The sequence below is a fragment of the Methanothermobacter crinale genome, from assembly GCF_055397825.1.
In genome coordinates, this window is the sequence record NZ_AP042450.1 from 1,377,139 (window position 1) to 1,492,481 (window position 115,343).

At 41.5% G+C, this 115,343-nt stretch carries 119 protein-coding genes, 2 tRNA genes and 2 pseudogenes (2 of these 123 only partly in view); 34 read left to right on the forward strand and 89 right to left on the reverse strand.

The window, feature by feature from the left end; translation table 11 throughout:
- Positions 1-78: the 3' portion of a ribbon-helix-helix protein, CopG family gene (locus ACZ5XX_RS07890; RefSeq protein WP_464584177.1), read on the forward strand. 78 nt of this gene lie to the left of the window's left edge; 78 of the gene's 156 nt are visible here — the last part of the coding sequence; its start codon lies beyond the left edge, outside the window; its stop codon occupies positions 76-78.
- A 913-nt stretch (positions 79-991) separates the two neighbouring features.
- Here ACZ5XX_RS07890 and ACZ5XX_RS07895 read toward each other — a convergent pair.
- Positions 992-5,716 carry a cobaltochelatase subunit CobN gene (locus tag ACZ5XX_RS07895; RefSeq protein ID WP_464584179.1) on the reverse strand — a complete coding sequence of 1,575 codons (4,725 nt, stop codon included), beginning with the start codon at positions 5,714-5,716 and terminating at the stop codon, positions 992-994.
- 433 nt (positions 5,717-6,149) lie between these two features.
- Positions 6,150-7,919 carry a DUF4209 domain-containing protein gene (locus ACZ5XX_RS07900; RefSeq protein WP_464584181.1) on the reverse strand — a complete coding sequence of 590 codons (1,770 nt, stop codon included), beginning with the start codon at positions 7,917-7,919 and terminating at the stop codon, positions 6,150-6,152.
- 1,223 nt (positions 7,920-9,142) lie between these two features.
- Here ACZ5XX_RS07900 and ACZ5XX_RS07905 point away from each other — a divergent pair.
- On the forward strand, positions 9,143-10,420 hold the full coding sequence (locus ACZ5XX_RS07905; protein WP_464584183.1) for a hypothetical protein: 1,278 nt from the start codon (positions 9,143-9,145) through the stop codon (positions 10,418-10,420).
- Positions 10,421-11,254: 834 nt separating this feature from the next.
- Here the strand turns inward: ACZ5XX_RS07905 and ACZ5XX_RS07910 are convergent.
- Entirely contained in the window at positions 11,255-11,524 is a 270-nt protein-coding gene (locus ACZ5XX_RS07910; protein ID WP_464584185.1) for a DNA cytosine methyltransferase, read from the reverse strand.
- Between the two features lie 147 nt (positions 11,525-11,671).
- On the reverse strand, positions 11,672-11,902 hold the full coding sequence (locus ACZ5XX_RS07915) for a hypothetical protein (protein WP_464584187.1): 231 nt from the start codon (positions 11,900-11,902) through the stop codon (positions 11,672-11,674).
- Between the two features lie 511 nt (positions 11,903-12,413).
- On the opposite strand from ACZ5XX_RS07915, the gene ACZ5XX_RS07920 reads away from it, so the two are divergent.
- From ACZ5XX_RS07920 to ACZ5XX_RS07935, 4 genes are all read left to right on the forward strand, one after another.
- Positions 12,414-13,835: a hypothetical protein gene (locus tag ACZ5XX_RS07920; RefSeq protein WP_464584189.1), complete on the forward strand. Its 1,422-nt coding sequence runs from the start codon at positions 12,414-12,416 to the stop codon at positions 13,833-13,835.
- A gap of 525 nt (positions 13,836-14,360) precedes the next feature.
- Complete coding sequence (locus ACZ5XX_RS07925; RefSeq protein WP_464584191.1) at positions 14,361-14,876, forward strand: hypothetical protein; 516 nt, start codon at positions 14,361-14,363, stop codon at positions 14,874-14,876.
- Between the two features lie 440 nt (positions 14,877-15,316).
- Positions 15,317-16,540 carry an ammonium transporter gene (locus tag ACZ5XX_RS07930; protein WP_464584193.1) on the forward strand — a complete coding sequence of 408 codons (1,224 nt, stop codon included), beginning with the start codon at positions 15,317-15,319 and terminating at the stop codon, positions 16,538-16,540.
- Positions 16,541-16,558: 18 nt separating this feature from the next.
- Positions 16,559-16,897, forward strand: coding sequence for a P-II family nitrogen regulator (locus tag ACZ5XX_RS07935; protein WP_464584195.1), 339 nt, complete (start codon positions 16,559-16,561; stop codon positions 16,895-16,897).
- A gap of 271 nt (positions 16,898-17,168) precedes the next feature.
- Here ACZ5XX_RS07935 and pdxS read toward each other — a convergent pair whose 3' ends face one another.
- Positions 17,169-18,050 (reverse strand): pyridoxal 5'-phosphate synthase lyase subunit PdxS, encoded by an 882-nt coding sequence (gene pdxS, locus ACZ5XX_RS07940; RefSeq protein WP_464584197.1) that lies wholly within the window; start codon positions 18,048-18,050, stop codon positions 17,169-17,171.
- 339 nt (positions 18,051-18,389) lie between these two features.
- Here pdxS and ACZ5XX_RS07945 point away from each other — a divergent pair, with 339 nt between their 5' ends.
- Positions 18,390-18,578: a hypothetical protein gene (locus ACZ5XX_RS07945; RefSeq protein WP_464586332.1), complete on the forward strand. Its 189-nt coding sequence runs from the start codon at positions 18,390-18,392 to the stop codon at positions 18,576-18,578.
- A 339-nt stretch (positions 18,579-18,917) separates the two neighbouring features.
- On the opposite strand, the gene ACZ5XX_RS07950 is transcribed toward ACZ5XX_RS07945, so the two are convergent.
- Genes ACZ5XX_RS07950 through ACZ5XX_RS07965 form a run of 4 tightly spaced genes read right to left on the reverse strand, consistent with a single transcriptional unit; the run spans position 18,918 to position 21,308 of the window.
- Positions 18,918-19,604 (reverse strand): HisA/HisF family protein, encoded by a 687-nt coding sequence (locus ACZ5XX_RS07950; protein WP_464584199.1) that lies wholly within the window; start codon positions 19,602-19,604, stop codon positions 18,918-18,920.
- Between the two features lies 1 nt (position 19,605).
- Positions 19,606-19,944, reverse strand: coding sequence for a DUF2149 domain-containing protein (locus tag ACZ5XX_RS07955; RefSeq protein ID WP_464584201.1), 339 nt, complete (start codon positions 19,942-19,944; stop codon positions 19,606-19,608).
- Entirely contained in the window at positions 19,916-20,581 is a 666-nt protein-coding gene (locus tag ACZ5XX_RS07960; RefSeq protein WP_464586334.1) for a MotA/TolQ/ExbB proton channel family protein, read from the reverse strand. Before ACZ5XX_RS07960 ends, ACZ5XX_RS07955 begins: the two co-directional genes overlap by 29 nt.
- Before the next feature lie 16 nt (positions 20,582-20,597).
- Positions 20,598-21,308 carry a DUF2162 domain-containing protein gene (locus ACZ5XX_RS07965; protein ID WP_464584203.1) on the reverse strand — a complete coding sequence of 237 codons (711 nt, stop codon included), beginning with the start codon at positions 21,306-21,308 and terminating at the stop codon, positions 20,598-20,600.
- A gap of 161 nt (positions 21,309-21,469) precedes the next feature.
- On the opposite strand from ACZ5XX_RS07965, the gene ACZ5XX_RS07970 reads away from it, so the two are divergent.
- Entirely contained in the window at positions 21,470-22,510 is a 1,041-nt protein-coding gene (locus ACZ5XX_RS07970) for an SPOUT family RNA methylase (protein WP_464584205.1), read from the forward strand.
- Here ACZ5XX_RS07970 and ACZ5XX_RS07975 read toward each other — a convergent pair.
- The 20 genes from ACZ5XX_RS07975 to ACZ5XX_RS08070 form a co-directional block, all read right to left on the reverse strand.
- Complete coding sequence (locus ACZ5XX_RS07975; protein ID WP_464584207.1) at positions 22,507-28,908, reverse strand: cobaltochelatase subunit CobN; 6,402 nt, start codon at positions 28,906-28,908, stop codon at positions 22,507-22,509. The two genes, ACZ5XX_RS07970 and ACZ5XX_RS07975, sit on opposite strands and share 4 nt — an antisense overlap.
- Positions 28,909-29,104: 196 nt before the next feature.
- Complete coding sequence (locus ACZ5XX_RS07980) at positions 29,105-36,409, reverse strand: DUF3344 domain-containing protein (protein ID WP_464584209.1); 7,305 nt, start codon at positions 36,407-36,409, stop codon at positions 29,105-29,107.
- A 313-nt stretch (positions 36,410-36,722) separates the two neighbouring features.
- Positions 36,723-37,730, reverse strand: coding sequence for an AmmeMemoRadiSam system radical SAM enzyme (amrS, locus tag ACZ5XX_RS07985; protein ID WP_464584211.1), 1,008 nt, complete (start codon positions 37,728-37,730; stop codon positions 36,723-36,725).
- A gap of 716 nt (positions 37,731-38,446) precedes the next feature.
- Positions 38,447-38,818, reverse strand: coding sequence for a prefoldin subunit beta (locus tag ACZ5XX_RS07990; protein ID WP_464584213.1), 372 nt, complete (start codon positions 38,816-38,818; stop codon positions 38,447-38,449).
- Positions 38,785-39,081 carry a KEOPS complex subunit Pcc1 gene (locus tag ACZ5XX_RS07995; RefSeq protein WP_464584215.1) on the reverse strand — a complete coding sequence of 99 codons (297 nt, stop codon included), beginning with the start codon at positions 39,079-39,081 and terminating at the stop codon, positions 38,785-38,787. The genes ACZ5XX_RS07990 and ACZ5XX_RS07995 overlap by 34 nt, the downstream gene beginning before the upstream one ends.
- Complete coding sequence (locus ACZ5XX_RS08000; protein WP_464584217.1) at positions 39,078-39,548, reverse strand: Brix domain-containing protein; 471 nt, start codon at positions 39,546-39,548, stop codon at positions 39,078-39,080. Before ACZ5XX_RS08000 ends, ACZ5XX_RS07995 begins: the two co-directional genes overlap by 4 nt.
- Complete coding sequence (locus tag ACZ5XX_RS08005; RefSeq protein WP_464584219.1) at positions 39,549-39,680, reverse strand: DNA-directed RNA polymerase subunit P; 132 nt, start codon at positions 39,678-39,680, stop codon at positions 39,549-39,551.
- Entirely contained in the window at positions 39,681-39,950 is a 270-nt protein-coding gene (rpl37A, locus tag ACZ5XX_RS08010; RefSeq protein ID WP_464584221.1) for a 50S ribosomal protein L37Ae, read from the reverse strand.
- 7 nt (positions 39,951-39,957) lie between these two features.
- The gene (rrp42, locus tag ACZ5XX_RS08015; protein WP_464584223.1) at positions 39,958-40,767 is read right to left on the reverse strand and encodes an exosome complex protein Rrp42; all 810 of its coding nucleotides are present in this window, start codon (positions 40,765-40,767) and stop codon (positions 39,958-39,960) included.
- Positions 40,768-40,769: 2 nt separating this feature from the next.
- Positions 40,770-41,495, reverse strand: coding sequence for an exosome complex exonuclease Rrp41 (gene rrp41 / locus ACZ5XX_RS08020; protein WP_464584225.1), 726 nt, complete (start codon positions 41,493-41,495; stop codon positions 40,770-40,772).
- The gene (rrp4, locus tag ACZ5XX_RS08025) at positions 41,492-42,172 is read right to left on the reverse strand and encodes an exosome complex RNA-binding protein Rrp4 (RefSeq protein WP_464584227.1); all 681 of its coding nucleotides are present in this window, start codon (positions 42,170-42,172) and stop codon (positions 41,492-41,494) included. The genes rrp41 and rrp4 overlap by 4 nt, the downstream gene beginning before the upstream one ends.
- Before the next feature lie 45 nt (positions 42,173-42,217).
- Entirely contained in the window at positions 42,218-42,916 is a 699-nt protein-coding gene (locus ACZ5XX_RS08030) for a ribosome assembly factor SBDS (protein WP_464584229.1), read from the reverse strand.
- Positions 42,917-42,922: 6 nt separating this feature from the next.
- Positions 42,923-43,669, reverse strand: a complete 747-nt coding sequence (gene psmA, locus ACZ5XX_RS08035) for an archaeal proteasome endopeptidase complex subunit alpha (RefSeq protein WP_464584231.1) — start codon at positions 43,667-43,669, stop codon at positions 42,923-42,925.
- Between the two features lie 65 nt (positions 43,670-43,734).
- A complete protein-coding gene (locus tag ACZ5XX_RS08040) occupies positions 43,735-44,103 on the reverse strand; it encodes an Rpp14/Pop5 family protein (protein WP_464584233.1) in 369 nt (122 codons plus the stop codon).
- The gene (gene rnp3, locus ACZ5XX_RS08045; protein WP_464584235.1) at positions 44,100-44,816 is read right to left on the reverse strand and encodes a ribonuclease P protein component 3; all 717 of its coding nucleotides are present in this window, start codon (positions 44,814-44,816) and stop codon (positions 44,100-44,102) included. Before rnp3 ends, ACZ5XX_RS08040 begins: the two co-directional genes overlap by 4 nt.
- The gene (locus tag ACZ5XX_RS08050) at positions 44,813-45,211 is read right to left on the reverse strand and encodes an RNA-binding protein (RefSeq protein WP_464584237.1); all 399 of its coding nucleotides are present in this window, start codon (positions 45,209-45,211) and stop codon (positions 44,813-44,815) included. Before ACZ5XX_RS08050 ends, rnp3 begins: the two co-directional genes overlap by 4 nt.
- Positions 45,208-45,747, reverse strand: coding sequence for a 50S ribosomal protein L15e (locus ACZ5XX_RS08055; protein ID WP_464584239.1), 540 nt, complete (start codon positions 45,745-45,747; stop codon positions 45,208-45,210). The genes ACZ5XX_RS08050 and ACZ5XX_RS08055 overlap by 4 nt, the downstream gene beginning before the upstream one ends.
- 179 nt (positions 45,748-45,926) lie before the next feature.
- Positions 45,927-46,250: a carboxymuconolactone decarboxylase family protein gene (locus ACZ5XX_RS08060; protein ID WP_464584241.1), complete on the reverse strand. Its 324-nt coding sequence runs from the start codon at positions 46,248-46,250 to the stop codon at positions 45,927-45,929.
- 44 nt (positions 46,251-46,294) lie between these two features.
- A complete protein-coding gene (locus ACZ5XX_RS08065) occupies positions 46,295-47,215 on the reverse strand; it encodes an SPFH domain-containing protein (RefSeq protein WP_464584243.1) in 921 nt (306 codons plus the stop codon).
- Positions 47,216-47,226: 11 nt separating this feature from the next.
- Complete coding sequence (locus ACZ5XX_RS08070) at positions 47,227-47,661, reverse strand: NfeD family protein (protein WP_464584245.1); 435 nt, start codon at positions 47,659-47,661, stop codon at positions 47,227-47,229.
- 69 nt (positions 47,662-47,730) lie between these two features.
- Between ACZ5XX_RS08070 and ACZ5XX_RS08075 the strand changes: the two genes are divergently transcribed.
- The 4 genes and pseudogenes from ACZ5XX_RS08075 (at position 47,731) to afpA (ending at position 50,413) form a co-directional block, all read left to right on the forward strand.
- On the forward strand, positions 47,731-48,078 hold the full coding sequence (locus ACZ5XX_RS08075) for a carboxymuconolactone decarboxylase family protein (protein ID WP_464584247.1): 348 nt from the start codon (positions 47,731-47,733) through the stop codon (positions 48,076-48,078).
- Entirely contained in the window at positions 48,075-49,184 is a 1,110-nt protein-coding gene (locus ACZ5XX_RS08080) for an ABC transporter permease (RefSeq protein WP_464584249.1), read from the forward strand. Before ACZ5XX_RS08075 ends, ACZ5XX_RS08080 begins: the two co-directional genes overlap by 4 nt.
- Before the next feature lie 11 nt (positions 49,185-49,195).
- Positions 49,196-49,852 carry an ABC transporter ATP-binding protein gene (locus ACZ5XX_RS08085; protein ID WP_464584251.1) on the forward strand — a complete coding sequence of 219 codons (657 nt, stop codon included), beginning with the start codon at positions 49,196-49,198 and terminating at the stop codon, positions 49,850-49,852.
- A gap of 4 nt (positions 49,853-49,856) precedes the next feature.
- A pseudogene (afpA, locus tag ACZ5XX_RS08090) lies at positions 49,857-50,413 on the forward strand (archaeoflavoprotein AfpA).
- A 2-nt stretch (positions 50,414-50,415) separates the two neighbouring features.
- Here the strand turns inward: afpA and ACZ5XX_RS08095 are convergent.
- From ACZ5XX_RS08095 to ACZ5XX_RS08105, 3 genes are all read right to left on the reverse strand, one after another.
- Positions 50,416-50,718, reverse strand: a complete 303-nt coding sequence (locus tag ACZ5XX_RS08095) for a hypothetical protein (protein WP_464584253.1) — start codon at positions 50,716-50,718, stop codon at positions 50,416-50,418.
- Positions 50,706-51,632, reverse strand: coding sequence for a lysostaphin resistance A-like protein (locus ACZ5XX_RS08100; protein ID WP_464584255.1), 927 nt, complete (start codon positions 51,630-51,632; stop codon positions 50,706-50,708). The genes ACZ5XX_RS08095 and ACZ5XX_RS08100 overlap by 13 nt, the downstream gene beginning before the upstream one ends.
- A gap of 62 nt (positions 51,633-51,694) precedes the next feature.
- Positions 51,695-52,177, reverse strand: a complete 483-nt coding sequence (locus ACZ5XX_RS08105; RefSeq protein ID WP_464584257.1) for an adenosine-specific kinase — start codon at positions 52,175-52,177, stop codon at positions 51,695-51,697.
- Positions 52,178-52,336: 159 nt separating this feature from the next.
- Here ACZ5XX_RS08105 and ACZ5XX_RS08110 point away from each other — a divergent pair, with 159 nt between their 5' ends.
- From ACZ5XX_RS08110 to gatE, 9 genes are all read left to right on the forward strand, one after another.
- Positions 52,337-56,821, forward strand: coding sequence for a cobaltochelatase subunit CobN (locus ACZ5XX_RS08110; RefSeq protein ID WP_464584259.1), 4,485 nt, complete (start codon positions 52,337-52,339; stop codon positions 56,819-56,821).
- A 493-nt stretch (positions 56,822-57,314) separates the two neighbouring features.
- The gene (locus tag ACZ5XX_RS08115; protein ID WP_464584261.1) at positions 57,315-58,805 is read left to right on the forward strand and encodes a TrkH family potassium uptake protein; all 1,491 of its coding nucleotides are present in this window, start codon (positions 57,315-57,317) and stop codon (positions 58,803-58,805) included.
- A gap of 116 nt (positions 58,806-58,921) precedes the next feature.
- Complete coding sequence (locus ACZ5XX_RS08120) at positions 58,922-59,470, forward strand: helix-turn-helix domain-containing protein (protein WP_464584263.1); 549 nt, start codon at positions 58,922-58,924, stop codon at positions 59,468-59,470.
- A gap of 11 nt (positions 59,471-59,481) precedes the next feature.
- Complete coding sequence (locus ACZ5XX_RS08125; protein ID WP_464584265.1) at positions 59,482-61,161, forward strand: AMP-binding protein; 1,680 nt, start codon at positions 59,482-59,484, stop codon at positions 61,159-61,161.
- Positions 61,158-61,409, forward strand: coding sequence for a 4Fe-4S dicluster domain-containing protein (locus ACZ5XX_RS08130; protein ID WP_464586336.1), 252 nt, complete (start codon positions 61,158-61,160; stop codon positions 61,407-61,409). The genes ACZ5XX_RS08125 and ACZ5XX_RS08130 overlap by 4 nt, the downstream gene beginning before the upstream one ends.
- Entirely contained in the window at positions 61,390-62,442 is a 1,053-nt protein-coding gene (gene vorB / locus ACZ5XX_RS08135) for a 3-methyl-2-oxobutanoate dehydrogenase subunit VorB (RefSeq protein WP_464584267.1), read from the forward strand. Before ACZ5XX_RS08130 ends, vorB begins: the two co-directional genes overlap by 20 nt.
- Positions 62,432-63,862 carry a 2-oxoacid:acceptor oxidoreductase family protein gene (locus ACZ5XX_RS08140; protein WP_464584270.1) on the forward strand — a complete coding sequence of 477 codons (1,431 nt, stop codon included), beginning with the start codon at positions 62,432-62,434 and terminating at the stop codon, positions 63,860-63,862. The genes vorB and ACZ5XX_RS08140 overlap by 11 nt, the downstream gene beginning before the upstream one ends.
- Before the next feature lie 2 nt (positions 63,863-63,864).
- Positions 63,865-65,172, forward strand: a complete 1,308-nt coding sequence (gene gatD / locus ACZ5XX_RS08145) for a Glu-tRNA(Gln) amidotransferase subunit GatD (protein WP_464586338.1) — start codon at positions 63,865-63,867, stop codon at positions 65,170-65,172.
- Positions 65,173-65,178: 6 nt separating this feature from the next.
- Complete coding sequence (gene gatE / locus ACZ5XX_RS08150; RefSeq protein WP_464584272.1) at positions 65,179-67,050, forward strand: Glu-tRNA(Gln) amidotransferase subunit GatE; 1,872 nt, start codon at positions 65,179-65,181, stop codon at positions 67,048-67,050.
- Here gatE and ACZ5XX_RS08155 read toward each other — a convergent pair.
- From ACZ5XX_RS08155 to ACZ5XX_RS08200, 10 genes are all read right to left on the reverse strand, one after another.
- Complete coding sequence (locus ACZ5XX_RS08155; RefSeq protein WP_464584274.1) at positions 67,034-68,158, reverse strand: glycosyltransferase family 4 protein; 1,125 nt, start codon at positions 68,156-68,158, stop codon at positions 67,034-67,036. The two genes, gatE and ACZ5XX_RS08155, sit on opposite strands and share 17 nt — an antisense overlap.
- Entirely contained in the window at positions 68,155-68,484 is a 330-nt protein-coding gene (locus ACZ5XX_RS08160; RefSeq protein WP_464584276.1) for a DUF2304 family protein, read from the reverse strand. Before ACZ5XX_RS08160 ends, ACZ5XX_RS08155 begins: the two co-directional genes overlap by 4 nt.
- Positions 68,485-68,497: 13 nt before the next feature.
- Positions 68,498-69,196 carry a glycosyltransferase family 2 protein gene (locus ACZ5XX_RS08165; RefSeq protein ID WP_464584278.1) on the reverse strand — a complete coding sequence of 233 codons (699 nt, stop codon included), beginning with the start codon at positions 69,194-69,196 and terminating at the stop codon, positions 68,498-68,500.
- A 60-nt stretch (positions 69,197-69,256) separates the two neighbouring features.
- A complete protein-coding gene (ribC, locus tag ACZ5XX_RS08170) occupies positions 69,257-69,718 on the reverse strand; it encodes a riboflavin synthase (RefSeq protein WP_464584280.1) in 462 nt (153 codons plus the stop codon).
- Between the two features lie 6 nt (positions 69,719-69,724).
- Positions 69,725-70,585, reverse strand: a complete 861-nt coding sequence (locus ACZ5XX_RS08175; RefSeq protein WP_464586343.1) for an ATP-binding cassette domain-containing protein — start codon at positions 70,583-70,585, stop codon at positions 69,725-69,727.
- Between the two features lie 47 nt (positions 70,586-70,632).
- The gene (gene cbiQ / locus ACZ5XX_RS08180) at positions 70,633-71,400 is read right to left on the reverse strand and encodes a cobalt ECF transporter T component CbiQ (RefSeq protein WP_464584282.1); all 768 of its coding nucleotides are present in this window, start codon (positions 71,398-71,400) and stop codon (positions 70,633-70,635) included.
- Positions 71,401-71,411: 11 nt separating this feature from the next.
- The gene (locus ACZ5XX_RS08185; RefSeq protein WP_464584284.1) at positions 71,412-71,696 is read right to left on the reverse strand and encodes an energy-coupling factor ABC transporter substrate-binding protein; all 285 of its coding nucleotides are present in this window, start codon (positions 71,694-71,696) and stop codon (positions 71,412-71,414) included.
- A 5-nt stretch (positions 71,697-71,701) separates the two neighbouring features.
- Positions 71,702-72,376 (reverse strand): cobalt ECF transporter S component CbiM, encoded by a 675-nt coding sequence (gene cbiM / locus ACZ5XX_RS08190; protein ID WP_464584286.1) that lies wholly within the window; start codon positions 72,374-72,376, stop codon positions 71,702-71,704.
- A gap of 136 nt (positions 72,377-72,512) precedes the next feature.
- Positions 72,513-73,343, reverse strand: coding sequence for a hypothetical protein (locus ACZ5XX_RS08195; RefSeq protein WP_464584289.1), 831 nt, complete (start codon positions 73,341-73,343; stop codon positions 72,513-72,515).
- Positions 73,343-73,888, reverse strand: coding sequence for a YIP1 family protein (locus ACZ5XX_RS08200; RefSeq protein WP_464584291.1), 546 nt, complete (start codon positions 73,886-73,888; stop codon positions 73,343-73,345). Before ACZ5XX_RS08200 ends, ACZ5XX_RS08195 begins: the two co-directional genes overlap by 1 nt.
- A gap of 216 nt (positions 73,889-74,104) precedes the next feature.
- Between ACZ5XX_RS08200 and ACZ5XX_RS08205 the strand changes: the two genes are divergently transcribed.
- Positions 74,105-74,416 (forward strand): hypothetical protein, encoded by a 312-nt coding sequence (locus tag ACZ5XX_RS08205; protein WP_464584294.1) that lies wholly within the window; start codon positions 74,105-74,107, stop codon positions 74,414-74,416.
- Positions 74,417-75,024: 608 nt separating this feature from the next.
- Here the strand turns inward: ACZ5XX_RS08205 and ACZ5XX_RS08210 are convergent.
- A complete protein-coding gene (locus ACZ5XX_RS08210) occupies positions 75,025-76,092 on the reverse strand; it encodes a hypothetical protein (RefSeq protein WP_464584297.1) in 1,068 nt (355 codons plus the stop codon).
- A 124-nt stretch (positions 76,093-76,216) separates the two neighbouring features.
- On the opposite strand from ACZ5XX_RS08210, the gene pyrF reads away from it, so the two are divergent.
- Positions 76,217-76,885, forward strand: coding sequence for an orotidine-5'-phosphate decarboxylase (gene pyrF, locus ACZ5XX_RS08215; protein WP_464584299.1), 669 nt, complete (start codon positions 76,217-76,219; stop codon positions 76,883-76,885).
- Here the strand turns inward: pyrF and ACZ5XX_RS08220 are convergent.
- From ACZ5XX_RS08220 to ACZ5XX_RS08230, 3 genes are all read right to left on the reverse strand, one after another.
- Entirely contained in the window at positions 76,845-77,345 is a 501-nt protein-coding gene (locus ACZ5XX_RS08220) for a hypothetical protein (RefSeq protein ID WP_464584301.1), read from the reverse strand. The genes pyrF and ACZ5XX_RS08220 overlap by 41 nt on opposite strands.
- Before the next feature lie 77 nt (positions 77,346-77,422).
- Positions 77,423-78,352: a deoxyhypusine synthase gene (locus tag ACZ5XX_RS08225; RefSeq protein ID WP_464584303.1), complete on the reverse strand. Its 930-nt coding sequence runs from the start codon at positions 78,350-78,352 to the stop codon at positions 77,423-77,425.
- Positions 78,324-79,211: a CBS domain-containing protein gene (locus ACZ5XX_RS08230; protein ID WP_464584305.1), complete on the reverse strand. Its 888-nt coding sequence runs from the start codon at positions 79,209-79,211 to the stop codon at positions 78,324-78,326. Before ACZ5XX_RS08230 ends, ACZ5XX_RS08225 begins: the two co-directional genes overlap by 29 nt.
- Before the next feature lie 373 nt (positions 79,212-79,584).
- Between ACZ5XX_RS08230 and ACZ5XX_RS08235 the strand changes: the two genes are divergently transcribed.
- The gene (locus tag ACZ5XX_RS08235; RefSeq protein WP_464584307.1) at positions 79,585-79,986 is read left to right on the forward strand and encodes an NUDIX domain-containing protein; all 402 of its coding nucleotides are present in this window, start codon (positions 79,585-79,587) and stop codon (positions 79,984-79,986) included.
- A 361-nt stretch (positions 79,987-80,347) separates the two neighbouring features.
- On the opposite strand, the pseudogene ACZ5XX_RS08240 reads toward ACZ5XX_RS08235, so the two are convergent.
- Positions 80,348-80,590 (reverse strand): annotated as a pseudogene (locus ACZ5XX_RS08240) (TMEM175 family protein); the annotation flags it as partial.
- 110 nt (positions 80,591-80,700) lie between these two features.
- Here ACZ5XX_RS08240 and hisG point away from each other — a divergent pair.
- The 3 genes from hisG to ACZ5XX_RS08255 are packed head-to-tail and all read left to right on the forward strand — an operon-like array spanning position 80,701 to position 82,996.
- Entirely contained in the window at positions 80,701-81,681 is a 981-nt protein-coding gene (hisG, locus tag ACZ5XX_RS08245) for an ATP phosphoribosyltransferase (protein WP_464586345.1), read from the forward strand.
- Positions 81,682-81,708: 27 nt separating this feature from the next.
- Positions 81,709-81,855 (forward strand): TIGR04165 family Cys-rich peptide, encoded by a 147-nt coding sequence (locus ACZ5XX_RS08250; RefSeq protein ID WP_464584309.1) that lies wholly within the window; start codon positions 81,709-81,711, stop codon positions 81,853-81,855.
- Positions 81,856-81,871: 16 nt separating this feature from the next.
- Entirely contained in the window at positions 81,872-82,996 is a 1,125-nt protein-coding gene (locus ACZ5XX_RS08255; protein WP_464584311.1) for a TIGR04083 family peptide-modifying radical SAM enzyme, read from the forward strand.
- 2 nt (positions 82,997-82,998) lie between these two features.
- Here the strand turns inward: ACZ5XX_RS08255 and ACZ5XX_RS08260 are convergent, their stop codons facing one another.
- A complete protein-coding gene (locus tag ACZ5XX_RS08260; RefSeq protein WP_464584313.1) occupies positions 82,999-83,343 on the reverse strand; it encodes a hypothetical protein in 345 nt (114 codons plus the stop codon).
- A 142-nt stretch (positions 83,344-83,485) separates the two neighbouring features.
- Here ACZ5XX_RS08260 and ACZ5XX_RS08265 point away from each other — a divergent pair, with 142 nt between their 5' ends.
- Positions 83,486-83,707: a hypothetical protein gene (locus tag ACZ5XX_RS08265; RefSeq protein ID WP_464584315.1), complete on the forward strand. Its 222-nt coding sequence runs from the start codon at positions 83,486-83,488 to the stop codon at positions 83,705-83,707.
- 1 nt (position 83,708) lies between these two features.
- On the opposite strand, the gene ACZ5XX_RS08270 is transcribed toward ACZ5XX_RS08265, so the two are convergent.
- Positions 83,709-84,257, reverse strand: a complete 549-nt coding sequence (locus ACZ5XX_RS08270; RefSeq protein WP_464584317.1) for an ArsR family transcriptional regulator — start codon at positions 84,255-84,257, stop codon at positions 83,709-83,711.
- A gap of 153 nt (positions 84,258-84,410) precedes the next feature.
- On the opposite strand from ACZ5XX_RS08270, the gene ACZ5XX_RS08275 reads away from it, so the two are divergent.
- Positions 84,411-85,076: a GltB/FmdC/FwdC-like GXGXG domain-containing protein gene (locus tag ACZ5XX_RS08275; protein WP_464584319.1), complete on the forward strand. Its 666-nt coding sequence runs from the start codon at positions 84,411-84,413 to the stop codon at positions 85,074-85,076.
- A 16-nt stretch (positions 85,077-85,092) separates the two neighbouring features.
- Complete coding sequence (locus ACZ5XX_RS08280; RefSeq protein ID WP_464584321.1) at positions 85,093-86,955, forward strand: glutamate synthase-related protein; 1,863 nt, start codon at positions 85,093-85,095, stop codon at positions 86,953-86,955.
- Between the two features lie 36 nt (positions 86,956-86,991).
- On the opposite strand, the gene ACZ5XX_RS08285 is transcribed toward ACZ5XX_RS08280, so the two are convergent.
- The gene (locus tag ACZ5XX_RS08285) at positions 86,992-87,240 is read right to left on the reverse strand and encodes a hypothetical protein (protein WP_464584324.1); all 249 of its coding nucleotides are present in this window, start codon (positions 87,238-87,240) and stop codon (positions 86,992-86,994) included.
- A gap of 184 nt (positions 87,241-87,424) precedes the next feature.
- Positions 87,425-88,198 carry a metallophosphoesterase gene (locus tag ACZ5XX_RS08290; protein ID WP_464584326.1) on the reverse strand — a complete coding sequence of 258 codons (774 nt, stop codon included), beginning with the start codon at positions 88,196-88,198 and terminating at the stop codon, positions 87,425-87,427.
- A gap of 49 nt (positions 88,199-88,247) precedes the next feature.
- Here ACZ5XX_RS08290 and ACZ5XX_RS08295 point away from each other — a divergent pair, with 49 nt between their 5' ends.
- The 4 genes from ACZ5XX_RS08295 to ACZ5XX_RS08310 all read left to right on the forward strand — a co-directional run bounded on the left by ACZ5XX_RS08295 (position 88,248) and on the right by ACZ5XX_RS08310 (position 91,227).
- Complete coding sequence (locus ACZ5XX_RS08295) at positions 88,248-88,952, forward strand: radical SAM protein (protein ID WP_464584328.1); 705 nt, start codon at positions 88,248-88,250, stop codon at positions 88,950-88,952.
- Positions 88,953-88,979: 27 nt separating this feature from the next.
- Positions 88,980-89,486, forward strand: a complete 507-nt coding sequence (locus ACZ5XX_RS08300) for a hypothetical protein (RefSeq protein ID WP_464584330.1) — start codon at positions 88,980-88,982, stop codon at positions 89,484-89,486.
- Between the two features lie 226 nt (positions 89,487-89,712).
- The gene (locus ACZ5XX_RS08305) at positions 89,713-90,240 is read left to right on the forward strand and encodes a hypothetical protein (RefSeq protein WP_464584332.1); all 528 of its coding nucleotides are present in this window, start codon (positions 89,713-89,715) and stop codon (positions 90,238-90,240) included.
- A 99-nt stretch (positions 90,241-90,339) separates the two neighbouring features.
- On the forward strand, positions 90,340-91,227 hold the full coding sequence (locus tag ACZ5XX_RS08310; RefSeq protein ID WP_464584334.1) for a COG1470 family protein: 888 nt from the start codon (positions 90,340-90,342) through the stop codon (positions 91,225-91,227).
- Between the two features lie 26 nt (positions 91,228-91,253).
- Here ACZ5XX_RS08310 and ACZ5XX_RS08315 read toward each other — a convergent pair whose 3' ends face one another.
- The 38 genes from ACZ5XX_RS08315 to ACZ5XX_RS08500 form a co-directional block, all read right to left on the reverse strand.
- Entirely contained in the window at positions 91,254-92,483 is a 1,230-nt protein-coding gene (locus ACZ5XX_RS08315) for an LL-diaminopimelate aminotransferase (protein WP_464584336.1), read from the reverse strand.
- A gap of 14 nt (positions 92,484-92,497) precedes the next feature.
- Positions 92,498-94,168, reverse strand: a complete 1,671-nt coding sequence (locus tag ACZ5XX_RS08320; protein ID WP_464584338.1) for a glutamate--tRNA ligase — start codon at positions 94,166-94,168, stop codon at positions 92,498-92,500.
- Between the two features lie 15 nt (positions 94,169-94,183).
- Positions 94,184-95,161 carry a short chain isoprenyl diphosphate synthase IdsA gene (idsA, locus tag ACZ5XX_RS08325; protein WP_464586347.1) on the reverse strand — a complete coding sequence of 326 codons (978 nt, stop codon included), beginning with the start codon at positions 95,159-95,161 and terminating at the stop codon, positions 94,184-94,186.
- 10 nt (positions 95,162-95,171) lie between these two features.
- Positions 95,172-96,521 carry an RNase J family beta-CASP ribonuclease gene (locus tag ACZ5XX_RS08330; protein WP_464584340.1) on the reverse strand — a complete coding sequence of 450 codons (1,350 nt, stop codon included), beginning with the start codon at positions 96,519-96,521 and terminating at the stop codon, positions 95,172-95,174.
- Positions 96,518-97,573, reverse strand: a complete 1,056-nt coding sequence (fni, locus tag ACZ5XX_RS08335; protein WP_464584342.1) for a type 2 isopentenyl-diphosphate Delta-isomerase — start codon at positions 97,571-97,573, stop codon at positions 96,518-96,520. Before fni ends, ACZ5XX_RS08330 begins: the two co-directional genes overlap by 4 nt.
- Complete coding sequence (locus ACZ5XX_RS08340; protein WP_464584344.1) at positions 97,573-98,367, reverse strand: isopentenyl phosphate kinase; 795 nt, start codon at positions 98,365-98,367, stop codon at positions 97,573-97,575. Before ACZ5XX_RS08340 ends, fni begins: the two co-directional genes overlap by 1 nt.
- Before the next feature lie 79 nt (positions 98,368-98,446).
- Complete coding sequence (gene mvk / locus ACZ5XX_RS08345; RefSeq protein WP_464584346.1) at positions 98,447-99,391, reverse strand: mevalonate kinase; 945 nt, start codon at positions 99,389-99,391, stop codon at positions 98,447-98,449.
- A 27-nt stretch (positions 99,392-99,418) separates the two neighbouring features.
- Positions 99,419-100,252 (reverse strand): AmmeMemoRadiSam system protein B, encoded by an 834-nt coding sequence (amrB, locus tag ACZ5XX_RS08350; RefSeq protein ID WP_464584348.1) that lies wholly within the window; start codon positions 100,250-100,252, stop codon positions 99,419-99,421.
- A 9-nt stretch (positions 100,253-100,261) separates the two neighbouring features.
- Positions 100,262-100,858: a 30S ribosomal protein S2 gene (gene rpsB / locus ACZ5XX_RS08355; RefSeq protein ID WP_464584350.1), complete on the reverse strand. Its 597-nt coding sequence runs from the start codon at positions 100,856-100,858 to the stop codon at positions 100,262-100,264.
- Positions 100,859-100,863: 5 nt separating this feature from the next.
- Complete coding sequence (gene eno / locus ACZ5XX_RS08360) at positions 100,864-102,117, reverse strand: phosphopyruvate hydratase (RefSeq protein ID WP_464584352.1); 1,254 nt, start codon at positions 102,115-102,117, stop codon at positions 100,864-100,866.
- A 72-nt stretch (positions 102,118-102,189) separates the two neighbouring features.
- Entirely contained in the window at positions 102,190-102,357 is a 168-nt protein-coding gene (locus ACZ5XX_RS08365; protein WP_464584354.1) for a DNA-directed RNA polymerase subunit K, read from the reverse strand.
- Positions 102,358-102,407: 50 nt separating this feature from the next.
- Positions 102,408-102,502: transfer RNA gene (locus ACZ5XX_RS08370), tRNA-Pro, on the reverse strand.
- Between the two features lie 6 nt (positions 102,503-102,508).
- Positions 102,509-102,676 (reverse strand): DNA-directed RNA polymerase subunit N, encoded by a 168-nt coding sequence (locus ACZ5XX_RS08375; protein WP_464584356.1) that lies wholly within the window; start codon positions 102,674-102,676, stop codon positions 102,509-102,511.
- Positions 102,677-102,716: 40 nt separating this feature from the next.
- The gene (locus ACZ5XX_RS08380) at positions 102,717-103,121 is read right to left on the reverse strand and encodes a 30S ribosomal protein S9 (RefSeq protein ID WP_464584358.1); all 405 of its coding nucleotides are present in this window, start codon (positions 103,119-103,121) and stop codon (positions 102,717-102,719) included.
- Between the two features lie 25 nt (positions 103,122-103,146).
- A complete protein-coding gene (locus ACZ5XX_RS08385) occupies positions 103,147-103,569 on the reverse strand; it encodes a 50S ribosomal protein L13 (RefSeq protein WP_464584360.1) in 423 nt (140 codons plus the stop codon).
- A gap of 10 nt (positions 103,570-103,579) precedes the next feature.
- Positions 103,580-103,945 carry a 50S ribosomal protein L18e gene (locus tag ACZ5XX_RS08390; protein WP_464584362.1) on the reverse strand — a complete coding sequence of 122 codons (366 nt, stop codon included), beginning with the start codon at positions 103,943-103,945 and terminating at the stop codon, positions 103,580-103,582.
- A 12-nt stretch (positions 103,946-103,957) separates the two neighbouring features.
- Positions 103,958-104,743 (reverse strand): DNA-directed RNA polymerase subunit D, encoded by a 786-nt coding sequence (locus tag ACZ5XX_RS08395; protein ID WP_464584364.1) that lies wholly within the window; start codon positions 104,741-104,743, stop codon positions 103,958-103,960.
- Between the two features lies 1 nt (position 104,744).
- Complete coding sequence (locus ACZ5XX_RS08400) at positions 104,745-105,146, reverse strand: 30S ribosomal protein S11 (RefSeq protein WP_464584366.1); 402 nt, start codon at positions 105,144-105,146, stop codon at positions 104,745-104,747.
- A gap of 10 nt (positions 105,147-105,156) precedes the next feature.
- The gene (locus ACZ5XX_RS08405; protein ID WP_464584368.1) at positions 105,157-105,675 is read right to left on the reverse strand and encodes a 30S ribosomal protein S4; all 519 of its coding nucleotides are present in this window, start codon (positions 105,673-105,675) and stop codon (positions 105,157-105,159) included.
- A 15-nt stretch (positions 105,676-105,690) separates the two neighbouring features.
- The gene (locus ACZ5XX_RS08410) at positions 105,691-106,143 is read right to left on the reverse strand and encodes a 30S ribosomal protein S13 (protein WP_464584370.1); all 453 of its coding nucleotides are present in this window, start codon (positions 106,141-106,143) and stop codon (positions 105,691-105,693) included.
- A 114-nt stretch (positions 106,144-106,257) separates the two neighbouring features.
- Positions 106,258-106,342 (reverse strand) — tRNA-Ser (locus ACZ5XX_RS08415).
- A 64-nt stretch (positions 106,343-106,406) separates the two neighbouring features.
- Positions 106,407-107,366, reverse strand: coding sequence for an RNA-guided pseudouridylation complex pseudouridine synthase subunit Cbf5 (locus tag ACZ5XX_RS08420; RefSeq protein WP_464584372.1), 960 nt, complete (start codon positions 107,364-107,366; stop codon positions 106,407-106,409).
- 17 nt (positions 107,367-107,383) lie between these two features.
- The gene (locus tag ACZ5XX_RS08425; RefSeq protein ID WP_464584374.1) at positions 107,384-107,608 is read right to left on the reverse strand and encodes a 50S ribosomal protein L14e; all 225 of its coding nucleotides are present in this window, start codon (positions 107,606-107,608) and stop codon (positions 107,384-107,386) included.
- Positions 107,605-108,126, reverse strand: a complete 522-nt coding sequence (gene cmk / locus ACZ5XX_RS08430; protein ID WP_464584376.1) for a (d)CMP kinase — start codon at positions 108,124-108,126, stop codon at positions 107,605-107,607. Before cmk ends, ACZ5XX_RS08425 begins: the two co-directional genes overlap by 4 nt.
- On the reverse strand, positions 108,123-108,389 hold the full coding sequence (locus ACZ5XX_RS08435; RefSeq protein ID WP_464584377.1) for a 50S ribosomal protein L34e: 267 nt from the start codon (positions 108,387-108,389) through the stop codon (positions 108,123-108,125). Before ACZ5XX_RS08435 ends, cmk begins: the two co-directional genes overlap by 4 nt.
- Before the next feature lie 17 nt (positions 108,390-108,406).
- The gene (locus tag ACZ5XX_RS08440; RefSeq protein ID WP_464584380.1) at positions 108,407-108,970 is read right to left on the reverse strand and encodes an EMC3/TMCO1 family protein; all 564 of its coding nucleotides are present in this window, start codon (positions 108,968-108,970) and stop codon (positions 108,407-108,409) included.
- A gap of 16 nt (positions 108,971-108,986) precedes the next feature.
- Positions 108,987-109,541, reverse strand: coding sequence for an adenylate kinase (locus ACZ5XX_RS08445; protein ID WP_464584382.1), 555 nt, complete (start codon positions 109,539-109,541; stop codon positions 108,987-108,989).
- Positions 109,542-109,557: 16 nt separating this feature from the next.
- On the reverse strand, positions 109,558-110,919 hold the full coding sequence (gene secY, locus ACZ5XX_RS08450; RefSeq protein WP_464584384.1) for a preprotein translocase subunit SecY: 1,362 nt from the start codon (positions 110,917-110,919) through the stop codon (positions 109,558-109,560).
- Between the two features lie 20 nt (positions 110,920-110,939).
- Positions 110,940-111,377, reverse strand: coding sequence for an uL15m family ribosomal protein (locus tag ACZ5XX_RS08455; RefSeq protein WP_464584386.1), 438 nt, complete (start codon positions 111,375-111,377; stop codon positions 110,940-110,942).
- A 12-nt stretch (positions 111,378-111,389) separates the two neighbouring features.
- The gene (locus tag ACZ5XX_RS08460; protein WP_464584388.1) at positions 111,390-111,845 is read right to left on the reverse strand and encodes a 50S ribosomal protein L30; all 456 of its coding nucleotides are present in this window, start codon (positions 111,843-111,845) and stop codon (positions 111,390-111,392) included.
- Between the two features lie 14 nt (positions 111,846-111,859).
- Positions 111,860-112,504, reverse strand: a complete 645-nt coding sequence (rpsE, locus tag ACZ5XX_RS08465) for a 30S ribosomal protein S5 (protein ID WP_464584390.1) — start codon at positions 112,502-112,504, stop codon at positions 111,860-111,862.
- Entirely contained in the window at positions 112,501-113,082 is a 582-nt protein-coding gene (locus ACZ5XX_RS08470) for a 50S ribosomal protein L18 (protein ID WP_464584392.1), read from the reverse strand. Before ACZ5XX_RS08470 ends, rpsE begins: the two co-directional genes overlap by 4 nt.
- Before the next feature lie 13 nt (positions 113,083-113,095).
- Entirely contained in the window at positions 113,096-113,542 is a 447-nt protein-coding gene (locus tag ACZ5XX_RS08475) for a 50S ribosomal protein L19e (protein WP_464584394.1), read from the reverse strand.
- A gap of 36 nt (positions 113,543-113,578) precedes the next feature.
- Positions 113,579-113,905, reverse strand: coding sequence for a 50S ribosomal protein L32e (locus ACZ5XX_RS08480; protein WP_464584396.1), 327 nt, complete (start codon positions 113,903-113,905; stop codon positions 113,579-113,581).
- Positions 113,906-113,909: 4 nt separating this feature from the next.
- Positions 113,910-114,443, reverse strand: coding sequence for a 50S ribosomal protein L6 (locus ACZ5XX_RS08485; RefSeq protein ID WP_464584398.1), 534 nt, complete (start codon positions 114,441-114,443; stop codon positions 113,910-113,912).
- A 12-nt stretch (positions 114,444-114,455) separates the two neighbouring features.
- Positions 114,456-114,848, reverse strand: coding sequence for a 30S ribosomal protein S8 (locus tag ACZ5XX_RS08490; RefSeq protein WP_464584400.1), 393 nt, complete (start codon positions 114,846-114,848; stop codon positions 114,456-114,458).
- Between the two features lie 13 nt (positions 114,849-114,861).
- On the reverse strand, positions 114,862-115,005 hold the full coding sequence (locus ACZ5XX_RS08495) for a 30S ribosomal protein S14 (RefSeq protein WP_112093181.1): 144 nt from the start codon (positions 115,003-115,005) through the stop codon (positions 114,862-114,864).
- Positions 115,006-115,016: 11 nt separating this feature from the next.
- Positions 115,017-115,343: the 3' portion of a 50S ribosomal protein L5 gene (locus ACZ5XX_RS08500; protein WP_464584403.1), read on the reverse strand. The gene runs 180 nt beyond the window's last position; only the last 327 of its 507 coding nucleotides appear in the window; the start codon falls outside the window, past its right edge; its stop codon occupies positions 115,017-115,019.

Consider the following 115,343-nt stretch of genomic DNA (forward strand, 5'->3'; position numbering starts at 1 on the left):
GATGAAAGAACCATATCACAAGAAATAAGGCATGCCATCCGCGAATTCCTCAAAAATAAAAATAGAAGAATAACTTAAATAATACGCTCTTCATATCCTACACCATAAAATTGGAATCACAGATAAATGGGGAGAATTAATTAGAGAAACTATAAGTCTATAGAGAGCTAATTAGAGGTTACAAAGCATAAGTGTAACTTCCGTGGTCCAAGTTTTCTTACAGTTCATTACAAACACTATTGTGCCTGTCCTAATTGGATTGTTCGCGCCTCTGGGCATGGGAATTTTGATTATCTTGTGTGATCTCCCTTTTTAGAAAAAAGAAAGTTATTTATGGATGGGGTGAAGACAATTTTATAGATATAATACTGGATAAGAAGAATATCTTACATGACTGAATACACGCATATGTTACACATAAAAAAATTAAAAATGATTTCATTGAATTTTTACATGAATTAGAACAAAAAGTGAGATCATATCTTAAAATTCCAACTGCAAAATATTGACTCCATTACAAAATGACTCTATAGAAAACGAGTTCACCAATGTAAAATGATACTTAGAAAAACTATTCTCGGGATACTTGTCCTGATATCTGCATAATGTCAAAATCATATGCACTTTCATACTCTGTAATCCAGTAGTGATCTAATAATCTCCGTGAATCACAATGCAAGAATGAGGAAACCATTATACAACCGTAGAAACAGCCGCATCAGTAATAAAACGGATAATGGACGATAAAAATTATTCCAAAAGCAACCGGCAGAAATACAGTGGAAACACAAGCTCAAAAACATCTATATATACATGCACATAAAAGCCTCATCGAAATAGGTAAAACATGATTTCTACAAAGCCAAATTAAAATATTTTTTCACTCCCTCCACCATTCAAAAAAAAAAAGATATACCACGGCCCAAAACATCTTCCCCTTAGAAACCACATAAAAGACTAAGCAGTAAAAAATAAAAAGAAAAAACTGCCTTTAAATGCTTTTGCGCCCTGCTAGGAAGTATCCTGCTCCTACCAATGATACTAGGATTATGATCCCAGCAACTGCGTATACTGGCAATCCAGAGCTTGTCCCTGACACTCCACCAGCTTTACTCACCTCATAAACTCTAGCAGACGCTCCGGGACCTTGCCCTGCACCAGCAGCCGCGGCCCCTCCAGCTGCAACCACCCCTTCCACTCCTGGACTACCAGCTTGACTTCCAATCCCAGGACTGCCAGTATAACCCGGCGTTGGCCCTGCATGTCCAGTAGAAGATCCTGAAGTCCCTGGGGTAGGAATTCCTGGCTGTCCTGGACTTCCAGGCGCTCCTGGAGTCCCTGTTGATGCGAACGCAGCATTCATTGTAGCCCCGTAGAGTCTTGTTTTAACTGCGCTTACAAGGTCTGGATTTATGTATTGCATTGTCCACTGCATCATGGCGATGTTGCCACAGCTGCAGTCGCAGCATGAGACGCCGTATTTTGAAATTAGTGAGGCCCATGTGTTTGCAACGAAACTTAATGTTCCAGTGTCAGTTTTCCAGAATCCCTTGTGGGCCATTGTAAGGAGTTTACCTGTAATTTCTATCATTGAATAGGCGTTGGTGCCTGTTGAGAGCCAGTTTGTCACTCCAATGTTGTATTTGTCTCTTAGGTAGACGTCAACTACGGTGTTCCACATTTCATTGGTAATGGCGTCTGTTCTTAGCACGTTCCAGCCTGCCATATTGCTTATGAATTGGCTGGAAATGTATGAAGCTCCTGCCGGTCCTTGGACCATCATTTCTTTGATCCATTGAGGATTAAACAGCTTTGTTTGGAGGTCACGGTTTATGAATTTGGCCAATGTCTCCACTGCCGGTTTAGAAGTGTCTATCTGGTTCAGTATGAATAGTCGTGGCGTTTTACCACTTACTTTCTCTACTGCGATACTGAAGCCTCCCAGGAATTCATAATTGTGGTCTAAATCGAGTATTCCTCTTACATTTGTTGATCTTGAATGATAGACTCCTTGGACGTCGGCGAGTCTCATCTGGAATACTTCTCCTAATGGGGTTCCCTGGTCGTCTTCTCTGTAGGCGTATTGCATGTCGTGTATGTAGGAGTCTGCGAGTTCGAGACGATCGTTCCATGTCCATGCCAGTTGTGGCCCTTCACGCACGCCCTTGGCTCCCCATTCTCCTATTGGTGGCCCGAATATTCTTGTTATAGCCATCTTACCTGCTTCCTTTGCTGGCACTCCCGCTTCTAATAGCCTTTTAACGTCTTCTAGCCAGTGTTGGGCAATGTAATTCATTTCTAGCGGATCATTTCCAGGGATGAATAACTTTGCCTTTTCTATTGTTTCCATTGTTGCGTCTAGTGCTGTTTTCAATTTCTGGGCCATTGGTTCATTGGATATTTTGGCAAGTAAAATATTATAGGATGTTGCAAGGGCTACTCTGGATGCTCTGTCGAGGAGTTGGACGCATTGTGGAAATGTTTCCCTGAATATCCCTGATATGGTTACGATCACGTCTGTTCGTGGTCTTCCAAGTTCCTCTAGTGGTATGGCTTTAATGCCTATGACGTTTCCGCTGTGTTGTGTTTGTTGTTGATAGATTGGTTCGAGTCCGAGTAGGTAGAGTATGAATCCGATGGTTCCTCCGCTGTCTCTTTGCGTTTCTGTAGCCCATAGTATTACTCCAAGTTGTTCTGGTGTTGTTTCATATGCCTTTAGTGCTTCTTCAGCCATTTTTTTGCCATTGAGATATGCGTCCCAGTATGGGATTTTTTGCGGGTCTAGACCATAGAGGTTTCCGCTTGTTGGTAAGGCGTTCGGCGTCCTCACAGGATCGTTACCTTGACTTGGTGGGATGTATCCGCCGTTTAATGCTTTTATGAGCATTTCACGTTCTCTTTCTGGGCTTATTTTTATGTTGTGGACGTATTCGTATATTTTTTGTAGTGCTTGGATTTCGGTGTCTGTAAGGTTTCCCTTGATTGTATTTTGCAGTTCTTCTATTATCCTGTTTAATTCTGTTCCTGTGTAGAATTTTTCTATGATTTCTCCCAGGTTTAGTGGAAGTGTTTCGATGGCCTTGGCTGGGCTGATGAACTGGTTTTGCCCTATACCTATGCAGTTTATCTTCTCTGCCATTGTCGTGGCAAGGGCTGTGACCTGTTCCAGTGTCCAATCTTTTCCAAAGGTGTGTAAACCTAAAGGCGTGGTGGTACTTTCAAGTTCTATGATGTAGTCATGGATTTCATCGATCACTTCCGCGGCTGAAGCGTTCAAGTTTATGAAAGCGTTTAATTGAAGTTTCAAAGCGGACTCTTTTATCATTTCAAAAAGCTGTTGCCTCTGCGCCTCCTCCGTACTTGTCATATACCTTTCCGTTAATGTTTTAAGTGCTATGAGGTCATCGTTTAACGCTGTGAGCGCGAATGGTTGTGTAAGATGACTGATGATAACTGCTAACCCCCTTCTTTTGGCATGCAGTACTTCGCCAACACCATCCATTGTGTAAATGTAGATTGATGGCATGGCCCCTATGCAGATGTCTGGATAATCTGCATTGGAAAGTGCCACGTCTTTTCTAGGTAACCATTCATATGTTCCGTGTCTCCCGAGGTGTATTACAGCATCTGCTTTGAATTCTTCTTGTAAGTATGCATAGAATGCAAGATACTGATATGGTGGCGGAACTACTGTACTATGGTATAACATGCCAGGGTCTGTGTAGCCTCTCTGGGGTTGCGGGGCCAGGAAAACGTTACCTAGCATTATCCCTGGTATTATGAAATATTTTGTCCCATTCTTTTCTATTGTCATGATATTTCCTGGTGGTTGACCCCACCCTGAAAGGCCGGGTATCTTTAGTGCTATGAACGAATCTTTGATACTTTGTAGTTCACTTAATCTGTCATTCCCCTGTAATATGTCTTTAAGTACATCGTATGCCTTTTCTAGGAGCAGCGTCGCATTTGAATACTGATCGTTGTTTAGTGTTGCTTTCATTTCATCGATGGTTGAAGTCATTTTCTTGTACCAATTGTTGATCAGGTTATTTGCGGTGTCGAGGAACTCTGGCGTCCTGTTCCTTGTTGTGAATATCTTTTTTGCTAAGCATTCTATGTAACCAAATGGTCCTTCTTCCATTTCTTTCCTAGCGATTTCCGGCAATTTCTTGTACCAGTCCATGAACTTGTCAACTGGATAAAGTATTGCATTTTCTGCGAATTTTTCAAGTTCTCCGGGAGCCCACGTTGCAACGTTTATACCCCTTTTTATAAGGAGGTCAATAAGTTCATCAATGTTTCCTGGTATGCCTGTTATGTTGTATCCATTTTCTTTTAGCAAATTGAGTATTGTTAGTATAGATTCTGGCCCGTTGAGCGAATCCGCACTTGCAATATTCTGTTTCCCTGGGGGATAATTATAGTAGATTAATGCAACCTTTTTTTGAGAGTTTGGAAGGTATCTGAGTTTTACCCAGTTGTTTACAATTTCTGCGAGTCTAGCTACTCTTTCTTCTATGGGCTTGGTTAGGGTTAAAAGGAGGCCGGTCTCTGGACAAATTAAAATTTCTGTTGTGGCCACTGTTATTGGCACTATTTGTCCTTGGGTTTCCTTGAGAGCCATGCCATTGGCTGTGAACCAGTCGCCACCTTCCGAGATTTCCCATGTGTCCTTGTCTTGGGATGATGTTATAGGCTGGAATACTAGTATGTTATATGTTTCAAGGAGTTTGTCGATGGTTGATCGTGAGGTTTCACCTCCAAGAAGCCATGTGAAGTTTATTGTCGCGTCAACGCGACTTTTCCCTGTTTCAGTATCAATGAAATATTCGTTCACGCCTCGGAGTGTGTTCACGCCACTTACAGGGTTTCCCTGGGCGAAGAGTACCATGACGTTGAGTCTCTGCTTTTCTAGCTCTTCTACGAGTTTATCGAATAATTCTGTGTCTCCTTTTTCCCATGTGGTTGACATCCATGCTACTATACCAACCCCTGGCCTTTCGGGTTTAAGATATAGGTTGCTGTATTCTGTGAAGTTGGTGTAGAGTTTGCCATTTCTATAAAGTCCGTATTGCGGTACTGGTACTGGTTTATTGTATGTGAATCCTTTTTCTGGGTAGGCTGTTGCTAGTATGTAGCGGAGCATTTGTTCACGATTTTCGATGGACGCTGTTTCTGTAACCCAGTATTTACGCACTTCAAGGAGGGAGTATAAACTAGGGTATGTTCTTTGAAGGCCTGTGATAACTTGTACTGGCGTGCTTGAATAACTTATTGCTGTGTAGATTTGTTGTATTTGTTGATCTGTGAGTGGTGTTCCGTTCCTATCCACGAACTTTGTGCCATTTATGTTTGTGAGGCGCACAATCGGGAAGCAATAGTATGGACATGGTTCTGCTATCACCGTTTTTCCTTGGAGTTTTCCTGTGGCGTTCAAATTTAGGATGGTGTCTGATAATGCTCCCGATTGAAGATTATTTAAGTAGATTATGTGGCTCCATTCTACGAGTTTTGGTATTTCAGTGAGGTTCTGGTTTGCTTGTGAAACACTCCTGATCTGGAATTTCACATTAGGATACTCTCTGGATACTCTTTCTGCAGGTATTTGGTATTGTCCAGCACTTACATCCCATGATATTATTAGGAAATGAACTTCATCATCTGTACTGTTATTGGTTGAATTTATGGTTTTTTCACCGTGAACTCCTGAAATCATTAGAAACAGTGTCAGCAACGTAATTAAGAAATATTTCTTCAAGTTTTCACCTCCTTTACATTCAATTTATTTAAATTTTTTTGGATGGAATATCAGGACCCATCGAAATTAATAATGACATAATATTATAGTTATACTTTTCGTTATTACATTGTTTAAAAAATTGTAGAATTTTATAATACTTCAATGAAATTAAAAAATACAAAAAGGGGGACTTTAATTATTTTCTATCAATGAGCTTCTATACCAAAAAAATAGCTAAATACCACAATAATTTAGGACTTCAATTTTTTGGCTCTATGGAAATCATATAAAAAGATCATTATCACCGTTTGAAGATACTTCGCTTACGTTTCGCGAATATGCGGAGTCTGTAAGGGTTTTTTGGGTGCTTAAGCGAACCGCATGCTCACTGTTATGTGTAATGCTAAAATCATTCCTTTTTCTCCTTTCTTTTACTAGATAAACATAGTAAAGCATGAAAAACTCTATCAGCGGCAGCTTGATCGAAATCCTGTATTTGGCTTATACCATGACATATATTATTCCGAAGATTCCATCCTCTTTGATCAGTAAATAATGTTCTGAAATAGAGGCATATATCTTCTCCTAAAGCATTGATAATTTCATCATCCCTTAATAAGTTATCAAGTGTTTTGTAATGGAAACCACCAGAACGAGAGGGCTTTAAAACCGGTAATCCACTCTCTTCTGCTAAATTTCTGATTAATGCTTCAATTTGTGGAACTAAGATATGTAAAGCGACAAGGTAATCATTACGCAAATAAGCTTTTATGCCTCGAACAAAGAAATCTTTTCTCTTTTCATCAAATATAGGCGATTCATAAAAATAATTTACAATACTTTTAGTGTCTAAATTAAATTTCTTTATTAAAACCTCTAAAGTTTCTCGTAAAAAAGGAGACATCATCCTCATATTTTGTGAAATTTGAAAAACTATGCGCCCTTCCTTATCTTCTTCTAGTGAACCTACCTCAGCTATTATACGTCCTTCTCTATCCAAAATTTTTTGAGTAGCAGAGGAAAGAACAGGAGATTTTTTATAAAGGTCTTTTAATTGTTGCATGACTTTCTCTTTCCTTGGAATGTAATATACAGCAACTCTTGTCAAAGCTGTTTTTAAATCACCTTCAATTAAAGTATTAATAAATTTCTTAATTTCTTCATTAGAGATTTTTACACGCGTCTCCACCTTCAATCCTGACTTCCTCTTTTTTCCCACTTCTCTAATTTTAATTAAAATTTTATTTGCTTTATCCTTTAAGCCATATTGTAAACAAAGAGAATATAATTCTTTTAGCCAAATACTTATGACAAATGGCGAGACTTGATCTGCCTGTTTTTGAATCATAACCTCGAGTTTAGATAATATGTTTCTTATTTGGTACCTTTCGCTCTTATAGTAATCCATCAATAAAAATGCGACGGATTTAGCCGTATTATAATCATTCCCTTTTAATAATCTTTCAAATCTTTCTTCTAAACTTTTAATAATCCTTTGTTCTTTATTTTCACTTATTTGCACCTTTTTATTTTTCACAAGAAATTCATAAGAAAAACATAAAGCTGGCTTGTCATCCTCTGCTATCTTTTCTTCATAAGTAATAATTGCATCTACTAGTTTATCTATCCGCTCTTTATCATTAATACTCAAGGCAAGAGATAATGCGCGTTTTAATTTTATTATTGTATCTTTTGTGTGTTTGTGTAAACCTTTTTCTGCAATTTCTATAACGCTATCTATAAAAATTTGCGCAATTAAATAAGGAGGTTTTTCTCCTTTTATTTTCCTCGAAAAATCCCAGACCAAATTTGAATATCTTGCTTTAAAAACGGGATGATTAGATTCTTTAGCTCTCTTTTCCCAATAAGAAATAATATCTGGAGTTATTTCTTGTATACTTGGATGTTCAACTGTCCTCCCGTCTTCAGCTGATAGGACAAATTTTGGCCCGAAATAGGTGCCCCATCCCGACTCATCATCGAGGTGATTTTCAGCAAAATCAAAAGCCATTCGCTCCCAGAGCAAGACCCTTGGAGGGTTACACCCAAACTTTGCTTTTATAAAATCTATAATTCTTCCAGATATTTTATATTCTGATACCTGCCCTAACGTAGATTCCATTTGTTCCAGAAACCTCCTTATCCCATTCTCGTTATTAGATTCATTATTTTCATCCATTAAACCTTCCCCTGTAAATGATGGAAAGATCACGGATATTAATCACAAACTTGAAAGATGATCTTCCATGCTAATATAATGAAACAAGTTAATAAAAATTTACACAGCGTTCAAAGTGGGACTAAGAAGGCTCTGCCCTAGTCGAAGCATAAAAGATACACCCAAACACCAACTAATGGCTCTTTCATACTTGAAGACCCGCTTAATGATTAAAGTACTGTGAATCTACACTATTATTTAATACCAATTCTACTCTTGGATACTCAGAAGTTTGAAAGAAAAAGAGGGTGAATCCCTTTCCATTTTCTTTTTAAAATTTGATGATCACTCTTTTTTAAATTAACAAGATTGAACGCTTTCCATCTGGTTAAGCTTTCAAAAAACAGTTTTTTCTAGCATTAATAGAACTCCAAAAATTTTAGTTCTGTTGAAACTAAGAAGCCTTTTTTTCTTAGCTAAAAAAGATAGTGAAAGCCCTTGACAAGAAAATCAACGAAAATTGTGTGAAGTATACACTAACATAGCCTACTAAAAAAATCGACCAAAACTTTATAGCAATCTTAGAAAAAGTTTCGGAACCCTTTCCTGCTAAAGTATAAGACGAGAGAAAAGAGGGATCCCCCCAAAATTAATCTGCATCCATTTAGTTGCATCTTGTAAAATTGGAAATAGGTGGACTTTTCTGATGGGTTCAAATATTTTTCTAAAAAGGGGAGATCGCACACAACAATCAAAAAATAATTCCCGCGGGGATGGGTGGGCGGGTACAATATGGTTTGTGTGTATCAAGGGAAAAGATGTCGTTGCTTTTTGGCAAATCCCCAAATTGTGCCTTTTTGTAGGTAAGACAGGCCCCTCGTTGCTCTTGCAACACCAACCAGAAATAGTATCTCATCTTAAGAAAGTTTGTATGGAGGCACTTTAAAAACTGGATTTTTCTTATGTAACATGTTTACGTGTACATGTTGTTACATAAGACAAGTGTATGATATAAAGGAAGCCGGCCGTTGATAGTCAACTTATTCCTTTTCGAACCTGCTTTTTTGGGAAGAAAGGGAGACTAGAGTTGTGAACAATGCTACTTCTCATTCCAGGGCATGTTATGAGCTCATTGTGAAAAAACAGAAAGGCCTGCGGTTATCCTTTGCAACAAAACTTAAATATTGAAGCTAATATATTGTTTCTTTGGATGATAGGGACTATAAGGCCTCTAGGTGTAATTTATGCATATAGAAGGTCATAGATCGGATCAAAGTGTAGGGAAGAAGGAAATAGAGAGTAGGTGGAAAGTAGATGGAGAGTACAAGGATGGCACTTTGATTTTAGACGATGATATAACATTAGAGATGGAGGCTATTAAACCTTGGGATTACTCTTCCCCTATTTCTCCATATTTTCATGGGGAGGATAAGAAGAATGGGAGGGGAATTACCCTTTTTGAAGTTATTAAAAAGGATCACGATATCAAGAAGAAGAAAGAGATTGAAATTTTTAAAGCGAAAATGGCTGTTTTAGGTGGTAAATTTAAAAATAAAAAATTTGAGCGTTTGGAAGTCCAGTATTGTCCTTGTGTTTGGTATAGTTTCATAATGGGATTAGATCATCCTGACGAGTTCTTTGAACTTAAGGATTATAACTTCACTTGTGAAGTCGATGATGCAAGATTGAGGATATATGCAAGAGATACAGGTGATCCTCTTATTGGGGCTGAATTATCAGTTTCAGTGGAGCCAAGGGAACCTAAAGATTTTAGGGCATGTTTAGATTACATAGGGACACTTGAAAGGGTATTGTCCCTAATTTTCTGTGAATTTTTAACCCCACAAGAAATTGAAGGGAAGATAGAAAACAAAGAAGTGGAGGTATACTCTGCTCTTTCTAAAAAACCCATTCATAAAAAGAAAAAGAGATTTGAAGAAATTCGACCAAAAGGGATGGTGGAGAATTTTAGAAAAGATAAATTTCAAAGAATACTCGAAAAAGTTGAAAAAGACTTTGAAAAATTTAAAGGCATATCTTTCCTTTATTTTTGGCCAATGTACTTTGATGATTCCAAGTTAGAATTCCTGATATACGCAACGGCCCTGGAGGGATATTGTAAAAACTTCCATGACTCGCAAGTAACATTATACAGAACATTGGAAATAATCCAAGAAAAGTACTTAGATCTTTTCATCCCAGAAAATGAAGAAGGATCAAAGGCCATCGACAAATTACAAAAAATAATCGGAAATACAGATAACTCCAATGAATTTAAATCTGTTTTCGGGGAATTTTTTGAATGTGTCCGTATTACAAGGAACTGGATAGCTCACGCCTTTTACCCCAAAGGTCAAGAAGACAAAATAATCCATGAACCAAGACATTTAAACTATGCCAATCAAGTATTGAGAATGATATTAAGACTTCTTTTACTCCACCAACTTTGTTTCGAAAAAGAAGAAATTAGAAATTACAGGAATTGCGAATATTACGTATTAAATCGTTTAGAAATCTTTTAGCATGTAAAATAGCTTTAACTTTCAATCCTATCCAGACTATCTTCAGAGGGATACTAAAGAGTGTCATAGGGACTCTTCTTTAAATAATACATCGCAATTTTCCTCGACCCTCTCCTCTATGAGAATAATGAGTATCAGGAAATGATGGACTTGTCTTGGATTTGAATTTTTACAAGCTGAGCCTACGAACTCCTATCCCAAAGTTCAGACTTATATTCTTTCACTGGGTATTCTTCGTTTTGGATACCTATAACGACATATTAACGCGCCCAGGTCTATCATTCTATAATTGTAAACGTCTGACTCCTTTTGAAGCACTAAAATTTCTGCTATTCTCTTTAATTCTTTTCCTTTAACATTAAATGTTCTACTAATTACTCTCTCTACATTAGAATCTATTACTGGCCTTTGGAATCTTATGAGCCATGTTTAAAATGGCCGAAGCAATATAATCTCCCATTCCTGGAATTTTGATTAAAACTCCGTATTCATCAGGAATTTTACCATTAAAATTAGACCATATATTCCAATATTTCTTTTAATTGTTTAGCACGTTGCCTATATAGTCCAATAGGACGTAAAAACTCTTCTAGTTCCTCATATTTTGCTTTAGATAATTTAAAATATTAGGATACCTATAAAGAAGTCTGTGTATACTCTTAAGGCTGCGGTAGAAGTTGCCCTTTTTAAAAGTATTTCCGAAATTAATATTTTATAAGGGCTTCTATTCACTCTCCAAGGAAATTTTCTACCTTGTGACTTTCCCAATAGACTATGGAACGTGCCCCATTCGTCCTTGATAGCCTTAGCTCTCTCTGTTGAGTCATGCATCCACTATTCCTCCGATCCTAATATCTCTCTAACCTTATTAGCTATTGCATAGGATAAAGTTGGTGGAACAGCCTCCCCTATCTTCCTATATTTATCAGTTACAGAACCTGGAACCAGCCAATCAACCAACAGAAAACCTTGGATTAATTTGTATTCATTTATACTCAGAGGCCGGTCTTCCCATGGGTGAACTATGATCCTACCCTTCATTGCAGGGCTTGTTACTAATGTAGGTGAAGGCTCAAACCATGATAATCGCCTATAAAAACCCATTCCTTGGCTTGATTTTTAACTGTCGGTTATTGATTACTTCGTTTACAGCGAACGATCTAATCTACTTAGTGTGCTAAAAAACATTATGTATATAAGCTAAGATCGAAAAAACATCCAAGAAAAAAATTAAATGAAAGATCTCCCGGCCTATTTTTTTGCTTTCAATGATTTTATGATGTCCTCAGCGACATCAGTATGTAAAACATAGCACGCTACTAAGAAAGTTCTCCCGTTCTTCTGGAAAACGTAGAATTTCGTCCTAGTAGAATCATCATAGTATGTGGTACAGTGCACATCTCCGATTATCTCATCTAAAGGTCCTGATCCGGTGACTAGCTTCAACATCCTCTGGGCTAGTACTAGCATAGGCATTCCCATGAATCTCTCTCCTTCTTTCTGAATCATTACATGTTCATTTTCATCAATCTCTCCGGGAGGATAATGCCTGATATTCCAGTCTTCGGGGTATTCAAATGACATACCATTAAAGGTCCTTTTTGGAGTTGATGTCAAGGGGAATTGCAATAGCCAATCCAACAAAACAAGGATTGGGGGTGAAAAGGAAAAGGGATTGTCTTAAACCCTTATAATTATCAACAAGCAAAAAAACTAAATCTTCCTATTTTTCCTGTTAAGCCCTGGCAGAATCCCTTTTTAAAGAAACTTCAACTCCACTTTGTTATCATCTAAAATGCGCCCCCAAATCATGAAGGATGTGAATCTATGCGAAGGAGGAGTCTGCCCTCCGATGATTAGACGAACAGGACCCCTCATAAGCTAAGGGGGAGGATCTATATTTTCTCTTATCACTTTTCACTCCACATCGATGAACAAAAAAATTATATAGTGATAATTTTATAGTATTTTGTATGACTTGGGGGTGACTAGGATGAGGAAGAATATTTTCTTCTTAACCCTACTATTATGTTTTTTCCTTATAGGTGGTGTTTCAGCAGCCGGCCAAGACAATTTAACAGTGGTGGCGACAGGCTCTGCTGACCAGCAACCTGATCACGTAATCATAAGCATAAATCAGACAAGAGGTTGGATAATTCCAGGGCCTACAGGATCGCCCCCATCAACGATAGACATTCAAGTCCCCCATGAAGATATGAAGTGGATAAGCATCTATTTCAGAGACGCGGAAACAGCAGAGCATTTTGAAGATGATACAGGAGCATGTGAACAGATAGGTTTAATTGTCAATGGACAGACCATGGGAAAATGGAGCTTTTATGATCCATGGCTCTTTGAAGGATTCAGGGAAGGATGGGGCGGCGACCATGAAACATGGAGATCCTATTATGACCCAACCTTCAAAATCACCATCAAATGCAAACCATCCACAGGGAAGGGCCCATTTTATCTATTCAGTAAGGATGTAAAGATTCATTACAAGAATTTGCAAGCGGCGGATGGTAACGCAGGTTTCGAGGAAATAATAACTTTGTGCATCGCCGATCCTGAAAATCTACAACTCGACCCAATCAGGGCGAACTGGGAAGCATGGAAATTAAATGACATGACGTCATGGGAAGCTGCAGCATATGGAACATTCCTAACAGCCTTCAAAACATTATATATGTGGCAGGACAGTCTACCAATACTGGCTCAAAACCTAAGCATAGGATATCAAAAGAATTATCCATTGTTCATGATCTGCGGAGTCACACAACTTGGGTTCATAGGCGGCAGCGGATACACATACATGCACACACCCTTCATTACCATCGACACATCCGGCGACTATTTCTGGGATATGAAAGACAGCAACAACTACAGAGACTTTGACAAGAGAGTGAAAGTATTTAACATTGCAAGGGGTTTGCTACTTAAAAAACTCGAAACAATAATACTAAAGAAGATAGGGGTTAACGCATCAGATCCTGTTGAAAGAATCCTAGAAGCAGTTGAAAATGGAAATGCAATCATCACACATGACCCAGTCTTCATAGAATGGCTAAGTATAGGAACGCCTAACGAACAAACCGGCATGTTCATTGATCTCGCATGCAACGGACAAACAATAGTCGCTGAATACACGCCAATAGGATGGTTGTATGGCACAATAGGAACAGGAGGAGCATGCTACCATAAAGACATAACCCAACACACCCAACAAATAAAAATAAAAGATTGGCTACAGTACATTTACGGGGTTCTGCTGGTAAGTTGCAGTACTTACATGTTTATTTCAGCGATCCTTGCAGCGCCTGAAACTGACGGTATTTCACTTGTAGGGGCTGTTATAGCTATGAACGGTATAATCGATGGCCTGAAGATGATGGAGGAGTCTGTAGAAGTTGAATGAATAGGCTAAACCTTAAGTCTTCCTCCAGAAGGTAAGGGAGGGCAGACAAAAACTTGGAGGAGAAAGAAAAATGGAAAGTAACCCAAAGCAATTCTATATCCTATGTATCCCTCTTGCTTCTGCTATTGTTCTCCTAATAATATTTCGTATAATGGGAATAATATCCGAACATCTAAAGTACATTGGCGACGGTATTATATTTATTATAGCAGGTGCATTGAATTTTATCTTCTTACCGCAAAGAGATCCATTAGCGTCTCGCTGTGTCGGTTTATTTTTTATTTTAGGGGGAATTGTAATTTTCTGTGAGGGACTTGGTTTGATGTGAGCGTCGTCTACTTTGCAATGAATTTATTCCGAGATCAAGTAAATTTGAACTGGCTAACCCTCCTAAAAAAAATGGAAGGATAGATCATGGCATCAACAGATAGGCTGATTCCGACGGGCATATGGTTCACACTACCATGATTTCTAGGACTATTAGATGCGGAGACTAGATTCTATGAGAGAGTTACAGGAGAAAAAGTGAAAAAAGGTGGTGTAGGGACGCCCAGAGCCTTCTCGTTCGGCTTCATGGTTGTCCTTCTCCCTTTTTTTCTCCTTTCGGCGGGTCTTTGCTTTGTCTTCGCTCCTAAGATAGTGCCAGGAGTGGTTGCTCTTGTAATCCTCGTGGAGTATATTGGTTTTGTGTCCTTTTTGAGGGCTGACACCTTCCAATGGGAATGGGATGGGAAAGGATACCCAATTAGGGGATACTTCTGTTTCTCACTCCTTTTCTCTGCCTTCATGGTTATAAGGGGTGTTGTTGGCATGTTTAAAGGGGATGTGGCCTGGGGTTTGTTCATGTTGTCTCTTGGCCTGTTTATCGCGACATATTATCTTTTCCCTGATAAAATGCCAGGATTAAAAGGGAATTACCTTAGCACGCGACGTGAAGTTTTGAGGGCGATTATTGTCGGCATAATACTCCTCATAATCACAAGGATAATCTGGATAATAGTCCAGGTTAAGGTGTTCCACTGGTCATTGACAGGCCACTAGGGCATGTAAAGGGTTTTTGGATAATGTATATTATCAGAAAAGACACCCCGCGCAAAAGCCAGAAAAAACCGTCTCTCCTTGATTTACATGAAATGAGAAAAAAGAGGCCCATATTATATCCCATTCCATGCAAAAACCTTAGAAGGCGTTTTTTCTCTCTTTTTTTGGAATAATCAACAATATCACAAACATTTTATTTTTCCTTACATTAGCTATGGTAGAAAAGCCCCTCATTACATCTTTTTCTTTTTAGGCTTTGGAAAGTGGGGGGGTGTTGGTTAAACCGTCATAGGATATCATTCACTATGAAATGGCGTATGTGTGATTTTTACAGGACTGTTTTTTATGGATCGGTAATCTTTATATATGATGATTCGCCAACACAATAGTGTCGGAATAAGGTTTCCGGTTTCCGATAAATTTGGTGGAGGAAAAATAATATGAACGCAACAATAAACCCTGGCGACACCGCTTGGATGCTAATATCAACAGCCCTGGTATTACTCATGACAGTACCCGGAGTAGCACTATTCTATGGCGGACTAACAAGAAAAGAAAACGTATTAAACACAATCTTCATGTCCTTAATAGCATTCGCACTAACAAGCATAATCTGGGTAATCTACGGCTACACACTAGCATTCGGCGGAGACGTACACGGTATAATAGGCAACATAACAAACCTCTTCATGAACAATATCAACATTAATGACCCTGCAACATTAGCACCAACAATACCAACCCTAATATACATAGGATTCCAGTTAACATTCGCAGCCATCACCATAGCTCTGATATCAGGTGCAATAGTAGAAAGGATGAAGTTCTCAGCATGGACAGCATTCGTCATACTCTGGGTAAGTTTAGTATATGTACCAGTGGCACATTGGGTATGGGGCGGCGGCTTCCTTAACCAGCTTGGCGCCCTAGACTTCGCAGGCGGCACAGTAGTACACATAAACTCTGGCATAGCAGCATTAGCTCTCGTATACTTGCTCGGTAAAAGAAAAGACACAAAACTCTTACCACACAATCTTGGATACTCAGTGATAGGCGCATCACTCTTATGGTTCGGTTGGTTCGGTTTTAACGCCGGCTCGGCCCTCACAGCAGGGGGACTTGCAGCATCAGCATTCCTCGCGACGAATACCGCAACAGCAGCCGCTATGATATCATGGATAATCCTAGATTGCATTAAAACAGGCAAACCCACACTACTAGGCGCGATATCCGGTGCAATAGCAGGTCTAGTGGCCATAACACCAGCAGCAGGTTATGTGACAATACCAGCAGCCATAATAATAGGTTTGATCACCAGCATATTCTCATACTTTGCAGTATCCAACTTAAAAGCAAAACTTGGATACGATGACGCACTAGACGTGTTCGGCATACATGGAGTCTCAGGCCTTTGGGGTTCAATAGCAACAGGCCTATTCGCAGCCCCATTCATAAATGAACTCGGAAAGGGCCTATTCTATGGCAACCCCGGACAATTACTAATACAAGTACTATCAGTGGTAGTTGTGATGGCCTATTCATCCACAGTAACACTAATCATAGGTAAAATACTGGATGTGACAATTGGACTACGAGTATCAGAAAAAGAAGAAATAGAAGGACTTGACACAAACTTACATGAAGAAACAGGATACAGACTATAAAATGGGGGGAAACCAAAATTGAAAGCTATAACCGCAATAATAAGACCTGAAAAACTTGAAACAGTTAAAAATAACCTCTCTAAAGTAGGATGTTATGGTATGACCGTCACCGAAGTAAAAGGACGCGGCAGACAACTTGGAATAAGAGAAAGCTACCGCGGAAAAGAATATCATATCGACTTATTACCAAAAACACGCCTTGACATAATAGTAAATGACGATAAACTCGAAGAAGTCGTGGACACGATAGTGAAAAGCGCCCAAACAGGGGATATCGGCGATGGAAAAATCTTCATACTACCAGTAGAAGACGTGGTAAGGATAAGAACAGGAGAAAGAGGAGAAAAAGCCGTTTAAACAACCCCCTTCATGGGGGATTATATTTTTTTGAGGAATACCATGGGCCGTTCCATAAATAACAGAGCTCTCCATCTCCCCCAAAACTCTATGGGGGAATAGGGGGGGACAAGACCCTTGAAATGCTCAAAATCATAGACTTGAAACAGGATAGGACGTTGTTGAAAAACTGGAATATTTTAACCTACAGCCAATAAAAAAAGAGGGGGAAGATCACCCACCCAACTGCGATTTCTTTGTTTCCCAGAAAAGTAGAATATAATCGAGGGGTTTACCATCCCCTTTCTTGTAATCTTTCAGAATCTGAAAGTTCACTTATTTCGATGCCTGGCATGGCCGCTCCCAGCCCCCTTGAAACCTCTAATAGGACCTCTGGTTCATTGTAATGTGCAGTTGCATCTACTATAGCCTTTGCATAAGCTTCTGGATTCTCTGATTTGAATATCCCAGATCCTACGAACACACCATCCGCGCCTAATTGCATCATAAGAGCCGCATCTGCTGGTGTTGCAACACCACCAGCCGCAAAATTCACAACTGGCAATCTTCCAAGTTTAGCCGTCTCCTTTACTAGTCTTAGTGGGGCTTCTATTTTTCTCGCGAATTCCCAGAGTTCTTCTTCTTCCTTTTCTCTGGTTTCTCTTATTTGTCCCATTATTATCCTCATATGACGGACTGCCTCCACGATATTACCAGTGCCCGCCTCACCCTTTGTCCTGATCATAGCGGCTCCTTCATCAATTCTCCTAAGAGCCTCTCCAAGATCCCTTGCACCGCAAACAAAGGGTATCTTAAACCTTTTTTTATCAATATGGAATCTCTCATCTGCTGGGGTTAAAACTTCGCTTTCATCTATCATGTCAACGCCAAGAGCCTCAAGTATCTGGGCCTCCACAAAATGGCCTATTCTAACCTTTGCCATGACTGGGATGGTCACCGCATCCATTATCTCTTCTATTTTGTTTGGATCAGCCATCCTAGCAACCCCGCCAGAAGATCTTATATCGGCAGGGACCTTCTCAAGGGCCATCACTGCAACCGCTCCAGCCTCCTCTGCTATAATGGCCTGTTCACTATCCACTACATCCATTATAACGCCGCCCTTGGTCATCTTTGCAAAACCTTTCTTTAGAACTTCTGTACCATGTAACATAAAATCTGACCCTCCCACCTAGAACGTTCTCAACGACAGGTTGACTTTGAAGGCATGTGAACTACCCATCCATGGATGGGGGGACATCGTGAAGGAGTTTATCCCACCTAGGGGACTCCTTATCCCTTCACTGGCAAATTCACACCCTCTGCTCTCATGGACTTGAAGGGTTGGATACCCTCCCCTTCAAATATTTCTTGTATTTGACATATTATAAACTTAACTATCTCGCTTCTGGAAGGATGAAGCCTATACAGACAATAGAAAGATAAAATATACGGGGGAAACTTATATATAGGATTATCTTCTAATACGGGAATAGGAGTGGTTATTTTGGTTATGGAAACACTTACAGGTTCAATATTCTATTCTCATGTCATGCCGGCCATTCTTGGATTTCTGAGCATAATCCTAATCTGTGATGGTATAATGGACGAGAACAAAAAAAAGACATTAGCCGGCATAATCCTATTTTTTGGGGCGGGACTCCTACCATTTGTAATCCTCCGCACCATATTAGGAGTCTAAAAACTTTTTATGGCCACCCCCACGCGTAGGGTCCATTCCTGCCATGTATCTTAGCCTACATTCTTCGTCGAGGAACACTTTATCAATGTCAACATCCTTTCTGTAGTTAGTGAATGTTTGCTATAAAAATTTGACATTGGAGTAGGATGCCCTAATTATCTGATGGGGAACTTGTCGTCCAGTATCTGGAATTTTTAGCATATTATCCCGGACTCCACCTAGAATTCTCTTTTTTTGCCCTTCAAGGATGTTTTGACCTTTAATTGGTGCTGGCCCTTACACACACTTTTTCTTGTTCCCATGTTATCGGGGCTTATTAGTGGGTATCCCTTGGGGGGTTCAATCTATATATAATGGGATTTTTCCCTGGTGGAGTGCTGTGCCGGCGAGTATTTTTCTTATACCCATTGATGATAGCATTTTTATATCTTGAAGTTTTATACCCCCACCTGGGATTATGTCAAATTTTTCGAATTTTTTTATGAGTTCTCTGTTGATGCCTTGTTGTGTGCCGACCCTTGTCAAATCTAGGAGTATGATTTCTCCGGGGTCTAGTTGGATTAGCACATCCCTAAATTCTTCTAGTGTCATGTTAAGGTTTTTAGAGTATAGTTGGCCATTTTTTGTATCGATACTCACCACTATCCTCGACTTTGGGAAGACTCTAAAAATCTTTTTTAATTCTCTGATGTCTCTTAAGGTTTCTGTGGCGACTATTACCTGCCATGCTATCTTTAGGCCGAATTCAAAGGCTTTGAAGTCTTGAACTCCGAAATCTAGCATTACAGGGATCAGATGGTTTATCTCTTGGACAATTTGGATGTTGGAGCCTTGGCCTGTGATGGCGTCAAGGTCGGCTATGTATATTCTCCGAGCCCCGGCCCTTTTTAACGATAATGCTATTTCCACAGGATTTGGGGATGTTGAGAATATGCTCTTTAATGGTTTGTATTTTTTTCTCTCACCGGATTTGCCTGCTACTGCTAATGAGCCCATCAAGTCCAGGACTGGTATAACTTCTATCATGTTAGGCTCCTTGTACCATGATAAGTTTACCTGTCTTAGGATCCTCGTAGACCATGCCCAGTTTAACCATACCCGATCCAGACCCTGAGACAACCTCTGGTGTAGTGTTAAGTTCCTGTCCTTGTTGTATTTCAACCACTTCTTTAATGGCTTGCATGGCTGCTTGGCGTTCTTCTGGTGACATGTTGGAGAATACGACGTTTTGCATGTTCCATGACATGACTAGGAATATTAGGAAGCCTACTGAGAGTACTAGCATGGCATCTACTATGTTAGCTGATCCTGCCGTGGGGTCTTCCTCATTTTGGCCTTCAAGCAATCTCCGCCGTCGGCGCAGCATCCTTCATCACCTCTAATATTGTCTCTGCTAATGCTTCGAGGTTGGAGAGGTATTCTTCGTACCATCTTCGCCTTATCTTTGATATCACATATGATATGCCCCCTGCTGCAAGGCCCACGACTGTAGTGTCGAATGCCACGATTATTGCTTGTGCTAGTGTTTGTATGTCTCCTGCTCCAAGGGCTGCTAGCCCTGGGCCCATTGGTATGAGCGTCCCCATAAGTCCTAGTGTGGGTCCGAGTCTTGTCACTATATCCGTCTTTTCCAAGCTTTTCGCGACCTTTATCTCCTCTGCTTCTATTAACTTTCTTGCGAGGGCTTCTCTCGCCCTTGGACTTAAGTTTGTTGCCCTTGCAAGTTCTGTTAGGATCCTTTTTTGGCTTTCGGGTACTTTTAGGGTTTTTATGGTCTCTTTTATCTTTTCTGGGTTGCCTGGGTTTGACATGGAGAATATTGCATTTTTTATCTCGTCTACTTCTACTTTTATCCTATTGGAGTATTCTGAGATTAGGCCGCCGAGTGATATTATGGCATATGCCATGAATAATAGTAGTCCTACTATGACTGGGATGAGTAGGCTCTGGGATACTACGTGAAGGGCGGCGCTTAATATTTCGCTGCCTGGTACTGCGACCAACTTTATCACCTCAAATTCATCTTATAAGTGCACTATTTTTCCTGTTTATGAAGGCTCCTAATCCCATGAGGATTATAGTGCCTATGATGGCGTATGCCAATGTTCGCAGATCTGGGATTGTTATGGGGCCCATTTTTGATGATAGGACACTGTTTATATTGGGTAGTACTATGGCTGATGCTAGGAAGTATAGGCCCGCGAATAGCATGAAGTTGCCTAATAGTATTGGGTAGGGTTTTTTGGAGGCTTTTGCTATTGTCTTTGAGGATAGGTAGAATATTGTTATGAATATTCCGAGGAGTATTGCGGCGTATTTTCCTATTGTGAGGGCTGATGCCCCTATGAATGGTGCTATTAGTATTATGCTGAGTATGACTGCTCCGAAGCAGCATGGGCATGGTGCTATCATTGCCAGGCAGGTGGCTGTGGCGGTATTTTTTTGGTGTTGTTTCCATTCTTTTATTGTGTAAGTGCCTGCTATTATTAGGATTGTTGCCATTATTATTGTCATGAGTGAAGCATAGTTTGTGAAGTATCCTTGTAGTGTTTGCATGTAAGGGTTTGTGAGGGCTGATAATCCCATGATCCCGGCGGAGTAACCTATGATTATTAGTGCTGCTTTTTTCCGGGATAGTCCTGCGAATCCCATTGCTAGTCCGATTTTCACTCCGAAAAGTAGTATGACTGATAGTATTCCTGCTTCCCATAGAATGTTTATAAGGCTCATGTTTTTTCACCTTCTGGGTTTAGTTTTATATAATATTTAATATATAAATTGTATTATTACTGGTGGGAGTTATTTTGCCCTTATAGTAATAACCCTTTTTCGTGTTTACTTTAAATAAACTAAAGCATTTTTTAATATTTATATTTTTAGGGGGAAACACCATGGAATTCATCATAAAGACCCAAAAAAACCTAGAAGGAACTGCAGCAACCCGCATAAAAGAAAAACTCAAAAACGCAGAAACCTGGATAACACCAGAAGGCTACTCAGGTCTAATCATACTAAAAACAACAGACAAAGAAGCTACAAAAAAACTCCAAGAAATCCCAGAAATAGAAAGAACATTACCAATACACTACAAAACAGGATCAAATCTAGAAAAAATACTCGAAAAAGCAGAAAAAATAGCAAAGCACATAAAAGAGAATGAAACATTCGCAGTCAAAACAAAAAGAAGAGGAAAACACAACTTCACAAGCCCAGAAATAAACAAAAAACTCGGAGAAAAAATACTACAACTAACAAACGCCACAGTAAACCTCAACTCCCCAGATAAAACAATACAAATCGAAATAATCGGAGAAAACACATACATATCCATCAGAAAAAAAGAAAAATGGAAAAAATACACACCAGAAAAAGAAGACGCAAGAAAACTATTCAACAAAACAACAATAATACAAATGCCATACTGGGGCAAACCACAAATAGCAAGAAAATTCGGAGAAAAAATAGGAAGAGCAGCCCAAGCCTACGAAATCAAAGAACTCATAATAGCCCCAAAAGAAAAAATGAACGCCCAAGAAATCGCAGAATTCATAAAAGGCGTGAAAAAAGGACAACAATCAAGATACAAAATACAAAAAGAAGCATACCCATGGCCCACAAAAAAAGTCCCAATAAGCCTATGGGACATCTACCAAGCCACAAGAGACAAAAAAAGGAAAAAAAGAACAATAATAATAACAGACCCCAAAGGAAAAACAATAAACGCAATAAAAGAAAACCTACAAAAAGACCTGCGAAAATCAAAAGAAATAATCATACTCATAGGATCAAGAGAAGGAATACCTAGAGGCCTATTCAAATTCGCAGACTACATAATAGACCTAACACCATACATAACCTTCGCAACAGAACATGTCATACCAGCAACACTCACAACACTCTACCAACTATACTCAAAAGAAGGACAAACTTAAATTTTACCACGGCCACCAAGGAAATACCCCACACCTACAAGTGCTACTAGGGTTATGACCCCTGCAACTGCGTATACTGGCAATCCTGAGCTTGTCCCTGGCACTCCACCAGTTCTACTCACCTCATAGACTCTACCAGACGCTCCGGGACCTTGCCCTGCACCAGCAGCCGCGGCAGCTCCAGCTGCAACCACCCCTCCTGTTCCTGGACTACCAGCTTGACTTCCAATCCCAGGACTGCCAGTATAACCCGGCGTTGGCCCTGCATGTCCAGTAGAAGATCCTGAAGTCCCTGGGGTAGGAATTCCTGGCTGTCCTGGACTTCCAGGCACTCCTGGAGTTCCTGTCGGCGCGAACGCGGCATTCATTGTAGCACCGTAAAGCTTCGTCTTAACCCTACTTAAAAGGTTAGGATTCACATACCCCATAGCCCACTGTATCATAGCAATGTTACCGCAGCTACAGTCACAACAGGAAACACCATACCTTGAAATCGATGAAGCCCACATATTAGTTATAGTTCTAAGGGTATTCTCATCGGTCTTCCAATAACCCATATAGATAGCATTCAGCATCGTACCAGTGGAACTTATCATAGCATATGCCCTATTACCACTCGAAAGCCAACCTGTAACTCCAATATTATAACTGTCCTTTATGTATACATTGTATGTTGTCTGCCACAATAGATTGTAAAACTGTTGTGAAGAACCTAACCCGCTTGTATACGTGGATCGTGTAACTGTCCATCCCATTAGGTTAGATATAAATTTTCTGCTAATGTATCTGCCTGTGGGGTCGCTTTGCATCATGCCCTTGATCCATTCAGGGTTGAAGTAGCGGCTTGCCGCCTCCTGACTTATGAAACTTTCAATTGTCATCACCTTGGGAGAGCCCCTGTTCCCATAACTTAGAACATACATTGCCGGTGCCTTACCATTCACTCTTTCTATGGCGAGTGAAAGTCCACCCCAGTAATCAAAGAAGTCATCATTATCTAGGACACCATACAAGTTTGTGTTCCTACTCGTATATACTGTCCCGACACCAGTAAGCGCCCTCTTGAAGACTAGTGGATTTGATAACCCCCATTGAGTGCTCGAATATATGTTACCCATCCTGTTAAGGTAGAAGTCCGCAAGTTGCATTCTATCCTCCCATGTCCAACTTAACTGTATGCTCTTAGATATCCCAGCTCCATAATCATTCTCTGGTGGGGCGAATATCCTTGAGATTGCATATTCCCCAGCAATCTCTGGGGTCATATTAAGTGACATGTAATATTCGAAGTCTTCAACCCAATGTTTAGCAACATAATTGTAATCTAATGGTTCGTCACCAATACCATAGAATCCAACAGGTCCTAGCACATAATCTAAGGCTTTTTCTATCTTGTCCCCATATTTTTGTTTAAGCCTAGCATCATCTAATATTGTATAGTAGGATCTTGCAAGGGCTATTCTGAATGCCTTGTCAAGCAGTCCGGCTTGCCTGCTGTAAAGATCCCTGAATAGACCAGTTGTTATAATCACAACGTCAATCCTCTTTTTCTCCCAACCCTCTGGTCGTACCAGATCCTTGAGTTCTACATATTTTGGCATTTCTTTAAGTTTAGCGCCTCCCACACCAGCGCTTGGAGAATCAGACCAGTCGGGTTCCATTCCAAGCAACGCCAGCACCATTGATACTAGTGCAGCATCATCACGTGCCGTTTCTGTGCAGAATATGCCAACAGCTATTTTCTCCACAGTATCATTAAGGTTTTGGAGTGTTAATAAAGCTAAACTCTTACCATATTCAAATGAACTCTTTGTAGGTATCTCCGCTGCCTGATCCTGGAAGAAATTCCTACCTGTTGGCAGCGCATCAGGGTTGTTCACAGGATCGTTACCAGCCCCTGGTGGAATATAACCACAATTCAAAGCATTTAATAAAGCTTTTATTTCAGCCTCTATACTTTCATATACTTTCATCGCATATTCATGAGCCAACTCTAATGCCTTTCTCAGTCCAGCCGTTGGCATGCTAGTTAGATTGTTAAGCGTCGCATTCAATCCATTAGTGATGACACTCTTCACGATCCCTATGCACTTTTCTTGCACTTTCTCCTTTTGTATACTGGTAAGGTTCCCATAAGATTTTTTATAAAATAGGAGGGCCACCTCATCCTGTAATGTTGTCTCTTCAGCGGTAGAAACTTGGAATGGCACTGATAGTATCGAAGAGACTAGCATCGCCACTTCATCTTCTGTCCAATTTTTACCAATGGCATGTAAACCATGGGGATACAATGTATCCTGCACCTGCAGCAAGTAATCTTCTATTGTATCGACTAGCTCATCTCCATCTAATTTGTTGAGTGATACTCCCATTGTCATTTCTATAAGTTGTGTGAGATTATTATCTTGTATTGTCTTCCTTATCTTACTGATTATCTCTGTTTTTGTTGAATTGTCAGCACCATCATATTGACCTACGAGGGCTGCTAGCGAAGCATATCCACCATATAATGCCGTGAATGTTAATGGTGGCGTTAAATGGTCTATGATAACTGCTGATCCCCTTCTCTTGGCCTGGATGCCCTCTGCGAGTCCATCCACTATATAATAATAGATTTGTGGCGTGGCACCAGTCACGACCTCGGGGAAGTCATAGGATGCCAATAGAACCTCTTTACCAGGGAGCCACTCATAGGTAGCGTGTCTTCCAAGATGGACCATCGCATCAGTGTTTTCTTGCAAGTAAGCATAAACTGCAAGGTACTGGTGTGGCGGAGCCACCACCATGCTATGATAAAGCTTGTTAATATCTCCTTCCCATCCACGCTGAGGTTCTGGACAAATGAAAATGTTGCCAAACCACATCCCTGGGATTACAAAATATTTTGTACCATTTTTTTCCACGGTCATTATATCGCCGGGGGGCTGTCCCCAACCAGATAAACCACTGATATTAAGTGCAAAGAACTGCCTCTTGTATCCCACGAATTCATTATAGTATTTTTGATCCCTAGTTAAAATATAATTCTTGAGAGCCGCCACTATCTTATCCAATACTGGTATGGCTACATTTGTCTTGTTTTCCGGCAATAATGATATTATACCACTGTACCAGGAGTCTATACGATCTTCCATATTTGTATAATTTAATTCTACCGCCCTTTTGCATAATTCTCCAATATATCCTATTGGTCCTTCAATGACTTGTAATTTTGTGATTGGGTCAAGTTTAGAGAACCATTCCATGTACTTGTCCACTGGATAGAGTATTGCATTTTCTGCGAGTTTTTCAAGTTCTCCGGGGGCCCATGGCGCGACATTAATTCCCCTCTGGATTATCATATCATGGAGTATTGTTGTATTGGCTGGTATGTTCTCTACAGTGTACCCCTCTTCTTTAAGGATGTTAAGGAGATTATAGATGCTTGTTATAACGTCAAGGTAGCTTGAACCAATATTATCCTTTCCTGGCGGATAATTATAGTAGATTAGCGCCACTTTTCTCTCATTGTTCGACAATCTTTTTAGTTTAACCCAGCCTTTTATCTCATCGGCAAGGTGCTCAATATTGGCAGGTATTATTTCGTAAAGACTATAAGATAATCCAGTATCTGGGTCTGTGATCGGTTCGGAGTTCGTGGCCACAATTGCCGGATCTATAATCCCCTGGGACTCTGAAACGGCTATGTGCCACCATCTGTCACCTGTGAGTTGCCTTAATCCTAGGGTGCTGAGCTCCCACTGTTCTGCAAGTAAATAATCGGAATGTAAAGCTTTAAATACTGGTACATTTATGAGTTCAAAGAATTTTGTCACATTTGTGAAAAGACCGCCGCCTAAACCATAGGCTGGCATGCTTACTATAGCATCAACATAAACTTTATACTTGGACGGGTCTGCGAAGAAGCTTTCGACGTCGGGTGCATCAGTGAATGATTCCACCATAACCTTTAATTGTTCGGGCGTGGCCCCATATGCTACTACCGGTATAACATTAAATCCTCTAGCCTCTAATGCATCGATAATGGCATAGTATGGTTGTAGTTTTTGATTGTCCACGTACATTTTACTTTCAAGGAGGCCTATGCAACCTGTGGCGTTCGCCCTGAAATATTTATTAGCATATTCTGTAAGGTTATACCATCCGTGACGGTAAATCCCATATGGTTTTTCGCCACTGGTTGCCCATGTTGGAGGTTTCCAGTAGCCAGTGTTTGGAACCCCAATAAGGTTGAGAGCCCAGACGATCTGATTTACAAACGCATTTTTATTATTAATGTCTTTGTAGAGTACTGCCATGTTGTACTCTAGTGGGAATATGCTAGTAATATTAGATGATGAGGTGTAATTTAACACGTGTTCGAAATTGGTGCCTTTTCTTGTATTTTGATAGTAGTCGATTAGGAGCTCATCTTGTATATTGGAGAGGATGTATTCTCCTTTGATGTTTGAGTATTTCATGAGACTTGTATATGCTGGATTATAGACTATTGCAGGTTCTAGTATGAGGAATATGCCAGCTGTTTTGTTAGTTATTTCTGGGTGGGTTGAGAGCAGCTTTTGTAGGCGTTGAGATGCGCTGCCACTGAGATATTCTCCGATGAATATGTCACAAGTTGATAGGAGTTGCAGGAGTTCGTTATCTGACATTTTATTTAACTGTTCACAGCTTCTGATCTGTATCTGAACACTTTCCCTTATAGGAGCGTACCCAAGAACGTTCATGTCATGAGCTGCCTGGTTGATAACTATCGCTTGCCCTTCATCACTTATAATAAAGACTAGAACGTTACCACCCTTCTTAACTATGCAAGATCTGTTAAATTCATTGTTTGTTTCGTTGATTTCCTGGATGCGGTTTTCTGGGTCTATTAAGAGTTGTAGTGTGTGGGAGCCCACAGTCCCTGGAGTCCAATTAAACACTATCGTAGTTGTCTCACCGCTCCTAACTAATGGAATAATGCGACTACCAACTCTCACACCATTATCAACAAAATCAACCCTAACCCCACTAGCATTGGCTGGACCAATATTCGATATTTTCACAGTGAATGTGTATGTCTCATTAGCTATAAGATCAACAGCTAATTCCGTACTTTTACATATAAGATCGGGAAGGGGCTGGTTAACCGTCAAATTCAATACTATTTTATTGTTTGTTTTGTTGATTTCCTGGATGCGGTTTTCTGGGTCTATTAAGAGTTGTAGTGTGTGGGAGCCCACAGTCCCTGGAGTCCAATTAAACACTATCGTAGTTGTCTCACCGCTCCTAACTAATGGAATAATGCGACTACCAACTCTCACACCATTATCAACAAAATCAACCCTAACCCCACTAGCGTCTTGATCACCTGCATTTCCAAGCAGAGCAGTGACATTATATGTCAAGCCTTTATAGAATGTTCCCTTAAGCTTGGATTGTATCCAGAGCTCTGGTTTTCTGATGACAGGTGGCTCATACCTGGCCTCAAGTAAGGCAAGTATAATCTTATAAAAACCTTTTCCGCCATAACCACCTGTTAATGCACCATCATATGTTAAAGTGTTCTCTCCAGTAGGATTGAATTGACCAGTTACATTCCATCTATTTAATCCACTGTAACTTCCAGTTAACTGATTACCTGAAAGCCTCCTCCCGTTAAATGTATAGGTGCCGTCGACACTGCTCGCATAAACTACAGTCGCTGTAACATTTTTAATTTCACCTATGATATTTGATCTGAAAGCAGTATCCCCAATATAATTTTCTCCAGTATAATCTGTGTAATAATAATTGTCCACGTCATGGCCCATGTTAACCCAGTAGTCGACAGTGTCAGTGCTTCCAGGGATGTCATAGGCTACTACAAGGGTTATAAGTTTTATGCGACCATCTGTAGTGCAATTAAATGTGGTCACATTAGCCCAGTTTCTAATTCCCGTAATGTTGGTCACATCATACCAGAGGAGATAGTCGCTTGTAACCCGCACAATATGATCATTTATCTGAACATACTGGGGAGCTCCTTCATTCAACTCAGGGAAAACGTACTGTGAAGATAGGTGTGTGCTTTCTAGAAGATGCCCATTATATGTGATATTCACGTTAAGCGGATAATCATTCTGCATATGTCCCTGGTATACAAGTACATGGAGTTGTGCCCATGAAACACTTGCATTAGCAGGCAAATCCTTAAAAGTATATAGTACACTAGAATCGCCAGCATTATTCATGCTATAATTTGCTGGTCCGGTGCAGCCAAGGTAAGTATCAACGTAAAGCCCACCACTTACAGTCCCATTTTTGACTGTTTCGAGTTTTAAGCCTCCACAATATGGATCAGCGTAAGATGATGAAGTTAATGAGAATATTGTAACTGTTAGGATGATAAGACACAACAGCTTATGAAACTTTTCCATCGTAACCAATCTCCCTTCCTTTGATCATTTTTAATTTTTAATGTAGTTATATATATATCTTATGGAGAAAGTATTACTAGTTTTTAGGTAATATAAAAATAATATCATAAAAAAATCATAGTGTATTACTACTCTGTGAAGGGAGAAAACAAGTAATACTAGTGGTGTGGATCTAACAAAAAAATAAAAGGGGGGGTTAAATTGTGACGTATCTTGGCAGTCTATTGTATTTTCCGTAGAATCTTATGATTTTACTGTACATGTAGACTAAGCGTTGGAATGGTATTCTTCCAAGGTTTGTTCTGGCATAATTTGGTGCGCGGCCACGACTGTCAATGAATGAAATAATATTCCTTGCAACCTGCACATAACTTGACCTGTAAAGTCTGCCATGCCTGTACCATCCGCTGGGAGCTGGTGGACTTCCAACACTCCCCACAGAAACTGGAGATAAATTACCAGCATTTGTATTGACCGTCGCCTTGCAAAGCAGGTAGAGGAACTGCGCCATACTGTACCCTTGCCCATTGACCGTCACTTCACTTGGCAACCTACCATAACGCTCATAATAAGCTCCAACCCTAGAAGCAGCATCAATAAGCTGACCAACACTCTGACCCTCAACAATCACAAACGTTGTAACATACCTTGGCAGCCTATTGTAGTTTCCATAGAATCTTATGACTTTACTGTACATGTAGACCAGCTGTTGGAATGGTATTCTTCCAAGGCTTGTAGTTGCATAGTTGGGTGCGCGGCCATTTGCACTGATAAACCTTATAATGCGACTAGCAACATCCAGATACTCGCCTCTGTAGAGCCTGCCATGCCTGTAACTTCCACTAGGGCTTGAAGCTGCTCCAACATCCCTTGGCATGATCGCTGACAAATCACCAACATTTATATTAACTGTTGCCTTACAAAGCAGGTCAAGGAACTGAGCCATGCTATAATCATTTCCAGCGATCGTCACACTAGCCGGCAGACCACCATACTGCCCATAATATGCCACAACCTCGCCTGCAGCCACCACAAGATCAGCTACTGTAATACCACCCGGAGCCACACTCACAGCCACCGGTGCAAGATCGCCTATCGTCACCTCATAAGTTCCTGCATCAGTCAATGTCCATGTAAATGTTACAGTCTTGGTTTCTCCAACTCCAACTGTCACTGTCCGCGTGTCCTTAACAACATTGTTCACCTTAAGCTCTGCTGTGTAGTCATCCGCGGCTGTGCCAGTGTTTGTTAATTCCGCACTCACAGTGATTGTTAATGGCGCCGTACCACTTGTAGGTGACACCGTAAGGTTACTTATCGTTATATTAGCGGCCGGAGCAGTTACACTCACAGTCGCTGGTGCAAGATCGTCTATTGTCACGTTGTAGTTTCCGGCCTGCAACACCCTACTGAATTCTACATTTATGGTCTGCCTGGCAGGAACCGTTATAGTCTTTGCATCCACTACCTGACCATTCACTTTGAATTCTGCTGTGTAATCTCCTGACACGTCACCAGTATTTGTCAGTTTAGCTGTCGCCGTAATGTTCAATGGCGCCACACCACTTGTCGGAGTCACAGTGAGGTTTTCGAGTGTGAATTGTGGGCCTTGGTAGACTATTATGTAGTTTTCTTTTGTTAGTGTGTTTTCTCCTCCTGGTCCTTGTACGGTGAGTGTTACTGTGTAGGTTCCTGGTTGTGTGTAGGTGTAGGTTGGGTTTTGTTCCCTGCTATCTATTATAGTGTCATTGTTGAAGTCCCAGTACCATTCTGTAGCTCCGGTTGACAAGTCAGTGAACTGAACTGTTAATGGTGCGATTCCTTCAGTTGTATTGGCTGTGAAGTTGGCTGTTGGTGGTTCATATTCTAGTATTAGGATGTTTTCCAGTGCTACCATGTTGTCTCCGGTGCTTTGTATTTTTGCTGTGTTTGTCCCGTTTTGTAGGGTTTCTTCTATTTGGTAGGTGCTGAATCCTATTTGTGGTTCTGTTAGGTAGTCTTGCCAGAATCCTGTGTATTCTTGGTTGTTGAAGTAGAATTTGCTTTTGTCGGCTTCGTTTGCTGAGGCTGTTATGACTATTAGGTTGGCTGTTTTTAGCATGTTTGTGTTTATGTTGTTGAAGTTTGCGTAGGCTGTTGCCTCGGTATCGTTCACTCCGTAGTCTGTTTTGCTGTAGAGCATGTCTGTTTCTTCGTTTATCCAGATTTTCTTGACGGTTTCGTTTTCGTGTTCGTAGATTATTATGAGGTATGAGCCGTAGAGTGCTGTTGTTGTGTTAGCACCTGCTGTCAGGGTCAGTGTGTTGTTTTCACCTGCTCTGAATAGGCTTGTTACATTGTATACTAGTAGTCCGCTTGGGTAATTGTATGTTCCGTAGCCTTTAGTGTCGTTGTAGTGTGCCAATGGATTTATAGTTGCATTGTTGAATGTTGCGATGAAGTCTGGGATTCCACCTACTTCGTTCCATGTGTATGGTTGGTATAATCTAGCCTCTTTTATTGTGGCTCCTTCGGGTATTGGTAGGTCTGTGGGGGTCCATGTGACAATGTATGGGTTCTGCCAGTTCGCTGATCCTGATCCGCGATATGTTGAATTACCATGGGAGTAGAGTAGGCCAAGTTTACCTTCTAGGAATAGTGCTGTGTTTATGTCGTTTCCTCCTGTGTATCTTTTGCCCTTGTATCCGTTGTAGTAGATGGTGGCACTTGTCTCATAAATATTGTTAGTTTCGTTAGTTTCCTCAACTTCATTATCAGTGTCCACTATGACGTTGATGGTTATGGGCCCTGCTAGTGTTGGTGTGAAACCATCAAATGTTACATTGGCGGTTGCACCTGCAGCTAATCCTTCAAGAGTTTGCGTACTATTATAGTCCCCTATTACAAGTCTTACTTTGAATTGGCCACTTTCAAGGTTTCCATCGTTGATTACTGCTACCTGGATCGTGTTGGGTTCATTTGCGAATAGTTCACGGTGTCCAACCCTATTACTTGGATTATATGTGATGTCAGCGACCCTAAGATCTCTCTGTAATGATACAGTAATGTTTGCTATGTTGTTGTTAATGTTAGCATCCCTTATATTCGTATTTCCGAGATAGTGCATATCTGTGTATGTTATGTTTGCGATGATTGTATAATCTCCAAGCGTCAAGTTTTGTGTGATCGTCCTTGATTCCCCCGGTTGCAACGCCGGGATCTCATGAGTAAATTCCTGACTGTCACACGTTATATTCACTGGGAATGTTGCATTCGGGTCTATTTTTGTGATGTCCGCTTTACCATTGTTCTTAACCCTTACTTGTACATTATTATTTATTACTGTGATGTTTTCGACTAGTAGATCTGCTATGAGCGGTTTTTGGTCTTCCTGGTATGGTACGTCCCCAAGCCCATCTCCGTCAACGTCATCTCCCGTATAATTTGACCAATAATTACCAGCTTCTGTTGTATTCCAGTAGTTGTTAGTTGGGTCTCCTTCTGTCTGGTTTGTATTGTTTATGAAGTAATTGTTGTATACTATGTTTCCTGTACTGGCCCCGGTTCCGGTTCCTGTTAGTCTGATACCTTTTGTGTTTTCTTTGATGATGTTACCTATGATGCTATGGTTACTTCCACCGGTTATGTAGATTCCGTAGTTGCATCCTGTGACATTGTTCCCTGTTATTGTGCAGTTTTGGGCGTTGAATGGCCATATTCCATAGTTGCAGTTTGTTACTATGTTGCCTTGTACTGTGTCACCATTTAGCGGCACGATACCTTGTCCTTGTTTGCTTGTTCCTATTGCTGTGTTGGCTATTATTGTATTGTTTCCGCCGCTTTCGACGCGAATTCCACTTTTATCCCCAACATATACTGTGTTATATGATACGAAGTTATTATTACCATATATTGCGAGCACCGATCTAGTTGTACCTGGGGTTACTGTGTTACCTATTACTGTGTTGTTCGCACCATGTGTGATTAATCCGCCTTGTACGTTGTTGTATATTATCGTGTTGTTGCCGTAAATGGTGTATAGGCTTATCCCATATTCTCCGCCTTGTACGTTGTTGTATCGGATCGTACTGTTCTCTCCATAGCCATATATACCAGCATAGGGGCAATTGGTGATGTTATTATATTCTATTGTAATGTTGCCAGTGTTCTGATCCGCTAGGTAGATTCCCATTCCCCATCCACTTGTAGCGTCTGTGATAGTATTATTTCTTATTATGCTATTCTGATTTGCAGCAGGGAAGTATATGCCATAGTATGTGAAGTTCCTTATTGTGTTGTTTTCTATTGTGTTGGTGGCGGTTGGCTGGCGGAATAGTATAGGTACACTGTCAATGTCTGTGATCGTGTTGTCCTTGATTGTTATATTACTACAGTTGTAGAGGTATGCGCCGAACCTGTTTTGGGTTAAGGTCATGTTTTCGATGCGGCAGTTTGTTGCGTTAACTAGAAGTATGCCTTGTTGTGAATTTGAGATGCTGATGCCTTTTATTGTGACATTTGTTGCGTTTAACAGGCCGATGAACCCTGCATCTTCAGTGAAAGTTAAGTTCTGGACGTTCATCAAGTAGTATATTGGTTTTCTGTTGATTGTGTTTCCTGTGTCGATATCTTCAGCAAATTTTTCGAAGACTCCGAAGTTGCGCGTGTTATTCCATAGACTGTTGTTACGGAGCGTGCAAGCTTCTGCATTTATGAGTCTGATTCCATAGTAGTTGCCAATGACAGTATTATTGATTAGAGTGCATCTGTCATATCCATCGACTAGTATGCCTGCAGCACCGCTACCAGTAGCTCCAGTAAGTACGAAGCCTTCGATCTGTGTGTCATTCGCCTTTACCTCGATAACATTGCTTCCTGTGTTGTTTGCGATGATGGTCACGAGACCATTGGCTTTTAATATTAGAGACTTTGTTAGGCTTATGTTTTCGCTGTAGTTGCCCTCGCCTACAAGTATTGTATGTCCAGCTACTGTATTATCATCGTCTATAGCATCTTGGATCCTATCAAATGTTTCATTAGTGTTTAGGTTCATGACTTTCGCTACTGTTATGTAGTTTTCTTTTGTTAGTGTGTTTTCTCCTCCTGGTCCTTGTACGGTGAGTGTTACTGTGTAGGTTCCTGGTTGTGTGTAGGTGTAGGTTGGGTTTTGTTCCCTGCTATCTATTATAGTGTCATTGTTGAAGTCCCAGTACCATTCTGTAGCTCCGGTTGACAAGTCAGTGAACTGAACTGTTAATGGTGTGACTCCTAGTGTGGGATTTGCTGTGAAGTTAGCTACCGGCTCAACCGGCTCATATTCAACCATTAGTATTTGTAGGATTGCGCCCATCCCACCACTGCTCGTTCCTTGTATCCTTGCCATGTTTTCTGTGCTGCTTAACTTACCTGTGACATTGAATATCTCGGGGTATGATGTTTTGCTGTTTCCTTGCCACACGTTCAATCCTAAGGTTTCATCGTTGAAGTACACGTTTCCTTCGTTGGGTCCGGCATGTGTGCCCCATGCCATATAGGTTGCATTTGAAACTCTATCCACATCAGGTATGCCCGGGAAGTTTATGTATGCGACGCATTCTTCAGGTTGCACGCCAAAGTTTGAGTCAAGGAGGAGGATATCATATTCTTCGTTTATGTAGATATGAGTGAGTGGTCTTGATGTGTCATTGTAGATCACTAGGAGTGTGAATGGGAACATGCTGAGTGTATGTGTCTGGCTGCTTGCCGGTACTGATAATGTGACATTTACTATATTGTCTTGGTTTTTCTTGTAGTATTCTGTCACATCATAGACTAGTAATCCATATTTGTAGGTGGCGTAGGCTCCGCAGTTTGATTGGTCCCAGTACCATCTTGTGTAGTTCCCTGGTTGGAATGTGGCTTCGTTGAATTGTATTGTGAGACATGTTAATGCTGCGCCTTCTTCTGGTTGTATGCCCTTGTTATCCCAATTGTACGGTGCATACAAGTAAGCTTTAACTGGTGTGGCATTTTCTGGTATGCTGGGTTGTGTTCCATTAAATATTACTGTGTAGTTTGACCATCCGCTGGTTCCACTCGCGTAGGTTGTGTCAGGCTGCGCATAATATGCGAGGCCATATTGGCCATCATAAGTTTCTATCGTGTTGAAGTCTGAACCGTTGTAGGCCCATCTTTTGCCTTTGTAGCCGTTGTATAGAATCGGGACTGTTTTTGTATATTGGTTGTTTGTTTCATTGGTTTCTGGAACTTCATTTTCTGGGTCTATAACGAGTCTGTAGGTTACATTTTGATTATTGTTACCATAAAGTGTTTCTGGCGTGGCTGGTCTTATCGTAGGATCCGTTATATTCACATAAACATTGCTATTTGGGTTTATGGAGGGTATGGTTGCATTTGCGACTAGTTCGTCATTGGCATATAATAGTATTTTTGTTGGTGGTGATGTCCCTGTTCCATTGTTTTTGATCATGCAGGTTATTGTATTGTTTTCTAGTGCGAATGCTGCGCTAGCCTTGATAAATTGGAATTTTAGGTCGATATTTGGTGTGTAGGTGACTTTTTGGACTGCGAGGATGATTTTGTAGTAGCCTCCTTCTAATCCTGTGCCCGGACCTTTGTGGTATGTGAATCTGTTGGTTTCGTTATTGTAGAAGTTTGTGACATTCCATATTTCGTATCCGCTGTAGCTTCCGCGTCTTTGGTATGTGCCGTTTGGCAGGCTTTGGTCATTGTATGTGTAGATCCCGTCGTGGCTTGCTGCATGCACTATCATTAAAGTGGCGTCTCTAGGGTTGGGCACTGCACCGTTGAAGCATGTTTCTCCTGTATATTCCTCGTCGTTGTAGCTGCTCACGTCATGCCCGAAATTGACCCAATATCTTGTCGCAGTTGTGCTCCCTGGGAGGTTGTAGGCCACAACTAGTGTTATGAGTTTTATGCGGCCGTCATAGGATCCGATCGTGCATACATTGGCTGTGTTGCTCGTGCCTTTCTTTGTCATGTTTGTTACATCATACCATAATAGGTAGTCGCTTGTTACGCGCATTGTATGATCGTTTACCATTAGGTATGGGTCATGGTCATGTCCCGGGCCTAAAAGCCAAGTGTTATTATTTCCTCCGTCTATGGGGTAGGTGTACGTTGTGTAGAGTGTTTGGTTGTCTAATAGATAGCCATTGTAGGTTACATTTACGTAGGTTTGTCTGGCTTCTTGCATGTTGCCTGAGTATACTAGGACGTATAGTGTTGCATTTTTGATGTAGGCATCAGATGGTATTGTATAGTTGAATGTGTATGTGATGTTAGCGTTTCCTCCAGTGTTGGTGCCAACACCACCCGGATCTGTGAAACCATAGTAGGAGTCCACTGCAACGTCCCCAGTTACGTTCCCTTCTTGGACTGTTTCAAGGGGCTTGCCGCCCACATAATTGTCTGCATAGGCCGATCCTGTTAATGAGATCACTAGTATTGTTAAAAGGCCTAATAGTACTATTTGCGGTTTTTTAATATGCTTCACCCCCATCTGTTTTTATCACCTTAGTGTTAGTTTCTTCACCCCTTATATATTTTACGAGAAAAAGTATTACTAGTTTTTAGGCAGTATAAAAATAGTATCATAAAAAATCATGGTGTATTACTATACATTCTGTAGAAGAAAGAATAAGAATACTAGTGGTGTGGATCTAACAAAAAAATAAAAAAGGGGGGTGGTTAATGGATGATGCCGTGGAGTGTTTCCTCTTCGCTTCACTTTCTCTATACTGACATTTAAGGGCTGTTCACAGCCCCCGCAGCTTAAGATGTCTAGTTTTATCTGGTGCATTTGCATGGGAGTGTTAACAACGACGAATTACATGTTCTGGATACATTTTTATCTTTTTTCCACATTCTGGGCATCTATTGTCTCTGATCCTATAATCTATGATCCTATATGATGATCTTTTTATGAGTAGACTTTTACATCTGGGGCAATATGTATGTTCAAACTTGTGGCCTGGTACATTACCTATATACACGTAGTTGATACCTGCTTTCTGGGCCTTTTGAACGGCCTCTTCAAGCACTTCTATACTTGTAGGCGGATTTGTGAACTTATATGCTGGATAATATCTTGTGAAATGTAGTGGTGTGTCTTCACCCGCAAATTTCAAGTGGTTTTCTATCACCCAATCTATGTCGTCCTCGTTCACACCAGTAATAACGAGGTTTATGATTTCTACATGGACTCCATTCTCCAGAGCTTTTTTAACGTTCCTCCAAACCTTGTATACGTCTACGCCTCCACAGTATTTCTCGTAGACTTCTTCTCCACCTTTTATGTCTATGTTTAATCCTGTGAGTCCAGCTTCTACAAGGGCCATTAGAGCTTCTAGTGTCATGTAACCATTGGAGACATAGCATGCATAGAGATCATGTTTTCTTCCGAGTTGGAAAAGGTCTATGGCGTATTCAGTTAAAAGGGTTGGTTCTTGGAAGCTGATGCATAATCCTTTGTCATGGTTTATTAGGGCTTTTTTTATAACAGCCTCTGGTGGCGTGTATGGGCCTGATGGAAGGCTCCTTGAAATATGGTAGTTTTGGCACCATGGACATGAAAAGTTGCAAGAATAGGTTGCAATTGTAAGGGAGGTTGAACCTGGCCAGTAGTGATAGAATGGTTTTATTTCTATTGGCCTGCTTTCTATTGCACTTAAACGTCCATAGGTGAGTGTGTATAATTTGCCGTTTTTATTGAATCTTACGTTGCAGGTTCCATATTCCTTGTTTGAGAGTTTGCATCTTCTTTCACAGAGTGTGCATTGGATTTTCTCATTTATGTTCTTGTAGAATGGGCTGGTTTTCATCAGATTGTTATATTTTGTCCCCCCACATTTATTTTATTGTGGGGGGCGTTTCACACATTGGAGGAGGGGAGGTATGTTAGGAGGGAAAAAATGGCTTTTCAAGGATTTTATGAATAATATTAGTGGTTAATATTACGAATTGTAATCTAGTTGGTATTATATTTAAGATTTTCTGTTTTGATTTTATTAAATAATTTGGGGGGGTGAGGGGACTGTTGGGATACTCTTGAGCGAAAGGGAGATTGTTATATCACAATCCTTTTTTGTCCCCTCAGGTTCTTCTTTCTTGGTTGTTGACTTAGTAGAGGAGGGAGTCCTCACCTCCATTTTAGTATTCCTTCATATAAATACATTACTACTAGAAAGTATTATTTTATTCATTGTTTTCTTGTAAGACTTCCCATCCAGGGGGGGTTGGTTTGCCATGTTCAGAAAAATAATAGGGAAGTGCCCCCCAATGGGGGGCATCTTATCTCAAAGACATTTTTGATAAGCAAATGGGGGATGTAAAGATTGTCAGGAAGCCCCCCATGTCAATTTGGAGTAAATTGTTGGACGTGCTGGTCAAAATAAGCTAGGTTTATTGGCCTCATTCCACTGATTCTGAAAAATTAAGGGATAACTCACCTACTCTATGAATATCTTGATTTCTTATATCCTTGGGGGGGTAGTTGATGAAAGGGTTTGATATCATGGGGGGGTCTGTTTTAGGGTATTTAGGTTGCGCCTCCTGTTCCTGGTTTCAGGCCGGCGCTTTTCATGGCCTCTTGTAGGTTGACTTGCATTTCCTGTAATTTTTTCATAACTCTTTCTTCTTGTCTTTGTATGGTTTTTTCACGCAATTTTAAAGTTTCGAGTTTGTCTGATAATTCTTCCTCTATTTCATCTCTTTTCGCTTTTATAAGGAGGTTGCCGGCTGACTTATACACGTCAACGCCTTCTTCGGCCTTTGAGAGTTCTTCTAGTGCTCTTTGGGTTTCCTGGATCTGTCTTTCTACTGTCTGTTTTTGTAGTGAGATTGCCTGTGCTTGTTGTTGTAATTGTTGGAATTGGGCTAGTTGGTGTTGGATGTTTTTTGGAAGTTCCATAACTTATCACCTTTTGCAAGTTTTATTATATCATATGCGAGTTTTATCCATCTGAGGGTTGAGTTCATAGCAGCTCTAAATGCTGTTGAATCCTTTGATTCTATTTTTAGTATTATTATCTTATCTTCTCGTTTCATCTTCATTTTTGATCTGGTGGATGGTGAGTTTTCTATTTCTGGTTTTATTGCCTTCCATATTATGTGGGCGGTTTTTTCATCTTCTAGTTGTATTTGGAATTCTCCTTGGATCCTCTGGGGTTTCACTTTTCAGCCTCTAGATGGATTCTTTTTATGAATATTTTAAACCCTGTTGGTTTTGCTTTATGGTATAATTCTATTATCATAGTATATTTGCCATGGGCTGGTTCCACAGACCAGAAATCATCACCATCATCTTCTTTTAATGGCATCAGACTCTTTAATAATCTTATATTCTTTATAGGCCCTTTTATTTTTTTTGTTGGTCTTGCTTCAAGGACTTTGGGGATTGCGACGCTTATTGTCATGTATCCTGTTTGTTGTCCTCTTGTGTCGTAGAACGTTATCCTACTAGGGTTTCCATGTTTTTCAAAGACGATAGCTAATATTTCATTGTATTCTCTTGCTTTTTGTAAGAGTTCTTGGATGTTCATTTTTCCCCTGTTTATGTAGGGGCATCCGAGGGCCTTTTTAAATTTTTGGCAGAATGATCTTGTCCGTTGTGAGGGTTTCCTGGATGTTGTCAGTAGCATTTATCTTGCTCTTATTCTTCTTTTCACTGGAGGAACTTCTTTGAATAATATTCTGTAGCGGCATTTTGGGCATTTATTTTCCATGTATTCTTTTAGGTCGATTCGGGCTCCGCATTTTGCGCATCTGTACAATTATTGGCCTCCTGTTATCCTTTTTATGTGGCGTGTTGCTGTTTTACCCATTGGCGTGGAAGGTAAGTATGCTCCTCCTGTGAATGTAGCCCCACATTTCCTACATTTCCATATGCCTGTGCTTATTCTTTTGACTCCGGGCCTGTCACAGTATGGGCAGTTGTGTTTCTTTTTCATCTGTTCTTCTATCTTCTTCACAACTCTTTTAGCTTTTCTACCGTAGCGTGGCCCGAATCTTCCTGTGATACCTACTTTTTTTGTTCTTGCCATTTTTGGATCACCTTGCCTGTGGTATGGTTTTGTCTAGTTCTTCCATGAGTTGGGGTATTCTCCCCTTTGTAATGTCTATGGCTTTTAGGATATCATCCTTTGTTAGTGACCCTTCTCCCCCTTTTTGCATGGCGCAGATCGTCCCGTCTGGTCGCATTCCTATTGATAGTCTTGCTGTGAGGATTTCTTCTTCGTCCAGTGATGGGTCTAGGATCATCTGATCTCCTATTTTTGCGAAGGTGCACATTAGTGCCGTGTCTTCGAGTGGTAGGGGTTGTGGGTTCTCATAATCTAGTATTATCTCGTCTTCTTCTATTTTTGCTGTGGGGAGTTTTGTGTCTCTTAGTGCCGCCACTGTTGCTAGTACTGCCGCATCGAATAGGTTCCCATCATAGTCTATGATGTGCAGGTCTATGAATAGTAGCCATACGCTGCTACCCTCCACTATACATAATTTTTCTAGGTTGAGCATGTTGCTTTCTCTTATGCACCGGTCCACGACCCTTGAGAGTTCGATTGATCTTTCGTCTGGTGGTCCTGGTTCGAATGTTGGTGATGCCATTGGTAGTAGTTCAGAATTTGTTATGATGATGCCCATGTTTGGAGTGTCTGGGAATGGTTCCCCGATTTGGGGTTTGATGCCTACGAGCAACTGGGTATTGCCGAGTTTTACTCTAGCTGAACCTTCTGCCTTTGTTATCACTCCTGTTTCTATGAATATTTTCCTGAATTCGTCTAGTGCTCTTCCATCAGCTCTTTCTTTTTTGTTTATGAGATTGATTATATTTTCGCGGATGATCTCGGGTACTATGTCCATTTTTATTCACCATATTTCTTTTTTAGGGCTTCTTTTTGTATTTTGTTTATTTTGAGGCATCCTTTTATCGCCAAATCTAGTGCTTCTTCGAATTCTTCTTGTGTGAGGTTGCCGTCGCTTTGTAGTAATGTTATTTCTTTGTTGCGTGGTAAGATGGCAACTGGCATGTCTGCCTCTCCACGCTTATCCTCTTCCTCTGATAAGTCCAATACTATTCTACCGTTCACTTTACCCGCTGCACAGGCCACCACCATATCCTTCATTGGCATCCCAGCATCTGCAAGGGCTACTGATGCTGCTGTTATACCTGCACATCTTGTACCGCCCTCTGCTTCCAGCACTTCTATGAAAACATCTATAACCGACCTTGGGAACCTTTCCAGGATTAGGGCTGGTCTCAAGGCTTCTGCTGTTATCTTGGATATTTCGACTGACCTTCTGTCTGGTCCTGGTCTTTTTCTCTCTTCTACTGAGAATGGTGCCATGTTGTATCTGCATCTTATAACTGCCCTGTCCGGTCTTTGCAATCTTTTTATCTGAGCCTCCCTGGGACCATATACTGCTACCAGTATCTTGTTACCACCCAATTCTAAATATGATGATCCGTCAGCCCTCTCTAATATTCCTGCTTCGATTTTTAGTGGTCGGATCTCGTCTGGTGCTCTTCCATCTTCTCTAGTGGCCTGTGAGACCCTTTTAAATTCATCTGGTGTGATGATAATAATCACCCCTTAACCTTCTTTATAAGTTCTGTGAGGGTGTCTCTCACCCTATCAGTGAGCCCGGATGTGTGAGCTTCCCTATCAATCATTAGTATGACCTCCCGGGCCACTTTTTCCATTTCAGGGTCTCCTTTCACCCATACGACCCCGTTTTGTCCTACTACGATATCGCAGCGTGTTTTCTCTTTTATCATGTTTATCATGGATCCCCTTTTACCGATCAAACGGGGAACCTTGCTAGGTGTTATATAGACGAGGACTCCTCCTTTGAATTTCCCAAGTCCTCTTCCCTTTAGGCCTAGTTTAACCTTTTTAACCTCGTCAACATCAACTACTTTTAAAAAGAGAACGTCACCAATATTAAATATGTTCTCAAGGCCCCTTTTTTCTTTTCCAAAGACTTCTGAGGCTGGTAGGAAACCTGAATATGGGGAATTTATATCTAATCCCCACATCGAGAATCTTATATCTGTTATTTCACCTATGACAACATCTCCCCTCTTTGGGATGTATTTGCTTACAAGGGGTATGACGCTTATCTGTTTGTTCCTTATGGATACCAAGCCTACATGGGATGAACATATCTTATTATCCTCTTTGAATGTTCCCCTGCCAGGATAATAATCGTTCTTGGCTAATACTTCACCTGGCACCACTATGTCCTTATCCTTTACTAGTATCAAATAGTCATGCCTCCGTTCTAGGTTGTATGGGAGGAAAAAGAAGACTTATTTGAGGAGTCTTGTTTCGACTTGGCCGCCTGTCATTTCACTCATTTTCTGGTAAAAACTGTCTTGGAGTCCCCCTGGTATTTCCACGATAGCTATCCATGAACCGTCTTTCTGCCATTCCTCTTCGAGTATTTTACCAAAATTTGAAATAATACCATAGACTGGGCCGGCGGATTCGCCGGGGATCTTAATGGCCACTTTAACCTTCTCAAATCTTATAGGTATTTTGGTGCGAATAGCCTTTAAGACGATGTTAACTTGTTCGTCAACCGTCTTGAAGGGGTCAACATGAACTTTAGCCTCTTTCATGGCCTTTTCTATCCTCTTGGGGGGGTGTGGGAGGCCGGTCTGTGGGTTTATAGCTTCTCTGGCTATCTTGTTAACTATTTTCTTGTGTTTGTCCTTTATCATTTGTCTTCGCTGCTCGGCTGTGAGTTGTATGCTCCCCTTTTTGAGTATTATCTTGGCGACTTCGAGTGGATCGTCAGTTTGGAATAATTTTCGCATGGTTTCCTCGGATGCTTTATCACCCTTCCTGGCGTCTTTGAACACTTCCTGGACTGCTAGTATATCCTCTATATCTGCTTTGGTTTCGTCCTTTCTGAATTCGGCGGCTAGGTCAGGGTCTACCAATATTTCGAATCTCTCCCCATGGGACTCCAACCGGGCTATAACAGCATCCTCGAGGCTTACCATCCTAATTTACTCCTCTTCCTCCTTTTCCTTCCTTATTAGAAGTTCTTCAACATGGTCTCTTATCTCATCATCTGGCAATTTCCTATACTTTTTATCCTTTGCATCGATTATTGCGATTTCAACACTCTCAGGGGTGGTTTTGCCCTCTGTGGCTTCGTATATCGCATCCAATGCTAAGTTGATGGCCTCCTCTAATGTTAAGTCATCGTGGTATTTCTTCTCGAATTCTTCCATCGCTATGGGTCTTCCGGCGCCTATTGCTGTCGCCTTGTATTCTATTAAGGCTCCGCTTGGGTCTGTTTCGAAGAGTCTGCATCCTTTTCCATCAACTCCTCCTATGATTAGTGCTGTTCCAAAGGGTCTTACACCACCGTGTTGTGTGTAGAGTTGTTTCATGTCGCATATCTTCTTAGCTAGGCTCTCCACTCTTATGGGCTCATTATATGTTATCCTATTTATTTGAGCCTCCAGTCTAGCCTTTTCTATTATGGCCCTCGCATCAGCTACTAAACCTGAGGTGGCCGCGCCTATGTGCTCGTCGATTTGGAATATTTTCTCTATTGATTTCGGTTCTACGAGTTTACTTGTGGGTCTTTTATCAACCGCTAACACTACACCATCCTTTGATTTAACACCTAGTGATGTCGTGCCTCTTTTAACAGCCTCCCGGGCATATTCCACCTGGAATAGCCTACCATCGGGGCTGAAAACTGTTATGGCCCGATCATATCCTGCGCTTTGAAGTGGTTGCATTTATATAACCTCTCATCTATTTTTTATTATCAGGATAAAAGTGAATTTTTTTGTATCATTTTTTCTTATTTAGCTTTAATAAACTTTTGTGTTGCTGAGCGTATTGTCCCCGAGATTCCGATGGTGTGGATAGCAATCCTCCTATTATCATATTGGGATGTGGAGGTTAGTGCAGCTCTCACTTTCTCCTCTTCTCCACGCTTACATCGTATTATACACTTCTGTTTATAATTTTCACCATATTTTATAGGTTCCCATACTCTTATAAGCCAGGGTTTGAACTTGCTTGTTTCACATTCTCCATATAATCTGAGACATGCACTCCATATTATTGAGACTATATCATTTTTTTCTAGTGGTTCCTCGCTTATGATCTCGACTGCAAGGTATCTTTGGGGTTCCCTTAAACTTGGGGGAAGCATCTTTAACTTCATTGGATCCCCTTATTGACTATTTTTGCTCCGAGTATTATCATGGAATCTCTTTGTTTGTTGAATTCTATGATCGATCTTGGAATTGTTGACAGGGCGTCTATTATCTCGTCTTCTTGCATGTTAATACATTTAAATAATGCTATTATGTCCCTTGGCGTTCTGAGATCATATGTTGATGTGGCGTTGCTGGTTATCACAATTGGGAAGTGGAATTTTCTGTGAAGTTTAATTATATCCCTGTAATATTCGAATAGTCTAGTGCGCACTTTCAAGTATGATCTTATAATATCATTGGTGTTTAATTCGATAGCTACATTGTTTTCTGCCGCGGCTTTTGCATGTACGTGGTTTATCCCAGGGTCTCTCCTGTTTTGGTAGGGTCTTGTGAGGATGTCGACTCTGATGTCCTCGCAGGTTGCTCTGTTGATCTTCGGGTCTCCCCCTTTTACTATGATGATGTCAGCTGTTTTTCTGAACTTGTCCACTTTCCTTCTTAATTTCCTTGGTGTTTCTGAAATTATACTAACACCTTTTATAACCTCAAAATCTTGAAACTCCTCTTCTAATCTTTTTAACGCCTTTTTCGCCTCTTTGTAGGACTTGTCAGGGTACGTGATGGCAGCTCCACTATAACCTAGTCTTCGGGCTTCTTTAAGTATTTCGCGGTCTTCTTGGAAGTTTTTACCTTGGATGTGCAGGTCATAGAATTTCATATGAGTTTCTTAATGTTTTTTATGGCTACTTCTCGACGGGCTGGATAAGCTTCTATTTTAAGTTTTAAATGGATTGAATCTCCATGTTCCACTAGTTTCCATTCTCCATTGTATGCTCTTTGTTTGTCTAATCTCAAGAATAGGTTGCCAGCTTCGTCAACGCGCCTTTCAATGTCCAAATCTCCTAGTATGGGGGTTATTCTCTCTGTGAAATCTTTTATTGTTTTTTTGTCTGCGATTTTCCCCTTGAGGAGAGTTAGTGGGTTTCCATGGTGTCCTTCGAGTTCTTCTCTTTCTGGGGATGCTGTGGGCAGTATGTTCTTTAATGCTTTGATGACTTTTTCTTCGTCTTCGGTCCCATGAACCATTGCCCTATAGGATATGTTATGTATCATCTTACCTTTTCAGCACCTTTTCCCTTATTTCTGAGGCCTCGGTTCTTTTTACCTTCGCTTGTAAGGCCTCTGAACACTCTTCCCCTTTGATCTCGGATCCAGTTTATCCTGGGGTCGTTTTTTATGTTGGGGTGGTGGGGGTCGACTAATATTACCTCGTAGTATTTGTATTTTCCGTCTTCCCATACCCAGTATGAGTTGAGAACTTCTAGGTTGGGGTATTTGCGGGCTGCTCTTTCTTCAGCTATCCTTTTAAGGCTCTTTTTTGTTGTTATCTTCCTAACACCCATCCTTTTGGGTCTTCTACCGGCTCTGAACCGGCTTTTTCTCATGCTCCCGCGTCTCACCCGCGCCCTAACGAGTACAAATCCCTTCTTTGCCTTGTAACCGAGGGATCTTGCACGGTCGAGTCTGGTTGGCTTTTCTATCCTTTGAATCGCCTTCTGTCTCCTCCATATAGGGACTCTCTCCCACATGAGCTCTCTTACATATGATTCCTTCGGAGTTTTCCATGCTTTCCTAATATACTTGTACATTGACCTTCACCCTTACATCTTTTTTTTTGTTCAGCCACTGGGGGGCCACATTCAAAAATGGTGAAAGCGATGGGGGTACTCTAAAAACTATTGATACCATTCGCTACTTTTTCTAGAATAAAAAGTAATAGGATGGTTTATAAACTGCTCTTATAAATACTTATCGCTTAGGCCGGGTTTTATTCTTCGAGGACTTCGTAGAGTATTTTCATGGCCTTTGTGAATGGTGGGTTTCCTGATGTTAAAAGCACCACCCTCAGCACATCTACTATTTCATCCTTTGTAACGCCAAATTCTTTTATAGCACTTTCTATTTGTTTTTTCACTGCTCTGTCATCTGATTTCGCGGCGGTTATGCCAAGGGCTATTAATTTCTGTGTCTTGTAATCTAGTACTTTTCCTGTGTATACTGCATCGTTTAATTCAACTAGGGCCTTGTAGATTTCTGGGTAATCCTTCTTAGCATAGATTACCCCTTTACCATAGAATACATCTTCTTTCATTTTTTTCAGCACCTCAATTAATAGGGTATTGTTTTTTGTATTATTTATTCTTTTTCCTCTGGGGTGGATGTTTTCTCTTTGAACAATTCTGATATACCGGCTATTGAGCCTAGGATCCCGGCTGTTTCTAATGGTAGGAGTATTTTTGTTGCTTGGCCATCCGCAACCTTCTCGAGGGCTTCTAGGTACTTTAGTGCTATTATGTCATTGGTTGGGTTTCCGTCGTGCATGGCTTTGAATATTGTGAGTATTGCCTTTGCTTGTCCTTCTGCCAAGGCCACTTCCTTGTATTTATCCGCATCCGCAACCTTTTTTATGGCTTCTGCTTTACCCTCTGCCTCTAGTATGGCTGCTTGTTTGTCTCCTTCAGCTTTTTTGATCTCTGATTGTTTGTATCCTTCTGCTTCTAGTATGGCTGCTCTTTTCATTCTCTCTGCTTTCATCTGCTTGGACATGGCCTCTACAATATCCTTGGGTGGTTCTATGCGTTGTATTTCCACGCGAACGACCCTTGTGCCCCATCTGTCAGTTGCCTCATCTAATACTTTCCTTAGTTGGGCGTTTATCATTTCCCTTGATGTTAGTGTTTCATCTAATTCTAGATCGCCTATTATGTTTCTGAGGTTTGTCTGTGCGAGTTTCGTAACTGCTTGGTAGAAATCAACTACATTGTATACGGCGTTGAACGGGTCGACGACCTCGTAAAATATTACGCAGTCAACCACTACAACTGTATTATCTTTCGTTATGACTTCCTGGGGTGGTACATCAACTACTTGTTCCCGCATGTCAACCTTTTTTATGGCTTCAATGAAGGGTATTATCATGACGAGTCCGCTTTCAACTGTCCGTTGATATTTACCAAGTCTTTCAACCACCCCTTTTTCATAGGGTCTTAGGATTTTTATGCTCTTATATGCGAGTACCAAAAGCACTAATACTATTATTATGCTTAGAAGATCCAATGTACATCACCTCACACTTTCTTTCTTTCTACAATGAGTTTAACACCATCTATGGCTTTTATAGTGACCTTATCACCCTTTTTAATCTTATCAGGGGATTTCGCACGCCATGTTTCACCATCAAACTTGACAAGGCCTTCATAGTCTTCAAAATCCTCTATTACAATCGCTGTTTGTCCTATCAGCCTATCCGCCACAGCCCTCCTCTCCGGCTCCCTTGAAACCCTAGAAGCGAAGGGCCTTGATATTCCAACCAAAACTGTCGAAACTAGGAGGAACGTTATAAATTGAATTGTGAAATTGAAACCTAGATAACTAAGTGCCGCTGCCGCGAACGCGCCAACACCAAACCATAAAAGAAAAAATCCTGTTGTAAGCATTTCACCAATAAGACACACAGCCCCTATAATAATCCAACTACCATAATCCATTAATATCCCTACCAATTGATAATTATAATTACATGATTATTAACCATTCCCTTATATAAAATTATATAAAAGAAACATTGGAGAGTGAAAGTCTTGGATGAAATCCTAGAAAAGATCGAGGAATTTTTTGGGTTCATCCCAGAAATATTCAAAGTCCTAGGGGATGAACCACAGATCCTAAGGGCATATTATGATAAAATGGAGAGTATATTATCCAATGATGCGCTCCCACTAGTTACAAAGGAACTTATAGGGGTTGGGGCCGCAGTAGCCCTCGGATCAGAACATTGCCTTCAAACCCATATCAAAGTTGCAAGGCGTCTTGGAGCGTCCAAAGATGAAATACTCCTAGCAATCCTTATAGGGGCGAGCATGGCAGAGTCAACAGCACTTTCAAAATCCTTGAGAATATTCAAAGAGGAAAATCTATGAAATTCTTCCAGTTAATATTGAAGAACCCATTCAGGAACAAGATAAGAAGTATCCTGGCCATTATCGGGATAGCTATTGGGATCGCGACTATTGTCGCCCTTGGTATAATAACAGAAGGACTTAAAGAGTCTACACAGGAAGCTCTCAAAGCTGGTGGGGCTGATTTCACAATTGTGGAATCAAATGTATCAGACATGTTCCTAAGCACAATAGACGAAGACTACATCAATAAAGTGAGTAATATCAGTGGAGTTAAAGAGTCGGTGGGCGTCCTAACATCAATACAACCTATAAAGGATACTCCATATTTTGTAGTTATAGGGATAGACCCTTCCAAGATAGTTTTAAGCCAGATAAAGATAACATCCGGGAGAAATATAGGAGAAGAGGACGAGATCATAATAGGGAAAGTAGCATCAGAGAAACTTAACAAGACAGTGGGGGATGAAATCAGCATAAAAGGGGAAAACTACCAAATAGTGGGGATATTCGAATCAGGGAATATACAAGAGGATGGTGGAGCTTTCATATCACTCAAGAAACTCCAGAAGATAGAAGACAAGGAAGGTAAAGTGACCATGATCTATGTAAAAGCGGAAAAAAATGCTAACATTGAAAAAATTAGAGACCAGATAGAAGAGAAATATGGTGAAAACCTCACAACCATAGCATCACTCGAAGACCTGCAAAGCGTAGACCAGGGGCTTAAGATAGTCGACGCTGCAAGCTGGGCCATATCACTCTTAGCAGTGATCATAGGAGGTGTGGGTGTGATTAACACGATGATAATGTCCGTTTTTGAACGTACAAGGGAGATAGGAGTCCTGAAAGCTGTTGGGTGGAAGAACAGGAGAATCCTCACAATGATACTAGGTGAATCCCTGATCTTAACATTAATCGCAGCCATAATAGGATCTGTGATGGGCGTGGCAGCCATACAAATACTCACACACCTCAACATGGGAGGATTCATAAAACCGGCCTACAACTTGGAGATTTTCCTCAAAGCATTTATTGTCGCAATCTTCGTGGGACTCCTTGGAGGATTCTACCCAGCATATAGAGCCACAAGACTAGAAGCCACAGAAGCCCTAAGATACGAATAAACGTGAGAAGAATGATAATCGACATAAAAAACCTTAAAAAGACCTTCGATGATGGTAAAATAGTCGCACTTGATGGTATAGACCTCCAAGTAGATGAGGGTGAATTCATTTCTATCATGGGCCCTTCAGGTTCTGGTAAATCAACACTACTCAATATGATAGGGGCCCTGGACCGGCCAGATTCTGGGATGATAAAAGTTGCTGGGCGAAATTTGATGAAGGAAAAGGATCTGAGCAGTTTCAGAGCCCAAGAGATAGGTTTCATCTTCCAGTTACACAACCTCATACCTAATTTAACAGTCCTTGAAAATGTTGAGATACCAATGTTTGAGGGTCCCTACAAGGATAGTATGGATGAGAGAGCCATGGAATTGCTCGAGTACCTTGGACTCGCCGAAAAGTCTAATAGGCTGCCTTCGGAGCTTTCTGGGGGTGAGAGGCAGAGGGTTGCTATTGCAAGGGCCCTTGCCAATGATCCGACCATAATATTGGCTGATGAGCCGACAGGATCCCTCGATTCAAAAACGGAAAAAAAGATACTAGAGAAACTTAAAGAATTAAATAGGGAGCATAACGTCACTATAGTGTTAGTGACTCATGATCCCCGGGTTGCCTCAATGGCATCAAGGATCATAAAAATTCTTGATGGGAAAATAGTAGGAGGATAAAAAAATGGTAGAGTTGAATGTTGCTTGGTGCATAACCAGGGGCTGGAGACAAAATCATAGAAACTTATGAGGTTATGAAGGATATCAAGAATATCTATGATGACAAGGCTGTGATAAAAGTTTTCATTTCTAAGTCTGGAGACCAAGTAGCTAAGTATTATGGGATCTACCATGATCTTGAAACAAATTTTGACCAGAAATGGGTTGAAATCAGCGCTAATTCACCATTCCTTGCAGGTCAAGTGCAGTTGGGTAAATATGATTTTCTTCTTATAGCCCCTTGCACATCGAATAGTGTTGCTAAGATATCACTCAGGATAGCTGACACTCTCATCACAAACGCGGCTATAATGGCGCAAAAGGCGGGTGTGCCAGTATACATCATGCCAACAGATTTTGAAGAGGGTTTAACAGAGATTACCTAATGGGAAGATATTAACACTTGAAATAAGAAAAGAGGATGTTGAACACGTTAAGAGATTATCTAAAATGAAGAACACCCATGTGTTCAAGGATCCTGAGTATATTTATAAGATATTTGAAAAGTTAACCATGGAATAATATTATTCAACGAGTTCTTGTATAGTGGCCTCGTAGGTGTAGATGGTTTCATCACCTTCTTTTATGGTATCAAATGAGCCCGTGCCCCTGAAGTAGGCTTTTATTTCACCAGCGTCCATGATATTAATTGTTAGAGGTTCCATGTCTGCAAGTGAATCGAAGAATCCTATTATCTCTTCTATCTCGCTTTTTTCCGGGCTTTTGAATTTTATGGATAATGTGCCTCTCTGTCTTTCCATAATCCTAATCATATCTTGGTTGACTTCAAGTTCTTTAGTGTTCGCAGTAAAAACTACCTTTTCCATAATCTCACCCTTGATATTATATTTTTTAACAGATTTAATCTTTGTGGTAGGACCACTATTAGAAGTAGGATCCCGTTCATTAAAATTGAATAAAATAGTTGATCCATGGTTGCTGGAATCGAAAAGTTGGTGAAAAGTGATGGTAAAGGTTCATAAAATGATGAGGTCCCGTCATTTACTATGAGTGCGCAGAACATGTTATTGGCGGTGTGGATGCCAATAGCTGTTTCAACACCATCCTCTAATATTGTGATAACCGCCATCACCAATGCGAAGATGAATGTGTCAATGAAAATGTTAAAGTTGCCCACAAGTGTCAGCTGGTTCCCCCAGTGCCCAATTGCGAATATTATAGAAGATAATATAATAGCTAACGGGGATTTCTTCACACACAAATTCAAGGCTTGTAAGATATACCCCCTAAAGAAGATCTCCTCAAAGCCGGCTTGAAAGAAAATAGTTAAACTTATGATAAAAAGGAAAGGATAAGCCACGGCATCGAAAGTGAATTCAATGTTAGGATCTGGTAAACTGAAAACGAGGGATAACAAGAGCATTGCAAACCATACAACAAAACCCTTAAAGATCCTATACCATTGTATGTGCTCATGAGCAGTTAAAACACTCTTAAAATTCCTCCCATGGATTAAAACCACACAAAAGAACAATAATAGTATTAGGAATGCGCTCACAATATTATAAGAGAGAATATCCAAAAATCCTTGGAGGAATCTTCCTATTGGAAGATGCAAACTTGTAAGATTAAATATTAAGCCCGTGATGTCGAATAGGACGTAAATTGATAATAAACCTATGATCGTGCCTACTGAAATGCCAGGATTCGTCAATATGATGGTGAGTAAGTATCTCCACCAGTTATTTTTCCCATCCCTTGCAAGTTGCAAAAATCTCATAAACTCATATCAAGGACTTGCTAATAAAAAAAATTTTGTTAATAGGGGGGGCCTCAGTTGCCTTAAAATTTGTATCCGATTTTCCTTAGAAATTGTTTTCTTTGGATTATGTCTTCTTCTTTTTCTATTTTACGTGGACTTTCACCATCTATTACCCCTATTATCCCCCTGCCCTGTTGTGTTTCGATTAGGAGGATCTGTACTGGGTTGGCTGTTGCGCAGAAGATGTTAACAACTTCTGGAACATCTTTTATGCGTTGGAGCACATTTATTGGGAAAGCATTCTTTAAAAGTATCAAGAATGAATGCCCAGCCGCTATATCGAGCATTTTGTCGGCTGCAAGTTCCTCCAATTCTTCATCATTGCCCGCATGTCTTACGAGACAATCCCCTGAAGCCTCTGCAAATGCAATCCCAAACTTTGCATGTGGCACCGTATTCACTATAGCTTCATAGAGATCCTCAACAGTCTTTATAAAATGGCTCTGGCCAAGGATGAAATTTATATCTTCTTCAAATTCAAGTTCCACAACTTTTATCTCCATCTGGATTATCCTCCCAAAAAAACTTCCTAATGACAAATTATGTGAGGATGGCTAAAATAAATATTATCCCCTAAAATATCAAATTAAGTTTAAATTATTTAAAGTAAACTTTAAATATTATGTGAGGACAACCTAACAAAAGGGAGGTGAAAAAGAACCATGAAAAAATTAACCTTAATAATCTCAATCTTCATCGCCATCGCCACGATAAACACAGTATCAGCCGCCGAAGTTAATGGCCAAATCAAAGAAATCTACAACGAAACAAGCGGAACCTACACCAGCCTCGACAATGCCATACCAATCAAAAATGCAACCATAAGAATAAAATACAATGAAACGATCATAAATGAGACAAAAACAAACGAAAACGGCCAATATACCATCGGATTCACCCCCATGATAAACCCAATAGAATTAGAAATATCCTATTCTACATACAAGAAGGCCACCTACACCATCAATGGAACCTGCACAATAAACCATACATTCATGCCAGATATCGCAATCATAAGCTCCGCGCCAGAAAAAGCAAAAATACTCACATCATTGAATAACAGACGCATAATATACCATGACATGTGGAACCCCAACTCCCAAGCCAACGACTGGATACTCCAATATGTAAACTTCGCATACATTGACATGGCCATGCCAGGCACCGGTTATGGAGACTCATGGTACCCCCACCTTCTCAAAAGCCCAGCAAACAAAAATTACATGATAGCAGCAGCATTTGGCTACCCCACAGACACAGACACTGACCCTTATGGTGGCGACGGACTACACCTACTCAAAGGACACAACACCAATGACACACCAGATACCATAGAAAACACTTACATAGCCAGTTACTGGGCCCTAGCTTCAGGAACAGCCACCAGAGAAAACCTAGAAAACATGATAAAATACATCTACTACCTCCTCAATGAAACAGATTATAACCCTGTTGAACAAGGTGAAGGGCCAATAATGTCCAACCCAGACTGGGGCTTATATCATCCAGACTATGGTGTGGCGAGCATAATCCCCACAAGAGACCAGATAAAAAATTGGATAGAAACAAACCCCGGACTACGGCCACCATACAACAGCCTAAAATGGGTGGACGAAAACTATGCAAGCTGGGCAAGTGAACAACGCCAAAATCTCTACAATAGCTTCGGGGAATGGTACAATCAGACAAAGAATATTACAAGACCATTCATTGTCGTGGTAAGCTATTCACCATCTCCAGTAGTTGATGCAATAATCAGAGAAGCCGAAAAAAATGGCAGAGCCGCCTTCTGCCTATACCAAGGTGCGACTAATCCACCTATAACCACATTCCTAGAAGAACTCGTAAACGCCAAATCCCTTGGAAGAGACATAAACGCCATAATATCACTATACTCATGGTCCCTGAATTATCCCAACCTCCCCAATGGGGGCGCGCTCCAAGAACTTACAACAATGAACATCCCAGTGATCAAAGGCGTGCAATTGTATGACAATTCAAGTCTCACCAATCCCCTAGGGTCACAATATGAATGGACATGGCAAGTTACAATACCAAGCTTCGAAGGCGTATTTTCGCCAATAGTCGTATCATACACAGACAATGGAGAAGAAATCCCAATAGAAACAGGTGTTAAGAAAATAGTAGACATTGCAGATAAATGGGCGAAGCTAAGGGAACTTGAAAACAGCACAAAGAAATTAGCCATCATAGTATACAATTATCCTCCTGGGAAGGATGGGCTCACAGCATCCTACCTTGACGTCTTCCAAAGCCTATACGAGCTACTCATCAAACTCAAAGAAAACGGTTACAACACAGGAGAAATACCATCCCCAGGAGAACTCTACACATTATTGAGAGAATCTGGTAACAAGGGCACCTGGGCAAAACCATTACTTGAAAAATACATTTCAGAACATAAAACCACTTTAGAGGAAAACAAGCAACTCATAAGCCCCGAAACATACATTGGATGGTTCAATGAACTCCCAGAGAAACTAAGGGAGGAAGTTATCACAAAATGGGGAGAACCCCCAGGGGATGTTATGACAATAAATAGGACAATAGTAATCCCAGGAATAGTCCTCGGAAATATCTTCATAGGGATACAGCCAAGCCGTGGATGGGAAGAAATACAGGACTACCATGACCCGTACTTGCCACCACACCACCAATACATAGCATTTTACAAATGGATAGAAGAGGTTTTCGGTGCAAATGCCATGATACACCTCGGAACCCACGGAACCCTCGAATGGCTCCCAGGCCGCATGATAGGACTAACAGAGGAGGATTGGCCATTCCAACTCACTAACTTGCCGAACATTTACCCTTATATCGTCTCCAATCCTGGTGAAGGACTTGTAGCGAAAGACAGAAGCAATGCGCTTATAATAGATCATATGACACCCGCAATGGTCCAGGGCGGTCTCTATGGTGATCTCATCGAAATCCATGATCTCATACACCAGTACCAGAATGCATTGAAAGTAGGTAACATACAAATACTCCCCGAACTTGAAGATGAGATAAAGGCAAAGGTTTCAAAGATGGGTTTTAACATTTCAGGCGACTTTAACAAAGCCCTAGAAGAACTCCATATCAGATTACATGAAATTGAAAATGATATAATACCCCTCGGACTTCACAGCTTGGGTAAAATCCTCGATGGAGAAGAACTTCTCGAGGAAGTTTTTACTATCGCATCTTCAAGGTCAGATCTTCTTGAAAATGTGAAAAAGAAACTATACCCTTCAATCACACTAAGCTATTCTGAAATATCCAAAGACACAGCCTATGAGAACGAAACAGAAAATATCAAAAAAACAGCTAAGGAATGGATAAAATATATAATAAATGGCACCATACCAGAAGGTATCACCACTACTAATCTGGAGTTCATAAATGATACAATCAATAAGATCAGAGCCAACAAAGAATGGCAGAATCTACTAGATGCTCTTAATGGGGGTTTCATAGAACCTGGATTGGCCGGAGACCCTGCTTGGAATGATGTATTGCCAACAGGCGTTAACTTCTATGCTGCCAACCCAAAGAAGATGCCGACAAAGGCTGCATGGGAAACCGCTAAGAAAGTCGTGGACAATCTACTCACAGACTATTATAAGGCCCATGGAAGATTCCCACAACTTGTAGGGATGGTCATGTGGGGCACGGAACTATTAAGGACAGATGGCCTTGCAATAGCAGAATTCTTATACTTGCTAGGTGTGAAACCAGTATGGAACTCCAATGGAGACCTGAACCCAGAACCCGTCCTTATGAGTCCATCAGAGCTTAAAATAGTCATCAATGGTCAACAGATATCAAGGCCCAGGATTGACGTTTTTGTGACAGCTGTCACAGGATACCAAGGTTGGATAGACCTGATGAATAGGGCTGTTGAACTCGCAGCTTCAGCCAATGACACCCTAAATTATGTTAAAAAGCACTATGATGAGTACCAATCCCTTGACAGGGTATTTGGCCTAAGAGGACTCGTACTTGAAGGTACAGGAGTCTCAGATCTTCTGCCAAACACTTCAAAGTGGGAGACGACGAGTGAACTTGCAGATGTTTACCTTTCCAGGGTTTCATACGCTTGGAAGTCCACACCCAATGGTATCAGTATACAGCAGAACAAGGGAACATTCCAATACCTGCTTAAAAATATGGATCTTATGACACAAAACCTTGACAGTACTTGGCGTTTGCTCGACACAGACGACTATTACGACTGGTTTGGTGGAATGTTACTCGCTTCAAGGCAATTAGGCGGCAACCCAGACACTTCACTCGTTGATATAAGGAACAAGAATACCATCACTACAAGGAACATCAAAGAGGAAATCGAATTAGAGATAAGGTCTCAGCTCCTTAATCCAAAATACATGGATTCCCTCCTAAGTTCTCCAAGTGGTTGGATGGAATACGCCTCAAGGTACAAGAACGCATTTGCAATAGCAGTAACCAGCAATTCCATAAGCGAACAATTATGGACACAGATGGCCGAGAACCTTTTAACGCCAAGATTCAGCACTCCAGGACCCTACGGGGCGTTCGCAACTCAATCAATGATTGCATGGGTGCTTGAAGCTAACAGACGCGGCATATGGACTCCAAGTGACAGGGGTCTGGTGACAAACCTAGTAAACCAGTACATAAGGATTGCAAACCAGTATGGTGTTGCCTGTTGTCACCATACTTGTGGCAATATCGTGTTTAATCAGTGGCTTGTGAGTGTTTCATCATTGAATTCTGCGGCCCTCCAAAAATTTGCAGGGGTAATTGCAGCAGCTACTGGGGCTGAAATAACGGTTCCGGGCACGGGATCTCCTGGACAACCAGGCATGCCTGGACAGTCTGGAGTGGGATCTTCTGGTGTGGGTCCTGGTTATACAGGCAGCCAGGGACGAGCAGGCAGTTCTGGCGGGGCGTCTGGCAGCTCCCCAGGAACTGCTGCAGGCGCAAATCAAGGACCTGGAAGCGGATTTGCAGGGAAAACCGGTAAAGTTTTCGAGGTTGCCGCTTCTCCAAGTGGCGGTTCAGGAAGTCAGATGCCATTCTATGCACTAGCAGGGATCATAGCCATAGTAGCGCTCATAGGCACTGGTTACTTCCTCGGAGGGCGTGGAAAGGTCTAAGATCCACCCCTTATTCTTTTATTTTTTAATTTCAATTCCGTTGCTTGCAAGACGCCCCCCCTCCAAGAGGGGAGCCAAGGTTCAAATACTCTGTTAAATATGCCATGTCCAGTGGTTTTACCCATTTTAACGAAGGGATGGGGAGTCTTGAAGATTCCTAGAAGGTGAATGAACCCAGAGCATAAAGCTTCCTCCTTGGAAGCTCAACATTTACCTTTAAAGGCAATATTATTTTTTTACAGATCTAATCCCCTCAAGAACATTCTCAGACCCCCCACCGCGCATAGAAAAGGCCGAAAGTATTATATATTGTACAAGCTCGATAAAAGATACGGGGGACGGCCCCCCCCAGAACGTTTGTGGAAAGAGAAAAAGACTACTTCAGATGATCCCATGGGGAGCAAGTCTTCCAGATGAAACAGGACACTCCCCCCACACTACCGTAGTGGTTTAATAATCGTGAAAAGTCTAAGATAGGATAAGAGGATCTATTATGGATTATCTTATTAGATTAAAGCGAAGAGAGCTTAGCCTAATATGTCATCAAACAGGTCATATATGCATACTCCTAGGCTTGTTAATGTTGATCCCTATCATCGTAGCCATAATATACAATGAGACAAGATTCATCCTCCCCTTTCTTTATTCCAGTGGTATAAGTATTTTAATCGGCTTTTCTCTTTATAGAATATTCAAGGGAGAGGTTGAATTTTCTCTTAAAAGTGCTATGGTGTTCTCTGCTATTATCTGGCTTGTTGTATGCGCCCTCGGCGCTCTACCATATTACTTTTCCGGCCAACTTAATTATCTTGACGCCTATTTTGAGGCCATGTCTGGTTTTACAACTACTGGGTTTTCCATGTTCCCAAACTTGGATAATGTTCCTTATACAATCCATTTCTGGCGTGGTTTCACACAATGGATCGGTGGCATCGGTATTATAGTCCTCGCACTAAGTTTTCTCTCATCCTCTGGTTCCACTATAATGCGCTTGTATCTTGCCGAGGGCAGGGACGAGAGGATACTTCCAAGTATAAAGCATACAGTGAAGATCATCCTATATATTTATCTTATCTACACAGGAATCTCCATAATCTTGTTTTTAATGGCTGGGATGCCCCTCTTTGATTCTATATTCTATAGTTTCACCGCTCTTTCAACTGGCGGTTTTGCTATCTATAATGATAGTATAGGCCATTACCATAGTCTATGGATAGAAATAGCTGCCATGGTAGTGATGTTTCTTGGGGCTACAAATTTTGCATTACATTACACGATCCTTAGGGGTAGGTGGCGAGAATACTTCAAAGATATTGAGACCAAGGTTGCTTATTCTTTTCTCATATTTGGGACAGTTGTCGTTGCAATATTCCTCCATCCTTCATATGGACCGGCTTCTTTAAGGTATTCTATCTTTCAAGTGGTTTCTGCATTAACTACAACAGGTTTTCAGACAGTTTCAGGGGCTCAGATATTAACTCAGTGGATGGGCCTTGGAATTTTTATGCTCATAATATTTATGATTGCAGGTGCGGGGTCATGTTCTACAGGAGGGGGTATGAAATGGTTAAGACTTGGGTTAATGGCAAAGGGGATATACTGGGAGATCAGATCATTTTTACTCCCGGAGAGGGCCAGGGTACCTACCATGATTCATCACGTAACTGATATGGTGGTCGATGATAAACTTTTAAAATTAACAGGATTGTTTGTTTTCAATTATCTTCTAATATACGCGGTAAGTGTTATAGTGCTCCTATTCTATTATCCGAACATTGGAGGGGTCTTATTTGAAGTTGCATCTGCTATGGGTAATGTGGGCCTCACTTCTGGGTTGATGACTTCAACTTCACCAACCGTTACAAAATTGGTGTTTATACTTGATTTTTGGGTGGGCAGACTTGAAATATGGCCCGTATTATTATCCGTGACAATAGCCATGAACATGCTGAGAAGAACCTTGAAGAGAAGATCTAAAACCTAACTGGGTGCTTAAAATGAGGGAATTGGCACCTCCCCACATCATATTCCATGGGACTGATGATATTTTATATTAAAAAATTGGATATAATAAATCAATTCCTATTTTGAGGTGTAGCTATGAAGGAGAAAAGTAAGGAGATTGGTGCCAGGATAAGGGAGTTAAGGGAACTTTCAAAGATCACTGAAGAGGAAATGGCGGATTATCTTGGAATCCCCCTCAAAACTTATAGGAGATACGAAACTGGAGAAGATGATATACCCGCCAGTTTATTATTTGAAACAGCCCAGAAACTCAAGGTTGATATGAGCCTTCTTCTCACAGGAGAAGAGGCTAGAATGCACATTTTCACTGTTACGAGAAAGGGTAAAGGTGTTAAAGTTGAAAGGCGCAAACAGTACAAATATGAGAGTCTCGCTGAAAAATTCATCCATAAAAAGGCCGAACCCTTCATAGTAACCGTGGAACCTCGAGAAGATAAACCAGAGATGAACAGCCACCCTGGCCAAGAATTTAACTACATCCTAGAGGGTAGGATAAGATTTTATATCCACGAAAATGAGATAATACTCAACGAGGGCGATTCAATATTTTTTGATTCATCATATCCACACGCAATGGAAGCCCTTAATGGTAAAAGGGCGAAATTCCTAGCTATAATAATGTAAAGGGTGAGACAATGGCGTCCATACTTGGAAAGTTTGTTAACAGGATAGAATTCGAATCCTATGAGGATTTCAAGGAAAATTTTAAGATAATCGTGCCAGAAAATTTCAACTTTGCCTATGACGTGGTTGACTGGTACGCTAGGAAGCATCCAGAGAAAGAGGCGCTTGTATGGTGTAACGACAATGGAGATGAACGCATAATAAACTTCAAAGAAATGAAGGAATACTCAGATAAAGCAGCCAACTTCTTCAAAGAATGCGGGATAAAAAAAGGCGACAGAGTAATGCTAACCCTAAAAGGAAGATACGACTTCTGGTTCGCCCTACTAGGCCTCCATAGGATAGGGGCTATCGCAATCCCCGCAACCCACATGCTAAAAGAAAAAGATATAATATATCGTATAAAAAAAGCAGATATAAAAATGGTGGTTTGCATCGCCGAAGACGGCGTCCCAGACTGCTTCGACAGAGCCCACAAAGAAATGGGCAACAGGCCACTCCTAAAAGTTATTGTAGGCGAAGAAGACAGGCCAGGATGGATCAATTTCAGAAAAAAACTTGAGGAGATGCCAAAGACCTTCAAAAAACCAGAAGATTACCCTTCAGACGAGGACATATTATTAGTATATTTCTCATCAGGGACAACTGGAATGCCAAAGATGATAAAACACGACCATACATATCCACTCGCACACATAGTCACCGCCAAATATTGGCAGAACGTCCGCGAGGACGGCCTACATTATACAGTGGCTGATACAGGATGGGCCAAATCAGTATGGGGTGGGATCTATGGCCAGTGGATCTCTGGAAGCGCAGTATTCGCCTACGACTATGACCGATTCAACCCCGTGAACATGCTGAAAAAACTAGAAAATTATAATATAACGACCTTTTGCGCACCCCCCACAGTATACAGGTTCCTAATAAAAGAAGATATTTCAAAATATGACCTCTCAAGCATAGAATATGCCGTGACCGCAGGAGAACCACTAAACCCAGAAGTATTCCATAAATTCTATGAACAGACCGGCCTGAAACTCATGGAAGGCTATGGACAAACAGAATCTGTCGTGTCAATCGCTAACTTCCCATGGATGGAACCCAAACCAGGATCAATGGGCAAACCAGTACCATTATATGAGATAGAACTACTTGACAATAATGGAAACCCGGTAGATGTGGGAGAAGAAGGAGAGATCGTCATAGACACATCAAAGGGCAAACCACTAGGACTCTTCGGCGGCTATTACCGAGACGAAGAAAAAACACGAGAAGTATGGTACAACAACAAGTATCATACAGGTGACACAGCATGGCTGGACGAAGACGGATACTTCTGGTTCGTCGGCAGAACCGATGACATGATAAAAAGTTCAGGGTACCGTATAGGCCCATTCGAAGTCGAAAGCGCGGTCATATCCCACCCAGCCGTCCTAGAATGTGCAGTTACAGGCTACCCAGACCCAATCAGGGGACAAGTAGTAAAAGCTACAATAGTACTCACCAAAGGATATGAACCATCAGAAGAACTCAAAAAAGAAATACAAGACCATGTGAAGAGGGTTACAGCCCCCTATAAATATCCTCGTGTAATAGAATTCGTTGACGAATTACCCAAGACCATCAGCGGCAAAATAAGGAGAGTTGAGATAAGAGAAAGGGACATGAAGAAAGTAGGGGAACAATAATGGAACCATATCCAGTAATTAATCCACTGGAATGCAAAGGGTGTGAAAGATGCATACTCGCCTGTAAAGGCAAAGTACTCTTTATGAGTGATAAGATTAATGAGAGAGGATACCATTATGTAGAATACAAGGGCAGCGGATGTAAAGGTTGTGGAAACTGCTACTACACTTGTCCAGAGCCCCACGCCATCGAAGTTCACATCCCACTCAAAATAAGGAGGAGGCGAGATGGCAACACAGATGGTTAAAGGGAACACAGCAGTGATCATAGGAGCGATGTATGCTGGATGCGACTGCTACTTCGGATACCCTATAACACCAGCCAGCGAAATACTCCACGAAGCCGCTAAGTACTTCCCAATGGTCGGCAGGAAATTTGTGCAAGCAGAATCGGAAGAAGCAGCCATAAACATGGTATACGGGGCTGCTGCGGCAGGACATCGTGTAATGACAGCATCATCAGGGCCTGGCATAAGCTTGAAACAAGAGGGAATATCATTCCTTGCAGGCGCGGAGCTCCCAGCAGTCATAGTCGACGTGATGAGAGCCGGCCCAGGCCTCGGGAACATAGGCCCAGAACAAGCCGATTACACCCAACTAGTCAAGGGAGGCGGGCATGGAAATTATAAGAATATTGTTTTAGCCCCCAATAGCGTCCAGGAAATGTGCGATCTTACAATGGAAGCATTTGAACTCGCAGACAAGTACAGGACCCCAGTTATTGTGCTAGCAGATGCCGTTCTTGGACAGATGGCAGAACCTTTAAAATTCCCAGAGAAGGCCATAGAACATAAACCCGACACCAGCTGGGCGGTCTGCGGCAACAAGGAGACGATGAAAAACCTTGTAACATCCATTTTCCTCGATTTTGACGAGCTCGAGGAATTCAACTTCTACTTACAGGAGAAATACAAGCGCATAAAAGAAAAAGAGGCTAAATACGAATCATACATGTTAGATGATGCTAATATCATCCTAGTAGCCTATGGTATAAGTAGTAGGATATCAAGAACAGCCATTGACATCACCCGAAAAGAGGGTATAAAAGTCGGCCTATTCCGTCCAATAACAGTTTCCCCATTCCCAGAAAACGAACTAGCCAAGTTAAGTGAGGATGACACAAAGTTCATATCAGTAGAAATGAGCAACGGCCAAATGTTAGAGGATATAAGACTAGCTACAGGATGCCAAGACATCGAACTAGTCAATAGGATGGGTGGAAACCTAATCCAACTAGGAGAGGTTGTTAAAAAGATCAAGGAGGCAGCCCATGACAGCTGAAAGAATCATCAAAAAACCAAAGTGTATCCCTGACCTATTCGAGAGAAAAGGTGGAAGCGCACCCACAGCAACACACTATTGTCCAGGATGTGGACATGGTATACTGCACAAGCTCATAGGAGAAGCCATAGACGAACTTAATATACAAGAAAGAACCGTCCTCATAAGCCCCGTGGGATGCGCAGTATTCGCATACTACTATTTTGACTGTGGTAATGTACAAGTAGCCCATGGAAGAGCACCAGCCGTGGGCACAGGAATATCACGTGCAGAAGATGACGCCATCCTAATACTCTACCAGGGGGACGGGGACCTCGCATCAATAGGATTAAACGAGACAATACAAGCCGCTAACAGGGGAGAGAAAATGGCAGTATTTTTCGTTAACAACACAGTATATGGGATGACAGGAGGTCAAATGGCCCCAACAACCCTAGTGGGCGAACCCACAATAACATGTCCAGGAGGTAGAGACCCAAAATTTGCAGGCTACCCCTTACATATATGCGAATTACTCAACAACCTAGAAGCGCCAGTATTTATTGAAAGGGTTTCCTTGGCTGATATAAAGCATATTAGGAGGGCTAAGAAGGCTGTTAAAAGAGCCCTTGAGATACAACGTGATGGTAAAGGTTATGCCTTCGTGGAAGTCTTGTCCCCATGCCCAACAAATCTGCGTCAGGATGCTGAAGGCGCCCAGAGATTCATAAACGAGAAAATGGAGAAGGAATTCCCTGTTAAAAATTTCAGGGACAAGGCCGATGAGGTCAAACCCCTCAAACGCGACAATAGCGATTTTTCCAAGGAAAGCCTTGACAGGATATTCCAAGTAGAGGAGTCGCTCCCAGAACCCAAGGACGACCCGGAATTCGAAGAAATTAAAGTGAAGATAGCCGGATTCGGGGGCCAGGGGGTGCTCAGCATGGGCTTAGCCCTTGCACAAGCGGCTTGCACAGAATCCAGGCACGTGTCATGGTATCCGGCCTATGGACCAGAGCAAAGGGGCGGAACCTCAAGCTGTGCAGTTGTAATATCAGGTAGTGTGATAGGCTCACCAGTAGTGGATGAACCAGACATATTGATCGCATTCAACCAACCTTCACTCGAAGAATTCGCCCACACTGTGCCAGATGATGGACACATCCTATATGACTCCACAACCATAAAATACGAGGGCAAAGGTAATGTCATAGGGGTCCCAGCCTTTAAAATCGCGAAGAGTGAAGGGGTGGAAAGGGCTGCTAACACGGTCATGTTAGGAGTTCTCATGGAATTAGGCCTCACAAAACTCTCCAGAGAATCATTTGAAGACGCTCTAAGGTTCATATTCAGTGGAAAAGAGAAGATCATAAACATAAACCTAAAACTACTAGATATAGGGGCTAGATGGGCCCGAAAAAACATGAAAGGGAGCTTATAAAAATGGCCTATAGGGGACTTGCAAAAAAAGTACTCGAAAAAGAATCTATTAAAATCGGTGACAGAATCCGGGTAGAAAGGGATGATATAAGCTATGAGGGGATGCTACTCGACAGGCCAGAGGATGCTGATGACAAACACCTAGTACTAAAATTAGATAATGGTTACAATATTGGCGTGGAGATAGAAGAGGCCACTATAGAATTACTAGAGGAGGGTTCAAGGCCAAAGATAAAGTTTCCACCAGTTGATGTTGAGAGAAACCCACAACTCCCAGATATTTCCATAATATCAACGGGTGGTACTGTAGCATCTATCATAGATTATCAAACAGGTGCTGTTCACCCGGCATTCACAGCAGATGACTTATTAAGGGCAAACCCAGAACTCCTAGACATTGCAAATATACGCGGAAAGGCAATATTTAACATTCTAAGTGAGAATATGCTCCCAGAATATTGGGTTGAAGCCGCACATGCCATAGCCAAGGAGATAGAAGATGGGGCTTGGGGTGTGGTGGTGGCCCATGGGACAGATACCATGCATTATACTGCGGCAGCGCTAAGTTTCATCCTAAAGACGCCCGTACCAGTGATACTCACGGGGGCGCAGCGAAGTTCTGACAGACCATCCTCTGACGCGCACCTCAACCTTATAAGTTCAGTTGTAGCCGCAAAATCCGACATAGCAGAGGTTATGGTTTGTATGCACGCCAGTATAGATGATAAAAGCTGCCATTTACACCGGGGGACAAAAGTGAGGAAAATGCACACTTCAAGAAGGGACACTTTCAAAAGCATAAACACCACACCCATAGCAGAAATCAAAGACAACAAAATCAGAATCCTAAGAAAAGACTATAAAAAGAGGGGCCTAGAAGAACTCCGAGTCAGAGATAAGATAGAACCAAGAGTAGCCCTCATAAAAACCTACCCTGGTATAAACCCAGAAATAATAGAATACTACATTGACAAAAACTATAAGGGAATCGTCATAGAAGGCACAGGCCTCGGACACTGCCCCGAGAATCTTATACCAGCTATTGAACGTGCGAATGAAATGGAAATCATAGTTGCAATGGCCTCACAATGCATTAATGGCAGAGTTAACATGAACGTTTATAGTACTGGGAGAAGACTCCTCAGGGCTGGTGTGATACCAGTAGCTGATATGCTACCCGAGACAGCCTATGTAAAACTTGTATGGGCCCTTGGCCAAAGCAACGACCCAGAAACCGTGAAAAGGTTAATGCTCAAGAATATCGCTGGTGAAATCGAGGACAGATCCTCACTCAGACACTTCCAAGGGTGAAAGGGTATGGACTGGGATAAAATCGGGTTAAAAACGGGCTTGGAGATACATCAACAACTTGACAGCAAGGGGAAATTATTCTGTCCCTGTAATTGTGAATTGACAGATGAAGAACCAGAATATAATATAGTGAGGAGATTGAGGCCCACACAAAGCGAACTAGGCAAAATAGACCGAGCAGCATTCGAAGAGGCTAAAAGGAAGCTCAAATTCTATTATCAAGCCTATTCTGATCATACTTGTCTCGTGGAAGCTGATGAGGAACCACCCCATCCAATAAATAGCGAAGCCTTAGAGATTGCAGTGACAATAGCATTACTCCTTAATATGAAGGTGGTTGACGAATTCCACACAATGAGAAAACAGGTAATAGATGGGAGCAACACCGGTGGATTCCAACGGACAGGCCTCGTAGCCACAGAAGGCTATGTTGAAACACCCCATGGCAGAGTCAAGATAGAAAACCTATGCCTTGAAGAGGATGCTGCAAGAAGAATAGAAGAAAGAGAAGATGGGATAGTCTTCCGCTTGGACAGGCTTGGCATACCACTCGTCGAGATAACAACAGACCCATCAATCAAGGACCCCATCCAATTAAAGGACGTGGCTTACCAGATAGGACAAATACTCCGCAGCACCAAGGTCAAAAGGGGTATAGGGACCATAAGACAAGACCTTAATATATCAATAAAAGATGGTGCAAGGGTCGAAGTCAAGGGAGTCCAAGACCTCAACAAAATACCTGAGATCGTTAAAAGAGAAGTTCAAAGACAATTAAAACTATTAGAGATACGTGAAAGACTCAAAAAGAGAAAAGCAAAGGTCGAAGATAAAATATACGATGTAAAAGAGATTTTTAATGACACTAAATCAAAGATAATAAAAAGTGCTGAAAGCGTCCTCGCGATAAAACTAGAAGGCTTCGCAGGACTCATAGGCGTGGAACTTCAACCAAACAGGAGACTGGGGACAGAATTGGCAGACTATGCCAAGAAAAGGGGCGTGACGGGCATATTCCACACAGATGAACTCCCAGCTTATGGTATAAGCAGAAAAGAAGTTGAAAACTTAATCCAACACATGCAAGCAAGCGAAAATGATGCTATAATAATCATAGCAGATGAAAAAAGTAAAGCGGAGGCAGCCCTAGGAGAAGTTATATCAAGGGCCAGGATGGCCCTAGAAGGCGTTCCAGAAGAAACAAGGAAGGCACTAGAAGATGGTAACACTTCATATCTAAGACCATTACCCACGGCCAGTAGGATGTACGTGGAAACAGACATTCCCCCATTCAAAATCGGCTCAAACATGATCAAAAGATTAAAGAAAGAGCTCCCAGAGCTTCCATCAGAGAAGAAAGAGAGGATAAAAAGAGAATATGATCTGAGTGAAGATTTGGCATCCCAGTTAGTTAGAAAAGGTCTTGCGGAGGACTTTGAAAAACTCGCCAAGTTAAATGTTGAAAACACCCTCATAGCATCATTACTCGCCTACACCCTACAAGAACTCAAAAGAGAAAGCCACAATATAGAAAATTTAAAACTCAAAGACATTATAGGAGCTTTGAGACTACTAGAGGATGGTAAAATTTCAAAGGACGCCCTAAGGGACATCATAGCATATATGGCAGATAAGAAAGTTGAACCGCTTAAGGCAGCCAAAGAACTAGACCTCCTACTCCTAACCAGGGAAGAAGTAGAGAGGATAATCCAGGGGATCATGGAAGAAAAGGAAGAACTGATAAAAGAGAGGCAAATGGCGGCAATGGGCCCATTAATGGGAGAAGCCATGAAAAAGTTAAGGGGAAAAGCCGACGGCCAACTTGTAAATCAAATACTCAAAGAAAAGATAAAGAAAAAACTTACCTCCCTAGAGTGAGGTTCTCCAGTATTTCCTCTAATTTATCCCCTATATATTCTCTCCTGTATTTTTCTGATTGTTTGAAGCCCTCCCTTCTGAGTCTATTGTAGAGTCTTCTATCTCCCAGTAATGTTCTAATTTTCTCTGCTAAGTCTTTCCAATTTTTTGGTTCGAAAAACAAGCCTCCCCGGCCTGCGCTAGCCTCCAATAATGGTGGTATCCTCGAGGCCACGAATGGTGTGCCACATTTCATGGCTTCCACTAGGACTATGCCAAATCCTTCCACTGTACTGGGCAGGCAGAATATGTGAGACGATGCCACGACTTTTAGAACGTCTTCATGTTTCTCTATGAAACCATGAAATCTTACATGCTCTTCTAGGCCGAGTTTCCTTGCAAGCTTCTTCAAACGGTTTTCTAATGGTCCTGTTCCGATGATCTCGCATCTAAGATGTGGGAATTCTTCTATGAGCAGACTTGTTGCTTTTATAAGGTCTTCTATTCTCTTGTATTCTACTAGTCTGGCCACGCATGTTATGGTGGGATCTGGGCATTTTTTATGCTCCGGTACTTTGAAGTCTACCATATTGTGGATTACTGATATTTTCTCTTGTGGGAAATATTTAGCTAGTTTATCCTTTGTATACTCTGAGACGGCTATTATATGGTTAAAGTTCCTTGAGAGGTTGTATCTTTCAAGTATCTCACCTAGTATGCCTGTGATGCCCATATTCTTGATCCATTCTCCGATCCAAACGTCATGATAACGCGCGACTGAGACCGTTGATGTTTTTTTCCCTATTTTCCATGCTATTGGGTGTGTTATGAAATTGTAGCCTATCACCACATCTAGGTCATATTTTATGCCCTTTTTGTAGGCGTCTTTCATAAATAATAAACGTTTAAGTAATGAGCCCTTCTGTACATAGGGGCGTGGGGGGCCGCATCCTATAACTTTCATATCATTTATGTGATAGTCTCCATGGGATTGTCTTGAAGTTAGGACTGTTATCTCATGTTTTTTTGATAATTGGTGGGCTTCGTTGAATGCGCATGCCTCTGCCCCACCTCTAATGTCAAATTCTAGAGTTTTTGGGAAATATTCTGTTATTATCCCTATTTTCATTCTTCATCCTCTTCTCTGAGCGCTAATTCTCTGACTAATCTTGTTAGCTCCATTTCAATGTTTTCTATCATGATATATATTCTGAAGAGTAGATAGTAGGCTCCTATTATGGCCAATATAAGGATTAGATCTAATCCTCGGCCAATCCCCATAATGTTGGCGAAATATGATGTTGTATATGGGCTGATTGAGATTATGATCAAGGAAAGCCACGCAAGTAACCAGATAACGAAGACTGTGGGGGACGTTTTACCTTCTTTAAACCTTTTCAGGGATATTATTATCCCTATCAGGCCCGTTATCACTCCTATAAGCTGGTATAGCAATCTCGTGCACCTGTTATAATTTTTTTAGTATGTTGATTATCATTTTGATTAATATTTTAATGCCAATGGCAAGGTTTGTGCCCTTTGATATGGTCTGGGGTGTATATATGGTTTTTATGGGCACGCCCATTAACCTTAATCCACTCTTTTTGATTTCACTTATTATCTCAGATGATACACCATAACCCCTATCTTTTACATTTATCCTCATGGCCGCATTATAGGTGAATGCCCTTAATCCAGATTGTGAATCTGGAAACCAGACCCCATAGAATATCAAGGTGATAAGGTTCATGATGAGGTTTCCAATTTTCCTTGAAAGCGGCATTTCATTGAAATTTCTTTGACCGATAACAACATCTACCTTATTCTCGGTTAATGGCTTGCAAACATTTTCTATATCATCTGGGTCATGTTGTCCATCAGCATCAAACGTGACAATATAGGATGGCCTTCTGAAAAGGGCCGCCTCCATGCCAGTTTTAAGGGCCGCTCCAAGCCCCCTGTTTATTATATGCCTATAAACGCGGACTCTATCATCATCCTTGAATTTTTGGAGAAGTTCGGATGTTGAATCGGTTGAACCATCATCTACAACGATAACACTATAACCTCTATCCTTTAGTTCGCTTAGAACTTGGAGTATTGTGTTTTCCTCGTTGTATGCGGGTACAATAACTGTAATGTCCTTTGGATTCATCTTTTTTACCATTACCACACCCTTAGATGAGGCTCCAATAATTAATCATGACGAGCTTGGGGGTATCCCATATTAGAGTGGACCAACGTCTGGTTTGCCTTCTCTCATCCCCATACCAGCTTCTCTGGTCAGTTTTTCTGGTTTGAATAACATTTTTATAACATTCTGAGCATGTTCGCGGGCGCGGTTTTCTGCGAGTATTTTAAGATCCTTTGGGTTGGACTCCTCATCCTCGTGGACGAATACCTCAATTATGTGAGTGTTTGTCATGAGCTGAGCTTGTATGAGTCCTGTTGAAGCTTCATGGGCGCATACTTTGTCTTTTTCATCCGGGCCTGGCATTCCGAAGGCCATCACAATCTCGCAGCCTTCTTCTTCGATCAATTTTTTACATGCTACTGGGAGGTCCTTGACACCCGGCACCGTCCTCCTTATAATCTTCAACTCGGGGGCGTGCATTTTTAGTTCATTAATGGCCGCGCTTGCCATATCATATCTTGCAAAGGTAGTGTCACATATCCCTATGCGTTTCATCTTTTATCACCCTGGATGAGATGGTGCCTTTATTATCCGCCACTTGTCTAGTAATCTTTTTCTGGCTTCCCCGATAGTTAAAGGGTAGGGTTTATTAAAGGGGAGTCTGTCCTCTTTTTCGAGTATTTCCATGAGGTGGGCTATCCTCGGAAGTCTTAGGTTAGCTCCCCTTATGGTTTTAACATCCTTGAATACTTCCCTGGGTGTGCCCTCTTTGATTATCTCCCCATTACTTATGATGTATATTTTATCAGCATATAATGGTGCCATGTCAACATCATGTGTTGCTATGATTATGGTCATCCCCTCCTTGTTGAGCTTGTATAGTAATCTCATTATATGTGATGCCCCTCTTGGGTCGAGACCAGAGGTGGGCTCGTCTAATACCATTATCTGAGGGTTCATTGCTAGTATACCTGCTATTGCAACCCTCTTTTTCTCCCCACCACTCAAGTGGTGTGGTGGTTTATCCTCGAATCCTAGCATTCCAACTTTTCTAAGGGAATCTTTCACTCTCCTTTCAATCTCATCTAATCCTAGGCCAAGGTTAAATGGGCCGAATGCCACATCCTCTTTCACTGTTGGAGCGAATAGTTGATCGTCAGGGTTCTGGAATACTATGCCCACTTTTTGTCTTACCTTCATAAGTCCTTCTTTAGTATAATGGATGGGTTCGCCCTCCACTCTTATTTGCCCTTTTTTGGGTTTGAGTACCCCATTAAAGTGTAAGAATAGGGTTGATTTGCCGGCGCCATTGGGGCCTAGGAGGGCTACCATCTGTCCTTTTTCCACGTTAAAGTTGACATTTTTAAGGGCTCTTGTCCCATCAGGGTACTCATATGTAACATTGACAGCTTCTAGTATCATGGTCCTCAACACCAAATTGTATAATAGTATTATTGTCTAAAAAAAGCTTATATAATTTTTATAGTTCTTGTGAAGTATACTCCAATGATTAGTGTTATCTCAAAGGCTATTACTAGTATTATCCATTTGTTGTCTGTTTCATGGATTTTCATGGTTGGGATTTCTCCATTATAGCATCTTGTCTCCATTGCCTGGTATACCCTTTCTCCTTGCAACCAGGATCTTATAAATAGGTTGCTTGCAAGCAAACCCAGGGATTTTATAGAACTTCTGATACTATTATAGCCCAGTCTTGTCTCTTGTGCATTGTACATGGTGGATGCTTCCTCGAGGAAAATGAATATCATCCGATACATTAAGAGGGCTATCTCAATTATGATCCTGGGCATCTTTATCTTCTCTAATTGCTTGAATATCTCGTTAACGGGTGTTGTAAGTGAAAGAAAGGCCAAGCAGGTGAAACCACCAATTATCCTTGAGAATGCTAGGAATCCTGTGTGAAGGCCATCCAAGTACACCCTAAACCAGTAAAATCCTACAGATGATGGTTTAACCCCAAAGAATAATGCCATTAATACTAATGTTAAAAATCCGAAGGTGAAAGGTACGCTAATAAACTTTAGATAATAGCGTGATGGGATCCCAGCAATTAATACAATTATAAAGGACATTACCACGGCTACTATAATTGGTATTATCGGTGAAGGTGAAAGTAGAGAGAATAACATTGTGAGGATACCCCATGATAGTTTCACCATGGGGGGTATCCTGTTAAGCTTATTATGGTGGGCGTAGAAGTCTGTTGAAATGTTCATTTTCCCCATCTCTAGGATGTTTTCTGTTGGCCTTTATAATAGCCGAAGACGTATCCGATGATGAGGGCTCCTATGGCCGCTTGCACTGCAAAAAATAGACTTTCTATTTCACCACTTGGGGGTTCCCATAGGGGTTCGAACCATGGCTTGTAACCGGTTTCCTCTATAAGTTGACTTGCCTTATCATCCGCGCCTCCGAAGTAGCCCTGTTCTTCCCCCAAGCCATTGTAGATTAGGAGTGGTATAATGCAGATAAATGCGACAACTATTAGCATCACAATATGCCTTTTCTCCATTTTAATCACCTTGTGCTTGTTGGTTTTCTGATTAGTAGGTTTAGTTTTTCTGTGATGTCTGGTTTCAATTTTAGGATGTTTTCGAACACCACTATTGTGAGTAATCCCTCAGCTACTCCGAGGGGTACTTGTGTGTATGCGAATATTAACATGAACTTTGAGGCTGCTGCTATTAGATTGGGTGTTGGGAATGCTAAGGCCAACTGGAATGATGTTGTTACATAGGTCATGATATCTCCTAGGAATGCTGCAAGGAAAACTGCAATTGAAATTGGCAGGTTTAATTTTATGGATCCTTTGTATGTCAGCCATGCGAATATTGGACCTATTATACCCATTGAGAATGTGTTGGCTCCGAGTGTTGTTAATCCCCCATGGGCTAGTAGGAGGGCTTGGAAGATGAGTACTATGGCTGCCATTACAGTGGTTATCCATGGCCCGAATAGTATTGCCCCTAGTCCGTTTCCTGTGGGGTGTGAGCAGCTTCCCGTGACTGATGGCATTTTGAGGGAGGATAGTATGAATATGAATGCTCCGCTCACGGCTAATAGTGGTTTTGATTCTGGGAGTTCATCTGCAACTTTCATTATCCTTATTATACCGTATATGATAACTGGTAGGGAGATGGCATACCAGAGGATGCACCATTGCCATGGTAGAAAACCTTCCATGATATGCAAGGATATCACCATCATTTATTTTTTTTAAAGTAAACTTGAATAAAGTTTGGATTGGGCATCCTATAAATACTTTTCTATAGAAGGAAGATAAGCCCCCTAATGAGCATACAAAAAAAAGGGTTTAAGTGTGGGGATACTAACTTGGTTGTATTGGCATCTGCAAAGTGCCTATACTCACACCACCAAGACCAACCCCACATCTCATCTCCAACTTGTTCTTTGAAGACTTGTAGGACCTTGTTTCCATTTCAAGATAACTCGTCGTGTTTCTTACAACATTGAAGCCATTTGGTTTAAATGTGACACCTCCATTGTCAACATTTGCTATTATCCTAAAGGGAATCGATGGACCCATTGGAGCTACTGTTACACCACCTATGGTAACATTCGCAACTATGGAACCATTACCCCTAAATTCCGGGTTTAACAATGCTATATAGAATCCTCCAGTGTTCACTTTCATCGACACATTCTTCAATGTTGCCTTATCGATTAACAGAGCCCCGCCACCAGCATATTGAATTGTCGAATTTATATTATCAATCTTTGAATTGTTTCCAAGCACTATTGCAACTCCGCCAACCTTGCTCCGAGTAGTTACATTGTATGTATACTTATTTGACAACAGAATATCCACAGAACCCTTATCTGCCTTCATATCAATGTTGAGGGTGTCTCCTTTAACTGTATAATTGACTGTAGGCTTCGCATCCTCATGGTTTCTCTCTGTTTCAATAGTATAAATGGAATCTGTGTCATTCCTGAACTTCACAGTCACTCCTGATGCATTAGATTCAACATTTATATTAACATATTTTATGCCTGATACCTGGCTCTCATTTAAAGTGAAAGTATCCTTGATAACTTTTTCCTTCGCCGGCCCGAAAATTGGCGCCGCCGTTGCTGTTAAAAAAGCCACTACTAATACTATGATGATTATACTACTGAAAAATTTCTCAGCATTCACTAGAACACCCCCACAAGCATCATTAACCCCACTATTACAAGGGCAGGTATCCCAAGAACTGACAGGAATGATCTTCCAAAACCGATCCTATGTTCGATGTTTACAGCTGTTGATCCGATTACAATAGCCCAAATATACATTATGACAAAGAGCATGGTTGATGTGAAAATCGTCCCAGCTAATATCAGCGCCATTAAAGCGAATATCCCGAGGATGAATGGCGCCGCTGAAAATCCCATGAGCTTAATAGTACCTGTAAGACTTCCCTTTCCCTTAAAAACGAAAACTGCGACAATATGCGAAATAATAGCCCATAGTATAAGCTTTAACAATGCTATTACTGTGACTATCACGGCAAAGACTATTGGGAAAATTATCCACACTCCAGTTAAAGCTGATGCCACTCCACCTAACATAAAACCAAGGAACGCACAGAGGAAAATATAAAGATACAAGCCCTGGTTTTCCAAACCTTTATCCTTCACAACCTTAAACGTCTCCTCTGGGGAGACCAGAACCCTCAAAAGGTCCCTAGAGAAATTCATCACGGTTTTAACCAAAAGGCCACCTCCATCTTATAAATAACCCTAGACTCTAACAAAGGGTGACTGCCAAATAACACACCCTCAAGGAAAAAATATGATTAAAGTTATATATAATGTGTTCCTATTGAACATGCTCCTCATTTTATATATTCTCCAAGATTTCTCAATAAATTCCCCCCATCTTCAAACGGTTGCCTATTTTTTTGCTCTTAGAATATGAGAATTTATCGAACAACAAACATCAAAAAATCAAGACTTATCGAACAGAAAAAATACCCCCAATCCTTGATATGGTCAACATCCGCAAAAATTAAAGAACCGGATATCACAGGCTACTTTCCATCCAAAGAATATCAGCTCATAAAAAAATCCTCACAGACGCTTCACCAAGCTAAAAATAAACTTGTGGAGAGAGAAAATAGGGGAACTTCTGATAATGGTAGAAGCTACGATTTCTGCAACACATTATTGAATAGTGTGAATCCTAGGGAAGCTATAGCGGTTCTAGAAAAGAATATAAGATCATGAAGAGACCGGGCTTCAAAAAAATCTCAAAAGATAAGGGGAAGATATCAACAAATGCATTGGACATGGTTGACTACTAGCCAAATCCCAGCCCATATTAAAGCATATAACAACATTATCATTGTCGGATCATCCCAAGGGGTCGTAGGATGGAACCTGAAAGCGTGACCGTATTATCTGGCATATGATAAAAATTCAAGAAGCTCTTAAAATCTATGGACTAGAAAAGGTAAATGAATTGCATCATCGAACTAAAAAACCCCCACAAACTTGTTGTTAGTTTTCTAAATCTGAAGGTGTCAAATAAAGGCGCCTCGGAGGACGAAAGACTAAATCATTTAAGGGGAATTGGAACCTCGCAATTCAAGGAAACTTACAAGATAAGTTCGGGTCATATACAATAATGTTTGAGAATTCCAAAATTGACAAAGGCAGCCCCCCCACACAGCTCCACGATATTAAGTATAAGAAATTGCATTTCCAAGCGGCGAAGGCACCATAAAATATATGATGGTATGGGGGGGCCTCCCCCAGGGAGACTACGAGTCAAAGTCTGGATTGGGGATGCAACTTATCTAAGAATTTCACAGAACAATGGGTGGCAAGAGGTGTTAAAATTCGCCTAGGACATCCGAGGAATCCATGACACGCCAATACCTTGAGGACATTTTTGTAATGACTTTTCTAATCTCATCCTTCTCCAACGCTATGAACTTCAAATCATCCACTACTTTCTGGAAATCCTTCCATCTGATATTAAGCCACCTTGAATACTCGTAGAATAGTTCCTTTTCAACTATGACCATTTTACCCAATTTGATTTTATGCTTTGGCAATTCTTTTCTAAGTCGCCATCTTGCATCCTTGTATGGTTGGACTTCGAGGATGGCTTCCTCCATTTTCTTATCCTCAAAGATCATTTTAAGAAGAATCTCCAGGATTAAGTTTATCCTATCTGGGACTCCTACAGTATCCCCTCTTAGTGATATTCTCCTCCTCTTGACTTTTATCCCGTTTTCTTGAAGTTTTTCACCCATCCTTGGGGTTGCGCCTTTCTTATTGCCTGTTTTATCAACTATACCCCCTATTATGAACGCCTTTGAAATGAAATCTTCTGGTTTTATATCCTTCTCTGCCCATGGGTCTAGGAGTATTGCTTCTCTCATCCCATTTTCAGCCAAAAACTTATGTGTGGGGCCTTTGAAGCTTGTTATCCTCTGGAGTGGGAAGTGCATGGAAGATTCTGCTCTCTTGTTAAGCCATGTGAGAACCAGCCTTTCACCCCATAGATAATCTCTTATAAGCCCATACGATTGGTTTAATTGTAAGGCGAGTTTTCTTTTCTCTTTATCTGTGTGTTCATCCCAATACATTAAGTCTATTATAAAATAAGGGTGTTCATATTTTGAAAGTTCTCTTTTGATTTCTTCTCTCCCTATCAAAGTATCATCATGGCCACTGGGAGAATAAACGAAGCGACTGGATCCTACAAGCTCGCCATCCAAACTCCAAGCCGGTTTCACAGGCTCATCCAATCTTATTATAGCACCTTTCCCATCCAAGATTGAAATAGCCATCTCCTGGAATGGATCATCTCCTCTCATCCTATGAAGGCCCCCAATCTTATCTATACCCTCACTTTCCAATAATTCCTTGAATATTAGACCAAGACTCTTCATTAGTAGGACACCCCCCACTAATGAATAGTCTCAAAAATGCACACGAATTTTTTTTGGGGATGAATCTTCGTCAACTCTTGATTCCCCCTAAGATAAAATATGATGTGTCACCATATTACCCTTTATGATGGTGGAAAATAATATAATTTTGGCGATGGATCTAACAGACCCAACAAAGGCTCTTAGGGTAACAGCTCAAGTAATAGATTATATAGACACGGTTAAGATAGGCTATCCCCTTGTACTCTCTGCTGGGATGGGATGCATCCAAGAATTCAAAGAGGAATTACAATGCAAGATAATAGCAGATTTTAAAGTTGCTGATATACCCGAGACAAATGAGAAAATCTGTAATATAACATTTGAGTATGGTGCAGATGCCATCATAGTACATGGTTTCCCAGGCCCTGATAGTATAAAAGCATGCATGGACGCGGCCAATAAGAAAGGAAAGGAAATATTTCTACTCGCTGACATGTCACATCCAGGATCAGAAAAGTTCATGGGCAAAGTCTCAGAAGAAATAGCAAAACTCGGAGTACAATTGGGAGTGGGAAATTATGTTGCCCCAGCCACAAAACTTGAAAGTCTTATGAGGATAAGGCGCATAGTAGGTGATGATGCATTCATCATATCACCTGGTGTGGGATTCCAGGGTGGTGAAATCATTAAGACGCTGAAATTTGCAGATGCCTTAATAATCGGGAGGACAATTTATCTTTCAAAGAATCCGAGAAAGACTATGGAGGAACTTATAGAGATTCTAGAAGATGCACATCAAACCGGCCTGTGAACTCATAAGATAATTCAAATAACAAGAAGAATATGAGAGAATACCATCTTATCCCATGTATCCACGATATAAAGTATGGGATTATCGCAAGGGCTAAAAGTCCCATTTTAAGGATTAAACGAAACTCAAATACCATGGAAAGATAACCTCTACCCTTCAACTGGTCATGTCCAATCTCGTCCAAGAAAGCCCCCAAGGCACACGCAATCAAAGTCACCGGTTCAAGGGCTGGTAGCCCCCACAAAAGGGCTACTAGGAGGAACATAGCCCCCGCAAGAAAATGGTTTAAATTGTCTATTTTACCAGCCAATAACGCGCCTATAAGTATCCCAAAAAATATATATGGAGCGTCAGAGCTTATAATGACAAGTAATCCGACAGAGGCGCCGCAGAGGATCCCTGCGATAGCCCCAGGTATCCTAGCTGTGGTTTCATCGGCAAAATCGTCAGCAAGCTTCATAAGAAAACCAGAAGAAAAATATAAGAGCGGTTCTATCATATGAACACTTATTCAGTTCTGTATGTCGTGTGGGGGGGTTAGAGCGCGCCTGCTAATATCAGTGGGAACAATATTGTGGCATCCCCTATAACAGTCACTAGTTTAGAATCTGTTCGGGCTTTTGACCATGTTCTCGCCTCCTCTAATGGTGCTCCGCTAAGGCTCCCTGCCTCGCTCCTGTCCATGATTATCTGGATGGCCGCGTCAACTCCCCCTCTAAGTATGGTTGATGCTAGAGTATAATGTTTTGGCACCCCACCACCTAGTATTATGGCGCCTATCCTCTCGGATTCAAATACTAGATTTGATAGGTGGTGCATATCAGCTACCGCATCAAGGCATAATTGGTTTTCCTGGGTGAACATCCAAAGTTGAAGTCCTATCATACTATCGATTATCCCAGGGGCATAAACCGGTATGTTATTATCAGTAGCATTCTTTATTATAGAATTTTCATCTTGGATATGTTTTCCCATCTCATGGATAAATTCCCTTATGGAAAAAATATGCCCAGTGGAAGTGATAGATTCTAGAATCTTTAATATCTTCTCTTCGAAGACTTCAAAGTCTTCTGTTTTTGTGTAAATGTCCTTGATATGACCTACTTTCGTCTCACAGGGTTGGAAGTTGTGGTAGTGTCCGCCGCCGAACGCTTCTAATAAGTCATGGGTTAGGTTAGCCCCACTTGTGATAAGGGCTTGGATTTTACCCTCTTTTAGAAGGTCTGATATGATCCTTCGCATGCCACCCGCTACGAGGGGCCCTGCCATGCTAAAGAAAATGTTCATTTCATCATCTTGGAACATCTCAGATAATAGTCTGGTGGCCTTGTATACTCTCCCGGCTCCGAGAACCCCAGCCCGACCCATCTCATCTATTAATTCCTTGACTTTCATTCCACTTTCTATTGTCATGTGTTGGACTTTCATCTTCACTTTCCTACCTGTTTTTGAGTCCTGAAATCGCATCTAGTATGTCTGTGCGTGTCACGATCCCTATGGGCCTCTTTTCAGAATCTACCAAGATTAGGCGGCCTATGTTGTGTTTGTTCATTATCTCTATCGCATCTGATATCATCACGGTCTTGTCAACTGTCACTATGCTGGTTGACATGATCTCAGCGACCTTACATTGCTCTTTGCCTTCTGCTATTGCCCTGTTTATGTCACTGAGTGTTAGCATACCCACTATCTTGTCGTCTTCCGTTACCGGGGCTCCTTCAATGTTTTTCTCTGAGAGTATCTTCGCCACCTCTTTAAGGCTCATTTCTGGTTCTATTGTTACAAGGTCTTGGGTTGCTACTTCCATTACTGTCTTTTGAGGTATGCTCCTGATACCTGTTGTGTCTAGTAAGACCATGTTATCCATATCATCTCTCCCCACTATAATACCATCTACCACGAGTTTGTTTACTGGCGTTGGCCCCACTCTTATCCTGTCTCCTAAATTGAGGTTTTTTATGCTGCCGACTACTTTTATGGCTGCTTCACATTCTCCCGGGTGTGGTATGCTCGTGAATTCTATTTTTGAAACTGAAAGATCTTCGAGTTTTTCCCCGTTTTTGTAAATGGGGACTTGGGCCTTCATTTCTACAGGTGATATCTCTAGGTATTGGAATGCTTTTATTGTTGGCTTGTACCCGCCCCTGGGCCCTGGAACCCCCTTCACGAGACCTAGGCTCCTTAGTGATTGCATCTGGTTCCTTATAGTCCCTGGGTTTCTGTTCATTAATGCTGCTATTTCTTCGCCTTTGATGGATTTTCCATCGGATTTTTTGTAAAGGTTGATGAGTGTTTGTAGTATTTCTTTCTGGACGGCTGTTAGCATCTATAACACCTAAAATCATATTTGCTATGAATAATAATTATAATTGTTGTTAATATAATTTTGCTCCCCATCCTAGTTTTGAAGATCCCTCCAACATATCATAAACCTTTGGTGAATTACACTATGGTGGGGCTTTTCTGTTCCATGTGAGGGGGCGTTTATTCCCTATTGATCACCTCGTCGGGGGGCTCACAGTCCACAATTTTATGGGGGCTACTCTCCACCCTCCCAAGCCACAAGAGCACCTAAAGAAGCCCAAAGTGTCTCATAGAACATTCAAAAGTTATTGCCCTTTGACAAAAACAAATAAATAATGGGACTATTCATAGGATTCCAATAAGCTTTATGAGAAAATTTCAGGGAGTAGAAGGGGATGGTATCATTATGTTTACTTGCAGTTAGGGCTTTTATAAAAAATGATAAAGGTGAAATCCTCATAATAAAAAGATCTGCTACTTGTAAGACCAATCCCTTAAAGTGGGAGTTGCCAGGTGGTAAAGTAAACCTTGGAGAACCCATAGAAGAAGCCCTTAAAAGGGAAGTTAAAGAGGAGACAGGATTAGATATAAACCCTGATGGGATCCTTGGAGTTGCGGAACAAGAACTAACCATATTCAAGGCCATACATATTATAATCGAGTGTTCTGCCAATGGCAGGCTCAGGTTAAATGGTGAACATGAAGCTTATGCTTGGGTGAAACCAGAAGACCTCAGATACTACGAACTCACAGACTGGTTTTACAATTTCATCAAATCTAAAAATACTTTTAAGTAGCTTTTGGAAAATATTTTCTCTCCAACACCTTCTTGAAAGCTGGGATGGTTAAATATATCAAATTGCTCCACGCATACATATAAAAGGATAAACCCATAGCTATAATGGAACATATGGGTAAAACAAGACTACTATCCTTTATGAATCTGCTTGTCCTCCCATCAACCTCTGCCAGACCATTCCAGAGGGCATACTCCCAATTAACATAATATAGGATACCCGCCAATAATTGATTAGCCTGGAAGATTATATTAGCTGTGAAGTAACTGATACCATAAGTAGAGACCATCTCAGTGGAAAATGGTATCATAGCTATTAAAATTAAACAGAAAATGTTTATGGTTATCAATGTTGGGTTAGTGCGCTTGATGAAATTGAACTGCTGATGATTAACACGCCATAAACCACCCAATATCCAAAAGGAAAGAAAATAACATAACAACTGTGGCCACAGCACTCCTAGTTGCCGTTGGAAAGCAGTTTCGCTCAGAGAACTGGGAATATTCGGAATATCAAGGGTTAGAACAAGCAAAGTCATCGAAATGGCGAATATACCATCTACAAGCGTTTCAATACGTGAAGTTTTCATCCGCATACTAGACATGGATATAAGATCTCCACCATATAGACTATTAATATTTTCCCCCCACAAAAAAAGAAAGGTTAGATTTATAAAATTTCTCAGCTAAAATGATAGAACGGAGTTTGATAATCATGGAAAAGATCATACTAGGATTGCCAAAGGGCAGCCTGAACAATGTTAACAGGGGAAACACCTACCAAGTATTCGTTGATGCTGGATACGAGATCAAAGGCTATGAACCCGGGAGGGAAGAAAACGAGATCAGAATCCTGAACGATCCTGAAATAAAGGCTTATCTCACCAGGCCACAGAGCGCCCCGGTAGAATTAAACAGGGGCATGCTCGATATCGCGATAATAGGCGAAGATTGGGTGCGTGAAGAATCCAACAACAACAAGATAAAGAAGATAGGCGACCTCGAATATGGCCAGACGCGCCTAATAGTCGCAGTACCCAAAGAGGAGCCATACAATTCCCTTGAAGAATTTTTCCTGGCGAACAGCGACCGTGAAAAGCCCATACTATGTTTCACAGAATATCCCAACCTTGCAAGGGAATTTTTCATGGAAAACCCAGGCTACAAGAAAATATTCGGCGACAGCACCCCAATGGTCCAAATAAGGGGTCTTAGGGATGGTGACAATGAAATGGTCCAAATAATAAACTCAGATGGGGCCACCGAAGTATACATTGCAAAGGGCGCTGACCTTATAGTGGATAATACACAGACCGGCACCAGCCTCAGGAAGGCCGGTTTAAAAATCATCGACACTATAATGGAATCCAGTGCAGGATTATATGCTGGGCCAACCTGCAAAGGGGAAAAACTAGAGAAGGCCAAGATGATATATCAACAATTATTCGGGGCTATAAAAGCCCGAAATTACTTTGATGTTAAATTCAATATAAAGAATGAAAAACTAGAAGATGTCAAGGAATTCTTAATCTCCAAAAAGTATTGTTCACAGGAGCCGACAATAGTAAAAGGCATGAAATTCTCTCAGGTAAACGTTTTAATACCAAAGAATAAATTTCCAGAAATGCTAAGCGGTATTAAAGGCTTGGGAGCATCCTCGATCGTAAGAGAGAAGGTCAAACAATATGTGGAATAAACCGTATAAGCTAGAGAGTGTGGAAAAATGAAATTTGAAGATTTGTTCAAAGAATGTCCATGTTGTGGTTCCAAGGATAAGATAGTTAAAAGGAAGATAATAGACGAGCATAAGGCCTTTGCTACTCTTAGGGAGATAGTATGCGAAAAGTGCGGGTATGTATTCCAAAAATGATAGGGGGGGTTAGTTTTTGGCCTTTCATGTTATGATAATCCCTACCATGAACTGTCCATCAAATTGTAGTTATTGTTGGGGTGTTGAACGAGACTCCACCATAATGAGTATAGATATAATAAAAAAGATTGTTTCTTGGCTTAAGGGTTTCAGGATGGAGCCTGTAACCTTCACATTCCATGGGGGTGAACCCTTATTGGCAGGTTATGAATTCTATAAGGAGGCTTTATCCTTATTGAGCAGGGAATTGTCCATGTTAAATCCCGCATTCGCCATACAGACAAATCTTTGGTTGATGAATGATCGGTTGGCTGAACTTTTCGCTGAATACAATATACCCATCGGTTCCAGCTTGGATGGACCTGAGGAGATAAACGATTTTCAGAGGGGTGAAGGCTATTTTAAGAAGACGATGCGCGGATATGAGGTTGCCAGGAGACATGGTTTGAATGTGAGTTTTATCAGTACTTTCACTTCATATTCCATAAATTTCAAGGAGGAGGTTTTCAAGTTCTTCTTGGAGAATGGTTTGAACCTTAAATTGCACCCAGCTTTACCATCTCTTAAAAGTGAGGATCCTAGAAAATGGAGTATAAGTGCTAGGGAGTATGGTGAGCTTCTTGTTTATCTTCTTGATGAGTATTTGTCCCATTTTGGCGAGATTGAGATAAGGAATCTTGACCATTTCGCCAAGAGCATGTTTATGAGACGGGGTGTTGTATGCACTCTTGCAGATTGTGTGGGTAATACTTTTGCTGTGGATCCTCATGGGGATATATATCCATGTTATCGTTTTGTGGAGATGAAAGATTATGTTATGGGTAATGTTGATGATAAGCCGAGCATGGACGATCTTGAAAAGTCCGAGGCTTTGAGGAGGCTTAGAGGTTGGAGGAGGCTCGTGGATCGGGAGTGTTCATCTTGTGATTATTATCGTTTTTGTCTTGGTGGGTGTCCATATAATGCAATAAGTGTTGATGATGGTAGGATGGAACTTGATGGTGTGGATCATCAATGCGAAGCCTATAAGATGATATTTGATGAGATGAAAAGGAGGGTTAATCGGGATTTTGTGGTTCATGGGATTGAAGGTGGGGATGAGAGGGCTAGGATTATCGATTTAATGTTAAAAAAGCTTTAATTTTATGCTTTTTTTAGTTTGCTCCCATTACAGTAGTATATTTCTGCTGGTATGTTGAAGACTTCTAATTGTAATTTTATTGTCTCAGCTAAATGTGGGGTTGTCACTATCCAAAATCTGGTGCCGTTGTTGTTGAATCCGAACCTTCTCCACTTTCTCATGTTCTGTGAGAATCTGTTCGGATCCTTAGTGATTTCTATGATTATGTCTTTGAAGCTTTTAACAGCGTAAATGTTTGGTTTGAATCCTTGGATTTTGGGTGTGTGTTTGTATTTTACAGTGTAGCCTTCTCTTTTTAGGTGTTCGGTGATCGTTCTCATTATTTTGTCATGGTCTTTTTTCTTCATTTTTTTATCCCCACCCCACCATAACTTTTTGAACATTGTTTATAATCTTGGATCTTATAATATAAATACTTATAGGTTATCATGGATTTAATACACAAAAGATATATATAGGTTTCCCTCAATTGAAATTAATGGTGATAGCATGGACGTACTAGATGATGAAACCATAAAGATGAGATACATTGAATTAGTAAAAAAGGGCATAATAGAAGATGACGAATGCGCATCCTATACAAAGAATATAGACCTCAAACCTTGCATGAGAAAAAAAGTAGAAGAATTTAAAGATTTTTTCATACCAGGCACTGTTTTGATTAGTGAAAGAGCATCCTACCGTTTAAGAATAGGATACCCTATGGAATAGCTTATATGGTAACGAATCTTCCCGCTTTTGTAATAGAATATTTCTCAAGGAGATGGGACTGCTTCACAAGTCCCATCTCTATAAGATCGCTTAAATGCTTATAAACCATAGCCCTTGATACACCAACCTTTTTCGCGATTTCTATGGCGGTTAAATTTTGATCCTCTAAAACCTCCAAGATTTTGAGCTTTGAATCTGATATATCAAGTCTTGGGATTGGCAACCTAACCGATGTTTCCCTGAAACAGGTGAAAATGGCGTCAACACCCTCTTTAAATGCTGCGAACGATAAAAGACCCCCCAAATCATCACCATTATAGGCTACATAAACTTCTCCATGCTTTTTAGCCCCCTTTATAATCTCGGATATCTTAGCACATGCTTTGAGCGGGTCTTCAGTCTCTATTTTTATTAATCCTCCTTTAACAAACTTTTCAAGGGACAAATCATCAAATTTCTCGCTTTGAACCAATATTAGACCATCTATTTTGTTTCTCATTGTAACATCAAAGAGGCATCGACCCCTAAGGTTAGTGATCAAAGTCTTCATATAACCACCTTCCAATACTCTCATATATACCTATGTAAATCTCATATAAATATTGACACATCTAACCTAAAACTCTAATGGATGGGAAGGTTTAAATAAAGCCCATGAAAAACCAAATTATTAGACTTCCACAATAAACTCCAAGGGGATAACATGAAAACAGAACTGATAATCTCAGGAGATGACCTATCCACCCGAGAAATCAATAAAATGATAAAAGAAGGCCTAAAAGACAACACAAAAAAATTCATAATAGAAAACGACAAAAAACTCGACTCACTCGTCGTGGGCATCCGAGAAGAAGCAGAATTCATACTAAAAGGAGAATTCGGCGACTTCATAGGAGCCCTAAATGACGGAGCCAAGATAAAAATCATGGGAAACACCGGAAGATACCTAGGAGATAACATGACAGCAGGAGAAATAATAGTCGAAGGATCAGCCAAAGACGGAGTCGGGTTCGGAACATACAACGGCACAATAGTAATACACGGAGACGCCGGCAACGGCGTCGGACAATTAAACAAAGGAGGAACAATAATCATAGACGGGGACATAAAAGACCTTGCAGGACTATACATGCTAAGCGGGGACATAATAGTGACAGGAAACGCTGGAAAAGACACAGGCGACTGGATAATCGGGGGCAACATCTACGTCGCAGGAGACTTCGAAACAGGAACAAACGCCAAAATAAGCCAACTAGAAAAAGAAGACACACTAAAACTCTCAAAACTCTTCTATGAATATGGAATAGAAGCCGAAGTAGAAGAATTCAAAAAAATACAACGCAAAAAACTCCGCCCATTCTACGGCTAAAAAAAGGGTGATTTAAATGGTTCAAATACTCCTAACAGACCCAGAAAAATGTGACGGATGTAACGATTGTATAGAAGCATGCAAAAAAATCACAGGTCATGCCTCAATCTTTTTAAATGAACTGGAAGACGGCTACCATGCTATCGTATGCCAACAATGCGTCGACCCAGCCTGTGCAAGAGGATGCTTCAGAGACGCCATAAGAAAAGAACACGGAATCGTTAAAATAGAACAAGAAGCATGCATAGGCTGCAAACTCTGCATGTTAATGTGTCCAATAGGCGCCATAACATACTCAGAAGACGGGATGATAAAATGCGACCAAAGCTGCATAGAAAAACCAGGTGACACACCAGCATGTGTAGCAGCATGCGAAAAAGGATGCCTAGAAGCAGTAGATGTGAGAGAAGTTGTAAGCGACATACATAAAGGATTTGAATTGAAAGCCGCAACATCCTCAAGTTCACTAACACCATCATCACCATCATCAGACCTTGCAGCAGCCACCCAAGGACTCTGCGTATTCTGCGGAACCTGCGAAATGGTATGCCCAGTAGACGCTATAAAAGTCGTGGACAACCACCCAGAAATCGACAAGAAAAAATGTATAATGTGCGGATCATGCCTAGCAGCCTGCCCAGTCCTATTACCAAGCGGCGCCGGGAGCATATGGGATCCAAGGACAATAGCAAACATAAGATACACATCCAAAGCCGGTAAATACGTACTAAGAGGTTTCGGGACAGAGAGAAGACTGCCAAACTTCGACGACATACTAATAGTACCAGCACAGGCATCAATAGCACCAGTAGACAAATACAGAGAACCTTGTAACACACAAGTAACCCTAGGAACAAGATACGCAGAAGAACCACTCACACTACAAACACCAGTACTCATAGCAGGAATGTCATTCGGAGCACTCAGCAGAGAAAGTAAACTGGCGCTGGCCAAAGGCTCAGCAATGGTAGGATCATGCGCCAACACAGGCGAAGGCGGCATGCTACCAGAAGAAAGAGAACTAGCAGACAAACTCATAGTACAATACTCATCAGGAAGATTCGGAGTCTCATCAGAATACCTAAACGTCGGAGACGCGATAGAAGTGAAAATAGGCCAGGGAGCAAAGCCAGGGATGGGAGGACACCTACTAGCCGAGAAAGTAAGCCCGGAAGTCGCCAAAATCAGGGGAATACCAGAAGGTACAGACGCCTTAAGCCCCGCAAGATTCCTCGACGCAACAGACAGAAAAGACCTTGCAAAACACATAGAACTTCTCAGAGAAGTCACAGACTGGAAAGTCCCAATCATAGTAAAATTCGGACCGGGAAGAGTATACGAGGATGTTAGGATAGCAGCGGAAGCAGGAGCTGATATAATAGCCGTAGATGGCATGGAAGGTGGTACAGGAGCGGCCCCAGAGGTTGTGATAGAGCATACAGGCATACCCACACTCTCAGCATTGGTACAGGCAGTGAACAGCCTTAAAGACATGGGCTTAAAGGATGAAATAGACCTCATAATAACTGGAGGTATAAGAAGTGGTGCAGATGTTGCCAAGGCAATGGCAATGGGGGCAGATGCAGTATACATTGGAACAGGTGCAATGATAGCGATGGGATGCCGAGCCTGCAGAATGTGCTACACAGGAAAATGCCCAGTAGGTGTTGCAACACAAGACCCAGAACTGAGAAAAAGATTAGATGTTGACATCGCAGCAAGAAGGGTTGCAAATTACATAAAAGCCATGACAGAAGAAACCAAAATGCTGGCACAACTTGCAGGACATGACGACATAAGACAATTCAACCCAGACGACCTACGCGCCTTGGATACGAACACAGCAGCAATAACCGGACTAAAACTAATAAATGAATAAAAACCCAAAAGGGGAATGTGGGGGTCATCTCTTTAGTTATTTTTTCTTTTTATAGAATAGGTATGCTATTGTCGCAAGGCCAAGGGTAATTATTGATAAGATCCCCAAGAGCATGGCTCGGATCATCATAGGGGGCTTGCAGTGCACCCTATGTATTTTTATATCACTCCTTTTAACAATTTTGGGCGCTTGCACCTTTTTAGATGTGGATGGTGCAGATTTTACCTCAAGATTGTCTGCATGGACTATAATAGTCTTCCTCCAATCCGGCCTCATTCTTTTCATTTCCTATCCCAATCATGAGATATGGTATGATGGATTATTTAACTATTGCAGGTGGGGGGAGTCCCCCCCCCCCCCCACTTGCTTAGGGGAGTAGTTCACATGCTTTGAAATGGGATTCCACCATTCCAAAGTGCAAAGATGAGATGATCCTTCAATCTTAGGTAATTAGTATTGGAATTGGATTTTAGGCTTGTATGAATTCTATCATGGGGATGAGGTCTTGGGAATTTTCTATTTCCGCGTTTAGGTCTAGGTTTATGTAGGCTTTTCTCCCTGCGCTGTAACTTGATGAGAGTATGATCTGGTTGCCTATCAACTGGAAACCGTCAACTGGGGTGTGCCCAACTATCATGGCGTTGCAGTCAACTCTTCTTAGGAATTCATCTATATCTTCTTCTAGGTAGGATCCGTAACGGTTCCATAGCATCTCATAGACTGCAGGGGCTTGGTAACCATCCTCTTTTATGTTAATTATATCATCCAAGCCCTTTATGTGCCTTGATGGGCCCGCATGGCTTATGAAGACTCTATTTTTTGTTTTAACAGCGAAGGGCAGTTTCTTGAAGAATCTTGTATAGGATTCCAGTTTTTCCATCCAATTGTCACCGAATTTTTCCATTAATAGTTTCTCAAATGATAGGCTCTGGTTTACACCACCCTTGTAGACGTCTATGCCTGTGATGTGAGACCATTCATGGTTTCCTAGGAGCAGATAGAAATTTTTATAACGTTTATAATATGATCTTATGGTTTCAAGGATTTCCACTGACCCGTCTTCATATCCCATAGAGTGTATGAAATCTCCAGTGAAAACAATAGGCGACCTTCTACCATAATCTTCTTCCCATATCTTAAGATAAACTTTAAAGTCTGTAAGATTACCATGAAGATCTGTGACAACAAGTAAATTTTCACTTCCACCAACTTCTATGAGACTACCCATATGTTTCGTTGGCATAAGCATCAAACTATTATGGGTGCAACTACTATTTATGGTATGGGGTCTTATGAGGATTTCCCATATTTCGGTAAGTGATAAGATAACATTGCTGGTATACGGGTGCAATTTCAAGTGTAAATATTGTTTTTTCAAACCACGAGATTGCACAAACCTTACAACAAAAAGCCTATATGATATACTCTCCAAAATAAAAAAAGAATGCAATCTCTCTGAGATTTTAATAGCTGGTGGAGAACCCACCCTCCAAGATGATCTCCCAAAGTTGACAAAACTCCTAAATAGGAACTTTCACAGTATATTATCCACCAATGGCTCATACCTACTTGAGACAATAGACAAATTAAGGGTCAAGGAAGTTCATGTGAACCTTAAGGCCTTTGATAATAAAAAACATAGACTCCTCACCTCCCAATCAAATAAGAGAGTTCTTGAAGCCATAGAATATCTCGGAGAAAACAAGAGAGATCTTAACTTTAAAGTGGAAATTTCAACCGTACTCATACCAGGCATAATCGGATTATCTGAAATTGGGAAGATCGCGAAATTCCTTGGGAGATGGGACCTACCATATCATATAATAGCCCATGTGCCCACCAGATTGAACGCGCCAAGACCATCAAAAGACATAATAGATGCTGCGAAGAATATCAGCCAAAAATACCTATCAAATGTTTCAACATCACTAGAATCTAGAAGACATAGAAAAGGAAAAAAGATACTAATCCAAAAAAGTTTAATAATAAAAGTTTAATAGTAGAACATCATGGGGGGCTTTGGATTGGATTCAAGGATTCTATCAGTCATGATATTATGCGTGTTATTGGTGGGTGTATTTGCTGTTGCAGCAGAAAACGAGACAAACCAAACTTTAAACAAGTCCAATATTACAAATAACACCACGGTACAGCCACTTTCGGCTTGGTCATCTGTTAGTGTAAGCCCTTCTACTTTAAATCTTGGGACTCTACCCCCTGATGGCATAGAAAGAAGTTATCCAAATGCTGCAACCGTAACTGTCAGATACCTTCTAGCATTTAATGATCATCTTTATGTGAGGGCAAATGGGGATCTTATAGGCCCTAATGGTTCAACAATCCCAATATCAAATCTTAAATTCAGCACACCAAATGTTCCCAAAAGATCATTCACAACATCAGATTATATTATAGCGAACTATAGCGGGTTTTGGGGCTCTTTCACGGTCCCTATGAGTTTTTATGTTACTGTGCCGCCTTACACTGATCCTGGAACATATTCTGTTACCATAATTTATACTGCAACATGAAGATTCTTGTGGGGGTTGGGCATCCTTGGGTTGAAGATTTTTCTCTTTCAAGATCTTTCTAGGATCATAAATTTTTTGTGAGCCCACCCAATTTATTGTGATAATAGTCACAAAATTTTTTATATTTGGGTTTAATTTTCACATAAATCAAAAACTTTAAATATATCCTATGAACGAATTATTTTTTATATTGAGACTATGATTGGATAGTCATTAGGGTGATATAATGAATGAAAAAATAGGGGGACTACTAGCATTACTAGTGGCTTTGATGTTCGCAGTCGCACTAGGAGCATATGACACATCATCAGCAGCCACTGCAGATCAACAGGTCCAAGTATCAGTACAAGAAGCAATATCAATAGATGTTGACAGTCCAGTAGACTTTGGTAATCAGAGTGCAGGCGACACTTACAATAGCCCAAATTACGATATAAGCAACACTGGCAATGTTAAAATAGATCTTTATGTCAATACAAATGACACAGACTTTAGACCAACCACCGAAAACACAACTGATACAATACCAATAGATGGTAATTATAGGATAAGGAGTAATGTTACTGGAAGTTTCGAACAACTTTCAACGAGTCTTCTGAAGATCTATGATAACATGCCCAAGGCTAGTCAGGGCTCAGGAACACCATTTACATGGACAACACAGCAACAGCTTACAATACCAGCATTTACAGAAGATGGAACCTACGTCATAACCTTGATCTACACTGCAGTGAAACACAACGTACAACCATAATCTGATCCCATTTTTAAGCAAAAAACGAAATTTTTTTATTCTCCTTCATCTTATTTCTTTTATGGTATGATCTTCATATTAAGTACAGGGGAGTCTCGGATGAAGTTTAAGGTTCTTGTGGCAACTTTAATATTCATATTCCTTTTAGGGTCATTTTATCCGATTATTGCAACAGGTTTGTGGGCTTCGCCAGCTGAATTCCGCTACGACCTCAAACCGGGCGGGACAGTGACTGGTGAAGTTACAGTGAAAAATATCGGGAACGAAACAGTTAATGTTACTATTGAAAAAAAGAGGCTTCTCATGGACAGCATACACCTCGAATACTCTGATAAGGGTATTGCGAATTGGATAACAATCAATGGTAACACAACATTCACCCTAAAACCAGGAGAATCCCGGAAGGTAACATTCACTGTAAAGGCACCATCTAAGATAAACTATTCAGATGCTGTGGGCGCGCTTGTCATAAGGGGTCTTCCAGTGGTAGAGAATGTTACAGGAGGGACTCAGATCACACACGGAGTCGAACTTGTAGTGCCCATAAGAGTGGGGCTTCCAGGGCCTATCATAGAGTCTCTGGAACTCATTAACCATAAGGCACCCCTTATACTTTTGAGTTTTATTCCGGGAGAGTTTGTCTATGAGCTCAGGAATAATGGTACCGTTCAGGCGAACATGACAGGATCAGTGGAAATTAAGGGCTTGACCAGGCATAATATTCCTATAGAGGGTGTTGTATACCCTGAAGATAATTATACTCTTGTTGAAAGATGGACTCCTGGATGGACAGACCTCGGCTTATACAAGGTGGATACAACAATAAAATATGGTAGGTTCCAAGCTGTCAAGACGATAACCACCAGTGATAATGTTATAGTTATACCAGTATGGCTTATAATTCTCATCATAATAGGGGTGGTTGTCTGGATATTGCGCAGAAGGGGCGTGGAACCACCTATAAGGATAAGGATTGAGAGAAAATAGGCGCGTGGTTGGAAATTTTACATGGTTTAAAATTCTATCTTTTTTATTCTTTTCATCGCCTCTTTAGTGTTTTTTCGGGTGTTGAATGCTGTTAATCTAAAATATCCTTCCCCGCTTGGTCCGAATCCCGTGCCTGGGGTTACAACTACCTGAGCTTCTTCTAGTAATTTGTCGAAGAATTGCCATGAACTCATATTTGGTGTTTTAACCCAAATATAGGGTGCGTTAACTCCACCATAATATTCTAGGCTAGTATCTTCTAGGCTTTCCCTGATTATCCTAGCATTTTCCATGTAATATTTTATTGATTCTTTGATTTCTTTTCGTCCTTTTTCTGTGTATGTTGCGGCTGCTGCCACCTGTACTGGATATGATACGCCATTGAATTTTGTGGTTTGTCTCCTTTTCCATAACTTGTTTACTTGGTGGGTTTTGCCTTGACTGTCCTCTGCTTCTAATTCCTCTGGTACTATGGTGTAGGCGCATCTTGTACCTGTGAATCCTGCTGTCTTTGAGAAGCTTCTGAATTCTATTGCAACCTCGCGGGCCCCTTCTATCTCATAGATACTATGTGGTATCCTTTCTTCTTGTATGTAGGCTTCGTATGCCCCATCAAATAATATTATGCTTTTGTTATCCATTGCATAATCCACCCACTCTTTTAGCTGGTCTTTTGTCAAGCTTGTCCCTGTGGGATTGTTCGGGTAGCAGAGATAAATCAAGTCTACTTTTTCTTCTGGCGTGGGTGGTTGGAAGTTGTTCTCTGCGGTGCATGGGAGGTATGTGATGTTTTTGTAGCGGCCTTTTTTGTCTAGTGGCCCTCCCCGGCCTGCCATAACATTACTTTCAACATACACTGGATATACTGGGTCTGTTATCGCTATTTTGTTCTCTGTGCTGAATATTTCTTGGATGTTTGCTGTGTCGCACTTTGCACCATCACTTATAAAAACTTCTTCCAGGTTTAGTTCAACACCCCTTGGCTTGTAGTCGTTTTCTATTATCGCTTCTCGAAGAAAAGAGTATCCTTGTTCCGGACCGTATCCTTTGAATGTTTCTTTCCGACCCATTTCTTCCACTGCCTTTTTGAATGCTTTTATAACGGCCTGGGGTAGTGGTCTTGTAACATCTCCTATGCCCATGCTTATTATATTGGCTTCGGGGTTTTCTTTCTGGTATTTTTCCACTTTTTTGTTGATAGTGGAGAATAGGTAGCTTTCTTCGAGGTGTAGATAATTTTCGTTTATGAGTGTCAAACTTTAAACCCTCCTTATTTGTGGGTGTAATAGAATATGGTTTTTTGGTTTGTTTTATCTACTCTTGCGAATCCGAATCTTTCAAGTTGTACTATTTGGTCTGTTTTGAGTTTCTTGGCGGCTGGTTCAAGGAGGCCTTCTATGATTTTTGTGTTTGGCATTATCACACTGGCTGGGATGTTATCTTCCATGGGGATCCAGTGTATTATCCTTGCATTGTGTTTTCTCGCCTCTTCTAGGCTCCTGCTATGATATTCTAGGCTTTTGTCTCTTACTTTTACGTTAACTGCGTCTACGAGTCTTAATATTTTGGCTTCTTTGAGGTCGTTTTTTTGGATGTAGACTCTGCCATTGAATGGTATTTGTCTATGGCCCCTTTCTGGGTGGTCAGGGTGCAGCGGCCTCTTGATGGTGCCTTTCAGGTGCTCTGGCAGGTTTTTAATCTCGAATGGTGTGGGTTCTGCCACGAAAAAGTATCGGTTGGCCATCTCATCTAGTATGTTCTTGTTTAGGCCGTAGATTTTCTTCCAACTTAGGGTTGAATCTGCTATTTTAGCGCCGATTTCTATCATGGCCTCTCTTATGGCCTGGGCTTGTATTCCGCGCCTTTTTATGGCTCTTATTGTTCCGAGTCTTGGGTCGTCCCATCCTTTGTATGTTCCTTTTTGTATTCCTTCTCTTGTCTTGGATGTGCTCAGTTGTATGTTTTCCATGTGTAGTCGGCCGTAGTGTATGAATGTTGGCGGTTCCCATTCGAGGTGCTGGTAGAGGTATTCTTGTTTTTCTGTGTTTGTTATGTGGTCTTTTCCCCTTAGTACATGTGTTATACCTAGTAAGTGGTCGTCTATTGTTACTGCAAAGTTCATTGTTGGGTATATGCGGTATTTTTTGCCGGTGCGCGGGTGGGCCTCATCTACTATACGGAGGCCTACCCAGTCCCTTATTGCTGGATTTTTATGTTTTAGATCTGTTTTCACTCTGAGGACGGCTTCTCCCTCTGGTAGATGGTGCATTTGTTCCCAGCGTTTGAGGTTTTCTTCCTTTGGGAGGTTTCTGCATGGGCATGGCCTGGATTCGTCTTTTAGTTTTTTGAATTTTTCTGGTTTGCATGTGCAGATGTATCCTCCATTCTTTTCTAGGAGTTTTTTCGCATATTCGTGGTAGATGGGGATTCTGTCGCTTTGTATTATGAGTTTGTCCCATTTTATTCCTAGCCATTCTAGGTCTTCTTGTATCATCTTGTAGGCTTCTGGGTCTACTCTTCTCGGGTCTGTGTCTTCCATGCGGAGTATTAGGCTTCCATTGTATTTTTTGGCGTATTCGTGGTTTAGTATGGCTGCTCTTGCATGTCCTATGTGTAGTGGTCCGCTGGGGTTGGGTGCGAATCTTAGGATAACCTTTTGTTGGATGTTGGGTAGTGGTGGTAGTCCCCTCTTTTTTTCGGTTTCTTTTTTTTCTTCTAGTTTTATTCCTAACTTTTTTAGTTCTTCTTCTTGTTCCTTGGGGGTTAGTTTGTTGACTTTTTCCACTATATTCTTTGTTTTTTCTAGGACTTTTTGGGCTTTTTTTCTGAGTTGTGGTTCGTTGCTCATAACTGCTCCTATAACTGCCTTGTCCATGGCCTTGCCCTTATGCTTGACCGCGTTTATCAGGGCGTATTTGTATATTATCTCTTCCAGGTTCATTATAGTCCCCAAGGATTAATGTTTTCTTTCTATTATGAAGTCTGCTATTTCTTCTAGGATTTTTTTTGCCTGTGATTCTTCTAGTATTTTGAGTTTTTCCTTGGCCCTTTTTGTGTATTCTTCGGCTAATCTGTGGGCATACTCGATTGTTTCATACTTTTTGAAGATTTTTATGACTTCATTGACGCTTTCTTGGTCTTTAGATTCTAGTATCTTTATTAGTTTTTCCCTGTCCTTTTTTGAAGCTTTTTCCAGGGTTTTTACTGTGAGTATTGTCATTTTTCCTTCTGTTATATCACTTCCTATGGGCTTTCCCAAGGTTTTTTCGTCGCCTGCTATGTCTAGGTAGTCGTCGTGGATTTGGAATGCCAATCCTATTAGTTTTCCGTATTCTCCCAATGCTTCGATTTCTTCGTGCGTGCCCCCACCCACTATGGCCCCGGATTTTGTGGCGGCTGATATGAGTGCTGCTGTCTTCTTGTAGATCATTTCTAGGTATTCTTCTTCTTTGATTTCGAAGTTTTCTTCGAAGCTTATGTCCAGCGCTTGTCCTTCACAGATTTTTATACAAGAGTCTATAATGGTTGATAGTGCATTTGCAACGCGCTTGTATGATAATTCATCGATTCTAGTCTTTAAGGCGCTTTCGAAGGCTTTAGAGAATAGTATGTCTCCTGCGAGTATTGCCATGGATTCTCCCCAGAGTACGTGGACTGCGGGTTGGCCTCTTCTCATCTCGTCTTTGTCCATGATATCATCATGTATTAATGAGAATGTGTGTATTAGTTCTATAGCGGCTGCAACGTTCACAGCATCCTCTATTTCACCGCCTACGGCCTGGCAGCTGAGCAAGGCTAGTGTTGGCCTGATCCTTTTACCCCCGGCACCTATAAGGTGCATTGACGCCTCGTATAAACTCTTGGGGGTTATGTCAGCTATTATTTCTTCTAGTTTTGGGTTTATGAGCTTGGAGTATTCTCCAAGTGTTTCCATCAAATCCAAATCAGATCCCTCCATTGAAGACTTGGGCTTGTCCGTTCCTTAGTATGTGGATGTCGTTACCCACTCTGTAACCTTCTTCTTCGGCGAGTTCGGCATATGCTGATAGCATGTAAATGTCGCCGTGGGCTGGGATTACATGGACTGGGTTGAGCATCCTGAGGAAGTCCCTGTGATCCTCTTTACCAGCATGCCCTGATACATGAGCATTTGTATAGATTCTCGCCCCACTTGATATGAGTCTTTTCTCCATGAGGTTGCGGTTTGCTATATTCATTGGATTGGGTATGACAGGAGCCGATATGATGATGTTGTCCCCCTGTTTTACATTGAATTGTGTTTTACCATTAGCTATCCTGGGTAGTAGGGCGTCTGGCTCGCCCTGATGTCCTGTTGTAACGAGCAGATAATCTTCTCTGTTAACTTCAGCCCTTGCAAGGGCCCTATTAACTGATTTGGGACTTCCGAATATGCTAGCATTTTCTGGCAGTTTCAAGATTCCCATGGATTCTGCTAGGCTGCAGTATCTCTCCATTGATCTTCCAAGTAGAAGTATTTGCCGGTTGCTTTTTTTTGCTATGTCACTTATGGCTTGTATACGTTCAATGTGTGATGAGAACGTGGTTACTATCATGGCAGATTTTTCTTCTAGTGGTCTTTTCATTATATCTTCAAGTATTATCCTCGCAACCTTCTCAGATGGTGTTTTAACCTCTTCTGAGTCGGCCACTCTTGTTGTTTCAACTATTAATGCCAGCACTCCTTTACGTCCTAGTTCTTTTAGGCGGTGGTAATCTGGTTGTGGTGATATTATCTGGTGGTCGTCGAATTTGAAATCTAAACCATATACTATTATACCCTCTGGGGTGTGTAGGGCTGCTATGACTGACTGGGGTATGCTATGCGTAACATTTATAAATTCTAATGTCATATCAGGTGATAATTGACATTTTTCACCAGCATTCAGAACCTCTAACCTATTGGGGACGTTGAATTTTCTCTCTGATTTTATTATGCGTTCTATTAATGCTATTGTATAAGGTGTCCCTATTATGGGGGCGTTGTAGCGGTGGGCTAGTTTGGCCACTGCGCCGATGTGGTCTAGGTGGCCATGGGTAAATACTATTGCCCTTACTTTACCGTTAACTTCCCTCATGAGTGTGTCATCTGGGATAACCCCTCTTTCGATGAGGTCTAGGCTGTGCATTCTTGCAATGTCGGTATCCTCATGTACATGTACGCGGTCGAGGTGTATTCCCATGTCGAATATTACTACGTCGTCGTTTATTTTGACTGCTGACATGTTCTTTCCTACTTCTTCGTAGCCTCCGATGGCGATGATTTCCACGGTCAATATCGTTGCCTCCTCGCATATTTTGACGTGTTAAAGCCCCTTTCACGCAACCAAGTTCTTGTTTCGCCCTTTATCACGATAGGAGCCTTTTTAAGTTCCTCTATGTTCCGGGCGCCCACTAGGTACATTGCCACCTTCAGGGATTCGTTGAACCTCCCTATTACATTGATAACCTCCCTGTAGCTTTTCTGAGCCACTTTAAGGACTGGTAAGGCTATTCCAACGGCGTCAGCTCCTAGTGCTATGGCTTTTGCAGCATCTAATCCGCTTCTTATCCCCCCCGATGCTATCACCGGTATTTTAACTGTCTGCGCAACCTCTACTGTGCTAGCCGCTGTGGGTATGCCCCAATCCCAATATAGTCTCCCAAGATGTTTTTCCTCAGCCCTATAGGTTTCAACAGCAGCCCAGCTGGTCCCACCAGCCCCTGCAACGTCTATGGCGGCTACTCCTATCTCTTCTAATCTGCGGGCGTCCTCTGCGCATATACCGGCGCCGGTCTCTTTTACGAGTACTGGCACTTTTATGTTCTCCACTATTCTCTTGATGGAGTCTAGCAGTCCACTGGAGTTTATGTCACCCCCTGGTTGTATGGACTCTTGTAATGGGTTTAGGTGGATTGCCAGGGCATCCGCATCTATCATCTCCACTGCAGCCTCTGCATATTCTATCTGTGGCGCTCCGATATTCCCTATTAAGAGTGTTGATGGTGCCTCTTCCCTTGCAATAGTATAAGTGGCCTCGAGTGAAGGGTCCTCGATACCTGCTCTTTGGCTCCCAACCCCTAATCCTATACCAAGTTTTTCAGCCGCCTTTGCAAGCGCCTTGTTTATTCTAAAGGCTATGGGATGACCCCCTGTTATGGCCGTTATCATTATTGGTGATTGTAGTTCTTTTCCGAGTAATTCTATGCTCAGATCTATCTCTTCGGTGTCGACTTGGGTTAATGCATTGTGTACAAATTCCACATCCTTGAATCCTGTATCCTTTTTGTATTCTACATCATAGTGTGTGCATAATAATATGTGTTCCAATTTTCTATCTGAGATCATCATATATCCCCATCTATAATTGTCCTTTTAAGTTCTTGGCCTAGAAGGGCCTTTTTAATATTCCCTGGTTTCTTGGCGTTGATTATCTCAGAGGTCACTCCCTTCTCAGCCAATAGTAAGAGTTCTTTTATTTTACCTAGCATGGCCCCAGTAACATCCCCTGGTGTTCTGGGCTGATACCTAATATCCTTGAGGGATTTTATCCTCTTTAGGAGTTTGGCGTCTGGGTGTTTTTTGGGGTCTTTGTCGAATACTCCATCGACGTCTGTCCCTAGTATGACCCTATCAGGTTTTAGTATTTCCCCAAGGTATTTTATGATCTGGTCGCCTGAAAGTACAGACATTTTCAAGTTTTCGTCTGTATCGAGCACCACGTCACCATAGGTTACTGGTATGAAACCCCTTTCAAGGTATGAGATTATTATTCTAGGATCTGCATCTTTTATCCTTCCATTATCTGCTAATATGAAAGAGGAGGGTTGTATTGAAACAACTGGGATGTTTTCTTTTCGTAGCGCATCACATACATGGATATTTAAAAGTTTAACCCATCTTTGTATGATGGAAAATCCTATCATCTTTCTTTGCAATTCTTCCTTACTTGTTGGGGTTCCAATTTTATACTTTTTTGCGAGGGGGTGGCCGAAGGATCCGGCCCCATGGACTATTATAAGGGATGATGGCAGTGAATCTGAGATCTCCTCCGCGACCCTTTTAAGGTTTTCATGATCCAATGTGGGCTCTCTGGCCCCTTTTTTTGTTATTACACTTCCACCCAACTTTAGTATGATCAATTCTGCACACCCTTTCTGGTATACAAGTAGAAGATTATCCTCCATTGAAGTGAGCCTATTCGAGTAGTGTGAGATTTTGTTAGGTGAGGACTCCCTTGGTTGAGGGGTCTGCTTTCATGGCATTATATCCTCTGTCTGTTAGGGTTTCTAGGATTTGCCTTGTTCTATTGGGTGAGTATGCTATTATGCTCCCGCCACCGCCGGCTCCTGTTATCTTGGAACCTAATGCCCCTGCTTCCCTGCTTGTGTATATCATCTCTGATAGGCTCTGGGTGTTAACCCCTATCGCATCTAGTAAGCCCTGGTTTATGTTCATCAGTTCTCCGAGGCGTTCTTTATCATTAATTTCCAATGTTTTTCTTGCTTTTCGTGTGATGTGTGCTATGGTGTCCATGATAAGGTTCATGATCTTGGGGTGGCGTTTCATCCGTTCTTTCACGAGTTTAACCATCTTCGCAGTGTCTTCCGACCTAGTGTATCCTATGACCAGGGAATCTTTGAGGTCTCCCTTGATTTGGTCCATTTTTTCTTTGTCTAGGTATATTAGGCCTCCGTGCGTTGAGGTGGATGTATCTAGTGGACTCGCAGCACCTTGAACTTCCAGTTCGACTCTGTGAGCTCTCTTGGCAATTGATGTTAGTGTGGTCTTCCTTTCGTGGTATTTGTCAAGTGCTGCTATAGTGGCTACTGTAACGGCGGCTGATGAGCCTAAACCAGCCCCTATGGGTATTCCGATTTCAAGTTTTATTTTGAGGGGTGTGGAATCATGGTAAAATTCTAGGGCTTTGAGGATATAATTTAGGATGCCTATTTCACCTTTTTTTAATTTTAATCCTGTTTCTGGGGTGAGTATGGCTTCAAGATGGAGGTCATCAGATTTTATCCTTGTATAATCCTTGTGGGATTCCCTGATGGTTATGGTGGCCCTCTTGTCTATTGCGAGTGCTATGGCTGGTTTACCATAAACTACGGCGTGTTCTCCGAATAGGATGGTTTTACCTGGTGCAGACGCTCTTGAACCCATAGGACCACCAATAGTTGTCCCTTTGGATTATTCTAGGATGGCTGATGCGTATCCCACCACTGAGGAATTGTCACCTGTTATGTCACCACTGGTGGCGTATTTAAGGAGTCTGCCCTTAGTAGCTCCTAATCCTCTGGCTGCGATGATGGATGCCGCTACTGGACCATAACCACACATGCTAACATTGTACTGGTAAATCCTCTCATACATCCTGTTTTCATCTAATGAGATTATGGCTTCGAGCACTTTCTGGTCGTTTTTGTACGCGACCTCGGCTGGTTCATAATGTGTGAAATCTGTACTTGCTATGATCAGAACATCCTTTCCCTTGCTTGCATCTGTTATAGCATTCCCTATCTCCTTTGCTGTTTCGAGGTCTTGCATCCACATGCAAATGGGCACTATCTTAAAGTCCTGGTTGAAATATTGTAGGAATGGTAGGTGGACTTCGCAACTATGCTCTCCTATGTGGGCTGATTCGTCTATGTCTATTATCTCAGAGACTTCTAGGAGTTCTGTTGCAAGTTCTTCATCGATTTTAACATAGCCTAGTGGTGTTATCCATTCCCCTTCTGGCATGATGGATATGCCTGAGCCCATGCCTGTATGGTTTGGACACAATATTATGAAGGTTTTTGGGAAGCCATCGGCTGCGATGGCTTGGTAGGTGTGGGCTGCCACAGGCCCTGAATAGATGTAGCCTGCATGGGGTGCTATAGCAGCTTTTAGCCTCCTTTCATCTCCTATTTCCGGTATTTTGCCTGGGCCTAGTTTATGGTGGAAGCACCATTCTATCCTCTTTTTTAGGGTGTCTGCTTCGGCTTCATAGAATGTTCCTGCTACTGCAGGGTTTCTTTTCATAAAATCACATCATATTTTTACTTCGAATTCTGTTGGGGGGACGTCAAAGTCCTCGTCTTCTTTTAGCATGCCCTTTTCTTTGAGGAATTGCCTTGTGAGCAGCCAATAGACTAGTGCCAGGGCTTTTCTACCCTTGTTGTTCACTGGTATGGCTATGTCAACGTTCCCTAGGAGGTTTTCGGTGTCGCAGAGGGCGACTACTGGTATGTTCACCTGTTTTGCTTCTATGATTGCCTGGGAGTCCGCTCTTGGGTCTGTTGCGACGAGTACCTTGGGTTCTACGAATTTTGGGAAGTTTGGGTTTGTTAGCGTTCCTGGGATGAATCTGCCGGGGATTGTTTTCGCCCCGGTTATTTCCCCAAACTTTTTCACGGGTTTTTGTCCATATTGTCTTGTTGAGACTGCGAGTATATCATCCGGTTCGTATTTTGCCAGGAATTTTGCGGCTGCTATTATCCTGTCATTTGTTTTCCTAATATCTAATACGTAGAGACCGTCTGATCTTACACGATAGATGTATTTTTCCATGTCGGCTGTTTTTTGTTGTGTGCCGATATGTAGACCTGCTGCTAGGTATTTGTCCAATGGGATTAAGAGTTCTGCCAAATATATCACCTCTCTGGTAAGTTCGCCATCCTAGCGTAGGGTATTTCTTCTTGGATTCGGATGAGTTCGTTTAGTTTGGCTATTCTTTCACCGCCTATAGCTCCTGTTTTTATTATTGGAGCTGAGAATGCTACTGCTAGGTGTGCTATGGTCTCGTCTGTTGTTTCTCCTGATCTGTGGGACACTACGGGGATGTAATTGTTTTCTTGTGCTAGTTTCACCGTCTTGTAGGTGTCTGTTAGTGTGCCTATCTGGTTTGGTTTTATGATTATGGCGTTTGCGGCGCCTATTTCAATCCCTTTTTTGAGTATTTTGCTGTTTGTTACGAAGATGTCGTCTCCACAGATGATGCATTTGTTGCCTGTTTCCTTTGTTAGTTGGGCGAATCCTTGGAAGTCTGATTCTTCTAGTGGATCTTCTATGTAGAACATTTTGTAGGTTTCTATTAGTTCTTTGACGAATTCTATCTGTTCTCCTGTGTCGCGTTTTATGTTTTCTTGATTGTAAACATATTTTTCTTCTTTGGGGTTCCAGAGTTCAGTGGCCGCGAAATCAAGTGATGGTCTTATCTCGATGCCTGTTTCGTCCCCTATCTCTTCACATGCTCTTGCCTGTATTTCCAGGGCTTCGTAGTTTGATATTTTAGGGGCCCATCCCCCTTCATCGCCTTTACCCCCTGTGAATTCAGGGTCTTTGTCTTGTATCAGTTCTTTTATCCTCGCATGGACTTTTGAGTTTGCGAATACGGCTTCTTGGATTTCATTGGCCCCAGTGGGTATTACTAGAAATTCTTGGATGTCTGGGGCGTGTTTTCCTGCGTGTGCTCCTCCGTTTATCATGTTCCCTAGTGGGTATGGTATGCTCGTGGCGAAATCACCCCCAAGGAACTTGTACAATGGTAGGTTGTATGATGACGCGGCTGCCTTGGCTGCTGCCATTGAAACCGCCACTATAGTATTCCCACCAATGTTAGATAGGTTTTCTGTTCCATCTATCTCCTTTAGGATAAGGTCTATGTCCTCAAGGTACTCGGCGTCCATTCCTATTAACTCAGAGGATATAACATCCTCCAGTTCGCTTATTACCTTGTCAACTCCTCCTTCTGGGAATGCTACGACTTCTCTGGTTCCTGTGCTGGCGCCGCTGGGTGCTGCTGCACGTCCAAAACCATTCCATGTTATCACGTCTACTTCTATTGTAGGGTTGCCCCTACTGTCTAATATCTTTCTTACCCTAACATCTTCAATAACAGTCTCCACATGAACACCTCTTTTCCTATGGGAAAACTCTAAAAATGGGGTAGAAATAGTGGTTAATTATTTTTAGAGTTTTTATTTTCTAACAGCTAATGGTATAACGCTTTTTTTAAGTTCGAGGGTAGCTATGTCAATGGGGTCCTTGGTCTCTGGGATCTCAACTAATGGTTTAGCCCCCATTGCCAGTTGAAGAGCCCTCGCCCCTATCAACCTAGCCTTTTCAAACCTGGTCATTTTACTCATCTATCTTTCCCTCCTAGGAGTTCATTGAATATGGGGGAAGGTTTTTGTGATGGGACCGCCGAGATTTGAACTCGGGTCTCCAGCGTTCCAGTGGATCTTGTCCATCCCCGGGCTGGGAGGATGGACCAGGCTACCCTACGGTCCCATGATCTTACCATGTGTCAACGTGTGAGATTAACATGCGCCTGCAACAGTATCTTTTCAATCCCAGGTCATCGAGCACTTTCTTTGGCTTTTCACCATCCTTTACTCTTTCCTGATATTCCTTGAAGTATGCTGATATTGGTTTTCCACAGCTGAAACATCTTATGGGGATCATCTTCTCCTCCATTAATCATATCTTGTGAATATATATAAGGTTATCGATAGCTCTTTTGTCTTCGAGCCCTGGCTCCTCTGCCACCATATTTTTTGGGCTCTGAGCGTCTTGGGTCTCCGACGAGCATGGTGCGGTCATATTGTGAGAATTTTTCTTTAAGTTCCATGTCATTGGTCCATTGTATAAGGCCCCTTGCTATGGCCATCCTGGCGGCTTCTGCCTGTCCCATGACTCCTCCGCCTCTTACGTTCACTTTTATGTCTATGTTCTTTGTGATTTCTTCACCAGCTAATTTTAGGGGTTCGAATATCTTGAAGCGGGCGAGTTCGGGTTGGTATAATTCTAATGGTATTTTGTTGATTCTCACCCTACCTTCACCCTCATAGAATGTTGCCCTTGCAATGGCGGTTTTTCTTTTTCCACTTGTATGTACTATCTTTTTCATCATAAGCCACTCCAGTCTCTATTTTTTAGAATTTGGCTCCTAGCAGCCTTGATATTTCACCTAATTTCACTCCTTTACGGATGGGTGATCTTTTAGCTTCTGGTATCTGGGTCAACTCCGCTTCCTTGTATTCTCTCGGAACTCCCACATAGGCTCTTAGGCGTTTGAAAGCTTCTCTGCCCTTGGCTTTCTTGTATGGTAGCATGCCCCTCACTGTTCGCCTGAATATGTCATCGGGTCTCCTCGGATACTTGGGGCCCATCCTCCTAGGATTGGATATGCTTGATCTGTCTATTCTCTGTTTGTATTTCTTGTGGGCCCATTCCTTTGATCCTGTGATGATTATCTTGTCTGTGTTGAGGACCACTACTTCTTCGCCTTGGAGTAATTTCTTGCTCACAACACTCGCAAGTCTTCCTAGGACATGTCCTTTACCGTTGATGATCATGATAACTCCCTCATACTATTATTTTTATATTGGAGCCTTTTGGGTTTTCTTCTAGTAGTTTTTCTATTGTGAGGTGTTGCCCTTTCGCCTCTCTTATTTTATCTTTTGCTGTTTTTGAAAATTTCCATGCTGCTATTTTAACTTTGTGGTCTAGCTTGCCTGTTCCCAATACTTTCCCTGGGACTATTACTGTCTCGTTCTCGGTTGTGTGCCTGTTTATTCTTGATATGTTGACTTCTGCCATTTGTCTTGTGGGTTTTTCCAATCTCTTGGCGATGTCTTTCCATATTGCCACGTTTTCCTTTGATGATTTCCTTTTAAGGGCGCGTATAAGTTTTATGAGGTTGGGGTTTGTCTTTGTAATCTTTTTTGCCAATTTACACCCCCCTTAACATTTTTTTGTTATGTTGTCTGCTTTTTCCATTAAAATGTCACATGCTCTTTCTAGAACTTCTTCTGGCGGTATTGAACCGTCTGTTTCCATTTTGAAGATGAATGATCCTTCCTTGTATCCTACTTTTATGGCTTCCCTGTCACATGCCCTCATACAAGTTTTACACATTGCACAATCTTCAATATTAACCACTTTGGGTTTTTCGGGTCCTTCTTCTAGGATTCCCCTGGGGCATGCTTCTACGCATTCATAGCATTGTTCGCATTCTTCCCCGATTGTTATCCTTGGATAGTATTTGTATGCACATGCTGTGGTGGGCTTCCATTTAGTATGTTCCATTCCAATGCCGAGTTGTGCTATGGCCTCTAATTCTATGTTTTCATCCTCTCTAAGTCTTAGGATTGGTATGGTATCATATACTGGTACTACTTTTTCATCCTCTGATATCAGATCCTTTGAATAGACTATCCCCGGGCCTTTCTTTTTTAGTGTTAGGGATACGCTGCATCTTGGACAGTAGTCCTCGCAGTCGCATTCACTCGGCATTAAAATCCCATCTATCGCTTCTTTATCCGATTTTAATGGGATTAGACCGAGTCTGTGTGCTATGATTTCGTCGAACATGGATGAGTCATTTTTTATCATGTTAACGTATTCTATTGCCAGTTTGGGGACTTCTGTCATGCTGGTTCTTCTTATAGCGTTAACGAAGGATGTGTCAGCATCCTCTATTATGAGGGTTATTTCATTCTCGGATTTTTCTTTCATGTTTATATCCATTTTAGACCCTTCTCCCTCTCCTGCCTCCAGGTCTCCCTGTACCATCATGTGGTATTGGTGTAACATCCTCTATCTTACCTATTTTCAAACCTGCACGGGCTAATGCCCTTATAGCTGCCTGTGCCCCGGGTCCTGGTGTCCTTGGACCGTTTCCTCCGGGTGCCCTGACTTTTATGTGTAATCCTGTGATGCCCTTCTCCTTGGCATCCTCTGCTGCCCTGGTAGCTGCTTCCATTGCAGCGAATGGTGAGGCTTCTTGTCTGTCAGCCCTTACAACTCTTCCACCAGACCATTGTGTCACTGTCTCGGCTCCTGTGATATCTGTTATTGTGATTATTGTGTTATTGAATGATGAGTAGATGTGGGCGATGCCCCATTTTTCTTCTCCTTTAGCCTTGGCCATTTATACCCTCCTATTCTGTGTCTTCTGCCTTGGATTCTACCTGTCCTATCATGGGTGATAATGGATAGAATCCTATCTTATCTTCTTCACCCTTTTTCACTAGGTAGCCTGGGGCGTTGACTTTACCACCATCCAAGGCTATGTGTCCATGTACTATCATCTGTCTTGCCTGTCGTATTGTCCTTGCAAGTCCCTTCTCATATACCATGGTTTGTAGTCTACGTTTCAAAACATCTTCGATTGTTAGATTTAGGACGTCTTCTAGTTTAGCGTCATCTGATAGTATACCCATCCTTTTAAGGTGTCCTAGGAGTTGTTCCCTCTCCTTTCTTGTCTGTTCCTCGGGGAGGCCTAGGAGGTGCCTTGCATCCCTCCTGTATCTTCTGATCATGGTCTCGGCTTTCCATATCTCTTTTTTGTTCTTTAGCCCGTATTTTGTGAGTAGTCTGTTTTCTTCTTTTATCCTTTCAGCGTTCCATGGATGGGGTGGAGTGTCATACTTTTTACGGGGTTTTCGTGGGTGTCCCATATCAGATCATCCCCTCTATTTTCTTCTCCTTCTTCTAACACCTACAGATTGTCCTTTTCTGAAGGTTGATTTTGTCCTTTGGCCCCTTACTGGGAGGCCTAGTTCGTGTCTTATCCCCCTGTAACTTCTTATCTTCTTCAGACGGTTCAAGTCTTCTCTGAGACTCATTTCAAGGTCTGCCTCGATCAAGTGCTTGTCTTCGCCTGTTTCATAATCTTGGCGACGATTCATCATCCAATGGGGAATATCATACTCTTCAGGATTTTTAAGAGCTTCCTCTAACCTTGTTAGCTCGTCCTCTGACAAGTATCCTATCTTTTTCTGGCCATCAAATCCAAGAACACTTACTATGGCCTTTGCAAAAGCCTTACCAACACCTTTAATGTCTGTCAGCGCATGTTCTATTGTCTTATTACCGTTTAAGTCCTTTCTAGCTATACGTACTATGTGTTTGAATTCTTCTTCCATCTGTTTAACCTCCAAGGGTGTGAGAATGAATCCACAAACCTCTTGTGGATGTTATCCCCCCATATCCTCAAGGCGATAATGGGTAAAACCTAGGATTGTAGACATTAACCCGGACGCCGGGACTGGGATTTGAACCCAGGAGGAGCGAAGCTCCACAAGATCTCCAATCTTGCGCCTTACCTGGCTAGGCTATCCCGGCACCTGTATAATGAGATTAATCCAAATGGGGGATATTATTTATTCATTTAGATTCTATTTAAGTTTTACCATAACTTTGGATATGTTCCTCGTTCCATAAAAACTTTCTGGGTGTCTACTACGATACCCTTTTCAGCATCTAGGATCTCAAGGGAAGAGCACATGCTTTCACCGGCAGCTACGAGCTCGTCCTTGAGCGTCATCAAGACCACTGTGTCACCCTTTTCTATGTTATCATCTAATCCTATGATACCACCTACTGCAAGGTTTGCACCATGACAGATGGCATCAACTGCACTGTCCCTGATAACTATCCTTGGAAGGTGCTTGACCGCAAATTCCATTGGTTGTATACATTTTCGCAGGTGGGATTCGTCGCCTTCCTCTATCCAGAAATGGTATGCGTCGGTTAGGTCATGGAGCGTTATTAGTGTCTCATCTTCAGTGAATGGTCCGACTTTCGTACGTCTTAATTCGAGCATGTGAGCTCCTGTCCCAAGGGCTTCCCCAATATCATGACAATATTTCCTTATATAGGTTCCGGCTTCGCATCCGATCCTGAATAGCACATCCCTCCCATCTACTTCTAGTATTTTGACATAATAGATTTTTCTAACCCTTAGTTGGCGTTTCACAGCAGCTTTCATTGGTGGTGTCTGGAATATTTTACCCTGGAATTCTTGGAAAACATCCTCCAGTTTTGACATTTTAACGGGCCCATGCAATCTCATGACGCAAACATACTCTTTACCCGCTTCTAGGAGTAATTGGAGCACCCTTGTAGCCTTTTCGATGCCTATGGGTAGTATCCCAGTGACTTTGGGGTCTAGTGTTCCTCCGTGTCCGACTTTTTTCACGTTGAGTAGTCTGCGGATCCATGAATCTACTTGATGGGAGGTGGGACCTGGGGGCTTATCAAGGTTGATAACCCCCTTTTGTATGTGTTCCTCTATGGGCCTCTTATATGGTGGGCAACCATATGCCGGGTCTGTTTCGGCTTCAGTTTTGATTAGGAACCTTGCCATGGGGCGCCCCATTAATCTTATTGTTTTTCGAGTTGTTTTTTAATCTCTTCTATGTCGTCTGATTTTATTTCTATCTTTTTTTCTGTGGGTTCTAAGTGTTTTATGTTGCACCTCCTGTTTTTGACGTTGACCCCAACGACTTCTACGAAATTTTTATCGATTATATCAATTATCACACATTCTTCTCCTGCTTCTCTGCCTGCGGTTTTGATGCATATTCTTCCCACTTCTATTGCTGTCATTTGATCACCTCGATAATTTTTATTATTATATTCGTGATTTCTTCGGGTTTGAAATGGGCGCTGTTTAGTATTATATCATAGACTTGTAGATCTTCTATGTCAATCCCGTGGATTTCCATGTATCTTTTGGCTTCGCTTTCCTCTCTTCTCCTAATCTCATCCTCAACAACCTTGCGGGGCTTTGATTCTCTTCTACTTATCCTCTCTGCTCTAACATCGAATGGGGCTATTATGAGAATTTTGAGGTCTGCTTTGACAAAATAGGCTGAAAGTCTCCCCTCCACTATCAAGTTATCCGCTCTTTTAGCCATCTCTGCTTGTCTTTTATCTATCTCCTTGTCGATTTCATGGTCTTCTTCCGCTAGTCTGCTAAATTCTAGGATGTTCATCCCCTTTTCGGCTGCCATCTGCCTGAAAACTTCACCCGCTGATATGAATGGTATCCCTAGTTTCCTTGAGAGTACCCTTGTTATTGTTGTTGTACCAGCGCCTGGGAGACCACTGATGGTTATTATCATGACCTTGCCTCTTCCTTAAAAACTTTTCTCATACACTCTGAACAGTAATAACCACCATATGGCCTGTTAGGTCTTCTCTTCGACTTTGACAATTTTCTTATCTGGTATGGTCTTCCGCGTGGGACTCCATGGAGTGGCTTGCCGCATCCTGCACACACATGTTTTGATGGTTTTTTCTTCTTGTAGTGTATGACCGTCCTGCCACCTGGAGTCCTCTTGAATGTTCTCTTATATGACTTGGATCTGTATCTTAATTCTGGCATTGAGCGTTCCTCCAAAATTACATTCCTTTAAGTCCCATGAATTTCCTGAATATCTGGGACATTGCAAATGAACATAGTATGTACCAGCCAAGCCATCCTATAGCATAGGCTGGTGAACCAGCCGGCATCTTATAGAACATGTGCCATACTGGGACTAGGAGCACGTAATATGCTACTTGTGGGAGTATGATCGTGGCCTTTGAAATATGGGGGTGTTGGGCCATCCAATAGAATACTAGGATTATGGGCAGGAAGGTTACTATCATCGGCTTGAATGACATTGTCATCATTTCCCTCTGCTTGTCCATGAATTCCATCTGCTTCTCTTGGAGTTCCTCGAGGGCTTTAACGTCACTGGATTTCCTGGCTTCCATGACCTCTTGTTGGAATTCTTGCATTTCAAGTCTAAGTTTTTGTAGTCGTTCTTGGTCTACGAGTAGTTTGTTTGCTAATGTTATTATGAAGGCTACTAGGGTGGCTATAACAAATATTGTGAGTATTGGATTTTGTGGATTAGGGTCTAATGCTAGGAATGGGCCGAATATGATATCTAATCCCTTGTATATAATGTCAAGTACCATTTTCTTGTTTCTCCTCTTATAGTATCTTTTTCATTTCCTGAACTGCATTTTCTAGGCGGTTGTTATGGTTTTCGATTATTTTCACTGTTGCACCTGTTAGGGTGGCGTAGGCCATGGCAGCTGCTCTGTTCATTTGTTGGTGCAAGTCTATTTCTTTGAGCATTTCCATGTCCCTTGTCCTTGTCTTGTCCGAGATTCTTCTCATGAAGATTTCCTCTGGGTCTGCCTCAATAAGTACGAACATGTTTGGTTGGAGTTCCTCTAGGACCCATTGTGGTAGTCCTGGTAGAAAACCAGTCGGCGTTTTTATGGTGCAGTGGGTGTCAACGATTATATTAGTTTCCTCGGATCTCTCTCTTATATTTTTCGCAGCCGCCTTTTGTATCTTCTTTTGTTTTTCTGGTGAAAGTCTCCTCAACTGATCCCTATCCTCCACCAGACCCTTTGATTGGGCTATTTCGAGCATCACATCCCCATAGTTTACGTTTATATAATCTAGGTCTTCTAGTGCATGTTCGAGTACTGTTGTACTCCCAGATCCTGGTATGCCTGCAACTACAACAACCTTCATATTTTATCCCCTTTTTTTATTCTCCAAGGAAGCGTCTGAGCATTGGATGCATGTCCATAAGTTGTTCCTGGGCTATCTCCTCATATAACCTGTAGACTATACCCACTGTTAAAAGCACACCGGTACCCCCACCTAGGGCCCCTGTTAGGTCAGCTATGAATGCTAGGAATCCTACGAAGGCCCCCCCTATTATGGTGAGTGGGGGTATATAACGTTTTAGTATCCTCTCAAATTGTTTCTTGGTACTTCTAAAACCAGGAATTTGTAATCCCATCTGGTATAATTGTTTGGCAACCTCTCGGGGTCCGAGGCCGCTTATTTCGATCCATAACCATGCGAATAGGATAGAGAATCCTATGAATACTATTGCATAAAATATGACTTTGAAGGGATCCAAGTAGAGGATGTCAATAGACCTTGGGGGGGTTAGGAGGTATGCTATGCCACTTATGGCTTGCCCCCTTGAAACCTCTCCGAGTATTGGGTGTCCCATTTTCTGGAATACGTTGGCCATTAATTGCACGTTTAATAGTAGGGCGCTTGTGAGTATAACTGGCATGTTACTCGCATATACGAACCTGAGCGGGTACTTGCCTATTGGACCCCTCCCCCATCTTTTACCTCCACCCATTGTTAAGGGTATTTCAACCCTCATGCTCTCTGCATAGACCACAATTAGGAATACGAAGATTAGGGCTAGTATTGGTATAATATAATATTGTATATCAGGAGATTGGCCAGTTGCTAGCAAGTATAGGAAACCTGGTATTCTGCCGGCTGGCACTCCTGGTTGTGCTGGTGAGGGAAGGGGGTTGAATGCTCCCACCATTATCTGCTGGGATACTCCTGCTGCTATGAATAGTCCAACTCCACTGCCAAAGCCCCACTTAGAGACCACCTCATCTAGGAATATTATGAGCACGCCACCTATTGTCATCTGTAATATTAGTATGCCTGTAAATGCTGAAGATAAAGGTGTGAGGGCCCCTGTTAGTACTAGTATGGCTGCTTCAAAGACTGTGAAGATTATGGCTAACAGTTTCTGGGTTCCTTGGAAGAATGCCTTGTCTTCGTGGCGTGAGAGGTCCAATTTTAATAGTTTTCCACCTACTAGCAATTGTAGTATGATTGATGCTGAGACTATGGGCCCTATACCTAATGTTAGGATTGAGCCGAAGTTTCCTGCGATAACCGCCCTTAACTGTGCGAATTGGTCCACTGCGGTGGGACTTAGACCATATAGGGGTATCTGGCCGAGGAAGAAGTATAATATTAGGATTATTCCCGTCCATTTGAGTTTTTCCTTGAATGTTTGCCTGTATTCAGGCCGTTTTACTTCTGGTATTATTGAGAATATGGGGTCTAGTTTCTCCCTCAAATTTGTTCAACTCCCAGGGATTATATTGTCTCGGTTTTTCCCCCGGCCTCTTTTATCTTTTCTTCTGCTTTAGCTGAGAATTCGCGGGCTTTAATGTGTAATGGTTCTGTTACTTTGCCCTGGCTCAAGACTTTCTCGCAGCCTATGCTGGTAACGTCTAAGATTGTTATATTTTTTTCTTTTTTGGCTATGCCTTCTTCTATGAGCTTTGGTAATTTTTCTTGGATTTCTCCAAGGTTTATCGCCTTCTGGTCCTTGATGAGTTTCTTTGGACGTTTGAATCCCCTTTTACCGAAGTGTTCCGGGTCGTATTTGACTATCCATGTCCAGTGGTGTTTGTGTCCTCCTGCTTGTCCTCTGCCGCCGCGGTGGCCTGCTCCTCGCCTTTTCTTTGATGATCCTCCGCCGACTGTCCTGGAGCCTCTCATCTTTGTGATCTTTTTTCTTTTTCTGATCATCGTATCCTCCCCCTATATCATTCGTTGTATTAGTTCGTTTATCTTATCTCCTCTGTAGCCTAGGCTTCCACCTTCTTTGAAGGATTTTTTCACGCTCTCATAGCCTTTCCTGGGTGGTTGGAGCCTGAATACTGGTTTTATATGAAGGTCTTCGAGTGTGGTTTCTCCTTTGATTAGGGCTTCTGCTAATTCTTTGAATGTTGAATAGCCTTTGTCTTTTATGTGTTCTTTTGTGATTCTTTTGTTACCTGGTAGTCTGCCTCTTTTCTTGATCATTGATGCTAGTGTCCCGTCGTTTATTTCTCCCCATGTTATGTAATCTTTTGCTTTTTGCAGCATTCCTTTGTAGTCTGGTGTTTCATCGACTAGTACTGCGTGGTTGATCCTGTGTAATCTTAGCATTGCTAGGGTGTCCTTGATGTCTTTTCTCACGCCCACGGAGCCCCTCACTCTTATGACTACGAACATTCTGGCTCACTCCCTTATGCTGTGGTGACTCCAAGTTTTTTAAGGTCTTTTTCTGTCGATTTTATCTTGTTTAACTGTTTTAAGGCGTTGAAGGTTGCCTTTGCAAAATTTATGGTTGTCTGGGTTTGTCCTTTTGTCCTGGACCATACGTCTTCTATCCCTGCGAGTCTTAGTATTGTTTTGCCAACGTCGCCTATGGCGAGTCCCACTCCTCCTGGTGCTGGTAGGAGGGTGACTCTGACGCTCCCACTTTTACCTGTGACTTTGAATGGTATGGTGTGTTCTTGGCCGCATGCGCATCCCCAGTCCCCGCATCCTCTTCTAACTTTGATGATGTTGAATTTAGCATCATCTACTGCTTTTCTTATGGCTGGTCCGACTTCTCTTGCTTTTCCTTGTCCTAGTCCTACGTAGCCGTCCTTGTTTCCAACTGCTACTATGACTCTAAAGTTTACTTTTCGACCTGATTTGTGCATTCTCTGGACTAGGTTAACGTCTATGACTTCCTCTTCAAGGTCTGGGAGTAGTGCGTCTATTATTTCTAGTTCCATTATGGGGAGCCCTTGTTCGAGTATCTCATCTATGCTTGTGATTTCTCCTTCTTTCACCTTCTGGCCTAGGCTTGTTTTGGGCTCCCATTCTTCGATGTCAAAGTTCATGATATTACCTCATCTATTTTCCTTCTGATTTCTTGGAAGTGCTCTGGTAATCTTGTTGGGGGGATCCCTCTTTCAAAGTATTTGGAGAACCTTTTTTTTGCTTCTTCTTCATCTAATGATTTTGCATAGGCTGCTATGTGTTCTCCTTTTATCCTTGACTCGTCTGGTAGGATGGATTCACTGTGAGGCACTTTTAAACCCGCATCAACAGCTCCTTTAAGGGCTGCGAAGACCCTCGAGCCCTTAATGGGCGGTCTTAACCCTATGTCAAGGACGGCCTCTGTGATCCCCTCTTTTAGGGCTTTTTTACCGCATAGGTATCCTGTTAGGTAGGCTGCGCTTATATTATTAGTATTAGCTAGCCATCCGAGTTTCTGTAATTGTTTTGAGTGGGCTGAAATGAGGGTTTCATCCCCCATTTTACCAATTTTGGCTATCTGGGTTATAACATGATAATTGGTTATTCTTACAATGAATCTTAATTTACCAACATCCATTAACCTGTACCTTGCCCTGTAGTCTGTTTTCCCTTCTCTACGTCTTCTGAAGGGTAATCTGTATCTGGGTCCGTGTGCCAAGTCTGATCGCCTCCTATCTTAGCATGTCATGGTCTCTGGCATAGGTTTTCATATAGGATTTGCTCCTGAAAGCCCCGCCCTTAGCCATTTTGTAAAGTTTACGATATGTAGTCTTGTTTATCTGCCTTTTGTCCCTCATTTTTTTAAGATCCTTCCTCAGAGCCCTTATTGTGCTTATCCACTCCCTCTTGCGGGGTCTTCTAGCACCTTTAGCCCCTTTTATACTACCTTTTCCTTTTCTTCTACCTTTCTTTTTTTGCTGTTTTATCTTCTTGGACCTGTAACTGCTTATACCTTTCTTGGGTTGGGCTTTTATGGCCCCGTCTTTTATTAGTTGTTTTATGCTTTCTCTTGTTATTGCTGTTGAAACTTCTTCGACTCTTTCAGGGTCTATCCATACCCTGTTTGTTCCTACTTTGAGTATTTCTGCAGCTAGTCTCTTTTGAGTGGTGAGATTCATATTGGGTTTCCCTCCCTTAGGTCATTTTATGGGCTTTTATGGGTTCAGGATTTTAACGCCTAACTCTTTAGCCCTTTCAATGATTAGCCTCTTCTTCCTGGCGCCTACCGTGGATGCTATCCTTGCAGCCTCTTTTTCCGGGTCTAGGGATTCTATCTCCTCCAAGTTCCTGATTAGTATGTCCTTGTAACCTGAGGGGTGTAATCCTCTTTCTTTCCTGGGCTTCCTGTATCCTATGGATGGCATTGCCGGTTTTCCCTTCTCGTATCTTCTCATTTTACTGGTTTTGCCCTTGGGTCTTCTCCATTTTTCACCCAATTTTTTGTATCTTGCATACTCTTGTCTCTTGAATCTTTTTTTCATAGGATCACCCTTTACTTATTAAGTATATGCCATCCTGGAATACTCTCGGGTCTCTTCTTTTGATTTTTGTGGCCTGTTCTATGTTCGCCATTGTCTGTCCCACATCTTCTTTGTCTATTCCGGTTATGTGGACTTCATCGCCTTTTACTTGTACTTTTGTGTCTCCGAGGATTTTTGCCTTGCGTGGGTGCCTTTCACCTAGGAAGTTTTCGATTATGACTTTGTCTCCTTGGACTTTAACTGTCATGGGGAAGTGTGCATAGACAATCTTCATTTTATAAGTGAATCCTTTGGTTACTCCTGTTATCATGTTGTTTATGTGGGCTTTTATGGTCCCGAGCATGGCCTTGTCCCTTTTACGTGGAAATTTAACTTCTAGGATGATCTTATCATCTTCTTTACCTATTTTTATGTTGTGTTGGTCGAATCTGCGGGATACTTTCCCCTTAGGCCCCTTTACTGTTATTTCATGGTCTATTGTGACCTCTACATTGTCTGGGATGGGGATTTCTTCACGGATTATTGCTGCTATGGCCATTATTATCACCCTCTAGTAGATGTATGCTAGTAGTCTGCCGCCTATCCCTTTTTCTTTGGCTTCTTTGTGAGTCATTATACCTTCTGGGGTTGTGACTATGAGTATTCCGAAGTCTCTGGCTGGCAGATATCTTTTCTCGAATTTTTCGAATTCGTCTTTTTTGACGGCGTGCCTTGGCTTTATAACCCCGCAGTGGTTTATGTTCCCCTCTAATTCCACTATGAATTTCCCGGCTCTGCCGTCGTCAACGTATTCGAATTCGCCTATGTATCCTTCCTTTTGCATTGTCCTTAGTACTTGTCCGATAAGTTTGGAGGCTGGTGATATTATGCATTTGGTGTTTCCTCTAAGTTCGTTGTTTTTGATGTTTGTCAGTGCATTGGCGAGTGGATCCATTAGTGTCATTTTCTTCCCTCTTTTAGTTGTATTTTTTGAAGCCTATTTTTGGTGCGAGTTCTCTGAAGCATTGTCTGCATAACATTAACCCGTATCTTCTTACAATGGCTGAATGATCGCCACATCTTGAACATTTCCTTGAGGCTTTCCCGTATTTTCTTGGCATGGATTATCACCCTATGTTATTTTGACATTGAACTTTTCTTTCATGAATTTGATGGCTTCTTCTCGCGTGACTCTATGTTTCCTTGGAACCTTCCTCTTCTGTATTCTGCGCCTACTTATCCTGTACCCTGGTTTTTCGAATGTTATTGACAAGTCCATCCCGAATATTCCAATGTCTGGGTCGTATTTCATCCCTGGCATGTCTATGTGTTCTTCTATGCCCATTGAAACGTTTCCTTGGTCGTCGAATTGGCTTGCTTTGATTTTGTTGCCGATACCATCTAAAAATTTCTTGATTATTTCTTCGGCTTTTTCTCCTCTTAGTGTTACCTTGCAGCC

Coding starts and splice junctions, on each gene's coding strand:
- ACZ5XX_RS08410 (WP_464584370.1), bottom strand. CDS start 106,143: ATGGAAGAAGAATTCAAACACATAGTACGTATAGCTAGAAAGGACTTA.
- ACZ5XX_RS07920 (WP_464584189.1), top strand. CDS start 12,414: ATGAGGAAGAATATTTTCTTCTTAACCCTACTATTATGTTTTTTCCTT.
- ACZ5XX_RS08085 (WP_464584251.1), top strand. CDS start 49,196: ATGATAATCGACATAAAAAACCTTAAAAAGACCTTCGATGATGGTAAA.
- ACZ5XX_RS08455 (WP_464584386.1), bottom strand. CDS start 111,377: ATGATCAGAAAAAGAAAAAAGATCACAAAGATGAGAGGCTCCAGGACA.
- ACZ5XX_RS07915 (WP_464584187.1), bottom strand. CDS start 11,902: ATGGGAATGCCTATGCTAGTACTAGCCCAGAGGATGTTGAAGCTAGTC.
- ACZ5XX_RS08365 (WP_464584354.1), bottom strand. CDS start 102,357: ATGAGTAAAATGACCAGGTTTGAAAAGGCTAGGTTGATAGGGGCGAGG.
- ACZ5XX_RS08230 (WP_464584305.1), bottom strand. CDS start 79,211: ATGCTAACAGCCGTCCAGAAAGAAATACTACAAACACTCATCAACCTT.
- ACZ5XX_RS08120 (WP_464584263.1), top strand. CDS start 58,922: ATGAAGGAGAAAAGTAAGGAGATTGGTGCCAGGATAAGGGAGTTAAGG.
- idsA (WP_464586347.1), bottom strand. CDS start 95,161: ATGGAAACACTTGGAGAATACTCCAAGCTCATAAACCCAAAACTAGAA.
- ACZ5XX_RS08175 (WP_464586343.1), bottom strand. CDS start 70,585: ATGATACTAGAAGCTGTCAATGTTACATATGAGTACCCTGATGGGACA.
- ACZ5XX_RS08320 (WP_464584338.1), bottom strand. CDS start 94,168: ATGAACCTGGAAGAGATAATATACAAATACGCCCTGATAAACGCGGTC.
- rrp42 (WP_464584223.1), bottom strand. CDS start 40,767: ATGGACATAGTACCCGAGATCATCCGCGAAAATATAATCAATCTCATA.
- ACZ5XX_RS07965 (WP_464584203.1), bottom strand. CDS start 21,308: ATGAGCCTTATAAACATTCTATGGGAAGCAGGAATACTATCAGTCATA.
- ACZ5XX_RS08395 (WP_464584364.1), bottom strand. CDS start 104,743: ATGGATATAAACATGAAAGAAAAATCCGAGAATGAAATAACCCTCATA.
- ACZ5XX_RS08405 (WP_464584368.1), bottom strand. CDS start 105,675: ATGGGACACCCACGAAAACCCCGTAAAAAGTATGACACTCCACCCCAT.
- ACZ5XX_RS07910 (WP_464584185.1), bottom strand. CDS start 11,524: ATGGGTTTTTATAGGCGATTATCATGGTTTGAGCCTTCACCTACATTA.
- ACZ5XX_RS08435 (WP_464584377.1), bottom strand. CDS start 108,389: ATGCCAGAATTAAGATACAGATCCAAGTCATATAAGAGAACATTCAAG.
- gatD (WP_464586338.1), top strand. CDS start 63,865: ATGGCCTATAGGGGACTTGCAAAAAAAGTACTCGAAAAAGAATCTATT.
- ACZ5XX_RS07990 (WP_464584213.1), bottom strand. CDS start 38,818: ATGGAACTTCCAAAAAACATCCAACACCAACTAGCCCAATTCCAACAA.
- ACZ5XX_RS08295 (WP_464584328.1), top strand. CDS start 88,248: ATGAGGATTTCCCATATTTCGGTAAGTGATAAGATAACATTGCTGGTA.
- ACZ5XX_RS08425 (WP_464584374.1), bottom strand. CDS start 107,608: ATGACAGCAATAGAAGTGGGAAGAATATGCATCAAAACCGCAGGCAGA.
- rpl37A (WP_464584221.1), bottom strand. CDS start 39,950: ATGGCAAGAACAAAAAAAGTAGGTATCACAGGAAGATTCGGGCCACGC.
- ACZ5XX_RS08225 (WP_464584303.1), bottom strand. CDS start 78,352: ATGCGATTTCAGGACTCAAAAACAGGTAGGAAAGTGAAGATGAAAGTC.
- psmA (WP_464584231.1), bottom strand. CDS start 43,669: ATGCAACCACTTCAAAGCGCAGGATATGATCGGGCCATAACAGTTTTC.
- ACZ5XX_RS07950 (WP_464584199.1), bottom strand. CDS start 19,604: ATGATAGAAGTTATACCAGTCCTGGACTTGATGGGCTCATTAGCAGTA.
- ACZ5XX_RS08385 (WP_464584360.1), bottom strand. CDS start 103,569: ATGATCATCAACGGTAAAGGACATGTCCTAGGAAGACTTGCGAGTGTT.
- ACZ5XX_RS08060 (WP_464584241.1), bottom strand. CDS start 46,250: ATGAAAGAAGATGTATTCTATGGTAAAGGGGTAATCTATGCTAAGAAG.
- ACZ5XX_RS08420 (WP_464584372.1), bottom strand. CDS start 107,366: ATGGCAAGGTTCCTAATCAAAACTGAAGCCGAAACAGACCCGGCATAT.
- ACZ5XX_RS08380 (WP_464584358.1), bottom strand. CDS start 103,121: ATGAAAAAGATAGTACATACAAGTGGAAAAAGAAAAACCGCCATTGCA.
- ACZ5XX_RS08400 (WP_464584366.1), bottom strand. CDS start 105,146: ATGGCCAAGGCTAAAGGAGAAGAAAAATGGGGCATCGCCCACATCTAC.
- ACZ5XX_RS08055 (WP_464584239.1), bottom strand. CDS start 45,747: ATGTACAAGTATATTAGGAAAGCATGGAAAACTCCGAAGGAATCATAT.
- amrB (WP_464584348.1), bottom strand. CDS start 100,252: ATGAAAAGAAACCCTGCAGTAGCAGGAACATTCTATGAAGCCGAAGCA.
- ACZ5XX_RS08100 (WP_464584255.1), bottom strand. CDS start 51,632: ATGAGATTTTTGCAACTTGCAAGGGATGGGAAAAATAACTGGTGGAGA.
- rpsE (WP_464584390.1), bottom strand. CDS start 112,504: ATGAACTTTGACATCGAAGAATGGGAGCCCAAAACAAGCCTAGGCCAG.
- ACZ5XX_RS08485 (WP_464584398.1), bottom strand. CDS start 114,443: ATGGCCATAGCAGCAATAATCCGTGAAGAAATCCCCATCCCAGACAAT.
- ACZ5XX_RS07900 (WP_464584181.1), bottom strand. CDS start 7,919: ATGGATGAAAATAATGAATCTAATAACGAGAATGGGATAAGGAGGTTT.
- ACZ5XX_RS08265 (WP_464584315.1), top strand. CDS start 83,486: ATGGACGTACTAGATGATGAAACCATAAAGATGAGATACATTGAATTA.
- ACZ5XX_RS08290 (WP_464584326.1), bottom strand. CDS start 88,198: ATGCCAACGAAACATATGGGTAGTCTCATAGAAGTTGGTGGAAGTGAA.
- ACZ5XX_RS08080 (WP_464584249.1), top strand. CDS start 48,075: ATGAAATTCTTCCAGTTAATATTGAAGAACCCATTCAGGAACAAGATA.
- ribC (WP_464584280.1), bottom strand. CDS start 69,718: ATGAAACGCATAGGGATATGTGACACTACCTTTGCAAGATATGATATG.
- ACZ5XX_RS08275 (WP_464584319.1), top strand. CDS start 84,411: ATGAAAACAGAACTGATAATCTCAGGAGATGACCTATCCACCCGAGAA.
- mvk (WP_464584346.1), bottom strand. CDS start 99,391: ATGGGTTCAAGAGCGTCTGCACCAGGTAAAACCATCCTATTCGGAGAA.
- ACZ5XX_RS08235 (WP_464584307.1), top strand. CDS start 79,585: ATGGTATCATTATGTTTACTTGCAGTTAGGGCTTTTATAAAAAATGAT.
- ACZ5XX_RS08445 (WP_464584382.1), bottom strand. CDS start 109,541: ATGAAGGTTGTTGTAGTTGCAGGCATACCAGGATCTGGGAGTACAACA.
- ACZ5XX_RS08375 (WP_464584356.1), bottom strand. CDS start 102,676: ATGATCCCCATAAGATGTTTCAGCTGTGGAAAACCAATATCAGCATAC.
- ACZ5XX_RS08205 (WP_464584294.1), top strand. CDS start 74,105: ATGAGAATTTATCGAACAACAAACATCAAAAAATCAAGACTTATCGAA.
- ACZ5XX_RS08305 (WP_464584332.1), top strand. CDS start 89,713: ATGAATGAAAAAATAGGGGGACTACTAGCATTACTAGTGGCTTTGATG.
- ACZ5XX_RS07970 (WP_464584205.1), top strand. CDS start 21,470: ATGGAATTCATCATAAAGACCCAAAAAAACCTAGAAGGAACTGCAGCA.
- ACZ5XX_RS08475 (WP_464584394.1), bottom strand. CDS start 113,542: ATGAATCTCACCACTCAAAAGAGACTAGCTGCAGAAATACTCAAAGTA.
- ACZ5XX_RS08220 (WP_464584301.1), bottom strand. CDS start 77,345: ATGAAGCTTGCTGACGATTTTGCCGATGAAACCACAGCTAGGATACCT.
- ACZ5XX_RS07975 (WP_464584207.1), bottom strand. CDS start 28,908: ATGGAAAAGTTTCATAAGCTGTTGTGTCTTATCATCCTAACAGTTACA.
- ACZ5XX_RS08095 (WP_464584253.1), bottom strand. CDS start 50,718: ATGGAAAAGGTAGTTTTTACTGCGAACACTAAAGAACTTGAAGTCAAC.
- ACZ5XX_RS08440 (WP_464584380.1), bottom strand. CDS start 108,970: ATGGTACTTGACATTATATACAAGGGATTAGATATCATATTCGGCCCA.
- gatE (WP_464584272.1), top strand. CDS start 65,179: ATGGACTGGGATAAAATCGGGTTAAAAACGGGCTTGGAGATACATCAA.
- ACZ5XX_RS08310 (WP_464584334.1), top strand. CDS start 90,340: ATGAAGTTTAAGGTTCTTGTGGCAACTTTAATATTCATATTCCTTTTA.
- ACZ5XX_RS08260 (WP_464584313.1), bottom strand. CDS start 83,343: ATGAAGAAAAAAGACCATGACAAAATAATGAGAACGATCACCGAACAC.
- ACZ5XX_RS07980 (WP_464584209.1), bottom strand. CDS start 36,409: ATGGGGGTGAAGCATATTAAAAAACCGCAAATAGTACTATTAGGCCTT.
- ACZ5XX_RS08115 (WP_464584261.1), top strand. CDS start 57,315: ATGGATTATCTTATTAGATTAAAGCGAAGAGAGCTTAGCCTAATATGT.
- ACZ5XX_RS07905 (WP_464584183.1), top strand. CDS start 9,143: ATGCATATAGAAGGTCATAGATCGGATCAAAGTGTAGGGAAGAAGGAA.
- ACZ5XX_RS08495 (WP_112093181.1), bottom strand. CDS start 115,005: ATGCCAAGAAAATACGGGAAAGCCTCAAGGAAATGTTCAAGATGTGGC.
- ACZ5XX_RS08200 (WP_464584291.1), bottom strand. CDS start 73,888: ATGAATTTCTCTAGGGACCTTTTGAGGGTTCTGGTCTCCCCAGAGGAG.
- ACZ5XX_RS08030 (WP_464584229.1), bottom strand. CDS start 42,916: ATGGTAAGCCTCGAGGATGCTGTTATAGCCCGGTTGGAGTCCCATGGG.
- ACZ5XX_RS08040 (WP_464584233.1), bottom strand. CDS start 44,103: ATGAAGTTAAAGATGCTTCCCCCAAGTTTAAGGGAACCCCAAAGATAC.
- hisG (WP_464586345.1), top strand. CDS start 80,701: ATGGAAAAGATCATACTAGGATTGCCAAAGGGCAGCCTGAACAATGTT.
- ACZ5XX_RS08000 (WP_464584217.1), bottom strand. CDS start 39,548: ATGCTACTGACAACATCCAGGAAACCCTCACAACGGACAAGATCATTC.
- ACZ5XX_RS08165 (WP_464584278.1), bottom strand. CDS start 69,196: ATGGTAAAAAAGATGAATCCAAAGGACATTACAGTTATTGTACCCGCA.
- pdxS (WP_464584197.1), bottom strand. CDS start 18,050: ATGTTACATGGTACAGAAGTTCTAAAGAAAGGTTTTGCAAAGATGACC.
- ACZ5XX_RS08490 (WP_464584400.1), bottom strand. CDS start 114,848: ATGACACTAATGGATCCACTCGCCAATGCACTGACAAACATCAAAAAC.
- ACZ5XX_RS08250 (WP_464584309.1), top strand. CDS start 81,709: ATGAAATTTGAAGATTTGTTCAAAGAATGTCCATGTTGTGGTTCCAAG.
- ACZ5XX_RS08155 (WP_464584274.1), bottom strand. CDS start 68,158: ATGAAAATAGGGATAATAACAGAATATTTCCCAAAAACTCTAGAATTT.
- ACZ5XX_RS08270 (WP_464584317.1), bottom strand. CDS start 84,257: ATGAAGACTTTGATCACTAACCTTAGGGGTCGATGCCTCTTTGATGTT.
- ACZ5XX_RS08285 (WP_464584324.1), bottom strand. CDS start 87,240: ATGAAAAGAATGAGGCCGGATTGGAGGAAGACTATTATAGTCCATGCA.
- ACZ5XX_RS08125 (WP_464584265.1), top strand. CDS start 59,482: ATGGCGTCCATACTTGGAAAGTTTGTTAACAGGATAGAATTCGAATCC.
- fni (WP_464584342.1), bottom strand. CDS start 97,573: ATGATCTCAGATAGAAAATTGGAACACATATTATTATGCACACACTAT.
- ACZ5XX_RS07930 (WP_464584193.1), top strand. CDS start 15,317: ATGAACGCAACAATAAACCCTGGCGACACCGCTTGGATGCTAATATCA.
- ACZ5XX_RS08210 (WP_464584297.1), bottom strand. CDS start 76,092: ATGAAGAGTCTTGGTCTAATATTCAAGGAATTATTGGAAAGTGAGGGT.
- amrS (WP_464584211.1), bottom strand. CDS start 37,730: ATGAAAACCAGCCCATTCTACAAGAACATAAATGAGAAAATCCAATGC.
- pyrF (WP_464584299.1), top strand. CDS start 76,217: ATGATGGTGGAAAATAATATAATTTTGGCGATGGATCTAACAGACCCA.
- ACZ5XX_RS08460 (WP_464584388.1), bottom strand. CDS start 111,845: ATGTTCGTAGTCATAAGAGTGAGGGGCTCCGTGGGCGTGAGAAAAGAC.
- ACZ5XX_RS07945 (WP_464586332.1), top strand. CDS start 18,390: ATGGAAACACTTACAGGTTCAATATTCTATTCTCATGTCATGCCGGCC.
- ACZ5XX_RS08050 (WP_464584237.1), bottom strand. CDS start 45,211: ATGATACATAACATATCCTATAGGGCAATGGTTCATGGGACCGAAGAC.
- ACZ5XX_RS08185 (WP_464584284.1), bottom strand. CDS start 71,696: ATGGAGAAAAGGCATATTGTGATGCTAATAGTTGTCGCATTTATCTGC.
- ACZ5XX_RS08480 (WP_464584396.1), bottom strand. CDS start 113,905: ATGAAAAAAAGATTCAAGAGACAAGAGTATGCAAGATACAAAAAATTG.
- ACZ5XX_RS08280 (WP_464584321.1), top strand. CDS start 85,093: ATGGTTCAAATACTCCTAACAGACCCAGAAAAATGTGACGGATGTAAC.
- ACZ5XX_RS08140 (WP_464584270.1), top strand. CDS start 62,432: ATGACAGCTGAAAGAATCATCAAAAAACCAAAGTGTATCCCTGACCTA.
- ACZ5XX_RS07895 (WP_464584179.1), bottom strand. CDS start 5,716: ATGATTTCAGGAGTTCACGGTGAAAAAACCATAAATTCAACCAATAAC.
- ACZ5XX_RS08110 (WP_464584259.1), top strand. CDS start 52,337: ATGAAAAAATTAACCTTAATAATCTCAATCTTCATCGCCATCGCCACG.
- cbiQ (WP_464584282.1), bottom strand. CDS start 71,400: ATGAACATTTCAACAGACTTCTACGCCCACCATAATAAGCTTAACAGG.
- ACZ5XX_RS08105 (WP_464584257.1), bottom strand. CDS start 52,177: ATGGAGATAAAAGTTGTGGAACTTGAATTTGAAGAAGATATAAATTTC.
- cmk (WP_464584376.1), bottom strand. CDS start 108,126: ATGATAATAACCATCAGTGGTCTCCCAGGCGCTGGTACAACAACAATA.
- rnp3 (WP_464584235.1), bottom strand. CDS start 44,816: ATGAAATTCTATGACCTGCACATCCAAGGTAAAAACTTCCAAGAAGAC.
- vorB (WP_464584267.1), top strand. CDS start 61,390: ATGGCAACACAGATGGTTAAAGGGAACACAGCAGTGATCATAGGAGCG.
- ACZ5XX_RS07955 (WP_464584201.1), bottom strand. CDS start 19,944: ATGCTGCGCCGACGGCGGAGATTGCTTGAAGGCCAAAATGAGGAAGAC.